We start from the raw sequence: 115,343 nt of genomic DNA, 5'->3' as shown, positions 1-115,343 counted from the left end.
CGCCCGCCGACGCGGCGGGGGCCGGCGGCTCCTCCGCTTCCGGTTCCGTGTCCGTCGGCTCGGTGCGCTCGGGGACGACCATGTCGCCGCGGAAGCTCGGTACCGCCTCCAGCAGGCTGGTCAGCGTGTCCCGTTCCTCCTCCGGCTCCGGTACGGGCGCGGGCCGGGGCTCGACCCGCTCCAGCTGCCGGTCCAGGGCGCGGTCCAGCGGCCGGTCGCGCGGCAGGCGCGCGATCCTCGGCACGAAGGGGAAGCTCGGCTCCGGCGCCGCCGGCAGGTCCTCGGACTCGCCGATGAGGGAGCGGGCCTCGTCGTCCACGGCCACGACCAGCCGGCGCGGCGGGTCGTAGGTCCAGCTCGCCGAGTGCGGCTCGCTCGCGACCCGGTAGACCAGGAGGACCTCCCAGGTGCCGTCGTCGCGGCGCCACGAGTCCCACTGGACGGAGTCCTTGTCGGCCCCGCGCAGGGTCAGGCGTTCCTGCACGGCCTCGCCGAGCTGCGGACCGGTGTTCTCGCCGGGCCGGCGCACCGGCGTCTTGCGGGCGCGTTCGGCCATGAAGGCGCGCTCGGCGAGCACGGGGCCCTCGAAGCGGCGTACGCGGTCGACGGGGATGCCGGCGAGTTGGGCGACCTCCTCCGCGGAGGCACCGGCTCGTATGCGGGCCTGGATGTCGCGGGGGCGGAGGTGGCTCTCGACCTCGATCTCGATCTGGTTCAGGCGCGCACGGTCGTTGCGTACGGCAGCCCGAAGCCGCTCATCGATCGGAAGCGTGTACTCCGTACTGTCCGCAGCCTTGAGCACCAGTCGTGTGCCGTCATTGGAGACGGCCACGACACGCAGTTCGGGCATGGGGACCTCCCGGGTGGTGCCTGCCGACGTCACGTGCGTCGCTGCTTCCGCTAGTCGAGTGTGGCCTGCCCGGGTGCAGCCTGCCACAACCTTGCCGAGTTAAACCGGCGTGTCGGGCATGCGCCCTTGATCGCCGTTATGGCACGGTTACCTGTTGGGCACGCACAGTGACCGAGTGGTTACTGTGCGCAGCAGGAACCGTGCAATGCCGCGGCATCGCCGGTCTTCGAGTGCCGCTTTCCGTCAGCCGGCCCCCTCTCCCGGATCCGGACATCCGAAAGGAAGGACAGACCCAGGGCTCGCCACAGTACTCCATTCGGGCCACCTGGGTGGACCGCCGCGCCGCCGAAGTTTCCCCGGACGGCGGGAGTTGGCCTGCCCGCTGTCGGGTCCCACCTGCGCCCGGCACCCGAACCCGGGTGTCCTGCTTCACAGAATCGCCCGAAACGGAACTATCCCCTTCGCTCAGCTGTCAGTAACTGCTGAAAGAGGAGAAGCACGAGAGGCCGGGCACACAGGGGATGGCGATGGGTCAGAAGACGACGCGTGACGTCGGGACCGAACCGGAGGGGAAGAAGCTGGACCTGAGCGTGGCCCAGGTCGCCGGATCCTCCCTCGCCACCGTCGCGGCCGCCCTGCTCGCCTCGAAGATGGGCGTCTACGGCACCATCCTCGGCGCCGGCGTGGTCAGCGTCGTCGCCACCGCCGGCGGACCCGTCATCCAGCACCTCTTCCGGCGCACCGGCGACCAGCTGCGCGAGGGCGCCCGGCCGAAGGCCCGTCAGGTGCCGCCGTCCGCAGGGGAGGCCGCGGCTCCCGGCCCGGCCGGTGAGTTCGGCGAGCCCACCGTGCACGGCACGCGGGTGCGCGGATGGAAGCGCACCGCGGTGGCCTCCGGAGCGGCCTTCGCCATCGCCATCGGCGGGCTCGGCACCTACGAGGCCATGGCGGGCACCTCCGTCAGCAGCGGCGGCGGCACGCTCTTCTCCGGCGGGACCCGCACGGCGGGCGGGGACCGGCCCGCCCCGCCCGAACACGGCCCGGCCGGCGGGGAGAAGGAGCGGCGGGGCGGCACCGACGCCCCGGGCGCAGGGGCCTCCCCGAGCCCCTCCGGTGCCGGGGGCGGTGGCGGGACCCCGGGCGCGGACCCGGACCCGTCGCGTTCCGGGGAGCCGGCGCCCGGCCCCTCGCAGCCGACGCACGGTCCGACGCCCACGCCCACGCCGCCCCCCGAACCGCCGAAGCCGACGCCGGACCCGACCCCGACACCGGGTGGCGCCGGCGGCGCCACACCGTCGCCGGCGCCGCCGGGCGCACCCTGAACCGCCTCAGGCCCCCAGGACGCGCCGCAGGTAGTCGTTGCCGAAGACCCGGTCCGGGTCCAGGCGGTCCCGCAGCGCGGTGAACTCGCCGAAGCGCGGGTAGATGCGGGAGAAGTACTCCGCGTCCCGGGTGTGCACCTTGCCCCAGTGCGGGCGGCCGCCGTGCGCGGTGAAGATGCGCTCGGCCGCGGTGAAGTAGGCCTGGTAGGGGGTGCCCTTGTACATGTGCACCGCGATGTAGGCGGTGTCGCGCCCGGAGGCCGTGGACAGCGCGATGTCGTCCGCCGGGGCCGTCCGCACCTCCACCGGGAAGCTGATCCGCAGCCCGGAGCGGTCGACCATCGCCCGCAGCTCCCGCAGCGCCTCGACCACGGACTCGCGCGGGAGGGCGTACTCCATCTCCACGAACCGCACCCGGCGCGGGCTGGTGAACACCTTGTACGGGATGTCCGTGTAGGTGCGCGCCGACAGGGCGCGACTGGCCACGCGGGCTATGGAGGGGATGGTGGCCGGGACGGCCCGGCCCAGCGTGTTGACGGCCTGGAACAGGCCGTTGGACAGGAGCTCGTCCTCGACCCAGGCGCTCACCGGTCCGGGCGGGGCGGCGGGACCCTGGCTGCGGTTGTTGCGCTTGGTGTTGCAGTTGCCCGTGTGCGGGAACCAGTAGAACTCGAAGTGCTCGTTCTCCGCGAAGTGCTCCTCGAACTCGGCCGTCACCCGGTCGAAGCCCATGGGCTCCTCACGGGCGGTCAGGAAGAAGAGCGGCTCCACGGCGAAGGTGATCGCCGTGACGACGCCGAGCGCCCCGATGCCCACCCGGGCCGCCGCGAAGACCTCCGGATTCTCCTTCTCGGAACAGGTCAGCAGCTCGCCGTCGGCGGTGACCAGCTCCAGGGCGCGGATCTGGGCGGCGATGGAGGCCGAGTCGCGGCCGGTGCCGTGGGTGCCGGTGCTGGTGGCGCCGGAGACCGTCTGCTCCATGATGTCGCCCATGTTGGTGAGCGAGAGGCCCTCGGCGGCGAGGGCACGGTTCAGGTCCTTCAGGGCCGTACCCGCCGCCACCGTGACGGTGCCCGCCGCGCGGTCGACCGACCGGATCCCCGTGAGGGCCTGCGGCCGGACGAGGACGCCGTCGGTCGCGGCGGCCGCGGTGAAGGAGTGGCCGGTGCCGACCGCCTTCACCCGCAGCCCGTCCTCGGCGGCCCGGCGGACCGCCTCCTGGAGCTCCCCGACCGATGCCGGGGTCACCACGCGGGTGGGCGTGGCGGTGACGTTGCCCGCCCAGTTACGCCACGCGGTCGCCGTGCTGCCGTTCCGTGCTGTCGCCGTCCCCATCGGTTGCTGGCTCCTCCCCTTGCGCCGGCCTCGTCAGCCGGCGGTATCCCGCGAACGCAACCGCCGCCGCGGCCGCTCCCGCCGAGACGGAGACGACGTACCCGGTCTGCGCACCGGCTGCGTCGACGACCCAGCCGGTCACGGAGGACCCGAGCGCGATACCGACCGCGAGGCCGGTGCTGATCCAGGTCATGCCCTCGGTCAGCTTCGCGTGTGGTACGTGCGCCTCGATCAGGGCCATCGTGGTGATCATCGTGGGAGCGATGGCGAGGCCCGAGACGAAGAGCGCCACGGCCAGAAACGGAAGGTTCCCGGCCAGTAGGAGGGGGATCATACTCACGGCCATCGCACTGATGCCCACGACCCAGCGAGGTTCGGCCTTGCCCTTGAAGTGCATCAGGCCGAAGACGATGCCCGCGAGGCAGGAGCCGAAGGCCCACACCGCGAGGAAGACGCCGCCGAGGGACTTGCTGCCGTGCTCCTCGGCGAAGGCCAGGGTGGCCACGTCCACGGAGCCGAAGATCGCGCCGGTCGCGACGAAGGTCGCGACGAGTACCTGCAGGCCGGGGGAGCGCAGCGCCGACGAGAGGTCCGAGTGCTCGTGGCGCGGATGCGGCTTCGGCTCGGTCGCGGTCAGGGCCGTCAGCCACCACACGCCCGCCACCAGGAACACGACGGCGACCACCGGGCCGGCCTCGGGGAACCAGCCGGCCGAGAGCGTCGCGGCGAGCGGCGGGCCGACGATGAAGCAGACCTCGTCGACGATGGACTCGAACGAGTAGGCCGTGTGCAGCTGGGGGGTGTCGCGGAACAGGGCCGTCCAGCGGGCCCGGACCATCGAGCCGACACTGGGCACGCACCCGGCGACGACGGCGAAGACGAAGAGCGTCCAGCTCGGCCAGCCCTGGGCGGCCGCGATCAGCAGGCCCGTCACCGAGGCGGCCGCGACCAGGGTGGCGGGGCGCAGCACCCGGCGCTGTCCGTGCTGGTCGACCAGCCGGGAGACCTGGGGGCCGACGGCCGCGGCGGAGAGGGCGATGGTGGCGGTGATCCCGCCGGCGAGGGCGTAGCTGCCGCCCAGCTCGGTGATCATCGTGAGGACACCGATGCCCACCATGGACAGCGGCATCCGGCCTATGAGGCCGGCGGCTGTGAACCCCTTGGTGCCGGGGGTCGCGAATATCGCGCGGTAGGGACTGGGCAAGGTGCCCTCCGTAAGGGACTGGATTGGCTCACACAGATTACGTCTGGCGACGAAGCGCACGCACGGGGAAAGCGCCGGGCAGGAACTTAGGGTGACCTTACCTGCCATCCGATGTGTGAGACGGCGCCGGGTCCGTTACCGGGCGGGGAGGCCGAGTGGCAGGATTCGAGGCATGTCAGACCAGTTCCGTGCCCCCGACGCCGGCCCAGCCGCCCCGTACGACGCACTCCTGCTGCTCTCCTTCGGGGGACCCGAAGGACCCGACGACGTCGTGCCGTTCCTGGAGAACGTCACCCGCGGGCGCGGCATCCCGCGCGAGCGGCTCAAGGAGGTCGGGCAGCACTACTTCGGCTTCGGCGGGATCAGCCCCATCAACGGGCAGAACCGCGAGCTGCTCGACGCCCTGCGCAAGGACTTCGCCGGTCACGGGCTGGACCTGCCGGTCTACTGGGGCAACCGGAACTGGGCGCCCTACCTGAACGACGTGATGCGCGAGATGGCGGCCGACGGGCGCCGCCGGATCGCGGTGCTCGCCACCAGCGCGTACGCCTCGTACTCGGGCTGCCGGCAGTACCGCGAGAACCTCGCCGACGCCCTGGCCGCGCTGGAACAGGACGGCGTGGAGCCGCCGCGGGTCGACAAGCTGCGGCACTACTTCAACCACCCCGGCTTCGTGGAGCCCATGATCGACGGTGTGGTGGCCTCGCTCGAAGCCCTGCCCGAGGAGGTGCGCGCCGGAGCGCACCTCGCCTTCACCACGCACTCCATCCCGACGGCCGCCGCCGACACCTCCGGCCCGGTCGAGGACCACACCGCCGACGGGGAGGGCGGCGCCTACGTCCAGCAGCACCTCGACGTCGCCCGCGTCATCGCCGAAGAGGTCGCGGTGCGCACCGGTGTCACCCGCCCCTGGCGGCTCGTCTACCAGTCCCGCAGCGGCGCCCCGCACATCCCGTGGCTGGAGCCGGACATCTGCGACCACCTGGAGGCCCTGCACGCCGAGGGCGCCCCCGCCGTGGTCATGGTGCCGATCGGCTTCGTCTCCGACCACATGGAAGTCCTGTACGACCTGGACACCGAGGCCACCGCCAAGGCCGCCGAGCTCGGTCTGCCCGTCGCGCGCTCGGCGACCGTCGGAGCCGACCCGCGCTTCGCCGGGGCCGTGCGGGAGCTCGTCCTGGAGCGGGCCGCCAAGGAGCGCGGCGAGACGCCGCGGGAGTGCTGGGTCGGCGCGCTGGGGCAGAGCCACGACCTGTGCGCGGTGGGCTGCTGCCCGGCGCGGGCCCCGCGGCCGGCCGCCGCGGGCGCGGACAGCCCGTACGCCCGGGAACGAGGAGCGAAGGCGTGATCTCCGAAGAGCTGAAGGCCGAACTGCTGGAGGTCGGCCTGGAGGCCGCCCGGCAGGCCGGGGCCCTGCTGCGCGACGGCCGGCCGGCCGATCTGGCGGTGGCCGCGACGAAGACCAGCCCGATCGACGTGGTGACCGAGATGGACATCGCGGCGGAGAAGCTGATCACCGGCATCCTCGCCGAGCGGCGGCCCGAGGACGGGATGCTCGGCGAGGAGGGCGCGGACACCCCGGGCACGAGCGGGGTGCGGTGGGTCGTGGACCCGCTGGACGGCACCGTGAACTACCTCTACGGCCTCCCGAGCTGGGGCGTGTCCATCGCCGCCGAGTACGGGGGCGAGACCGTGGTGGGCGTCGTGGCGGCGCCGATGCGCGGGGAGGTCTACCACGCGGTGCTCGGCGGCGGCGCCTGGCTGGGCACGGCGCGCCTGGCCTGCCGTCCGGCGGCCCCGCTGGACCAGGCGCTGGTCGGGACCGGCTTCGCCTACGTCCAGACCCGTCGGGCGCACCAGGCCGACGTGGCGCAGCGGATCATCCCGCTGGTGCGCGACATCCGGCGGGGCGGCTCGGCGGCCCTGGACCTGTGCGACGTGGCGGCGGGGAGGCTGGACGGCTACTACGAGCGCGGCCTGAACCCCTGGGACCTGGCCGCCGGCGACCTGATCGCCCGGGAGGCGGGGGCCGTGACCGGCGGCCGCCCCGGGGAGCCCGCCTCGGGCGAACTCGTACTGGCCGCCACCCCGGCCGTCTTCGCCTCGCTCCAGCCGCTGCTCGAAGAGGCCGGGGCCTGGCACGACTGAGCGACGGCGGCGGTGAACGCACGTGGACCCGGGCCGCCCCTTCGGGCGGCCCGGGTCCACGTCGTCCTTGTACGTCGCGTGAGCCGGCTCTCGCGAGCCGGTCAGCGGCCGGTCAGCAGGCGGGCGCGGCGGCCGTGACCGGAACGCCGTGCTCGGCGGCCAGGCGCTGGAGGTCCTCCAGCTCCGCCTGTTCCACTTCCGCGAGGAAGTCGTCGCCCGTCTCACGGGCGTGCCTGAGATCCGACTGCGTGGCCCTGATGCGCTGCAGGAGACCCGCGCTGAATGCGTCCATGATGGGTTCGCCCCCTCTTCGTGGGTCGGCGGCGGCACGTGGCAATACCGCCGTCAGGGAGTGGATGGGGTGTGCTCACGTCCTCCCCGGCACCCTGGGCACAGAAACCTCTCCGGGCAAGGGAATCCTCACTTCCGTCCCGCGGGCCCCTCCACGACCCGTCTTACAGCCGGTTTACGGCCGAAACGGGCAGGATGTACGACGCAATACACGTGTGCCCTTCTGGGCTCGGAGGAAGGAAACGACGTGCGCGTACTCGTCGTCGAGGACGAGCAGCTGCTCGCCGATGCGGTGGCCACCGGCCTGCGCCGGGAGGCCATGGCCGTGGACGTCGTGTACGACGGCGCCGCCGCCCTGGAGCGGGTCGGCGTGAACGACTACGACGTGGTCGTGCTCGACCGGGACCTCCCGCTCGTGCACGGCGACGACGTGTGCCGGAAGATCGTCGAGCTCGGCATGCCCACCCGCGTGCTGATGCTGACCGCCTCCGGCGACGTGAGCGACCGCGTGGAGGGCCTGGAGCTCGGGGCGGACGACTACCTGCCCAAGCCCTTCGCCTTCACCGAGCTGACCGCCCGCGTGCGGGCGCTCGGCCGGCGCACCACCGTCGCGCTGCCGCCCGTACTGGAGCGGGCCGGGATCAAGCTGGACCCGAACCGGCGCGAGGTGTTCCGCGAGGGCAAGGAGGTGCAGCTGGCGCCGAAGGAGTTCGCGGTGCTGGAGGTCCTCATGCGCAGCGAGGGGACCGTGGTCTCCGCCGAGCAGCTGCTGGAGAAGGCCTGGGACGAGAACACCGACCCGTTCACCAACGTGGTGCGCGTGACGGTGATGACCCTGCGCCGCAAGCTGGGCGAGCCGCCCGTCATCGTGACGGTGCCCGGCTCCGGATACCGGATCTGACCACGTGGCGACCACCCCGGCGCCACCGACGGCGCCACCGAAACCGAACTGGGACCCCGGCCAGCCCGAGGGTCCCTTCCCGTGGCTGAGGCCGACCATCCGGATACGCCTCACCCTGCTCTACGGCGGGATGTTCCTGATCGCGGGCATCCTGCTGCTGTCGATCATCTATCTGCTGGCGGCCCAGGCGCTGCGGCAGGGCAACGCACTGCCGTTCCAGATCGTGGGCGGCCAGGTGAAGGTCACCAGCAGCTCCTGTCCGGGAGTGGTGGGCCTCGAACTGACGCCCGACCAGTTCAACGCCGCGATCGGCCAGTGCATCCTCGAACAGCGCAGGCACGCCCTGGACGACCTGCTGAGCCGCTCGCTGATGGCCCTGCTGGGCCTGAGCATCATCGCCTTCGCCTTCGGCTACGCGATGGCCGGCCGGGTGCTCTCGCCGCTGGGCAAGATCACCCGTACCGCCCGCCGGGTGGTCGGCTCCGACCTGACCCGGCGGATCGAGCTGGACGGGCCGGACGACGAGCTCAAGGAGCTCGCCGACACCTTCGACGAGATGCTCGACCGGCTGGAGCGGGCCTTCACGGCCCAGCAGCGGTTCGTCGCCAACGCCTCGCACGAGCTGCGGACGCCGCTGGCGATCAACCGGACCCTGCTGGAGGTGCACCTGTCGGATCCGGGTGCCCCGGTGGAGCTCCAGCAGCTCGGCAAGACCCTGCTCGCCACCAACGAGCGCAGCGAGCAGCTGGTCGAGGGCCTGCTGCTGCTGGCCCGCAGCGAGAACCAGATCGTCGAGCGCAAGCCCGTGGACCTGGCGGAGGTCGCCTCGCGCGCCGTCGACCAGGTGCGGGGCGAGGCCGACGCCAAGGGCGTGGAGATCCGCGGCGAGCGCGAGCCGGCCGTCGTGCAGGGCAACGGCGTCCTGCTGGAGCGGATCGCCCTCAACCTGGTGCAGAACGCCGTCCGGTACAACGTGCCGGAGGACGGCTGGGTGGAGGTCACCACCGAGGCCCAGCACGGTCAGGCGGTGCTCCTGGTGTCGAACACGGGTCCCGTGGTTCCCGCGTACGAGGTGGACAACCTCTTCGAGCCGTTCAGGCGGCTGCGTACGGAGCGCACGGGCAGTGACAAGGGTGTCGGGCTGGGCCTGTCGATCGCGCGCTCCGTGGCGCGCGCACACGGCGGCAGGATCCAGGCGATGCCCCGGGAGGGCGGTGGCCTCGTGATGCGCGTCACTCTGCCTTTGTGAGACCCCCCACCCCGCGTTCGCTTTTGGCTGAATACTTGGCCCCTGAATCCATCCGCCCCTGTGTGATCGATCACAGTCGGCGGTGGCGGGCCTTGTGTGTTCGGTGACTCGGGGGCGGCCGGAACGCCCGGGAAGTCCGGGTTTCCGGCCCCCCGAATGGCGGGAAATACACGGGGTGGCGTTTGTGCAAGACGGCGCCCGGACCGTGTACGGTCCCGGTCGTCATCCCAGCCGATCGCCCCTTCAGGTGGGCGGCTGGGTGTCGATTGAGTAACAGACCTTGATGTGAGGCAAAATCTCCGCCTCAGGTCGGGCACAAGTCCGGCCTCTCGTGCGTTACGTGCGCTGAGACACCGCTAACACCCAGAGGGGGAGAGCGAACAATGGCAACGGACTACGACACCCCGCGCAAGACCGACGACGATGTCGACAACGACAGCATTGAAGAGCTGAAGGCTCGACGCAATGAGAAGTCGTCCTCGTCCGTCGACATGGACGAATTCGACTCGGCCGAGAGCCTGGAGCTTCCCGGTGCGGACCTCTCCAACGAGGAGCTGGCCGTTCGGGTCCTGCCCAAGCAGGCCGACGAGTTCACCTGCATGAGCTGCTTCCTGGTGCACCACCGCAGCCAGCTGGCACGCGAGAAGAACGGTCAGCCGATCTGTCGCGACTGCGACTGAGAGGCGTAGGCCGTGGCTGGCTCGACACCCTTTCGGAGGCGACCCTTCCGGAAGCAGGGTGATCCGGCGGAGACGCAGGTGGTGACCACGGACCCGGAGACGGGTTCCGAAGCCCCCGGCGGCTCCGCCAGTGCGGCACTCGCCGTCGCCTCCGACACCGCCCCGGCGGCGTCGGGCGCCGAGCCCGGCGAGGGGTCCCGGCGCGGTGCCGGGGGCCGTCGGCTGCAAGCCGTCAAGAACGGTGTGCGCAAGGGCGGCGAAGGCGTGCGCGGCGCCGCCCTCTACGTCACCGACAGGGTCATCGAGAACGCGCCGCGCGTTCCGGTCCGGGACCTCGCCACGCTGCGGGCGCAGTTCCCCGGCCTCGGTCCCGAGCAGCTCGCCGACAAGCTGATCTCCGGCGCCACCGCCGCCTCGGCGACCGTGGGCGCCAGCATCGGCGCGGCGGCCATGCTGCCGGTGCCGCCCGCGATGCCCGCCGAACTCGCGGCGGAGATCACCGGCGTCGCGGCGATCGAGCTGAAGCTCATCGCGGAACTCCACGAGGTCTACGGCCAGCGGCCGCACGGCAACCTCAAGGAGCGCACGTTCGCCTACCTGACCGCGTGGACGGAAGAGCGCGGGGTCGACCTCACCAAGCCCACGACGCTGAACGCCGCCCTCGGCGGGCAGATGAAGCGCGAACTGCGCCAGCAGATCATGAAGCGGATGATCCGCAGCCTGCCCAACCTCATGCCGTTCATGGTGGGCGCCGCGGTCGGAGCGGTCATGAACCGCCGCGACACCCGCAAACTCGCCGAGAAGGTCCGTGGAGACCTGCGCAGGCAGGCGGTGGCCTGGGAGGCCCTGCGCGCCCTGCCGCCCCTGGAACGGCCCGTGGAGCCCCTTCCCGAGGCCACCAGGGCAGCCCTGGAGGGTCCGGAGTACTTCACGCGCGGCTGACGCCCCCGCCGCCGCGTGCGCGGCGGCCCCGGGCAGGCCCGTCAGGCCGCCCGCGCCGCACGCAGGGCCGAGACCAGGGCCTGCGGTTCGCGGGTGGAGACGTAGACGTACGGGGTCGGGTCGGCGGGGTCGGTGACCTCGATGCGGACCGCCGTCGCCACGTAGCTGCGCATCAGCATGAAGGCCCGGGGGTCCGCCTTGTACGTGCGCCAGGCGCGCGCCTCCTCGGCGTCCAGGATCTCGGGCTCGCCCAGCGCCGACACCGGGATCCGCGCCTCGCCGGCGGCCAGCGCCCCGTTCACCACGCGCACGCGCGCGGAGCCGTACGAACTCACCACCAGGCCGGCCAGCGCGGTGCCGCCGACGAGGCCCGCCAGCAGCGGCAGCGTCCCCAGCGGCAGCAGCATCAGCGCGCCCGCGAGGCCGGTCATGACGGCGATGCCCCACCAGGAGCGGGGGGCGGTCAGGCGTTCGTCGTGGTGCGCGGTGGAGAGCTGCATGTGCTCAAGCCTGCCACGAGGCGACCGGCGGGTAGCCGCGCGGGTAAGGTCTGCGGCTGTGAGTGGACGAAACACAGCGTTGACGCCCCCGGACGATGCCGCCGCACCGGTCCGGCATCCCGACGCGCCGGCACCCGGTGAGCTCCTCGGTGCCCACTACGAGCACTGCTTCGGCTGCGGCGGGGGCCAGCCGCACGGGCTGCACCTGGAGGCCAGGGCCGGCGAGGGCGTGCGCGTCAGCGCCGAGTTCACCGTCAGGCCCGCCCACCAGGGCGCGCCCGGGCTCGCCCACGGCGGGGTGCTCGCCACCGCACTCGACGAGACGCTGGGCTCGCTGAACTGGCTGCTGCGGGTCATCGCCGTGACCGGACGGCTGGAGACGGACTTCGTGCGGCCGGTGCCCGTGGACACCGTGCTGTACCTGGAGGCCGAGGTCACCGCCGTCGCCGGCCGCAAGATCTACTGCACGGCCGTGGGCCGGATAGGCGGGCCGGAGGGCCCGGTCGCGGTCCGCGCCGACGCGCTCTTCATCGAAGTGAAGGTCGACCACTTCATCGACAACGGACGGCCCGAGGAGATCCGGGCGGCCATGGCCGACCCGGACCAGGTCAGGCGCGCACGCGCCTTTGAGGTGAACCCCTGATGTCCCTGAACGACAACGGACCCCGCCACGACGTGGACGTGCTGATCCGCCGCGTCGACCCGGAGGTGCCGATTCCGGCGTACGGGCACCCCGGTGACGCCGGCTGCGACCTGGTCACCACCGAGGCCGCCGTACTGGAGCCCGGTGAGCGCGCGGTGCTGCCCACCGGGGTCTCGATCGCCCTGCCCGACGGGTACGCGGCCTTCGTGCACCCGCGTTCGGGTCTGGCCGCACGCTGCGGGCTCGCGCTCGTGAATGCCCCGGGGACGGTGGATGCCGGGTACCGTGGAGAGATCAAGGTGATCGTGGTCAATCTCGACCCTCGCGAGAGCGTCAGGTTCGAGCGTTTCGACCGCATTGCCCAGCTGGTTGTCCAGCGGGTCGAGAAGGTGCGCTTCCACGAGGTGGCGGAACTTCCCGGCTCGGCCCGGGCCGAGGGGGGCTTCGGCTCCACCGGCGGTCATGCGGCCGTGGCCGGATCCGGCGCTGGTCAGCAGGGTGGGAATGGCTACGCTTCGGTCGTAACCGACCGGGAAGGACAGTGACGTGTTCGGACGTCGCAAGAAGAACGACTCCGCCAAGGACGGCGGCGCGGCCGAGCAGGTCGTAGACGGCGTCGCCGCTGAGCAGGACGACGCGGGCGAGTCGGACGCCGCCGAGGCGCCGCGCCGGATCAACCTGCCCCCGGCCCCGCGGCCGGACGGCCCCTGGGACGTCTCCGAGGTGCTCGGGAACCCGGCCGAGGGCCGGGTCGACCTGGGCGGCATCTTCGTACCCGGTGTCGACGGCATGGAACTGCGCGTCGAGGTCGCCGGGGACGCCATCGTGGCCGCCACCGTGGTGCTCGGCGACAGCGCCGTGCAGCTGCAGGCCTTCGCCGCCCCCAAGAAGGAGGGCATCTGGGGCGAGGTCCGCGACGAGATCGCCGCGGGCATCACCCAGCAGGGCGGCATCATCGACGAGGTCCAGGGCGCACTGGGCTGGGAGCTGCGCGCGCAGGTCCCCGTCCCGCTGCCCGACGGACAGACCGGTGCCCAGCTGGTCCGCTTCGTCGGCGTGGACGGCCCGCGCTGGTTCCTGCGGGGCGTCATCTCCGGCCAGGGCGCGGTGCGCCCCGAGTCGGCGGGCGTGCTGGAGCAGATCTTCCGGGACACCGTCGTCGTCCGCGGCGACGGCCCGATGGCCCCGCGCGACCCGATCGTCCTGAAGCTGCCCAACGACGCCCAGATGGTGCCGGACGGCGTGCAGACGGAGGAGCAGGAAGGCTCCCGCTTCGGCGGCGGCATGGGCCAGCTCGAACGCGGCCCGGAGATCACCGAGGTCCGCTGACCCGCTGACCGCGGACGGCCCCCGAGCACAGGGGGACGCGTCGTGTTTCCGGCCGGTGGGCCCCACCCCCTCGGGGTGGGGCCCACCGGCTTTCGCGCACCGCGGGCGCACCGCGGCGGCCCGCGTCAGAGATCCGTCAGGGATCGGCCCCGGGGCCGCGATCGGTGCGTGCCCGGCCCGGACGTCCCCGAGAATGAGCCCATGGGACGCGGCAAGCTCAGGATCTATCTCGGCGCGGCACCCGGCGTGGGCAAGACCTACGCGATGCTCTCGGAGGGGCACCGCAGGACGGAGCGGGGCGCGGACTGCGTCGTCGGCTTCGTCGAACACCACGGGCGGCCGCGCACGGAGGTCATGCTGCACGGCCTCGAACAGGTGGAACGCCGGACCCTGGCCCACCGCGGCGCCACCTTCACCGAGATGGACGTGGACGCGCTCCTCGCCCGCCGGCCCGCGATAGCGCTCGTGGACGAGCTGGCCCACACCAACGTCCCCGGTTCGCGCAACGCCAAGCGCTGGCAGGACGTGGAGGAGCTGTTGCGGGCCGGCATCGACGTGGTGTCGACCGTCAACATCCAGCACCTGGAGTCCCTCGGGGACGTGGTCGAGGCGATCACCGGGGTGCGGCAGCGGGAGACCGTGCCCGACGAGGTCGTCCGCAGGGCCGACCAGGTCGAGCTGGTCGACATGTCCCCCCAGGCGCTGCGCCGGCGGATGGCGCACGGGAACATATACAAGCCCGAGAAGGTCGACGCGGCCCTGTCCAACTACTTCCGGCCGGGCAACCTCACCGCACTGCGCGAGCTCGCGCTGCTGTGGGTGGCCGACCGGGCGGACGAGTACCTCCAGCAGTACCGGGGCGAGCACGGGATCCGCTCGACCTGGCAGGCGCGGGAGCGGATCGTCGTCGGGCTCACCGGCGGGCCCGAGGGGCGCACCCTCATCCGGCGTGCCTCGCGGATGGCGGCCAAGGGCTCGGGCAGCGAGATCCTCGCCGTCTACATCGCGCGCAGCGACGGCCTGACCGCCGCCTCACCGAAAGAGCTCGCGGTCCAGAGGACCCTGGTCGAGGACCTCGGAGGAACGTTTCACCACGTCATCGGCGACAGCATCCCCGACGCCCTGCTGGCCTTCGCCCGCGGGGTCAACGCCACCCAGATCGTCCTCGGCTCCAGCCGCCGCCGCTCCTGGCAGTACGTCTTCGGCCCCGGCGTCGGCGCGAGCGTGGCCCGCGACTCGGGGCCCGACCTCGACGTCCACATCGTCACGCACGAGGAGGTCGCCAAGGGGCGCGGGCTGCCGGTGGCCCGCTCGGCGGCCCGGCTCGGCCGCAACCGGATCGTGGCCGGCTGGGTGGTGGGAACCGTCTTCCCGGTGCTGCTGTGCCTGCTGCTCACGCACGTCGACGCCGATCTCGGGCTCGCCAACGACATGCTGCTCTTCCTGGCGCTGACGGTGGCCGCCGCACTGCTGGGCGGGCTCTGGCCGGCCCTCGCCTCCGCCGCCCTCGGCTCACTGCTGCTGAACTACTTCTTCGCCCCGCCGCTGCACCGGTTCACCGTGTCCGACCCCAGGAACATCGTCGCCATCACCGTCTTCTTCGGCGTGGCCGTCTCGGTGGCCTCGGTGGTGGACCTGGCCGCCCGCCGCACCCACCAGGCCGCCCGGCTGCGCGCCGAGTCCGAGATCCTCTCCTTCCTCGCCGGGAGCGTGCTGCGGGGCGAGACCACGCTGGACGCGCTGCTGGAGCGGGTGCGCGAGACCTTCGCCATGGAGTCGGTGGCCCTGCTGGAGCGGGCCGACGACCTGGAGCCCTGGAAACCGGCCGGCAGCGTCGGCCCCCACCCGGCGGCCCGGCCCGAGGACGCCGATGTGGACATGCCCATCGGCGACCACATGGCGCTGGCCCTGTCCGGACGCGTCCTGCCCGCCGAGGACCGCCGCGTCCTCGGCGCCTTCGCCGCCCAGGCGGCCGTGGTCCTCGACCGCCAGCGGCTGGTCGGCGAGGCCGAGGAGGCCCGCCGGCAGGCCGAGGGCAACCGGATCCGGACCGCCCTGCTCGCCGCCGTCAGCCACGACCTGCGTACGCCGCTGGCCTCCATCAAGGCCTCCGTGACCTCGCTGCGCTCCGACGACGTCGATTGGTCCGAGGAGGACCGCGCCGTGCTCCTGGAGGGCATCGAGGACGGCGCCGACCGCCTCGACCACCTCGTGGGCAACCTGCTGGACATGTCGCGGCTGCAGACCGGGACCGTCACCCCGCTGATCCGCGAGATCGACCTCGACGAGGTGGTCCCGATGGCGCTGGGCGGCGTACCGGAGGACAGCGTGCTGCTGGACGTGCCCGAGTCGCTGCCGATGGTGGCGGTGGACCCCGGGCTGCTGGAGCGGGCCGTGGCCAACGTCGTGGAGAACGCCGTCAAGTACAGCCCGGCCGGCACGCCCGTACTGGTGGCGGCCAGCAGCCTCGGCGACCGGGTCGAAGTACGGGTCGTCGACCGCGGCCCGGGGGTCCCCGACGAGGCCAAGGACCGGATCTTCGCCCCCTTCCAGCGGCACGGGGACGCCCCGCGCGGCGCCGGGGTCGGCCTCGGACTGGCCGTCGCCCGCGGCTTCACCGAGGCCATGGGCGGCACCCTCGCCGCCGAGGACACCCCCGGCGGCGGGCTGACCATGGTGCTGACCCTGCGCGCGGTGCCCGGCGGCCCGGTACCGGCCCGTGGCACGGTGGACGCCCGGCACGATGCCCGGCACGACGCGGGACGCGATCCCGGGGGCGGCGGGGGAGACGACCCCGGAGCCACGGGAGTCCCCGGCGCGGACCGCACCGGTACGGACCACTCCCTCGACACCGGTCACGACCGTGACCGGACGACGCGACAGAAGGCAGGACCTCAATGACCCGGGTGCTCGTGGTGGACGACGAGCCGCAGATCGTCCGAGCCCTCGTGATCAATCTGAAGGCGCGCAAGTACGAGGTCGACGCCGCGGCCGACGGCGCGAGCGCACTGGAGCTCGCGGCGGCCCGCCACCCCGACGTGGTCGTGCTCGACCTCGGCCTGCCGGACATGGACGGGGTGGAGGTGATCAAGGGGCTGCGCGGCTGGACCCGCGTGCCGATCCTGGTCCTCTCCGCCCGGCACAGCTCCGACGAGAAGGTCGAGGCCCTGGACGCGGGCGCCGACGACTACGTCACCAAGCCCTTCGGCATGGACGAGCTGCTGGCCAGGCTGCGCGCCGCCGTCCGCCGGGCCGAGCCGTCCGCAGGGTCCGGCGAGGACGAGGTGGTCGTGGCGACCGAGGGCTTCACGGTGGACCTGGCCGCCAAGAAGGCGGTGCGGGAGGGGCGCGACGTACGGCTGACCCCCACCGAGTGGCACCTGCTGGAGGTACTGGTCCGCAACGGCGGCAAGCTGGTCAGCCAGAAGCAGCTGCTCCAGGAGGTCTGGGGGCCCTCGTACGGCACCGAGACGAACTACCTGCGGGTCTACATGGCCCAGCTGCGGCGCAAGCTGGAGGCGGACCCCTCGCATCCGCGGCACTTCATCACCGAACCGGGCATGGGATACCGCTTCGAGAGGTAGTCGGCCCGCCGGTAGGCTTTCCTGTATGAGTGCTGAACCGCGTCCCGAGAAGCCCGCGAAGCCGGCCAGGCCGGCGGGCCGGTTCCGCCGGATGATCGAGCGGCTGTCCACCTCGCAGGAGGAGCTGCATTCCGCGGAGCTGCAGGAGGACGCAGAAGCCGCGGGCTGTACGCGGATCTGCGACTGCGACGACCGCCAGATAGTCAAGGTGACCGGCACCCTCCGCACGGTCACCCTCCGGCCGCGAGCCGGCGTCCCCGCCCTGGAGGCCGAGCTGTTCGACGGCTCCGGCGCAGTGGACGTGGTCTGGCTCGGGCGTCGCTCGATCGTGGGAATCGAGCCCGGGAGACGCATGATCGCCTCCGGGCGCATCTCCCTGAGTCACGGCCGTCGGGTGCTGTTCAACCCGAAGTACGAACTCCGACCGCTCGGACAGGAGCAGTAACCGGCGATGTCACTCGACAAACCGACCAACCCGGAACCCGGCGCCGAGCCGTCCGAGGACCAGAAGGCCGTGACGCAGGCGGCCCTGTTCGACGCGTTCGGGGGTGTCCGGGGCACCATCGAGACGATGCTGCCCGGACTGCTCTTCGTGATGATCTACACGATCAACAAGGACGTGAAGATGTCCGCCATCGCGGCGGGCGCGGTCGCGGTGCTGCTGGTGATCGTGCGGCTGCTGCGCAAGGACACGGTCAAGCACGCCTTCAGCGGGGTCTTCGGCGTGGGCGTGGGCGTGGCCTTCGCCCTGTTCACGGGCAGCGCGAAGGGCTTCTACCTGCCGGGCATGATCTACGGCGTCTGCCTGGGCCTGGCCTTCACGATCTCGGCGCTCGTGGGCTTCCCGCTGCTGGGCGTGATCCTGGGACCGGTCTTCAAGGAGAACCTGTCCTGGCGGACCCGCAACCCCGGGCGCAAGAAGGCCTACACCAAGGCCAGCCTGGCCTGGGGGCTGATCTTCCTCGCCAAGTACGCGATCCTCTTCCCCCTGTACTGGTGGGGCGACGCGACCCAGCTGGGCTGGGTCCTGATCGCGCTGAAGCTCCCGCCGATGGTCCTCGCGGTGTACTTCACCTGGGTCTTCCTGGCGAAGGCGCCGCCGCCGATCGACGTGATCGCGGAGTGGGAGGCCAAGGAGGCGGCCGCGGAGGCCCGCAAGGCACCGTCCCACCGGAAGGCCTGACCGGCCGGCACACGGCGCACCACGGCCCCCGAGGGGCCCTCTCCCGCCTCGGCGGGGGAAGCGCGAAGGGGGCGCACCCGGTCGGGTGCGCCCCCTTCGTCGTCGAGCGGTCCCGCAGGGCCAAGGGCTAGCGGCGGGCCTGGAGGAGGTCCTCCAGCTGCTCCTCGCGGGCCTGGGCGGCCACGAACAGCAGCTCGTCGCCCGGCTCCAGGGTCTCCTCGCCGTGCGGCGTCAGCACCCGGTTGCCCCGGATGATCGTCACCAGCGAGGTGTCCTCGGGCCAGCTGATCTCGCTGATCTGCGTACCCGCGACCGAGGAGTCGGCCGGCAGGGTCAGCTCGACCAGGTTGGCGTCGCCGTGGCTGAAGCGCAGCAGCCGTACCAGGTCGCCGACGCTCACGGCCTCCTCGACCAGGGCCGACATCAGGCGCGGCGTGGAGACGGCGACGTCCACGCCCCAGGACTCGTTGAAGAGCCACTCGTTCTTGGGGTTGTTGACGCGGGCCACCACGCGCGGCACCCCGTACTCGGTCTTCGCGAGCAGCGAGACGACGAGGTTGACCTTGTCGTCGCCGGTCGCCGCGATGACCACGTTGCAGCGCTGCAGCGCCGCCTCGTCCAGCGAGGTGATCTCGCACGCGTCGGCCAGCAGCCACTCGGCCTGCGGCACGCGCTCCACGGAGATGGCGGTCGGCGCCTTGTCGACCAGGAGCACCTCGTGGCCGTTCTCCAGCAGCTCGCCCGCGATGGAGCGGCCCACCGCGCCTGCCCCGGCGATAGCGACCCTCATGCGTGTGCCTCCTCAGGCCCCTCGGCGAAAGCCGCCTCGACCTTGTCGATCTCGTCCGTGCGCATCATCACGTGGACGAGGTCGCCCTCCTGCAGCACCGTCTGCGACGTGGGCAGCGTGGCCTCGCCCAGCCGGGTGAGGAACGCGACACGGACGCCGGTCTCCTCCTGGAGCTTGCTGACCTTGTGGCCGATCCAGGCGGGGGAGGTGTGCACCTCGGCGAGCTGCACGCCGCCGCTCGGGTCCCGCCACAGCGGTTCGGCGCCCGACGGCAGCAGCCGGCGCAGCATCTGGTCGGCGGTCCACCGCACGGTGGCGACGGTGGGGATGCCCAGCCGCTGGTAGACCTCGGCGCGCTTGGGGTCGTAGATGCGCGCGGCGACGTTCTCGACACCGAACATCTCGCGGGCCACCCGGGCGGCGATGATGTTGGAATTGTCACCACTGCTGACGGCCGCGAACGCGCCCGCGTCCTCGATTCCCGCCTCCCGCAGGGTGTCCTGGTCGAAGCCGACCCCGGTGACGCGGCGGCCGCCGAAACCGGCGCCGAGCCGGCGGAATGCGGTGGGGTCCTGGTCGACGACTGCGACCGTATGACCCTGCTGTTCCAGGGTTTGCGCGAGGGCGGAGCCCACTCTTCCGCAACCCATGATGACGATGTGCACGGCCGTCCTTCCGGCTGTCAGCGACTCGCTGGTTCCCAGCCTCATTGCATGCTCTGTTTCAACAGGGTCTCAGACCATGGCCCAAGCTACACACGGGCGGTCGCGGGTGTGACCTCTTGGGGCTTCCCGCGACGTTTCCGCAGCACACCCGGGTCACGCTCGTGGTGCGGTCGGGGAGGAATTGCGACGGACTTGCGGTATGAGGGGGTGGGGGGGTTCGTCAGCCGGATTTCGAACGCTTACGATCCTCTGCGTGTCCAAACTGACCGACGTGCCCAAACGGATCCTGATCGGCCGGGCGCTGCACAGCGACCGCCTCGGGGAAACCCTCCTTCCCAAGCGGATCGCCCTTCCTGTCTTCGCGTCCGACCCTCTCTCGTCCGTGGCCTACGCCCCGGGCGAGGTCCTGCTGGTCCTGTCGATCGCGGGCGTCTCCGCCTACCAGTACAGCCCCTGGATCGCCCTCGCGGTCGTGGTGCTGATGTTCACGGTGGTCGCCTCCTACCGGCAGAACGTCCACGCCTACCCCAGCGGCGGCGGCGACTACGAGGTGGCCAACACCAACCTCGGACCCCGGGCCGGCCTGACCGTCGCGAGCGCCCTGCTCGTCGACTACGTCCTGACCGTCGCGGTGTCGATTTCCTCCGGAGTGGAGAATCTCGGCTCCGCCGTGCATTTCGTCATCGAGCACAAGGTGCTCTCGGCGATCGTCATGATCCTTCTGCTCACGCTGATGAATCTGCGCGGCGTGAAGGAGTCCGGCAAGCTCTTCGCGATCCCGACCTATGTCTTCGTCGCCGCGGTCTTCGTCATGATCGGCTGGGGCGCCTGGAAGGGCATCGTCCTCGGCGAGACCATGTCGGCGCCGACGGCCGATTTCGAGATCGAACCCGAGCAGAAGGGCCTGGCCGGTTTCGCCATGGTCTTCCTGCTGCTGCGCGCCTTCTCCTCGGGCTGTGCCGCACTGACCGGCGTCGAGGCGATCAGCAACGGCGTGCCCGCCTTCCGCAAGCCCAAGAGCAAGAACGCCGCGACCACCCTCGCCCTGATGGGCGGCCTGGCCGTCACCATGTTCTGCGGGATCATCGGCCTGGCCATGGCCACCGACGTGCGGATGGCCGAGAACCCCGCCGTGGACCTGCTGCACAACGGCGTCCCGGTCGGCCCCGAGTACGTCCAGGACCCGGTGATCTCCCAGGTCGGCGAGGCCGTCTTCGGAGGCGGCAGCATCCTGTTCATCCTGCTGGCCACGGCCACCGCGCTGGTGCTGTTCCTGGCCGCGAACACCGCGTACAACGGCTTCCCGCTGCTCGGCTCGATCCTCGCGCAGGACCGCTACCTGCCGCGCCAGCTGCACACGCGCGGCGACCGGCTCGCCTTCTCCAACGGCATCGTGCTCCTCGCCGGCGCCGCCATACTGCTCGTCTGGATCTACGACGCGGACTCGACGAAGCTGATCCAGCTCTACATCGTCGGCGTCTTCGTGTCCTTCACGCTGAGCCAGATCGGCATGGTCCGGCACTGGAACCGGCACCTGAGGACGGAGCGCGACGTCTCCGCCCGCCGGCGCATGCACCGCTCCCGGGCGATCAACACCTTCGGCGCCTTCTTCACCGGCATGGTCCTGGTCATCGTCCTGGCCACCAAGTTCACCCACGGCGCCTGGGTCGCCCTGCTCGGCATGGTGATCTTCTACGGCACGATGACCGCGATCCGCAAGCACTACGACCGGGTCTCCGCCGAGATCGCCGCCGCGGAGGGCCCCAGCGACGACAGCGTGCGCCCCTCCCGCGTCCACTCGATCGTCCTGGTCTCCAAGGTGCACAAGCCCACGCTGCGCGCCCTGGCCTTCGCCAAGCTGACCCGCTCGGACACCCTGGAAGCGGTCAGCATCAGCGTCGACCCGGTCGAGACCAAGGCCCTGCGCGAGGAGTGGGACCGGCGCGGGATCAACGTCCCGCTCAAGATCCTCGACTCGCCGTACCGCGAGATCACCCGCCCGGTGGTCGAGTACGTCAAGGGCCTGCGCAGCGAGAACCCGCGCGACGCGGTCAGCGTCTACATCCCCGAGTACGTCGTCGGCCGCTGGTGGGAGCACCTGCTGCACAACCAGAGCGCGCTGCGGCTCAAGGGCCGGCTGCTCTTCACCCCCGGTGTGATGGTCACCTCGGTGCCCTACCAGCTGGAATCCTCGGAACTCGCCAAGCGCCGGGCGAAGAAGCGCCAGGACTGGAACGCCCCGGGCTCGGTCCGCCGCGGTCCGGTGGACACGCCGCGGCCGCCGAAGGCGCCGACCGGCAAGGGCTGAGGCGGTTGGTGAACGGCCGGACGAGATCCACGTAAACTGGTGGGTCGGTCGTCCGGCCGTTTCCCTTTTCCGGTTTTCTCATCCTTGGAGCCACCCCGCCATGACGCAGCAGAACGAGAAGCAGTCACTGGTCGGGGAGGAGTACGAGGTCGAGGTCGGTCCCGTCGCGCACGGCGGGCACTGCATCGCCCGGACCGCCGAGGGCCGTGTCCTGTTCGTCCGCCACACCCTGCCCGGCGAGAAGGTCGTCGCGAAGGTCACCGAGGGCGACGTCGACTCCCGCTTCCTGCGCGCCGACGCGATCACCGTGCTCGACGCCTCCAAGGACCGCGTCGAGGCCCCGTGCCCGTACGCCGGCCCCGGCAAGTGCGGCGGCTGCGACTGGCAGCATGCCAAGCCGGGTGCGCAGCGCCGCCTCAAGGGCGAGGTCGTCGCCGAGCAGCTCAAGCGGCTCGCCGGGCTCACCGCGGAAGAGGCCGGCTGGGACGGCACCGTGATGCCGGCCGAGGGCGACAAGCTGCCGGCCGGACAGGTGCCGCAGTGGCGCACGCGCGTGCAGTACGCGGTCGACGCGGACGGCACCGTCGGCCTGCGCAAGCACCGCTCGCACGAGATCGAGCCGATCGACCACTGCATGATCGCGGCGCCGGGCGTCAGCGAGCTCGGCATCGAGAAGCAGGACTGGCCCCAGATGGCCACGGTCGAGGCGATCGCCGCGACGGGCTCCCAGGACCGCCAGGTCGTCCTGACCCCCCGCCCCGGCGGCCGCCTCCCGCTGGTGGAGCTCGACAAGCCGGTCTCGGTCCTGCGGGTGGAGGAGAAGGACGGCGGGGTCCACCGCGTCCACGGCCGCCCCTTCGTCCGGGAGCGCGCGGACGGCCGTACGTACCGCGTGGGCATGGGCGGCTTCTGGCAGGTCCACCCGCAGGCCGCGGACACCCTGATCAAGGCCGTCATGCAGGGCCTGATGCCGCGCAAGGGCGAGATGGCCCTCGACCTGTACTGCGGCGTCGGCATCTTCGCGGGAGCCCTGGCCGAGCGCCTGGGCGAGACGGGCGCGGTGCTGGGCATCGAGTCGACGAAGCGCGCGGTGGAGGACGCCCGGCACAACCTGGCGGACTTCCCCCGGGTCCGCATCGAGCAGGGCAAGGTCGAGACGGTCCTGCCGAAGACCGGCATCACGGAGTGCGACCTGGTCGTCCTGGACCCGCCCCGCGCGGGCGCGGGCAAGCAGACGGTCCGCCACGTGGCCGGCCTCTCGGCGCGCCGCATCGCCTACGTGGCCTGCGACCCGGCCGCCCTGGCCCGCGACCTGGGCTACTTCAAGGAGTACGGCTACAAGCCCCGCACCCTGCGCGTCTTCGACCTCTTCCCGATGACCCACCACGTGGAGTGCGTCGCGATCCTGGAGCCCGCCGAGAAGGGTCACTGACCGGCGGCTCTCGCATCAGGTCGCAGCCCTGCTGCGAGAGCCGGCGGCGGCACGGCCCGGTCCTGTCGTCACTGGCTCGCCGTGGTCGGGATAGGCGTCGGGGTTGGTCAACGACCCTGATGCGCCGACCGGGTGGGTTCCCGTCCGGCGCCCCGGCCGGGACGGTCCAGCTCGCGCCACTCCCGGCGCAGCCCGGCGAGGCTCGTCGTGAGGAAGTACGCGGCCCCGGCGGCCGACAGCACCGCTACGAGTCCGGCTGACGTCACCGCCGCCCCCAGGAGCAGTCCGCCCAGGGGGACGCCGGCCCGGGCCACAGAGTCGCCCACGGCGTTGACCCGGCCCAGCAGCCGGCGCGGTATCCGTTCGTAGAGGACTGCGCCCAGGACCGGGTTGAGGAATCCCGCGCCGAACCCGCTCACCGCGAACACGGCGAGCACCACGCCCATCGGCGCGTCAGCCGCCAGGACGATGAAGCGCGGTGCCCCGGCAAGCAGGAACCCGGCAAAGAACACCGTCCGGCGGCGCAGCCGGTGCGCGTACACGGCGGCGACCAGGCTCCCGACGACCGCCGCCGCTCCCGTTGTTCCGCCCAGCAGCCCGATCGCCGCGGGCCCGTTGTCGGACTCTCTGGCCCAGACGGGGAGGAGCACGGTGGAGAATCCGGCGTCCAGCAGGTTGGTGACCCCGACCATGGCCACGATGGTGAGCAGCAGCGGCTCGCCGCGCAGAAAGGCGAGACCCTCCCCGAACCGCTGCCAGTAGCCCGCCTCGCCCCGCTTCTCAGGCTCTTCCGGCGCACCTTCCGCTCCGGGCTCCCGCCGGCTCTCCTCGTCCGGTGATGGGGCGGCCTCTGCCGCGTACCCCATGCCGCGAGGCAGTGTGACGGCGATGATCAGCGAACCGAGAACGAAGCAGGCCGCGTTGACGGCCAGACTCGTCAGGGGACCCAACAGCGCCACCAGGACACCCCCGGCGGCCGGGCCCACAGTGGCGGCGAGCCGCTCGATCACGCCGGACAGCCCGGCCGCCCGTTCCAGCGGGACCCGGCCGCGCTCGGCGGCCTCCGGGAGCAACACCTCCTTGGCCAGGTCGCCCGGGCCCCGGGCCGCGCCGATCAGCGCGACCAGGACGAGCAGGACCGGGAAGGAGAGCAGATCCAGGGCGTGCAGCAGCGGTACGGCGGCTGCGGCGAGCGCGCTGACCAGGTCGGTGGTCCAGGAGACGGTGCGCGGGCCTGTCCGGTCGACCAGAGGTCCGCTGAGCAGTTTGACCACGACGTAGGGGGTCATCTCGCAGAAGGCGACCAGTCCGGTCCGGGCGGCGCTGCCCGTGGTGGCGAGCGCGAACCAGGGCAGGGCAATGGCCGAGACCGCCGTGCCGGACAGTGAGACGGCCAGAGCCGTCAGCACTCCGGCGAGCGGCCGTAGGGTGCGCCGCCCGGGTGTAGGTCCGCCGACGGACTCGGCCACGGACTCGGCCACCGGCTCGGCCGCGGGCTCAGCGGTCGGCCCGGCGCCGTCCACCGCGCTCACTCCCCTGTCAGGCGGTTCATGCCGTACTCGTACAGCTTCGTCGTGGAGAGCATGAGGAAGCCGACGACGCCGAAGAGCCAGGCAGTGTTCTCCCGTGCGTTGCGCCGGATCCAACGGTCGATCCGGTTCAGGGCCGGGTGCAGGGAGCGGCCCGCGATCTGCTGGGCGACGGCGGCCAGTACCGCCGGGCCGATCATCACCAGGCAGTACAGGGCCAGCAGGGCAGCCTGTTCCACCCACGGCTGCCTGCTGCGGTCGAGGATGTCGATGGCGGCCAAGTAGGGGAACATCGTCGCGATTTCGAGGGCCACGGCGACGAGCGCCACGGTCACGACGCCGCGTGCGGTGGCCTTCGAGCCGACCGCCGCCTCCCGCCACCGGGTCAGCCGGCCCTGGTTGCCCTCCTCGCCCCGGTCGTCCCTGTCGCGTTTGACGAAGCCGTAGTAGAGCCCGAGGAGCAGGAGCGCCCCGCCGGCCACCGCGACCGCGGTGTCGCCGGCCGGCGAGGCGACGGCGTCGCCCAACGGCTCCCTGACCGCCGAAAGGCCGCCCAGCAGCAGGAGTCCCAGGGCCAGGTATCCGGCGCCGACGATGAACAGATACCCGTAGACGTTGCCGATGCGCAGGCCGCGCGGGGTCAGCAGGAACCAGACCGGGATCGCCAGGGTCGACACACTCACCGTGTCGAGCAGGGCGAGGGGCAGGATCTGGCCGAGAACGTCCACGGAGGCCTTTCACAGGAGAACGGGGGAGAGGGGAAGGAAGCGGGGAGTCACACGACCCCGGGCAGCCAGGTGTCCCGGCGTCCGGTGGCGTGTGCCACGCCGATGAGGACGCCCGCGCTACCGGTCCGCAGGTCGCCGGAGAGCTTGAAGTTGCCCGAGCCCGGATAGTGCACCTCGTCTTCGCGCAGACGGACTTCGTGCAGGCCGAGCTGTCGTGCGTGACGCTCGACAAGGGGGCCGGCCTGTCGCTCGTAACCCGCGTGGGAGAGCGTGGTCAGTGCGGCCATGAAGCCGGCGCGCCCTCTGAACAGGCCGCTCTGGACCATGAGCTCGGGTCCTGCCGCCCGGATCAGGTCGGGCACCGAGGTCCCGGCCGGATTCCAGCCCTCGTGTCGTTCGAGCTCTGCCAGCACCAACGCGCTCCCGCAGGAGCCCACTTCGAGATAGCCGAGGGTGCGCCGGCCCGCCTCGTTGAACTGCATCGAGCCGTCCGTGCAGCGGATGTACCCGGCGAACTCGAATTCCAGGAGCCCGCGGGCGAGTTCGACGGCCGCCCGGTCTCCGGTGGTGCGGCCGTGGCGGTGCACGGCGAGGGCGATACCGGCGACGCCGTGCATCAGGCCGTACGAGGTGGGGTCGGGGGTGTCGACGGCCCGTAGGGCGGTCAGCAGTCGGCCGGCGCGGTCCGTGAGTTCCGCGCCGAGGCGCTCGACGTACGAAGCGTCCGTCAACAGGCCGTCGGTTCCCGTCAGTTCGGCCACGGCCAGATAGACGCCGGCCAGACCGCCGAAGAGGCTCAGGCCGGCGCCGGCGTGGTCCTTGGCCAGTGCCGTGCCGACCAGTTCCGCCGCCTGCTCGGGGCGGCCGGCCCGCCACAGGGCGTACCCGGCGCCCAGCTCACTGTCGTACAGGCCGCATTCGAGCCGGGACGCGGCGGCTCGCCCGTGGGTGAAGGTCCAGTCGGCGATGCGCTCGACGAGGTCGTCCTGTTCGACCCCCTTGGTGCCGAGCAGCGACCACAACACTCCGGCGGAACCGGTGGCCAGGGCTACCGGGGGCATCGAGAAGCCGGTGTGGTCCCCGGGGAACAACCGGTCGGCGCGGTCGGCGTCCATCGTGGCGCGCAGTCCGGCCGTGAGCTGCGCGGCCCAGGACTCGAAGCCGAGGTGGTGGTCCAGGTGCGTGGACTCGGCGGTGCTCAACGCTCCGGCCGGGCGTACGGAGCCGGGGCGCGCGCAGGTGCGTTCGATGCGGTCGGCCCAGCTCTGCGGCAGGCCGAACCTGGCCCGGGCGGTGTCGAGGAGCTGGCGCAATTTCGTGTCGTCCATGGGGACGAGATGCGTCAGCGGCAGGTAGCAGGAGAGTTCCAGCAGGCGCAGCGCGTGCTCGTCGGCGGCGCGTCCCGTCTTGGCCGGATCGTTGAACCCGGGGGCGCCGGGGAACCGCCGGTCCGCGTCCTGGGGGACGCAGGCTTCGAGGTCGAGGAGTCTGACGTCGAGGTCGGGGGTGACCATCACATTGCCGGGGTGGAGGTCGCCGAAGATGTGGCCGCGTTCCCAGATGACGGCGACGGCGTCCCGTACCCGGTCGAGAATCGCCTCGACCTTCTCCCGGTAGGCGCGGATCTCCTCGGGGCGCGGCGGTTCGAAGGGATCGGCACGCAGCAGGTACGGCTGGTTGGCGGCGCACCACTCCTGCAGGGTGGTGCCCCGGATGTACTCGATCGCGGTGAACACGTGGGACTGCCAGGTGAACTGCTCGTAGGCAGCGGGGATCTCCGGCAGGTCGGCGAACCGGAGCATCGCCGCGTACTCAGCCCCGGCCCGGGTGACCGCGTCGGCGCCCACCAGGTCGTAACCGGCGTACGGCCGGGCCTCCTTGAGGACGACCTCGCGTCCGGTGGGCAGGTGGGTGGTGAGATAGACGCCGCCGGCGTTGGAGAAGTGCAGCGTCTTGTCGACGCGGTACGGGGGCACCGGGCCGGCGTCACCGGACGGTCCCGGCGCGGGGGCGGTGAACGCATCGGGGACGGTGACGAACGCCGGGGCACGGAACGGCACCGACCGTACGTCCGGGACCAGCCGGCCCTCGGGGTCCGCCAGGGCGAGACTGATTCCGCCCCTGGGGGTGCGACAGAAGCGTCTGGTGTAGGCGCCGTAGCGGACATGCACCACGCTGTTGCCGATCCGGAGGTCCGAGAGGATGCGTGGGCCGGGTATGCCGTCCAGCAGGGCAGCCAGTTCATGGGCGCCCTCGCGCGAACGGCGCTCGTCCGCCGGGTAGAGGACGATCCCCTTCCCGCTGATCTGCCGGGGCGCGTACTTGGCGTTGACCAGCCACGCGTACTCGTGCCGGGCGAGGAACTTGAACGGGGTGCCGTTCCCGAAGCAGTACCGCGCGACGGTGTCGAGCACGCCGGGGAACGTGTCCGGGGTGACGGCCACATGGATCTTCCAGCCCTGGCCGCGCAGGGGTTCGGGGCCGGGCCGGCAGACGGTCCATATGCCGTGCCGGGCCTGCTGCCAGCCGTCGGCGACTTCGGTTCCCGTGCCGCCGTCATCGCCGTCGGCGAGGCGCACCGGGCCCTTGCGGGTGCGGTGAAAGCGCGGGTCGTCGGGATGGGCCTGCCAGCGGGCGATGTCGTCGTACGCACGCGGGTCGGCAAAGGTGTACAGAAAGTGTTCCATCGCCGTCCTCCTCAGACGCTCACGCTGTGGTCGACATCGACATCGACATCCGCGTCGACCGCCGCCTCGTAGAGGCCGATCGCGTCCCACATCGGGGCCGTCACGTCGGTCTCGCCGTCCACGCTGCGGCTCTTGCCCTTGCGCGGCTCGACGAGGTGATAGTTGGGCACGGCGCCGACCCGGGCGAGGACGTCGCCGATGATCGGGTTGCCGAGGACGCCCGGCGGGAAGGACGGGGCGATCACGACGGGCACCCGGGTGCCGAGCACGGCCAGGTGGAAGGGGGACGCCCCCGAGCCCGCCGCGAGCCCGGACATGAACGCCACCGAGGCGGGGTACACGAGGATCCCGTCGTAGTCGGTGGCGAACCTGGTGTGCACCGGCTCCAGTGAACCCGCCGGTGTGGTCCAGGAGTTGGCGGCCACCGGGTTCTTGGTGAGCGCGGCCAGCGCCGTCGGGCTGACGAAGGCGCGGGCCGAGTCGGTCAGGCCCGCGGTCACCTCGTAGTGCGGGCGGTTGGCCGACAGCCAGTTGAGCCAGAACGGCAGATGGGCGGTGGACAGCGTGCCCGTCGCGAGGACGAGGAGGCGGGCTCTGCGTTCCTTGCCCGCTGCGCTCCGGTCGAACTCGATCACTGTGTCAGCCATGCCACTTCCCGAACTCGGTCGGATCAGTCATCGTCGCTCCGCTTTCGGGATCGGTCGAGACCGCCGATCTCCTCCCGCAGTTCCTCCATGATGCTTTTGCTCTTCTTGCCCTTGGAAGAGCGATATTCCTTCCCCAGGTCCATTGCTCCCAGCAGAATGAGGAGAAGCCCGGCAGGGCCTCCCTGGAACCACTTCACCTCGGTGTCCCAGAAGAACACAGCGAGAATTGCACCGGCCACGATGCATGCAATTCCGAGGAATTTCGTGAAGTTCATTTCCACCTCGCCGATTTGTGTGCTCTTTACGCTTTCTCAGGCTCTCGCATCGCATCTTATCCGACACGAACATGCCCACCGATGGCGAGGCCGAAAATCGACCGGCGAAGCTGTCCGAAATCTTCCGACGCCAGGAAATGGCCGCCGTCGAGAACCTTCACCGTGACCTCGTCCGCGATTTCGGACCAGCCGTACAAGGACTCCTCCGCAACGAGGGGATCCCGATTCCCGCCGAACACATGGACTGGCAGGGGCAGCCTGCTCGACTGCGGCACATGCCGGTAGGACCCGCAGAGTCTCGCGTCGTCCCTTACCAGTCCCAGGAAGGGCGACAGCCACCCGGGGTGCTCCACCAGCCACGTCGGGACGCCACCAATGGCGTGAAGTCGCCGCACCAGCACGTCGTCCGGGGCGTCGGGCCCCGTGGGGTCGCTCCAGGGAATACAGGGAGCCGCGTACGACGCCACGGCCAGGGCTTTCGGCAGCGGGCCGCCGCGCTCGTGAAAATACCGCGTCACCAGATAGGAAAGGAGGCCTCCCATGCTCTGGCCGAAGAGCACGTAATTACCGTCGCCCTGTTCGTCGACCTTGCCTTCCGCCACCCGTTCCGCGATATGTTCCGCCAGTACGGGGACGAGGTCATCGGCACTTCGATAGAGGCGACGGCCGGCCATGTCCGGGTGTTTCGGCAGCTCCAGTGCGATGACATCCAGGCCGTCCGGAGCGGTGCGGACCCAGTGATCGAATACCGAGGGGCCGCCGCCGGCGTGGTGCAGGCAGATCAGCTTGGCCCGCGAATCCTTCACAGCCCCTCACCCTCTCTCTCCAGTATGCTCACGATCCGGCGTGTCAACGCGTTCTCCGTCGGGTACTTGAAAATGTCCTCCTGGTCGAGTTCACAGCGCAGCGCGTCCTGGAGCGCCCGTCTCAGCAGGATCGCGGAGAGTGAGTCGAGGCCGAGCGAGAAGAGGTCGATGTCCGGAGTCGGCGTCTGCCCCAGTACGCGCAGGACACTCCGGCGCACCTGAGCGGTGACGAGGCCGTGCCGATCCGGGTCGACATCCGATTCCGATTCCGATTCCGATACCGGTTCCGGTTCCGGGCCACTGAACGGCATCCGCAACACCGCCTGCTCGACGCCCAGTCGACGCCGGTCCGTCTTGCCGCTGGACGTCAGCGGGAACGCGGTCCGGAAGGCGTAGGCCGCCGGCAGCATGGGGCGCGGCAGCCCGCGGGCGAGGAAGGCGTCGAGCTGCCCGGCAGCCGTGGTGGGGTCGAGGCCGGCGCCGGGGACGACATGAGCGACCAGGCTCCGCTGCCCGTCGATCTCGGCAGTGAGTACGACCGCCTGCCTGACCAGGGGATGCCCGAGGAGCAGGGCCTCGATCTCGCCGGCCTCGACGCGTACGCCGTGTGCCTTGAGCTGGGTGTCCGTCCGGCCCAGGTGCTCAAGGACACCGTCGGGGCGGCGCCGGGCCAGATCACCGGTGCGGTAGAGCCGACCAGGACCGAACGGATTCGGTACGAACTTGTCCGCGGTCAAATCCGGTTGGCGCAGGTAGCCCCGCGCCAGACCCGCGCCCGCGACGCACAGCTCTCCGACGGCGCCCGGCGCCACTTCGGCGAGGTGCTGGTCGACCACGTGGACCTGGACGCCGTCGATGGGCCGGCCGATCGGAGCGACCGCGGGCCACTCCTCCGGGTCGCCCGCCAGCGTCCATGTCGTGGCGTCCTGGAACTCGGTGGCCCCGTAGTGGTTGTGGAGCCGGGCCCCCGGCAGCCGGCGGAAGAGGTCGCGCAGCGGGCGGGTGATCCGTAGCTGCTCACCCGTGGTGACGACCTCGCGCAGCCGCAGCCCGGAGGAGTCGTCGGGATTTTCGGTCACCGCGCGGGCGAGGTGTTCCAGCAGGGTCACCGGGGCGAAGACCCGCTCGATCCGCTCGTCCCGGAGAAATCCGGCCAGGGCGAAGGGGCTGTGCCGCGTCTCGTCGTCGGCGATGACGAGGGTGCCGCCGCCGCAGAGCGTCGAGAAGATCTCGTGGAAGGCGAAGTCGAAGCTGAGCGCGCACAGCTGGGCGGTACGCAGCCGCCCGCCGCCCGGTCGGACCCGCTCGTGCCAGCGCAGCAGGTTGACCAGCGCCGCGTGCGTCATGACGGCGCCCTTGGGCGCCCCCGTCGACCCGGAGGTGAAGACCGCGTAGGCAGCGAGGTCGTCCTCGGCCGCCAGGTCCCCGTCCGGCTCGCAGGAGTCGGGCTCACAGGAGTCGGGCTCGTAGAGGTCGGGCGCGAGAAGGTCGGGCGTCGCGAAGCCGTACTCGGCCGGCATCAGGTCAGCCAGGGTGAGGTCGGGGGCGGTGAGGTAGGGCGTGTCGGGTCCGTACCTCGGCCTGGTCACCGGATGGCATCCCTCCGGGAGCATGAGCGCGGACACCGCAGGCATCGCAGGTGAGGCCGGCGACGGGATCTCCGTCGTGACGATCACCTCGATGCCCGCCGTGGCGATCACGTGCCCGGTCCGCTCCGGTGGATCGGCCGGGTCGATCGGCACGTACGCGGCGCCCGTGCTCATGACCCCCAGCATCGCCGCGACGGCCTCGGGCGAGCGCGGCAGCCGCACTCCCACGAAGTCGCCCTTCCGGACTCCGGATCGGCGGAGTCCTGCGGCCACGCGCACGGCCATCGCGTCGAGGTCGCGGTAGCTGACCCGACGGGAGCGGTGGACCAGCGCGACGGAGTCCGCGCGGGCTCCTCGGCCGTGCCGTGCGACCAGGGCGTGGACGGTGCCCCGGAAGGCTGCGGAAGACTGGTTCAGCACGGGTGCGAACCGAGGGACGGGAAGTAGTCCTCCCGCGTGCCGTCCCGGCGGATGTCCCAGGTGGCGCAGTGCAGGGAGCCGCCGTACTCGAAGACATTGCGGAAGGGCACGGTCAGCACCTCGAAGCCGAGGCTCGACAGCAGATCCTGGAGAGGCTTCTCCTGCTCCTCGCAGACGACCTTCGTCGGGGAGAGGCTCAGCACGTTCATGGACAGCCACTTCGAGGACTGGCAGTACGCGGGCATCTGCTCGTTCGTCAGCACGGGCTCCGGAGCCTCGATGAGCTTCCAGTCGTTCTCCCGGAACATCGCCCTCTCGTCCTCGCGCAGAGGCCGGTCGGGGTTGGTGAGGATCAGCCCGGGCCGCAGCGGCACGAAGGTGCAGTCGATGTGGGACGGGAAGTAGTCCAGCGGGAAGTGCACCGGGTGGACCCGGAACCCCTGCGGCTCCAGATGCCGCTTCAGCCAGCGGATGCCTGCCCGGTTGGTCGTCATGGACTCCTGTACGAGGACGTCCTTGCCGAACCTGCTCATGTCGGCGGCGTCGAAGACGATCTCGTCCTGGGTGACGCAGAACTCCGACTCGTGCATCCGCGCGTGCCGTTGCTCGGTCGGCCACTCCCAGAAATCCTGCCGGTACATGGCGTCGGCCATGCTCGGCTTGGGGGCCACGGTCCACGTGACGCCCGGGTCGGCCTCCCAGTACTCACGGACGAGGCCGCGGTAGGGCTCGTACTCGAAGTAGCGGGCGCGGCGGGACATCGTCGCCTCGATGATCTCGTTGCCGACGGTGATCATCACGTCGCGGGGGCAGACCGCGCAGTACTGGTTCTCGACCTCGAAATGGGGTGTGCGCAGGGAGCGGCCGAAGTCGTGCGGGGCCGGGCGGCGCACGGTCACCCCCTCGGAGGTCATCAGGTCGACCAGGGCGCCGAGTTCGGCCTCGGCCCGCGCGATGGCCTCGTGGGACTTGGCGCCGGTGGGGAAGGGGCTGCCCACCCCGCCCCGGATCTGGGGCCGGTTGCCCGGCTCGGTCGGCTCGAAGTGCGCGCCGACCGCGGAACCAACGACCACCTCGCGCAGGGTGTCCCACTCGTTCCACGAATTCACCACAGCCGTACCGGTTGCCGCCGGATCCGCAACTGCCCTACGGGCCTCGGGTGTTGCCACAGTCGCCTTCATCTCTGTTTCCTCCATATCCTCAGCCCGGCAGTGCGAGAAGGCGGTGCTCCGCCCGGTCTCGCAGCAGACTGCGCGTGCGGGGTACGTACACGGACTTCGCGGGGGCGATCAGATCCACGGCGCCGATCCCGCTCACCCCGCACAGACCCGCGGTCAGCCTCGGGAGGCTCGCCGTGTCGAACGATTGGTCGATGAGCAGCCGGCGGTAGGCCGCGGGCGTGTTGTCGACGGGCCGGCCGGTGAGCGGGCTGACCACGGCCGCCGACGCCGTACGGAAATCCACGCCGTCGAGCACGCGGGCGAAATCCTCGCGACCGGGGACGGTGTAGGGGCTGTGCTCGGCCCGCTCGGCCCGGTCCAGCACGATCGCGCCGAGCCTGGTCAGTTCCGCCCCCACCGCGTCCGGGTCGCCGCCGCGGATGCTGATCGCCACCAGACCATCACCGAGGTCCACCGACAGCCACGGCTGCTCGGCGACCGGCCCCAACTCCTCGACCAGCCGGTACGCGTCTTCGGCCGACGCGGTCAGCACGGCCAGCGTCGTACCGCTGCGGTCGGCCCGATGGGCCTGCAGCTGGGCGGAGTTGATCTCGCCGATGATCCGGAAGCAGCCCTCCTCGGTGAGTACCCCGGCCGCCAGCAGCGCCGTGACACACCCCGCGCTCAACCCGCCGTACGCGCGGTACGAGGAGCCTTCCGGTTCCCCTTCCAGACGCCGGACGACCGCCACCGCGAGCAGTGCTTCGTGCACGGTGGTCGACAGCGCGGCGCTGTCCCGTCCCGGGTCCAGTCGGTCGGGCTCGAAGCCGCAGATCCGGGCGGCCAGGGCGAGGTGCCCGTCCCGTACGGCCAGTACGGCGGCCAGGTTTGCGGCGGTCAGCGGGACCAGGCCCGGCAGGACGAGCGCCCGGTCAGACACCCGGTACCAGCCCGCCGATCTCGGGCCGCAGGCCGCAGCCGGGGTCCAGCTGCATGGACTTCACCACGAACTCCGACGGCTCCAGCACGACATGGGTCTCGAGGCCGAGGCCCTCCAGGTAGCCGAGCACACCTCGCCAGTCGAGGACCGTGGTGTACTGCTCCACCGCCAGCTTCCAGATCGAGGCGGCGCTGGCATGGGGCCGGCAGTCGTTGATGCTGACGAGCGGCACGGAGGGGTTGGACTGGGGGTCCTGGAAGCGCCACTCCCGGGCGAAGATCGTCCGCACCTCCGCCATCAGGTCGCAGTGGCCCGGGAAGCTGTGGGGGATCACCTTGAACAGGGCGCCGGCCTTCATCGCGGCCGGTTTGATCGCGTCGATGTCCGAGCGCCGGCAAGCGGCGATGAACTGGTTGCCGGAGACCACCGCCGAGAGGTGCAGGAGCGGGTCCAGCCCCTGGGCACGGAGCTCGTCGAAGACGCGGACGTGGTCGCAGTTGTAGAAGAAGACACTGGAGTAGTCGGTGCCGCCGAAGACGTCCATCTCGATGGAGGCCATGGTGTTGGCCATCCGCACCATGTCCTCCAGCGAGACCCAGCCCACCGCGGCGGCCGCGCTGAGAAAGCCCAGGCTGATCCCGGTGACGCAGACCGGCCGCATATCGCGCCGGCGCAGCTCCTCCCGGTAGCCGGCGACGCCCATCAGGTTGATCAGGGGGCGTCGGAACCGGGGATCGTTGGCCTCTTCCTCGGTGCCGTCGCGCAGGATGGCGCGGAAGTCCATCGAGAGGGTGTCGCTGCCCAGGTCGAGCATGATCTGCATCGCCTCGGACTCCAGGGCCCGCTTGCGCAGGTCGCTGTCGAGGAAGACCTGGGACGGGAAGATGAACGTGCCGGCGGCGGTCACAGGGAGAACCCGTCGTCGACGGTGACGATCTCACCGTTCACGGCAGAGAAGTCGGGGCTCGCCAACCGGCGTATGACCGAAGCGACCGCGCGCGGATCGAGGAGTCGCTCCTCGTAGTCGGGGCCGCCCATGATCTCCTCGATGGCTTCCCTGGGGACGGTGGACAGCAGTCGGGTGTCACGGATGGGCCCCGGCGCGACCGCGTTGAAGCGCAGCCCGAGCCGGCCCCACTCCCGCGCGAACCCACGGGTCTGGGCCTCTATCGCCGCCTTGCTGGTGATGTAGGGCATGGCGCCGACGATGTAGTGGCGGGTGAGGATCGACGACACGTTGACGACGCTGCCGCCGCCGGTCGCGGCCATGGCCTGCGCGGCCACGGCGTTGACCTGGTAGGTGCCCAGCACATTGGCGTCGATCACCGTCTTGAAGTGCTCGGCGTTGGACACGGTCGCGAGCGCGGCCTGGTTGACGACCGCGCAGTTGACGACGACGTCACAGGGGCCGATCTCGGTGAACAGCCGGCGGACCGCCGCGCCCCGCACATCCGGGTCGGGGAGGCTGAGTTGGTGCACGGCGGCGGTGCCGCCGTCCTCGGCCACCAGGGCGGCCACCTTCTCGGCGTCGTCGCCGCGGTCGTGGTAGGTCAGGTGGACGGTCTCCGCGATCGGCGCGAACTCCCGGCATACCGCCTGACCCAGGCCGCTCGTTCCGCCGACCACCAGGACGCCCCGGTGAACGCGGGGCTGCGTGTCGCTCATGGCTGTTGGCTCCTCTGGCTGCTCTGACTGCCCTGGCTGCTGCCGGTGTCCCGACCGCCGTCGCGGATCAGGCGGTCGGCGATCGTCCGGACGTCGACGCGCCGGGACAGGGCTCTCGTTACGGCCTCGTGCCGGGCGGCGTCGAGGCGTCGGCCCACACGGGGCTGGTAGTGCGGATACGGCCGCCGGTACTCCTCGCGGGTCGTCCCGGACTTGACCGCCGGCACGGTCGTGCCCACGGCCGAGAAGTAGTTCCGGCAGACCGCCTCGATCGTCATGCCGTCGTCCAGGCCGATGTTGATGACGGCGTTGTTGTGCAGCCCGGTGGTGAACTCGACGCGACGGCAGTTCCGGACCTCGAAGAGGTAGTCGACGAGGAGCAGGGCGGCTTCGATGCCGATCCCCGTGTTCCACAGGCGTTCGTCGCCGGTGGCACCGCCGACCTCGTACACCCCTTCGGCCAGCCGCCACCAGTGCACGATCCCCACCGGTGTACCGCGTACGTCGGTGACGACCGCGGCCCGGCGGTCACCGGAGCCGACGAAGGACCCGGACTCCAGGGCCGCGTACTGGGACTCGCGCGACACCGTGCTCGACGTGCCGCGCACCAGGGCCTCGCACTCCGAGGGGCTCAGCCACTTCGCCACGACCCCCAAGTGGGACTCGGTCAGCGGCGCGAGCTCGCACAGCAGGCCTCTCACGCACGGGTCCTAGGCGGTTTCGAGCTGGGCGTGGACACTGCGGAGGCTGCTGATGCCCTCGACCTGAAGGTCGTACACCTTTTCCCCGTAGAGCGGCAGCAGCGCGGACACGAACCGCAGGGTGTCCATGGACTCCAGGCCGTACGTGCTCCCGCTGCCGAAGACGACGCTGTCGTCGTCGGGGACCGCGCCGTCCAGGCGCTGTTCGAAAAGCTCCAGAAAGGTCTTGCGCAGAACGTCCATGCGGTGACTCCACAACTCCACTTTGAAGGAGGGCTGTTATTCGACGTCGAGGTCGGCGGGCAGGCGGAAGCACAGGGAGCCCCACAGGAAGCCGGCCCCGATGGCCCCGAGCACGATCAGGTCACCGGCGCGGGCCCGGCCGTCCCGGGCCAGGGCCGCCAGCGAGGTCAGCGGGGAGGCCGCGCCGGTGTTGCCGAGGGTGTCGGCGGTGATGGCCACGCGGTCCAGGTCGGCGCCCACGGCGCGGGCGATGTGGTGCACGAGCCGCACGTTGGCCTGGTGCAGCGCGAACCCGGCCACGTCCTCGACCCGGACACCGGCGCCGGCGAGCGTCTCCGCCAGGGACTTCGGCACCCGGGTGCCGGCCTCCTGCCAGACCGTCCTGCCGTCCATCTGGAGGTAGGGGCTGTGCACTTCGCGCCCCAGCGTGTCGAGTTCATGACGCAGCTGGGAGGGCGAGATCAAGGTGACGGCGTCGGAGTACGCGTTGCCCAGGTCGTAGGAGAGGAGCCCGGCCGGCGCCTCGGTCCTGGTGACCACCATGGCCGCGGCGGCGTCCCCGAAGAAGATGCGCGTGTTGCGGTCCTGCGGCCCGGTGTTGCGCGAGACGCACTCGGCGCACACGACCAGTGCGTTCTCCAGGCCCGGTTCCTGCAGGATGCACGACGCCGTGTAGGTGGCGTAGACGGAGGAGGCGCAGGCGTGCTGGGTGATGTCGATGATGCGCGGCGTCTCGATGCCCAGCCGGTCGGCGACCATGACACCCAGCGAGGGCATCATCCAGTCGGGGCTGGTGCAGGCCACGACGAGGACGTCCACGTCACGGGCCACGAGACCGGCCGCGGTGAGCGCCTTCGCCGCCGCCTCCACAGCCAGGTCCGTGATGTTCTGATCCGCGGCGAGGAACCGGCGTTCCCGGATGCCGGTCTTCTCCTCGATCCACTCCGGGGTGCTGTCCAGCGTCTCGCACAACTCGGCGTTGGTGACAACGCGTTCGGGCAGTGCCACGCCGACACTGCGCGGGGCGGTCGGAATCATGCTCCACGAGGGCACGGCGACTCCTCTCAGGTGTCGTGGTGAGCGGGGTGCGGAAAAAGGGAGGGGTCCGGCCGGCGGGTGACGCCCCGCCGGCCGGACCACGCCGGATCAGCAGCCGTCGCTGGCCGTGCTCGCGGCGAGCTCGACGCCGTCGGCGACGATCTCGGTGCCCTGCAGCTCCATCACGTTGGTGAGGTCCATGTCATGTCCTCCTCTCGGTACTCGGTGGGTGGGTGGGACACCGCTGGTACAGCGGTGGGTCATGGGGGGCGGTACGAGGATCGGCGACCCGGGACGGGTGACCGGGTTCAGGCGCTCCACATGTCGTGGTCGGCGTGGGCCAGATCCTCGAGTGCCTTCTTGCGCAGGCGGTCCAGGAGTTCCTGCCGGCCGGCGGGCTCCACCGCGCCCTGCGGAGCGAACTCCCGCAGGTCTGCGCAGCAGACGACGCCAGGCCAGTACCGTCCGTCGAGGAAGAACCGGTCCCGCAGGACGCCCTCCACCTCGAAGCCGGCGCAGTCGGTCAGGTACTCCAGGAACACGTCGTTGTAGGTGGGCGCCAACAGTTCGACACGCTGGACCTCGGCAGCGCGGGTCAGCAGAGCCATCGCTCTGCGCACGGCCCGGTCGACGAGGGCCGGGGTCCAGGTCTCGTCGCGGCAGGAGACCAGACCGATCCGGAAGAAACCGGGCGTCTGCCCCGGTGACCAGCTGACCGCTCCCACCGGCTGCCCGTCGGAAATGACGAGCAGATGGGATTTCCGCTCGTCCCTCACATAACGCAGTCGCTCTGCCGCCGACCGCCAGACAGCGCCTTCGGTGGAAACGTAGGAGAAGGGCCGGGAAAGAACCCCGTCGAGGATTTCCTCGTCCGCTGCGGTCGTGACGGGTATGAACTCGACCCTGGTTTCTCCGACCGCCGCCATCAGTCCCACCCTTTCTCCGGCTGTTTCCGTGTCTTCCGTTCTCCGTCGCTGACATCCAGAAATCTAGGCAGCCTTTGAAAAATGGTCAACGGGCGGCGGATTCAACTCGCACAGCGGCTTTCCCCGCCCGGGCCGAAGGACTCACCGGCCTTCTCTTCGAGCGCCTTTGCGCACTCGGCCCATGCCTCGACGTTCGCGCGGATCAACTCGGCGACGGCGGTGGCCCAGTACGGCGGGACGCTCCGCAGGACCTGGCCCAGTTCGGCCGAGTCGTGCGGATGCTGGCCGAGCCAGCGCAGGAGGCTGCGCCCGGTCTCGTTGAACCGGAGGGAAGGGTCGCTGCGCAGCCTCCGCAGCAGAACATCCCGGTCCGAGGACGGGGTACGCGGCGCCGCACCGCCGGTGGGCAGGGGCGCGGACCCGGCAACGGCTTCTGGGACCGGTGTCCCGGCCGGGACGGGGGCGGGCGTCGTGGCCGGGGCCGCCGGGGTACCCGTCGCACCCTTCGCGTACTGAGGGTTTCCGCGCTGCCGCGGCGGCAGCGGGTCCTGTCCGGAGGCCAGGCGGTCACGTACGTCGCGCACGGTCGACGGTGCGATGCCGACCGCTTTGGCCACTTGCCGCAGGGACAGTTCGGGCTTGCTGAGCAGGAGCTCGCGGGCCTGGAGCCGGCCGGCGGCGCCACTGACCGGCCGTACGCGGCCGTCGCTGCCCACCCGGGTGTTCGACTGATCATTGAGGTCGGTCGAACGGCTGCGCAGGCTCGCGACCGTGCTGGGCGAGAGCCCGGCCAGCCGGGCGACCCGGCGGTTGGACCACTGCGGACGGCACGTCATGATGCGTACGGCGGCGGCCGTACGGTCGGCCGCAGTGAGCGGCAGACCGTGGTGGGCGTTCAGCGAGACGGCCAGGGCGAACCCCTCGTCGGCGTCCCCCCGGTAGCAGCGGGCGCGGATGTCACGCTGCCCGCGCAGAATGGCGGCGCGCACCCGGTGTGCGCCGTCCATGACCTTCATCGTGTCCGCGTGCACGAGGATCGGCGGTAACTCCGCTGTCGATTCCGCGAGCCGGCGGACGTGGGCGTCGTCCTCCCCGTCCAGCCGTGGCGAGGCACCAAGTCTCAGGAGTGCTATGGAAACGGTTTCGACCGGACACTCCAGGAGTTTGGTTTCCAGTTCTTCCATGTCCCCAGACATTGACGAAGGGGTCATCTGTGTGAGTTCTCACTTTCTGCTCGTTCTCTTCCGGGATCACTGAGCGCAGAACGTGGCAGGGGTCGCTGATGATGTACGTGCCGTGCGAGTCCCGGCTCACCCTGAACCGCCCATGACAGTTCCGTCAGGGGCGCGATCGCACTGCCTCGATGCTTCCCGCACGCTCCAGGGAAGGAATGGAATGCAGCGATTGACTCTGATGTGCATGGGATTGTTTCCGACCCGTTCCCCGGTGGTTCCGCGCCGGACCGGACGCACGGGAACCCCGTATCCGGGCAGCTCGACCAACGGCCCCGGCCCAAACGGGGCATGACGGGCCCGGTGTGCAGCAGGGCTCGGAGGTGGCACGTGTACGTGCGGGCCACCTCCCGGTCCACGGCGCCGCGGTCCCAGGTCCGGTGTCAGTCAGGCATGCGTGTGGTGCGGAACGGGACGGACCGCGTGGCCGACGGGCAGGCGAAGGCGCACGCGCCCGGCGCCGAGGCTGCTCCACCGGCGTTCTGCGACCCGTGCGTCGAATGCCGGCCCGGCCCGCCGACGGGGTTGACGCCTGCCCCGCAGCACTGGCGAGCGCCCCCGTGGTGTTCTCGTTCCCGGGAACGCGGAGTCGCCCTGCCGACGCGAAGCGCCGCCCCATGAGCGAGTGGAAGGGGTACGTACCCGCAGCGGCCTACGGTGACAGCGTCGTCAGTCATTGCCCCCTTCCGCGTCCCTCGGATCGGATCCGTTGGTGAAGTGTCCAAAATATTGGCATCGGGCGGCGACGAAGGTCAACTGGATACGCCTGGTGTCCAAGAGATGCCGCAACATGGCTGATCTGTCACCCTGTGAGCGCGAACATCGAACTGACAATGGGAGCATGACCATGACGGCAGAGGACGGCAAGGGGGAACGGCAGTCACTGGCCGAGCGATTGAACGCCTTGTTCGCGCTCGCGCGATGGACCGATGGCTATGGCCGGCAGAGGGAGTACTCGACCGCCGAAGTGGCGAAGGCCATCACGATCGACCCGTCACATCCGGTGACCCTGTCCCGCAGCTACCTGGCGATGCTGCGGAACGGGTCTCACACCAACCCGACTCTGAGCGTGCTGGAGGGCATCGCCAAGTTCTTCGACGATCACCGCCCACCGGGAACACCGCCGATCACGGTCCAGATGCTGGTCGCCCAGGAGGATCCCGAGGAGGAGCTGTTGCGACAACGGCTTGCCGATCACGAGGTGCGGACGATCGCGATGAGGGCGGGAGCCATGACACCGGCCACGCGCAGGCAACTCCTCAAGATGATGGCGGTCTTCGACCAGGACGACTCCCGGGGACCGGACATTGAGGCATAAGAAGGGCGACTGTGGTCGTACGTGAACGCAAGCTCCGCCGGCAGTGCAAACGGCTGCTGCGGAACCTTGATCTGCAACCCCCGTTACAGGTCGACGACTTGTGTCGCCGACTCGGTGAACGTCTGGGCAAACCGATCAGGTTGATCCCTTGGGCGCTACCCGTCCCAGGCCCCTTCGGACTGTGGATGTCCCGGCCGAACGAAGAGGTCATCTTCTATCAGGAGGAGACCACCCGGGTCCACCAGGACCACATCATCCTGCACGAGGTGGGCCACATCCTCGCCGAACACGAAGACGATGGTGACGCGGGGGAGGAACTCCCCGATCTCGGACCGGATTTCCCCCAGGGGCTGATCACCCGGGGCTTTCGGCGCACCTGCTACACCGAGGACTACGAGCGGGAGGCCGAGCTGGTAGCGACGATCATCCAGGAATGGGCGATGATCATCGACTATGTCAGCCCTCGTACGCCCGAGGACCCGGCCCTGGATCCGCTGGACTCGGCGCTGAACCCCCCATGGGGATGGGCCTGATGTTCCAAGTGCCACTCATCGTCCTGCTCGGATTCGGGGTGCTGTGGAAGGGCGCCGACCTCGCACGCGCCCCGCACGACCGGGTGCTCCGCTTCCTCGTCGCGTCTCTGCTGCTGCTGATGACGGGGGAGATCCTCAGCTTTCCCGAGGTCAGCACCGCGATCGACAACGCCACGGCCGTGGGCGTCGGTAAGTTGGTCTTCAACTCGGTCTATCTGTCAGGTCTCTGCACCCTCGTTCTGGTCTTCGTCTCCGCCACACCTGGGCGGGAGGCCGGATACCGCAGGCATCTGTGGATCGATTCCGGACTGCTCGCCGGTGCTCTGATCATCCTGGTCGTTGCCATGCTTGCCACACCCGCAGGGATGCGCGGTCATTCCTTGGGCACCCCGCACATGGCGCTGCCTTCCATCGCCTCGTTCTACTTCGTCGGCAACGCCTACTTCGTCTACGCCTACCTGGCGTCCGGGCTGTTGGCCCTCCGCTATGCGCGCCGGGCGTCCCGGAACCTCGGGTTCGGCCTGCTCATCATGGCCTTGGGGCTCCTCGCGCTGACGATCACGGCGGTCAACCGGGTGATCCTGGTGGCTCTGCGCATCGACGAACCCGGGGCCCACGCGTGGTTCAACACGGTGAACTGGTCCTTGTCCAACTGGGCCATGGGCATCGTCCTTGTCGGGATCTGCTACGTGGGCGGCGTCCAACTGGTCACCCGCGTCCGGTCGGTCGTGCACCACCGCCGTCTGTACCGCGATCTCGACCCCCTGTGGAAGGCCCTGACCGCTGCCTATCCGGAGCTCGTCCTGAACCGGCCGCCGTTCGCTTCCGGATGGCGCAGTGTCCGCCGCAGCCGCACCCAAGAGCGGCGGTTCTACCGTCGGCTCATCGAATGCCGTGACGGGCTCGTGCGTCTGAGCCCCTACCTGACGCGTATCGCGCCCGATGCCGACCTCGCCCATGCCCCGGCCGATCAACTGGCCCAGCACATCGTCGACGCGCTGGCCACGAAGCCGCCGACCGAGTCCCCGCAGACCGAACTGCCCGCCGCCCTCGTCGCCTTGCCCGCCGGCAACGGCCTGATGGCGGAGGCCCGCGAACTCATCGCCCTATCCCACGCCCTGCGTGAAAGGACACAGTGAACAAGCTACTGATCAGCGCAGACCGTGTCATCGCCGGACCCTCGGACCAGGTGACTTCGGAGGGCGCGGTGCTCATCGAGTCCGGCAAGGTCACCGTCGTCGGCGCCACCGCCGACTTGGACGCATCGGTCGATGCGCGAGTGCCCCGATTGCGGTGTCCCGGGGCCACACTGATGCCCGGACTGATCGACTGTCATGTTCACCTTGCCTTCGACGCGGGTCCGGACCCGATCGGTGCTGTGGCCGGGGCGGACCCCGGCGAGCTGTCCACCGCCATGGCGGACCGTGCCGCACAGATGCTGGCCGCCGGGGTGACGACAGTGCGGGATCTCGGTGACCGGGACGCGCTGACCGTGGTGTTGCGGGCGTCCATCGACTCCGGGGCACATGTCGGGCCGCGCATCGTCGCCGCCACCGCACCCTTGACCTCACGCGGGGGCCATTGCGGCTTCCTCGGCGGTGAAGTGAGCACGGACGACGACATCCGGGCGCAGATCGCCCGCAACGCGGCGGCGGGGGCCGATCTGATCAAGGTGATGGCCTCGGGCGGCGCACTCACCCCGAGCGGCCCACGTATGTGGGAGGCCCAGTTCACACCCGGCCAGCTGCGTCTGATCGTCGAGGAAGCCGAGCGTCACGGTCTGGGAGTGGCCGCGCACGCGCACGGATCCGACACCATCGCCCATTGCGTGGCTGCGGGCGTCCGGACCATCGAGCACTGTTCCTGGCGGACCGCGGAGGGCATCGTCCATGATCCGGCGGTTGTCCGCCGCATGGTCGAGGACGACGTGGCCGTCTGCCGCTGCGTCTCCGGGGACTGGCGGCTGTTCCTCGATCAAATGGGGCCTGAGCGTGCCAAGGCGATGGTCGAGGTCATCCTTGAGATGCGCGAAGCCGGTGTCCGGTTCATCGCCGGCACCGACGCGGGCGTGCCAGGAGCTCACTTCGGCGACTACGTCGGCATGCTCGAATTCTTTGCCTCACTCGGTTTCGCGCATCGCGAGATTCTCGACATGGCCACCGTCGACGCCGCCCATGCCCTCGGACTGCCCGACACCGGTGTCCTGGCCCCAGGCAAGCGCGCCGACCTCATCGTCGTCGAAGGCAACCCGCTCACCGAGTTGGGCGCCCTCCGCCGGATCCAACACGTCTTCACGGCCGGCCGCCCGGTCGCGCGCCCGGGGAAGTAGGGCCAGGTGAGCGACAAGCACGGCAAGCGGTACTCGCAGGAGTCCAAGCGGGACGCCATGGCGTTGGCCCGGCCCTCCGGCAAGGCGAGTCGACCTTGATCGAGAGAATTCTGCCGTCGGTGACGGTGGCGCATCATGCCTTCGACGACGCCGTGGACGCGGAGCTGTTCCCGCAGGAGGCGGCTGTGGTGGCGGCTGCGGCGGCAGTCCGTCAACGCGAGTTCGCCACCGTACGGCGCTGCGCGAGAGAGTCGCTGGCCGCATTGGGCATTCCCCCGATGCCGCTGCTGCCGGGAGAGCGGGGCGCGCCACTCTGGCCGCGCGGGACCGTGGGCAGCATGACCCACTGCCTGGGGTACCGGGCCGCGGCGGCCGCTCGAACCGACGAGATCACGGCGCTCGGCATCGATGCCGAACCGCACCAGCCGCTCCCGGAAGGGGTCCTGGAAATGATCTCCCTCCCCGGGGAACGGGCGCATCTGTCGAGCCTCGGTGCCGACCGGCACTGGGATCGACTGCTGTTCTCCGCGAAGGAGTCCGTCTACAAAACCTGGTTCCCGCTGACCCGCCGACGGCTCGACTTCCGCGCGGTCTCGGTCGGCTTTCAGCCGGCGGATCGGACGTTCACCGCCGAGTTCCTGGTCCCGGGCCCCCGCATCGGAGAGGACGAGGTCCGCGGGTTCCACGGACGGTGGCTCGTCGACCAGGGCATCGCCCTCACCGCGATCGCCCTCCTGCCTGCACGTCCACACCTGCGCCAGGTTGCTCGGTAGGACGGTGCTCAAGGGCTCGCAGGGAGTCGAGGTGTTGTTCTCGCACTCGGACGAGCGGCAGAGCCGACTGCTGACGGCTGCCGAGGCCCGGGTCCTGTGGCCCGGCAGCGCCCGGGCTGTCGCACGCCGATCACGGGTGCGGCGTGTCGATCAGTAGGTCGGCCAATTCCTCGATGCCCGCCAGCAGCCCGGGGGGATCCTGGTCGAGATCGAGGGCGTGCTGGTGGATGACGATGCCGGCACGGCGCACCGTGTGGGCCGCGTGCGCCGCGTTGCCCTTCGCGTACACGAGGTGGCCCGTCGGCAGGCCCAGAGCGGTGCAGTAGGCGAGCATCTGGTACAGGTCGGCGTCAGGGAACCCGTCCCGCTTCTCGGCCTTGTACTTCGCGTCCACCACGGCGTGCAACGCACCGCCCGGCCCGTACAGCACGAGGTCGGGCTTGATGCGGATCGCGGCTGCCTCGTCGAGGTGATGCGGGTCCTGGAGCCGGGCCACGTGACCGCGGGCGCGGCAGGCCTCCCGCAGTGCCACGGTCACGAAGTCCTCGAAGAGTCTGTTCATGTCGAACAGGAACCCGTCGACGCGCAGCCCGCCGGCGGCATGCTCGGCCGATGTGCCGTCCAGGACGGCGCGGGCGAGGTGGAGCGCCTGGTGGTACCGGGCGTTGAGGCGCGTGGGGCGCCACACCGGCAGCGGTTGCCCGCGTACGAGTACGGCCGCATCGGCGAGCCTGGCGCGCTGGTGGTGGAGCCTGCGGCGTACGTCGGCCGTCACACCGGGCAGGCGCAGCAGGCGCTCCACGGCCGCGCGCAGGATGCGGTTCTCCGCGATGTCCGTGGTGAAATCGTCGAAGGCGACTTCGACCGGCAGCGTGGCGCCGAAGCGCCGCCGGATCTGTTCGGACTCCCGGATGCGGCCGCGCACGACGAGCGAGGACTCCTCCGACGCCCGGTAGCCCTGGAGAAGCCCCCGCCGCAGCGCCCGGTCCACCTGTCGTTCCACGGCGTGAGCGAGGGCGGGCAGGAGATCTCTGTGCTCGGCGACGTCCACGCTCCCGTCCCGCCAGATGTCGTCCGGCTTCAGGGCGTGGGCGAGGAGGAAGAACAGGCGTGCGACCGGGACCTTGGGGATGACGCGCACGGTGACCCGGGTGCCGGTACCCGGGTCGCTGAAGGCCATCGCGCCGACCTTGCTCCCGGCCCGCAGCGACCAGCTCCCCGGGAGGTGCGGATCGGGGGCGGCATCCACCATGTCACCCGCCGCCAGGGACCGTCCGATGCCCTCCGGCAGGGCGACGGAGCACGGGGGCGCGTGCTCGACGAGTTCGACGACCCGGTTCACCCCAGCGATTCCCGAAGGGCTGCGAGGCCGTACCGCTTCTCGACGTCGACACCCTCGCCGTAGTGGTGTTCCTCCAGCAGTGGAAGGATCTTGGTGCGCCAGGTCCGCTCCAGCCCGCCCTCGCGGTGGACGCCCTTCTTCATCAGGTACGAGGGACCGATGCGGAAGTCGGCGTCGTCGATGCGGGCGTTGAGGGCGTCGAGCAGCTGGGCCGGCTCGCTGCTGCGGCCCGTCCGCGCGAGCCAGCGGCGCAGCAGGCCGCTCGTCGGTTCGGTGCGCGGCGAGAGCTCGACGAAGGCGAAGCGCCGCCGCATGGCCGCGTCGACGAGGGCGATCGAACGGTCGGCGGTGTTCATGGTGCCGATCACGAACAGGTTCGGCGGCAGGGCGAAGTCGTCACCGGAGTAGGTGAGCCGCACCGACCTGTTCCGGTACTCCAGGAGGAAGTACAGCTCACCGAACACCTTCGCGAGGTTGGCGCGGTTGATCTCGTCGATGATCAGGAAGTGCGGGACGTGGCGGTTGCCCTCGCGGGAGGCGAGGTCGGCCAGCTCGCGCAGCGGTCCCGCGGTGAGCCGGAAGGCGACCTCGCGCGTCCGGGGGTCCTCCTGCGGCCGGAAGCCCTCGAAGAAGTCCTCGTACGCGTAGGAGGGGTGGAACTGCACGAGCTTGACCTGTTCGGGGCCACCGCCGAGGAACTCGGCCAACTTCAGCGCCAGATAGGTCTTGCCGGTTCCGGGCGGGCCGTACAGCACCAGCTGTCGCTCGTCCCAGAGCAGGTCACGCACTTCCCGCAGCCATGCGGCCTCGTGCACCAGGAGTTCGGCGGCCAGCTCCGCCGTCGGCCGGGGCAGCTCCAGCTCCCGCCGGGCCGCCAGCGCGGGGACCTCCGTGACCGGGTCGCACTCTGTCGCGTCCGCCTCCTGCGCGAGCTCCTCGTCGGTGAGGCCGAGGCCCTCGACATGAGCCTGGACCGAGGCGAGGTCGACGACGTCGTGCTGGACGGAGAGCTTCTGCTGCAGCTCTTCCGGAAGGTCCTCGTAGGGGAATCCGACCGGCCGCCACTCGACCGGCCGGCGCAGGTTGGACCGCCGGTCCTCGGACTCGCTCTGCTCGGCCTCACCGGTGATCTGACCGACGTACAGCCTGCCGCCGGAGATCGTGCACACGCCGTCGCCCGGCTTCATGCGGGACAGGAAGGCGTGCAGGTCCTCGACGAGCTGCTGCTTCTGGCCGTAGGTCGCCGTCGACTCGTAGTCCTCCTGGACCACGGTGCGCAGTTCGTCCTTGCTGACGCCCTGCCGCAGCCCCTGCCTCAGCCTGGAGGCGGCCAGCGTGACACGTCCTTCCGGCAGCCAGAGGCGCTGTACGAGGTCGAACCCGGTGACGTTGGAACCACGCACGAGCCAGGGCCGGTTGGGTCCCGCCCACACCCCGGACATGTAGTCGGACAGCGGCCCGTCGTCCTCGGTCCGCCACTCCTCCCACCCGTTGCGCGGGGCCCCGACCATGACCACGGCCGCGAACGACGGCGAACCGAACACGACGTCCTCGGTCAGCTCCAGCCAGCCTGGCCAGCGCTGCGAGGGTACGAGCACGCCCTGTGCCCTGAGCTCCTCGCGGCGTGCGGCCGGCGCCTTGAAGTGCTTGCCGAGCGACGGCATGACGTGAACGCGGGCGGGCGAACCGGCCCGTACGAGGAACTTCCGGCTCCCGTTCGTCCCCGTCTCGTCCAGCAGCACCCCGCGTGCCCGCTCGACCCCGTCACCGCCCGGCAGGCGCAGCCGGAACTCCGGATACTCGTGGGCCATGGATCATCTCTTTCCTTGGTCCGGTCTCGTCCGCAGCGTATGCCCAGCAGGCGCAGCCGGGTGGCCTGTTGGCCGGCCTGTTGGTCGCCCTGCTGGTCAAGGAGTGGGACCTGTGACCGGCGCGGGCGGCGGCGTGGCGCCGGTTTTCCCGTCCGCGCCGCCCAGTGCCGCGAGGAGGCCGGTGACCTCCGGCAGCCGGGCGCAGACCTCGGCCGGCGCGGGCGGCAGTTCACAGGCCCGGTAGTGGCACGCCGCGCTGAGCGCCGACCAGGTGGTGCGGCAGCGGCGGGCGGTGTCCTGGCCCGCGTACCACTCCAGGCAGAGCATCCGGTGCTTGCCGATCCGGGTCATCGACGGGGTGACCCGCCGCCAGTAGGCGTCCAGGGCCAGGTCGAGCGCCATGCGGAGCAGGACGGCCGCAGCGCGGGCGCGCAGGCCGGGAGCCAGGGTGGGCACGGTGCCGGGGGCAGGCTGGAGGAGGGCGCGTGCAGCGGCCACCAGGGCATCGGGGGACGCGCTCATCGGGCGCCCCCGCAGCCCTGGGTTCCCGTCGTGCGCCGGATCGCCCTGGCGAGCGCCTCGGTTCGGCGCACCAGCCCCTTCCGGTCGTCGACCGTCGGAAGAGGTGCGTGCGAACCGGAGTTGAAGGCCTGGATCAGCGACCACCCTCCGGGGTGGATCCTCTCGACGGCCTCCCGGGCGGGTCGGCTCGCGTCACCGAGGAGGGCGAGCGCCACGTACGACTTGGTGCGGTCCAGGGAACGGACGCGTTCCTCCACGGCCCGCAGCCCGAGCCCCTCGGTGTCGCGGAGCCTGCGTCGGGCGGTCTCCAGACAGGCCGCCTCGACCACGACCCGGCACATGGCGGGGAGCACGTGGTCGGCCACGTCCTGCGGCAGGCCCGGGTCGAGGGAGACGGCCCGCGCTTCCACGAGCGCCTGCTCCACCGGGTCGGAGACGGTTTCCACGCCCACCACCGAGTCGCTCTGACGGGTGATGCGCAGGACGGTCGCCTCGATGCCGAGGTGGGAGATGGCCTGCTGGAGCCGGGTGTCGTGGGTGAACACGATCACCTGCCGGTCGCGGGCACAGGCGTCCAGGACCCGGGCCAGACCCTCCACCTTCTCGGGGTCCATGGACTGCACGGGGTCGTCGATCACGAGGAAGCCGAACGGGCTCGCCGCGTGGGTGGCGCGCGGCAGGAACAGGGAGAGCGCGAGGGAGTGCAGCTCGCCCTGGCTCATCACGCCGTAGGCGGGCGCGGACATGTCGTCGACGGAGACGTCCAGTTCGACCCTGCCGCGGCCCGGGGTACCGGCGAGCGTCACGGAGCCGAGGGTGACGCTGCTGTGTTCGCACAGCTGCTGCCACACCTCCTGGGACCGCTGGGCGAAGGGCCGCAGCCGCTCGTCGCGCAGTTCGTCGATGATCGGCCGCAGCCAGGCGCGTCCCTTGCGCACGTGCTTGCGCCGCTCGCGGGCGCACTCGGCCGCCTCGGCCACCGCCAGCCACTGCGTGAGCCGCACGGACACGGGCTGCCAGACACCGTCGTGTTCGGCGAGCTGGCGGACCGCGTCCTCCCGCAGCTGGCGGCAGGCGTCGTCGAGGGCGGTCGCGGCGCGCAGGATGCGCTCCGCCAGTTCGCGGGGATGGGCGACATCCCTGCACTGCGCCCACTCCTGCCACACCGAGGCGAAGGGGGACGTCTCTCCCCTCAGCCACACCGGAACCGGCTGGACGAGGGCATGGGCGGCCCGGACCGCGTCCGTCACCTTCTGCCCGGCGGCCGCTGCTTCCGCCGCCTCCGTCCTGAGCCGGTCCACCTCGGCGCGTGCGCGTTCGGCCCACGCCCGGTCGAGCCGCTGCTCCGCGCCGCAGACCGGGCAGTCCGAGGCCGGGGAGCGCCGGTGCTGCTCCAGCGCCGCTTCCAGGAGTCCGGCCAGGTGGTGGGCCTCGCCGGCCTGGCCGTACCGGGCCTCTTCGGCATGCGCGGCGGCCTCCCGCAGCCCGGCGACGGCGGTGTCGACCTCCCGGAGGTCCAGCTCGTCCAGAGCGGCGTACTGCCGAAGCCGGGCCAGTTCGGATTCGGCCGTCCGGTCACCGCGCTCCAGTACTGCCCGTACCCGCTGCAGGTCGGCCTTGTTGCCCGACAGGGCCGCCACGGCCTCGCGGGCCCGGGGGTCGTCGAGCGCGGCCAGCTCGGCGAGCAGGTCCGCGGTGAGCGCGTCCGCGCGCTTGACCGTCTGCTCGCACGCGCCGGCGGCGTCCTTGACCCGGCCGTCGAAGTCGGCGAGCAGTTCGAGCCCGAGGAGTTTGAAGAAGGCGTCGTGCAGCCCACCGAGCGTGCCGTTGATCATCGTGCCGAGCTCGCTGTACGGCAGGAAGGGGCGGGCCAGGTCCAGCGCGTCCGAGTCGATGACCTCCTCGAACTTCCGCTCGGAGCGGTCGGCGCCCTCGACCTCGGTCCGGGCATCGGTGACCTCGGTCCCGAACCAGGTCCGCCGCACGGTGACGGCTTCGCCCCTCTCACCGAGGGTGAGTTCGACACCGACCTCGGGTGTGACGTCGGGGCTGTGCAGGTTGCGCCAGCCCTTCTGCCAGTCGCCGACCCGTCGCCCCTCCCACCGGGAGTTGCGCCCCGTGATCGCCGTCTCCGCGGCTTCGGCGAAGCTCGATTTGCCGGAACCGTTGGGTCCCGCGACGACCACCAGGCCCGGACCCGGCGGCAGTTCGAGCGTGGTGCGCGGTCCGATACCGCGCCAGCCGCCCGCGGTGATGGACCGCAACTGGACCGGGTTCGCGTGTCCGCCGGTCCCCCTGGCGGGCTCGTCGGGGAGCAGCTCACGCAGCAGTTCCCGCGCCTCCGGTGCGAGGCCGGATGCGTCCAGGCGGGCGAGGAGGAGGGCGTGGAGCGAGGCAGCGGGCTGATCCGGCATGGGCGATTCCCTGGGCTGGGCGTGACGGAGAGTGCTGGGCACACCGAGCATGGCGAGCGCGTGTCGGCACCGGCAACGTGGATTGACGTTCCCGCACATTCGGAAATGCGTTCACGACATCCCCGATGGGTGGATGCTCGAGCTCATCCGTGAGGTGACCGACCGGGTCAGGGCCGCACAGGAGACGACACGGGCGGCCGCGCAGGACGAGCAGGAGCCTGCCCGCGAACTTCAAGGGAACGGGGTACCGGCAGGACGCGTCGACGGGCGACGCGCCGACATCGGCGGTCGTCCGTCGGCGGCCGAGGACTGACGCGTCCTGCCGGGACAGCGGGTCAGTGCAGGTCGGGGCCGCCCGCCGCGACGATCTCACCGAGCAGACTGATCTCCTCGTCGGCGTCGTCGGGGACATCGGGTCCGTCGGCGGGGAAGGGCCCGGACGCCTCCTCGTCGGCGAGGTGCGGGTACTTCTCCAGGAGGAAGCGCCGCCGGTACGCCATGTCGGCGGCGTCGACGATCCCCTCCAGAGTGGTCCAGTTGAGGGTGCCTCCCACGACGATCCCGACCGCGGGAACGGCCTTGCCCAGTCCCTTCTTGGTGAGGCGGAAGCCGAACGCCTTCGCGAACTCCGTGGACACCTTGGTCACGACCGCCTCGTTCAGCTCCTTCCACGCCTTGCCGCGGAAGAGAGCCTGGGTGAGCCGCGAGATGTCGGCCATCGCGGCGTTCTTGGCAGTGGCCGAAGTCGCCGTCCCGGCGTTGACGACCGACAGCACGAAGAGCTTCTCGGCGGGTTCCTCGGGGTCGTAGCCGTAGAACAGCGACACCTGACCGACGGCCCGGGACGCCAGCGCGAGCACGGCCGCGGTGTCGGCGACGAAGGCACCCGCGATCGCCCCTCCCGACGGCGCCGCCGCAGCGCCGGCGGAGGCGGCGATGACCAGCTGCCCGCCGGAGATCACGAGTCCCGCGGTGGCTCCGGACAGTGCAGCGGCAGCCGGGAAGTACCAGCTCGCGCCCCGTCCGCGGACCGCGTCGACCTGTTCGAGGTCGAGGCGGCGCACGTCCCGCAGCGATGCGACCTCGTGTCCGCGCTTCTTGTGGAGGGCCACCACCCGCTGGGAGGAGAGTCCCGCCCGGGAGACCCGTCCCATCGTCTGCCGTATGGACTGCACGGCGGTGCCGCTCCAGTCCGGCAGCACGTCGGCTGCTCCTCGCGCTCCGGCGCCGACCTTGTGGGCGCCCTTGGCGACGAATTCCTGTCCGCGCGAGACCGCCGATCTGGCCCGGGGGTGGTTCTCCAGTTGCTTCGCGGCGCGCTTGCCGAGCCCCGCGACACCGTTGGCCACGTGCTCACCGGCGTTTCTCATGGCGCGCGACAGCGGGCGCCCCTTGAACCTCTGGACGGCGTGCCATGCGTCGATCTCGTAGTCCGAGGGAAGCCGATCGGGCTGCTGCGGGTCCTGCGGGTCCTGCGAGTGGCTCATGGTCCGTGGCGCTCCTGTCTCCGGGACGAACGGTGGGGCGGGCTGATGGGGGGCCGAAGGAGGGGGCGGCCGTCGCTGCCGTGGCCCTGGCCGGGAGTCGGGGGCTCGGGGTCGAGCGAGGCGGCTCTCGCCGTTCACGAGGGGCATCTCCCGGCTCGAAGGTGCCCATCGTGTCAGAACGGAAGGTGAGAGAGCGGTCACTGTGGAAGATCCGGTCGTATCTCCCGCGTGCCCTGCACCAGTTGACCCTGCCGACCTGACGCGCTCTGCCGGGACGGGGGGTTTGCGGCCTATGATCGCCGCTCCGTGGATGAGGGGGGCCGACATGGGGGCCGGGGCATCGCAGGAGGCGCGGCGGCAGGAGCGGTTACTGCGCGAGCAGTGGGACGCCGCCCGGCGGCAGGTTCGGTGGTCGGGGGCGGGCGGGGCGGGGGAGCGGCGGGTTCTGGCGCAGTTGCTGGTGCTGACCGCGCGCGGGTGGCGGCTGCTCGTCGGGCGGTCCGGGACCGGTGACCTGGTGCTGGTGGGGCCCGGTGGGGTGTTCGTCGTCCGGGTCGACGGCCGGGAGGGGGGTGGTGGGCCGCGGGACGGGGACGCGGCCGGGCTGCTCGTCGCCACGAAGGCCGCCGAGAGCGCGGTGGCGTCGCTCGGGATGTCGCCGGTGGCGGTCCAGCCGGTCGTGGTGCTGCCCGGGCAGAGCCTCGACCGGGGGCTCGGGCGGATACGGCTGCTCGGGGAGCAGGAGGTGGGGCGCGTGCTGCTGGCGCAGCCGCGCCGGCTGCGGGCGGAGTCCGTCCGAGCGATCGCGGATCACCTGGAGCGGGTCCTCCCGGGGTGTGAAGGGCTCGCGCTCGAAGAAGGCGTGACGTCCGGGGACGGCCGACAGGGCCCTCCCGACGGGCTGTTCGACCTGGACGGGCTGCGCGAGGCGGCCCTGGAGGGGGCGCGGCGGGCGCCGATCGAGCAGTGGATGACCTTCCTCCACCCCGATCAGGTGGCGCTGGTGCGCCGCAACTGGTCCGGCCCGGCGCGCATCAGCGGACCGGCGGGGACCGGCAAGACCGTCGTCGCCCTGCACCGTGCGGCCCATCTGGCCCGGCGTACGACCGGCCGCATCCTGTACGTCACCTTCGCCAACAACCTGCCCCGCGTGCAGGGCACCTTCCTGCGGACCATGGCCCCCGCCGTCGCCGACCGGGTGGACTTCCGCAGCCTGCACGCGTGGGCCCAGGACTTCCTGCAGGAACGCGGCGTACGGGTGCGCCTGAACGGGGACAAGTCCGAGACCGCCTTCAGCCTGGCGTGGAAGGACCTCGGCCGCGAGAGCGGGCTGGCCCGGATCGACCCGGGGCCGGCGTACTGGCGCGAGGAGATCGACCACGTCATCAAGGGGCGCGGGCTCACGCGCTTCGAGGACTACGCCAACGTCGTCCGCAAGCGGCGCAGGGCGGGCCTTCACCGCACCCAACGGCGGTGGGTGTGGGAGCTGTTCGAGGAGTACGAGGCACGGCGTCGCGAGCGCGGCGTGCACGACTTCAACGACGTGCTCTCGCTCGCCCTCGCCGAGGTGTCCGAGGAAGGAGGCGGGCCCCCGTACGCGGCCGTCATCGTGGACGAGGTCCAGGACCTCACGCTCGTCGGGGTGCGGCTCCTGCACGCGCTCGTCGGTGACGCGCCCAACGGCCTGCTGCTGGTCGGCGACGGCCAGCAGACCGTGTACCCGGGCGGCTTCCGCCTCACCGACGCGGGCATCGACATCCGCGGCGACCGGGGGCAGGTGCTGCGCACCAACTACCGCAACAGCAGGCAGATCCTGGACGCGGCCCTCGCGGTCGTGGCCGACGACGCGTTCGAGGACATCGACGGGGAACCCACGCCGGGCCGCCGCGACGTCGACCTCACCTACCACGACGGGAACGTCGTACGGGTCGCAGCTCCCACGGTGGACGCGCACGACCGCGAACTGGTGGAGGCGTTGCGGGCGCTGCCCGGCGGCGCGTTCGCCGACACCGGGCTGCTGTGCCCCTCGCGGCGGGCCCTGGAGCACTACCAGCGGCTGCTGGCCCGGGCCGAGATCCCGGTGTGCCAGCTCGACCAGTACGACGGCAACCCGGTCGACGCCGTCAAGCTGGGCACCTATCGCCGGGCGAAGGGGCTGGAGTTCAAGAACGTCTTCCTGCCCCGGTACGACGCCGGGCCCGCGGCCGGGACGCCGGGCACGGACACGGACACGGCGCGCGAGCGTGCGGAGCTCGCGCGCAGCCGGCTGTTCGTGGCCATGACCCGGGCCCGTGACCTGCTGTGGCTCGGCAGCGTCGTCGGCCCGTCGGAGCGGTGACCCCCGTGTGATCGTCCCGTACCGGGTCCGGTCGCGGCCCGCCGTCCCGTGTCACCCTGGAGTCCTGGCGACGAATGGGGGAGGACAGTGCCTGACCTGCGGGCGGCCGAGGAGTTCGTGGCGGACTACCGGCGGATGCTGGGCGACGCGTGTGCGACGGGCCGCCGCCTCACGCGCGACGAACTGGAGGCCCGCCGACGGGAGGGCGAGCGGGCGGCCGTGGCCGGAGTCAGGCTGCGCCTGCTGATACGGGCCCATCTCGCCGCGTCGCACGAGACGCAGGCGCAGTCGCCCCCGGCCGTCGCGGTGCGGATGTTCGCCGTCGCGGAACGGGCGGTGGACGCCTTCGTCGAGGGCTACGAACGCGCGCAGAGCAACGCCGTGCGCCAGGAGGAGGCCGCGCGGCGGGAGTTCATCGACGACCTGCTGTACGGGCGCAGCGATCTCGGCAAGCTGGCGGAGCGGGCCGCGCGCTTCGGACTGCGGCTGTCGCAGGCGCACGCCGTGGCCGTGGCCGAGGGGCGGGAGCCCTACGGCGACGGGTACCCCGTCGCCCGGGGCATCGAGGAAGCGGTGCTCGCGCGGTTCGGGAACCGGCACATCCTGGTGGCCACCAAGGAGGGCCGGCTGGTCTGCGTGGCGTCCGGCGACCAGCCGGAGGTCCTCACCTACTTCGCGAAGCGGGCGTACGCGGCGACCGACGGCGGCCGGGTCGGCATCGGCCGGTCCCATCCGGGACCGGGCGGGGTGGTCCACTCCTACGAGGAGGCGCTGGGCGCCCTCGACCTCGGTGTGCGGATGGACCTGGACGGCCCGGTGCTGCACGCGGCGGACCTGCTGGTCTACCCGGTCCTGGGCCGCGACCGGCAGGCCATGGAGGACCTGGTGGAGAGCACGCTGGGCCCGCTGCGCCAGGCACGCGGCGGGGCGGGACCGCTCCTCGACACCCTCCACGCCTACTTCGACACCGGCTGCGTGGCCACCGAGGCCGCCCGCCTGCTGTCCCTCAGCGTGCGGGCGCTGACGTACCGCCTCCGGCGCATCCACGTCCTGACCCGGCACGACCCGGCCGACCCGCGGCACCGCTACACCCTGCAGACCGCGGCGATCGGGGCGCGCCTCCTCGGCTGGCCCGACGGTGCCGACGGTGCCGCCGGTGTCGCCGGTGTCGCCGGTGTCGCGGCTTCCGCCGGTTCCACAGGTTCTGCCGGCTCCGCCGGCTGAGACCCGGCATCCGGCACGGGGCACCGCCGTCTGCGTCAAAGACGCGTAAAGATTGCCGACGGCAGGCAATGTGCGCCCACGGGCCCACCGGGCAATCTGTCGGTGTCCGGCGGAAACGGTGGCCAGACGGGGGAGGTGTCCGATGGGCTGGTTTCTGGGGCTCGGCATCGGCGGGATCGCGGTGCTGGCCACCGCGCTGGTGTTCGACGGAGTGCTGGAGGGAGTGTTCCACGGCGCTCTGGGCGGACTGTTCGACGGGTGGCTGTCGCTCCCGGTGGTCGCGGGCTTCGTATCGATGCTCGGTTTCACGGGGGCGATCGTGCTCGGGTCCACGGGACTCGGGCCGGGAGCGGCGGCCGCCGCGGGTGCCGCGGCCGGAGCGGGAGCGGCCTGGGCGACGTACCGCCTGAGCCGGGCCCTGCTCCGCGACGGCAGCGGGCGCGCCCCGCAGCGGGCGGACCTGGTCGGGGTCGCCGGACGCGTGGTCACCGCCATCCCGCACGGCGGCTACGGCGAGGTGCTGCTGTCGCTGGCGGGGCAGCCCGTCAAGTACGCCGCGACCGCCGACGCCCCGCTGGAGCGCGGGGCAGAGATCTGGGTGACGGCGGCCCCGTCGGACACCTCGGTCGCCGTCCGCGCCATCGAGCGCTGACGCATCGTTCCGCCCGCTTCACGTCCATCACCGATCTGCCCCTTCGCGGAGGCAGGGGGGAAATCCACATGAGTCCAGTTGCCGCCGCAGCCATCGGGGTCGTCGTACTCCTGGTCCTGCTGGCCCTCGTCGTCGTCACCCGGTACAAGGTGGCCGGGCCCAGCGAGGCGTTCATCATCACGGGCCGCCGCGGGAAGCGGTCCACCGACCCGGACACCGGGCAGGTCTTCACCGACAACAGCGGCCAGAAGGTCGTCGTCGGCGGGGGCGTGTTCGTCGTCCCGTTCGTCCAGCAGCGCTACAGCCTGGACCTGTCCAGCCGGCACATCCCCGTCGCCGTGCGCGGCGCGGTCACCCTGCGCGGCATCAAGGCCAACCTCGAAGGGGTGGCCATCGTCAAGGTCGGCGGGACCGAGGACGCCATCAGGGCCGCCGCCCAGCGTTTCCTGCGGCAGCAGGACGGGATTGTCGGCTTCACCCAGGAGGTGCTCTCCGGCGCGCTGCGCGCGATCGTCGGCCGCATGTCGGTCGAGGACGTCATCCGCGACCGGGCCGCGTTCGCCGGCCAGGTCGCGGAGGAGGCGGAGGCCAGCCTCTCCGGGCAGGGCCTGGTCCTGGACGCCTTCCAGATCCAGGACATCACCACCGAGGGCTCCTACCTGGAGGACCTGGGCCGTCCCGAGGCCGCCCGGGCCCGGCAGGAGGCCGACATCGCGGAGGCCAACGCCCGGCGGGCGGCGGAGCAGGCCCGGCTCAAGGCGGAGGAGGAGATCGCGCTGGCGCAGCGCACCCTCTACCTGCGCCAGGCGGAGATCAAGGCCGAGACCGACGCGGCCGCGGCCCGGGCGAGCGCGGCCGGTCCGCTCGCCGACGCCGACCGGCAGCAGCAGATCCTCACCGAGCAGGAGAAGGTGGCCGAGCGGCAGGCGGCACTGACCGACCGTCAGCTCGACACGCAGGTGCGCAAACCCGCCGACGCCCGGCGCTACGAGGCCGAACAGCAGGCGGAGGCCCAGCGCATCGCCCGGGTCAAGCAGGCGGAGGGCGAGCGCCTGGCCGGGATTGCGGCCGCCGAGGCGGAGGCGGAGCGCGCCCGCCTGACCGGTGAGGGCGAGAAGCAGCGCCGGCAGGCCCTGGCGGAGGCCGAGGCCATCGAGGGCGCCAAGCGCGGCGAGGCCGAGCGGGCCCGCCGGGCCGCCATCGCCGACGCGGTCCGCCTGGAGGGCGACGCCGAGGCCGCCGCCATCGCCGCCAAGGGTGCGGCGGAGGCCGACGCGATGCAGAAGCGGGCCGACGCCTTCGAGAAGTACGGGGACGCGGCCATGCTCCAGATGATGGTGGAGGCCCTGCCGCAGATCGTGGCCAAGGCCGCCGAACCGCTCGGTGCGATCGACAAGATGACCGTCATCTCCACCGACGGCGCTTCCCGGCTCTCCCGCACGGTCACGGAGAACGTGGCCCAGGGGGTCGAACTGCTCGGATCCGCAACCGGGATGGACCTCGGCGGGATGCTCCGCGGCCTGGCCGCGGACAAGGCCGGAAAGGCCGGGAAGTCCGGTAGGACGGACGGGACGGACGGGACGGGCGAGAGGGGCGGGGCGGGAGCGGCACCGGTTCCCGTGAACGGCGCCATCCCCATCACCGACTGACGGACCGTCGAGCGGCCGTACCGGACCTCCGGTGCGGCCGCACGGCTGCGACGGCCGGACCCGCGGTCCCTACGCCGCGCCGAGCAGGGCGAGGGCCTCCGCGGTCGGGGTGCCGGGGGCGGGCTGGTAGACGATCAGCTGCTGGCCCGGGGCGGCGCGGACGTCGAAGGACTGGTACGTCAGGGTCAGCGGACCGGCCACCGGGTGGTGGAGGCGCTTCGCGCCCCCGGTCTTGGCCAGGACGTCGTGGGTGGTCCACAGGCGGGCGAATTCCGGACTGAGCGTGGTGAGGGTGCGCACGAGGTCGCGCAGGCGGGGGTCGCCGGGGGTGATGCCGCAGGCCTCGCGGAGGTGGCCGGCCGTGGCCCGGGACGTGGCGGCCCGGTCCGTGTAGAAGCGGCGGCCCGCCGGGTCGAGGAAGACCATGCGGGCCAGGTTGTCCGCCGGCGCGAACGGCGCGTGCAGGGCCCGGGCGCAGTCGTTGGCCGCCAGGATGTCCAGGGCGGCGTTGACGACGAACGCCGGGCGACCGGGGAAGCCGTCGAGGAGCCGCCGCAGATCCGGGTCGACCAGGTCGGTGGCCGGGCGGTCGGCCGGCGGTGAGCCGGCCAGCCGGTGCAGGTGGGCATGGGCGTCGGGGCGCAGCCGCAGGGCGTGCGCGAGCGCGTCGAGGACCTGCGGGGAGGGGTGCCGCTCGCGGCCCTGTTCCAGGCGGGCGTAGTAGTCCACGTTGACGTCGGCCAGGACGGCGACCTCCTCGCGGCGCAGGCCGGCGACCCTGCGCACGCCGTGGCTGGCCATCCCGACGTCCTGCGGTCGCAGGGCCGCCCTGCGCGCGTGGAGGAACTCTCCGAGGGCCCGGTCCGTCCTGGTCGTGGTCATGGCCCCAGGTTAGGCGGCGGGGGCGGGCCGTGCCTGGGTGTGTCGCACCCCGGCAGACGGCGCCCCGGCAACCCGCGTCCCGGCAACCCGCACCCCGGCAACCCGCTTCCTGGCCGGGCGCCTTCGGCCCGCGAAGACTCGGCCGGGGGCAGGACGGACCCGCCCCGACCGAGGACGAGGAGCAGGGCAGGCATGAGGATCGAACCCAAGGTCGTGGCGATCACCGGGGCGAGCAGCGGGATCGGCGAGGCGACCGCACGGCGGCTCGCCGCCGACGGGCACCGGCTGCTGCTCGGGGCGCGGCGCACCGAGCGGCTGGAGGCGCTGAGCCGGGAGATCGGCGCGGCGGGCGGCACCGCGGCGTTCCGGCGGCTCGACGTCACCGACGCCGGGGACGTACGCGGCTTCGTGGCCGCGGCGGGCGAGCGGTACGGGCGGGTGGACGTGCTGGTCAACAACGCCGGGGTGATGCCGCTCTCGCCGCTGGCCGCGCTGGAGGTCGGGGAGTGGGACCGGATGATCGACGTGAACGTGCGGGGGGTGCTGCACGGGATCGCCGCCGCGCTGCCCGTGATGCGCGCCCAGGGCGCCGGGCACATCGTGAACATCGCCTCCGTGGGCGCCTACGAGGTCTCGCCCACCGCGGCCGTGTACTGCGCCACCAAGTTCGCCGTACGGGCGATCTCCGAAGGGCTGCGGCAGGAGTCCGGCGGGAGCGTCCGGGTCACCCTCGTCTCCCCGGGGGTGACCGAGTCCGAACTGGCCGACGGCATCGGCGATCCCGAGGCGAGGGCGGCCATGAAGGCCTACCGCGCGGTGGCGCTGCCGGCCTCCGCCGTCGCGGACGCCATCGCGTACGCGGTGTCCCGGCCGCCGGAGGTCGACGTCAACGAGCTCGTCGTCCGTCCCGTCGCGAGCGCGCAGTGACCGCCGCGGGAGAGTGCGACGGCCCGGCCCGGCGGCTGCGGGTGCTGGAGGACAAGGAAGCCCTGCGCGGGCTGCTGGTCCGGGGGTGGCGGGCGCTGGACGGCAAGGACTGGCGCACCTGGATCGAGTGCTGGGCCGAGGACGCGGTGCTGGAGTTCGGGCCGTGGGGGGAGATATGCGGCCGCGAGGCGATCCGGGCGAAGGTGGAGGAGGCGGAGGCGCCCTTCCCGGGCATGCAGCACCACATCCTGAACACGCACTTCGAGGTGGACGGGGACCGGGCGACCGGCATCGGCTACATGTGGTTCGTCGCCGTCACGGGCGGGCCGGCGGGGTCCGCGCCGTACTCCATGGGAGGCCCGTACGACTGGGAGTTCCGGCGGGGCGCGGACGGCCGCTGGCTGCTGACCCGCCAGCGGCTCGGCGTCCTGTGGACCGCTGGGGAGGACTCCGGTCCCGAGGCCTTCCGCGAGGCACGGCACCCGAGTAGTTGATCTTGTGGTGCCGGTGCCCCCGACAATGGTGTCTCCAGCACCGCAGAGCAAGGAACGTTGATGCAGTCGTACTCCCACCCGCCCACCGAGGACGCCCTGTTCGGGACGGTGAGCGTCGAACTCGACCACGAGGCGGGGACCCTCGTCGTCACCGGCGACCGGGTGCCACGCGTCGTGATGGAGCGGACCGGCGGGGCGGAGGTGGAGAGCCACGTGCCCATAGGCACCCGGGATCCCGCGAGCCTGGTGATGCGGATCGCGGGCGAGGAGGTGGAGCTGATGCCCTCCAAGGGGTTCCTGACCCGCGGGTCCTACCGGGTCGACGTGGGCGAGCACCGGTTCGTCCCCGTCTCGCTCGACGGCAGCCGGCTGTCGCGCGGCGGCGTGGACCTCGGGCTGTTCGTCTCGACCGGGGACGGGCGGGTGAGCGCCGAGTGGGAGGACGGACAACCGCAGGGGTACGACGCGGCCGTCGGGTACGCGCTCGCCGCGGCGTTCGGGACCGGCGCCGAGCCGGCGTGGAGGCTCACCCTGGACGCCGTACTGGAAGCCATGCCCTGAAACCGGAAATTGGCCACCTGTTCACCCGCTCCTATTGAGTGTGGCGGCGGCGCGGATATCGTGGCACGAGGTATCCGTGCACCGACTCCGCATCGAGGGAAACCATGAGCCAATCAGGGCGAACGGCAAGGCCGCGGCATTATCTGATGTGCCGTCCGCATTACTTCGACGTACGGTATTCGATCAATCCGTGGATGGATCCCACGAAGCCCACGGTGACGGAAACCAGCCTTTCCCAGTGGAAGCGGCTGCACGACCTGTTCGTCGAGCTCGGGCACCGGATCGACCTCATCGAGCCGGTGCCCGACCTGCCGGACATGGTGTTCGCGGCCAACGGGGCGACCGTGCTCGACGGGCGGGTGCTGGTCGCCCGCTTCCGGCACGACTACCGGGCCGGGGAGTCTCCGGCGTACCTGGACTGGTTCGCGGAGCGGGGGTGGGCCGAGGTCCGGCAGGCGGAGTACGTGAACGAGGGCGAGGGCGACTTCCTGCTCGTCGGCGACACGCTCCTGGCGGGCAGCGGGTTCCGCAGCGACCCGCGCTCGCAGCAGGAGGCGCAGGAGTTCTTCGGGCGGCAGGTCCTCGGGCTGACGCTGGTCGACCCGCGCTTCTACCACCTCGACACCGCGCTCTCGGTCCTCGACCGCGACGAGGTCATGTACTACCCGGCGGCGTTCTCCCCGGAGAGCCGCGACGTGCTCGCCGAGCGGTTCCCCGACGCGATCCTGGCCGAGGAGGCCGACGCGGCGGCGTTCGGTCTGAACGCCGTCTCCGACGGCCTGCACGTGGTGCTGCCCGAGCAGGCCCGGGGGCTGGCCGCCCAGCTCGCCGAGCGCGGGTTCGAGCCGATCGGCGTCGACCTGTCCGAGCTGCTCAAGGCCGGCGGCAGCGCCAAGTGCTGCACGCTCGAACTGCGTCCGGCGCCGGAGCCGCTTTCCGGTTCGGACCCCGCCCGGTAATCACCCCGGACAATTCCTGATACCGCTGCGGTGTCGTCCCGTCGACGGGACGACATCGCAGCGGTATCTCCGCCCCGCCCTCCCGCGCGCACCTCCTTCGTGAATTCTTATGCGCTACTGCGGATGTTTTTGAATTCACGCGCCCACGGAAAGCGGATATCGCGACGCCCTGCACCCCCGCACCCCCTCGGGGTGGGCCCGGTGGTGCCAAGTGGCGCCGGGTGGCTCAGCTTGGCTCAGTAGTGGCACACGCTCTGACCTGCGACTTCGCAAATGGCGGCGCATGTGGTGCCAGATTGGCTCGCCATGGCGCCATCTGTGTGTCATGCTGGGCACATGGACCTCAGCCCCTATGTCGCAAGCCTTCGGCACGAGCTCGCGGTGGCCGCCGAAGCAGGTGGCGACGAAGCCCGCGCTCTCGCCGAGCGCCTCACCGCCCCGCTAGAGTCGGCAGCCAGGCTCACCCTCCTGACCGCCCTGTCGGACGCCATGGGCGAGGTCACCCGGGAGCTCGCTCCCGGCTCGGTCGACGTACGGCTGCGCGGGCTCGAGCCCGAGTTCGTCGTGACGGCCCCGCCCGGGGAGGAGCCCTTCGAGGCCGGCGGCTTCGACGAGACCCCCGCCGCACTGCCCGCCGTACCGCTCGCGCCGGAAGGGGAGGACAGCAGCACCGCACGCATCAACCTCCGGCTCCCCGGCCACGTCAAGACGCGCGCCGAACAGGCGGCGGCGCGTGAGGGGCTCTCCCTCAACGCCTGGCTCGTCAGGGCGGTTTCGGGCGCCCTGGAGACCGGCGGCGGACGGCCGGCCGAGACCCAGGCGCCCCGGCGCGGCAGCGGCCGGCGGAGCTTCACCGGCTGGGTGAGCTAGTACGGCGACCCGGCGCCGCAGGGGGCGGCGCCGGGACACGACACGACACCGGAGTGCGGGAGCCGACCACTCCCGCGCCCTCTTCACGTCCCCGGAGCGGGGGCGGCCACCAGACCCACGAGGACGGGACAGCCATGCCTTCTTACGAGACCAAGGGACCCATCACCGCGACCATCCACGTCGAGGTCGGAGTCGCCCGGATCAGCGCCACGGACCGCACCGACACCGTCGTCGAGATCCACCCGCGCACCGCCGGCGACAAGGACGACCAGCGCGCCGCCGAGGAGGCGAAGGTCGACTTCGCCGACGGGAACCTGACGATCCGCACCCCCAAGGCACGCGGCCTCTTCAGCGCCCGCGGCTCGGTCACCGTCGACGTCGCCCTGCCGCAGGGTTCGCGTCTCGTCGGCACGCTGGAGATGGGCGACATCACCTGCAAGGGAACGCTGGGCGAGTGCGAGGTGCGCACCAGCGCCGGCTACATCCGCCTCGACCGGACCGGCCCGGCGCGGCTCAAGACCCAGCACGGCGACATCCAGCTCGACACGGCGGCGGGCGACGTGGACGTCACCACCGGCTCCGGCGAGGTCAGGATCCGCACCATCGGCGGCGACGCCGACATCAAGAACTCCAACGGCAACACGTGGCTGGACGACGTGGCGGGCGATCTGCGACTGAAGGTCGCCAATGGAAACATCACCGTCGGCCGGGCGCAAGGGTCCGTGGCGTCAAAGGGCTCGAACGGCCACGTACGCATCGAGGAAGTGGCGCGGGGCACCGTCGAGCTCCAGACTAAAGCCGGCAACCTCGAAGTCGGGATCCGCCAGGGGACTGCCGCCTGGCTCGACATCAACTCCCAGTCCGGGACGGTCTACAGCACCCTCGGATCCGCCGAAGGCCCCACCGAGGGCGCGGAGACCGTCAAGGTGCACGCGAGGACCAGCCTCGGCGACATCACCATCCAGCGTGCGCACGGCGCCTGACGTCAGAGCTCTGCCTCGCGACAGCTACGAAATGGAGGGGGCACGATGAGTGCCGCGACCGAACAGAAGGCCCCGCCCCAGGGGATCAGCGCAGTCGGCCTGCGCAAGTCGTACGGCGAGAAGCTCGTACTCGACGGGATTGACCTGCACGTGCAGGCGGGCACGATCTTCGCGCTCCTCGGTCCGAACGGCGCGGGGAAGACCACCACCGTCCAGATCCTCTCGACGCTCATCTCCGCCGACGGCGGCGAGGCGAGCGTCGTGGGGCACTCGCTGCAGCGCAGCGCGGACGCCATTCGTGCCAGGATCGGTGTCACCGGCCAGTTCGCGGCGGTCGACGGACTGCTGACCGCCGAGGAGAACATGCTCCTCATGGCGGACCTGCACCACCTCGACCGCGCGGAGGGCAAGCGCCGCACCGCCGAGTTACTGCGGCAGTTCGAACTCACCGAAGTCGCCGGCAAGATGGCCTCCACCTTCTCCGGAGGCATGCGCCGCAAGCTGGACCTCGCGATGACCCTCGTCGGCAACCCCAGCCTGATCTTCCTCGACGAGCCGACCACCGGACTCGACCCCCGCAGCCGCCGCACCATGTGGCACCTGATCCAGCAGCTCACCGCCCAGGGCGTGACCATCTTCCTCACCACGCAGTACCTGGAGGAGGCCGACCAGCTCGCCGACCGGATCGCCGTCCTCGACAAGGGCAAGATCGTCGCCGAGGGCACCGCGGACGAGCTCAAGCGCCGCATCCCCGGCGGCCACATCCGCCTCCAGTTCTCCGACGTGCTCGGCCTCGACGCCGCCGCCCGCCGCCTCGCCCTCGGCCCCGGCGCCCGCGACGAGGAGAAGCTCACCCTCCAGATCCCCAGCGACGGCAGCATCCCGGCGCTGCGCTCCGTACTCGACCTGCTGGAGAGCGCCGGAGTCGAGGCGGACGCACTGACCGTCCACACGCCCGACCTGGACGACGTCTTCCTCGCCCTGACCGGTGACGGCTCGCGCCACCACGCGACCACCGTTCCCGGCCCGGCCCACACGGCGCAGGAGGCCCGCCGATGAGCACCACGTACGCGATGCGCGACTCGATGACGATGCTGCGCCGCAACCTCAAGCACGCGCAGCGCTACCCCTCGATGACCATCTCGATCGTCGCCATGCCGATCCTGATGCTCCTGCTCTTCGTCTACGTCTTCGGCGGCGCGCTCGGCGCCGGCATCGAACTGCCGGGCGGCGGCACGGGGGACCGGGGCGACTACACCAACTTCGTCGCCCCCGGCATCCTCCTGATGGCCGCCACCGCCGGCGCCGTCTCGACCGCCGTCTCCGTCTGCACGGACATGACCGAAGGCATCATCAACCGCTTCCGGACCATGTCGATCTCGAAGTCCTCCGTGCTGACCGGGCACGTCGTCGGCAACGTCATCCAGACCATGATCAGCCTGGTCCTGGTCATCGGCGTCGCCCTCCTGGTGGGCTTCCGCCCCAACGCCACCTTCGTCGAGTGGCTCGCCGCCCTCGGCATCCTCGCCCTCCTCGCCTTCGGCCTCAGCTGGCTGTCCGCGGCCATCGGCCTGGGATCCAGCAGCGTCGAGGCGGCGAGCAACGCCCCCATGCCGCTGACCTTCCTGCCCTTCCTCGGCAGCGCCATCGTCCCGCCGGAGTCCATGCCGGTCGGCCTGCGCTGGTTCGCCGAGTACCAGCCCTTCACCCCGATGACCGACACCCTCCGCGGCCTGCTCATGGGCACGGAGATCGGCAACAGCGCCTGGCTGGCGCTGGGCTGGGGCGTCGTCCTCAGCCTCCTCGGCTTCCTGTGGGCCCGCTCGGCCTTCAAGCGCGAGGCGAAGATCTAGGGATCCGCTGCACGCACCGCAACGTGAACGGGGCCGCCCGGCCGAAGGCCGGGCGGCCCCGTTCCGCGTGCCGGCCGTCCCGTCGACAGGACGGCCGGCACGGACAACGGGACACGGTGGCCGAAAACGCAAGCAGGAATCGCTCACCAGTGCCGCCGCGGCAGAGCAGTGCGGGCATTCCTTGCCCCACCCCCGGGCCACTCCTACGATCAATCCGGAAGAGCGGGGAAACAATTCACGGCAGATCCGGACCGGCCCCTGAGCCCTTGAATCCGGCATCGCGTTCAGCATGTTCGTAGCGCGTATTCCGTTTCCCTCTTCGTACTTCCCGCTTCCGCCCGACACACCGCAGAGGGGAATGGCCATGCACACGCGCAGCCACGCAACGGAAACCGGCGCCGGACTCGTCGTCGAAAGCCCCTTCATCTGGCGGGCCAGGCGGCCCGGACACCTCCACCAACTGGTCTGCTTCCCCCAGGCGGGAGGCGGCGCCGGAGCCTTCGGCGACTGGGTGCACCGGCTCCCCGCCGACATCGAGGTGGTCGCCGTGCAACTTCCCGGCCGGCAGAACCGGATCCTGGAGGACCCCGCCACCGAGGTCGGGCCGCTCGTCCGCGCGCTGGCGCAGGCCCTGCGGCCCGTACTGGACGGCCCCTTCTCCTTCTTCGGCCACTCCTGCGGAGCCCTGCTCGCCTTCGAGCTGGCCCTGGCCCTCCAGACCCGCGGCGGCCCCCGGCCGGCCCACCTGTTCGTCTCCGGACAGGCCTCGCCCGTACCCTTCCGCGACCGCCCCCAGCTGCACGGACTCTCCGAAGAGGAGTTCCGGGCGGAGGTGCTGCGGCTCGGCGGCTTCGACGAGGAGCTCGCCGAGGACGAGGACGCCCTGGAGGCCCTGCTGCCGCCCGTCATGGACGACTTCACGCTCTGGGAGCGGCACACCATGCCCGTCGACGCCCGTCTCGACGTCCCCATCACCGCCCTGGTCGGGGAGACCGACAGCAGGGCGCCGCGGGGCGAGATGGAGACCTGGGGCGCCCACACGGACACCGCGTTCGACCTGCGCGTCTACCCCGGCGGGCATTTCTATCTCTTCGAGCCCGGACTGGACTCCGAGCTGCTCGAATTCATCGCCGGAACGGTTCTGGAGCCTTAGGCTCCCGATGGGCAATGCCTGTATGGCAGCTTTTTCGGGTTGCCGCGCCGACACTCCGGCTGCGATTAATTGAGAAATCAAACCCACGAGATCCCGGTCTTCATGTCCAACCATTGGGGGATGGTCGCTTTGTGCTCGTTCCATGACGCGGCGGTGCCGGTGGCGACGATTCCTGAAATGTTCGAGAAGCACGTCGCCGCCTCGCCGGACGCCGTCGCCCTCGTCTTCGGCGGGACGTCGCTGACCTATCGCGAACTCGACGCGCGGGCCAACCGCCTGGCCCGCTTCCTGGTGACCCGCGGCGTCGGCCCGGAAACGGTCGTGGGCGTGGCCCTGCAGCGCTCGCCCGAGCTCTGGACGGCCGTCCTCGCGGTCCTCAAGGCCGGCGGCGCCTACCTCCCCATGGACGCCGCGTACCCGGCCGAGCGCCTGCGGTACATGGCACAGGACTCCGGCGCCCGCCTGGTCCTGGCGGACACCCCGACCGGCGGCGAACTGCCCGAACTCCCCGCCCCCGTACTGCTGCTGGACGCCCCCGAGACCGCCCTCGCGGTCTCCCGCGAGGCGGCCGCCCCGCTCACCGACACCGACCGGATCCGCCCGCAGCGCGTCGCGCAGACCGCCTACGTCATCTACACCTCGGGCTCCACCGGCCGGCCCAAGGGCGTCGCCGTCACCCACAACGGCCTCGCCCCGCTGCTCGCCACGCACATCGAGCGGCTGGGAGCGGGCCCCGGGAGCCGCGTGCTGCAGTTCGCCTCGCCGAGCTTCGACGCCTCGGTGTGGGAGATGTGCATGGGCCTGCTGTCCGGCGCGGCCTTTGTCCTCGCCGACAAGGACGCCCTCGCCCCCGGCGACCCGCTCGCCGACACCATCGCCCGGCACGGCGTGACCCACGTGACGCTGCCGCCCCCGGTACTCGCCGCCGTCCCGGCCGGGGCCCTGGCCTCCGTCCGGACGCTGGTCGTCGCCGGAGACGCCACCACCCCCGAACTCGTCGCCACCTGGTCGGCCGGCCGCCGCATGATCAACGCCTACGGGCCCACGGAGACCACCGTGTGCGCCACCATGAGCGCCCCGCTGGCCGGCGACGGCCGCGTGCCCCCGATCGGCGGCCCCATCACCGACACCGGCGTGCACGTCCTCGACGACCGGCTGCGCCCGGTGGACCCCGGTGTGACCGGCGAGCTGTACGTGTCGGGCGCCTCGCTGGCCCGCGGCTACCTGGGCCGCCCCGACCTGTCCGCCCAGCGCTTCGTGGCCTGCCCCTTCGGCGGGCCCGGCGCGCGGATGTACCGCACCGGAGACCTCGTCGAGCGGACCCCCGACGGCGACCTCGTCTTCCACGGCCGCGCGGACACCCAGGTCAAGATCCGCGGCATCCGGATCGAACCCCTGGAGATCGAGGCCGTCCTCAGCGGCCACCCCGGTGTCGCCGACGCCGCCGTCCTGCCGTACGAACAGGGCGGCAGCCGGGGCCTGGTGGCCTACGTGGTGCCCGCCGCCTCCGGCCGGCCCGGCCACGGCGGCCCGCAGGGCAGCGCGTACGGCAGCATCGCCCTCGACTCCGGCTTCGGCACCGCCGAACTGCGCGCGTACGCCGGCCGGCACCTGCCCGACCACATGGTCCCCGCCGCCTTCGTCCTGCTGGACCGGCTGCCCCTGACCCCCAACGGCAAGCTCGACAAGGCCCGCCTGCCGCGGCCGGAGTTCACCGCCGGCACCTACCGGGCCCCGCGCACCCCGCAGGAGGAGGTCCTCGCCGAGCTGTACGCCAAGGCCCTCGGCCGCGACCGGGTCGGCATCGACGACGACTTCTTCACCCTCGGCGGCGACAGCATCCAGTCGCTCCAGGTCGTCTCCTGGGCGCGGGCCCGCGGCCTCGTGGTCACCGCCCGCCAGGCCGTCGAGCACCGCACCGTCGCGCGGCTCGCCGAGATCGCCGCGGCGAACGGGCACGGCGACGCCGCCGGACCGGTCCTGGAGGAGCTCGACGGCGGCGGCACGGGCTGGATGCCGCTGCTGCCCGTGGCCCGCTGGATCCGCGACTGGGGCCCCGGCTTCGACCGCTTCCTCCAGGCGATGGTCCTGGAACTGCCCGAGGACATCGACGCGGCCGGCCTCGCCGCCACCCTGACGGCCGTAGTGGACCGACACGACCTGCTGCGCGCCCGCCTGGTGCCCGAGGGCGAAGGCGAGAACGACGGCGAGGGCGAGGGAGCCGGACTGCTGGTCGCGCCCGCCGGGTCCGTCGCCGTGGACCCGCTGCTGCGCCGCGTCACCTGCGACGGCCGCTGGGACGACGCATCCTGGCGCACCGTGCTGCTCGGCGAACTGGAGGAGGCCGCCGGCCGGCTGGACCCGGCCGCGGGCGTGGTGGCCCAGTTCGTGTGGTTCGCCCCCGAGCGGGGCGCCGGCCGGCTCCTGCTCGCCCTGCACCACCTCGTCGTGGACGGCGTGTCCTGGCGCATCCTGATGCCCGACCTGGCCTCCGCCTGGCAGCAGGTCCGCGACGGGCGCACCCCCGAACTCCCGCCCGTCGCCACCTCGATGCGCCGCTGGGCCCACGCACTGGCGGACGAGGCCCACCGACCCGGGCGGACCGCCGAACTCGACCTGTGGCGGTCGGTCGTCGACGGCCCCGACCCGCTGCTCGGCGCCCGTCGGCTGGACCCGGCCGTCGACGTACGGGCCCGCGTGCACACCACCCACGTACAGCTCCCGGTGTCCGTCACCGAGGCCCTGCTGACCGACCTGCCCGCGGCGTTCCGCGGCGGCGTCAACGACGGGCTGCTCGCCGCGCTCGCCCTGGCCCTCGCGCAGTGGCGGCGCACCGGCTCCGTCGAGGAGTCCTCCGCCCTGATCCGCCTCGAAGGCCACGGCCGCGAGGAGGCCGCCGTGCCCGGCGCGAACCTCGCCCGCACGCTGGGCTGGTTCACCACCGCCTTCCCGGTGCGCCTCGACGTGGCCGGGGTGGACCTCGACGAGGCCTTCGCGGGCGGCCCGGCCGCCGGCCTGGCCGTCAAGAAGGTCAAGGAACAGCTCCTGGCCCTGCCCGACAAGGGCATCGGCTACGGACTGCTGCGCCACCTCAACCCGCGGACGGCCGCCGTCCTGGAAGAGCACCCCGTCGGGCAGGTCGGCTTCAACTACCTCGGCCGCTTCTCCTCGGCCGCCGACCTGCCCGGGGAACCGAGCGCCGATCTGCCCGGCGAACCGAGCGGGCCGGGCTTCACCCCGGCCCCCGAGACCGAGGCCATCGCCGAGCTGGCCGAACTCGACGCCGCGCAGGACCCGCGGATGCCCGCCTCCGCCGAACTCGACATCAACGCCTCCGTCACCGACCGGCCGGCCGGACCCGAGCTGAGCGCCGTGTTCAGCGCTCCCGAAGGAGTCCTCTCCCCGGCCGAGGTACGGGAGATCGCCGACCTGTGGCGCGCCGCCCTGGAAGGGCTCGCCCGGCACGCGGCCGGGCCCGGCGCCGGCGGACTGACCCCCTCGGACCTGCCGCTGGTGACGGCGAGCCAGCACGACATCGACGGCTGGGAGCGGCGCTTCCCCGGCCTGAGGGACGTCTGGCCCACCACCGCCCTCCAGTCGGGCCTGCTCTTCCACTCGGTCTTCGAGGACTCCTCCTTCGACGCCTACCAGGTGCAGTACGCGCTGCACCTGTCGGGCGAGGTGGACCCGGCCCGGCTGCGCGCGGCCGGCCAGTCGCTGCTGGACCGGCACGCGGGCCTGCGGACCGCCTTCGTGCACAACGCGTACGGGGACCTCGTCCAGCTCGTCCTCGACTCCGTGACCCTGCCCTGGCAGGACCTCGACCTGTCCGGCCTGGACGAGGCGGAGCGCACGGAGGCCTTCGAGCGGTTCCTCGCGCGGGACCTCGCCACGCACTTCGTCCCGTCCGCCCCGCCGATGCTGCGGATGTCCCTCGTCCGGACCGGCGAGCGCACCCACGAACTCGTACTGACCGCCCACCACGTGCTGTTCGACGGCTGGTCGGTGCCCCTGCTCATGCAGGACCTGCTCACCCTCTACGGATCGGCCGGGCGGGACACCGGCCTGGAACCGGCCCGCAGCCACCGCGACTTCCTCGCCTGGCTCGCCCGCCAGGACCGCGAGGAGTCCGCACGGGTCTGGCGCGAGGAACTCGCCGGAGTGGGGGAGCCGACCCTGCTCGCCCCGCTGCTCCCCCCGGCCGAGGCCGCCCCCGCGGAAGCGGCCGGGGACAACGCCATGCGGCAGGCGGAGGTGCCGCTGCCCGCGGACGCCTCCCGCGCACTCCAGCGGCGCGCGGCCGAACTCGGCGTCACCCTGAACACGGTGGTCCAGGGGGCCTGGGCGATGCTGCTGGCCGGCCTCACCGGCCGCCGGGACGTGGTCTTCGCCTCCACCGTCGCCGGCCGGCCGCCCGCGCTGCCCGGTGTGGACGCGACGGTCGGCATGTTCCTCAACACCCTGCCGGTACGGGTCCGGTGCGCGCCCGCGGACACGGTCGCCGAGCTGCTGACCGCGCTCCAGGGCCGGCAGGCGGCGCTCCTGGACCACCACCACTTCGGCCTGGCCGAGATCCAGCAGGCCGCGGGCGTGGAATCCCTCTTCGACACGATCATCGGCTTCGAGTCCTTCCCCATGGACAGGGCCGGCATCGTCGAAGCCAGCCGGCGTGCCGGGATCTCGATCACCGGCATCCGCTCCTTCACCGCCAGCCACTACCCGGTGACCGTGCTCGCCTTCATCGAGCCGGACCGGCTGCGCCTCGCGGTGCAGTACCGCGACACCGTGCTCGACCCGGCCGCCGCCGAGTCCCTCGCCGCCCGCTTCGGCCTGATCCTGCGGCAGGTGGCCGAGGACACCTCCCGCCGGGTGGCCGCCGTGGAGGTACTGGAGCCCGCCGAGCGCGACCTGCTCCTGCACGGCCCCGGCACCACCGGAGCCGCGCACGCGGACACTGGCGCGGAGGCGGACACGGGCGCGCACGCGGACGCCCTGCCGGGTACGGCGACGGTCCCCGGGCTCTTCGAGCGGCGCGCAGCCGACACCCCCGACGCCGTGGCCGTGGCCGACGCCGGGCGGTCCCTGACCTACCGGGAGCTCGACGAGCGGGCGAACCTGCTCGCACGGGCCCTGACCGGACGCGGCGCCCGGCCGGAGACCCCGGTCGCCGTGGCCCTGCCCCGGTCGGCGGACCTCGCCGTCGCGCTGCTCGGCGTACTGAAGTCCGGGGCCGCGGTCCTCCCCCTCGACCCGCGGCACCCGGCCGACCGCCTCGCGCGGGTCCTGACCGACGCCCGGCCGCTGCTGGTGCTCACCGACGCGGACACGGCGCTCGCCCTGCCGGACACCGGCGTCCCCGTCCTCACCCTGGAGGACGCGGGCACCGGCGGCGGTCCGGCCCCGGCGGCGCCCCCCGTACGGGCCGACTCGCTCGCCCACCTCTCGTACGCCTGCGGCACTTCGGGCGGCCCGACGGGGGTGGAGACCACCCACGGGAACCTGACCGGACGGGTGCCCGGGCTGCTCGCGCGGCTCGGCCCCGCGGCCGGGCGGCCCCTGCTGCTGGCAACCGCCTCCGACACCGAACTCCCCTTCCCGGAGATCGTCGCCGCGCTCTGCGCGGGCGGCGGCGTCGAGGTGCTCCGCGATGGCGCGGCCGGCCCGGTCGGGGTGCTCGCCACGAGCCCCTCCGCCCTCGCCGACCTGCTCGACGAGGCGGTCGAGGACATCGCCGCCGACACCCTCGTCCTCTCGGGCGAGCCGCTGCCGGCCGCGCTGGCGCTGCGGGCGGCAGCGTCCGCGCCGGGCGCCCGCCTGGTCAACGTCCACGGCCACCCCGAGACCGGTCCCGCCACGGCGTACTCACCCCCCGACGGCGAGCGGCCGCCCGGCAACGCGTCCGGGAACGCGGCCGGGGCGGCGGCCGGGACCGTGCCCGTCGGAACTCCGCTGGCCGGGGTGCGGGCGTACGTCCTCGGCGCGGGCCTCACGCCCGTACCGCACGGCGCGGTCGGCGAGCTGTACCTCGCGGGCGGTGCGCCGGCCCGCGGCTACCGTGGCCACGGCGCGCTGACCGCCGAGCGGTTCGTCGCCGACCCCTTCGGGGCAGCCGGATCACGGATGTTCCGCACCGGCGACCTGGTCCGCCGGACCACGGACGGCCGGCTGGAACTCCTCGGGCGCACCGGCCCCGAGGCGCGGGTCCGCGGCACGCGGGTCACGCCCGCCGAGATCGAGGCCGTCCTCACCGGGCACCCCGGGGTGGAGCAGGCCGCAGTGGTCGTCCGCGAGGGCCAGGGACCGGGCGGGACCGCCCGCTCGGTGGCCTACGTCGTGGCCCCCGCCGGACACCGCGTGGCCGACCCCGCCGCCCACGCCGACCAGGTACGGGCCCACGCGGCGCAGCAACTGCCCGCGGCCCTGGTCCCGGCGGTCCTCGTGACGCTGGAACGGCTGCCGCTGACCCCCGACGGCGCCGTGGACCGGGCGGCACTGCCCGAGCCCGAGCCCGCCGCCCGCCCCTACCGGGCGCCGCGCACCCCGCAGGAGGCGGCTCTGTGCGAGCTGCTGGCGGAGGTGCTCGGCGCCGAACGGGTCGGCATGAACGACGACTTCTTCGAACTGGGAGGCAACTCCCTCCTGGCGACCCGGCTCACCAGCCGCATCCGCAAGGTGCTCGGCGTGAGCGTGCCCCTGCGGTCGATCTTCGAGTCCCACGCAATCTCAGAACTTTCGCGCACGGTCAAGAACGCAGGCACGTCGAGCCGGCCTCGACTGCGCAAGATGGACAGGAGTGGACAGTAAAATGATCCCGTTGTCGTTCGCACAGCGTCGGTTGTGGTTCATCGACCGGTTCGAGGGGCCGTCGGCCACGTACAACGTCCCCTTCCTCGTGCGGTTGACCGGCGAGCTCGACCGGACTGCCCTGCAGTCGGCGGTGCGCGATGTCGTGGCCCGGCACGAGAGCCTCCGTACGCTCATCGTGGTCGACGAGCAGGGCGTCCCCTCGCAGCAGGTGCTGCCGGTGGAGGCCGCGGAGCTCGACGTGCCGCTGGTGGAGACCGCCCCCGACGCGGTCGACGAGGCCGTCCGGCAAGCGGCCCAGCACGCCTTCGACCTGTCGGCGGAGATACCCGTCCGCGCCACCCTGCTGCGCTCCGGCGAGCGCGAGCACCTGCTGCTCCTGCTGGTCCACCACATCGCCAGCGACGGCGAGTCGATGGAGCCGCTCTCCCGCGACCTGGCCGCCGCCTACACCGCCCGGCTGGCCGGCGGGGCCCCGCAGTGGGCCGAGCTGCCGGTGCAGTACGTCGACTACACGCTGTGGCAGCGCGAGCTGCTCGGCGACGAGAAGGACCCGGCGAGCGTGGTCTCCACGCAGGTCGCCCACTGGAAGGAAGAGCTCCAGGGCGTGCCGACGCCGTTGCGCCTGTCCACGGACCGCCCGCGCCCGCCGGTGGCCAGCCACCGCGGCGACACGGTCGCCTTCCCGATCGACGCCGAACTGCTCGCCGCCGTCGAGTCCCTGGGCCGCGAGCGGGACATGACCGTCCCGATGGTGCTCCAGGCCGCCCTCGCCGTGGTGCTCCAGCACCTGGGCGCCGGCCACGACATCGCCATCGGCTCCACTGTCGCCGGCCGCACCGACGACGAACTCGCCGACCTGGTCGGCTTCTTCGTCAACACCTGGGTGCTGCGCACGGACCTCTCCGGGGTCCCCACCTTCGACCGGGTGCTGGAGCAGGTGCGCCAGAAGGCGCTGACGGCGTACGACAACCAGGACGCGCCCTTCGAGCACCTGGTGGAGGTCCTCAACCCCGAGCGGTCCACCGCCTACCACCCGCTGTTCCAGGTCATGTTCACCTGGGAGAACGACGCCTGGATCGACCTGGAGCTGCCGGGTCTGGAGCGGGCGCGCTTCGAGGTGCTGGCCACCCCGACCGCCAAGTTCGACCTGGAGTTCAACTACTTCTCGGACCCCGAGGGCCCGGGCATGCTCTGCTACCTGGAGTACGCCACCGACCTGTTCGACCGCTCCACGGCGCAGTCCGTCGTGGACCGCTACCTGCGGGTGATCCGCGAGGTCGTCGCCCGCCCGGACCGCCCGGTCGCCCTGGCGTCCGTACTGGACCAGGACGAACTGGACACCGTCGTCGGCGAGTTCAACGACACCGCCGTCGCGCTGCCCGAGGTGGGCGTCGGCGAGCTCTTCGAGCGGCAGGCCGCGGCCACCCCGGACGCGGTCGCGCTGGAGGCCGGGGACGAGACCCTCACCTACCGCGAGCTCGACGCGCGCGCCTCCCGGATCGCGCGGGAGCTCGCCGCGCGCGGCGTGGGCGCCGAGACCCTCGTCGGCGTCGCCCTGCCCCGTACCGCCGACCTGGTGGCGGGCCTGCTCGGCGTGCTGAAGGCGGGCGGGGCCTACCTGCCCATCGACCCCAGATACCCGAGCCGCCGCCTCGACTTCATCCTCGACGACGCCGCGCCCGCGCTGATCCTCACCGACGCGCAGACGGTCGGCGTACTGCCGCCGACGCAGGTCCCGCGGCTGTTCACCGGCGACATCGGCCCCGACGGCCCGCAGGACGCGCAGGCTCCCGCCGTCGCCGGCGTCCGGCCGGGCCAGAGCGCCTACGTCATCTACACCTCGGGCTCCACCGGCACGCCCAAGGGCGTCGCGATCACCCACGCCAACGTGGTCAACGACGTCCTCGGACTGGCCTCGGCCATCGGCGTCGGCGCCGGGACGCGCGTACTGGCCGGCACCTCGGTCAACTTCGACGTGTCCGTCTTCGAGATCTTCGCGACCCTCTGCTCCGGCGGCACCGTCGAACTGGTGCGTGACGCACTGGTGATCGGCGAGCGCGGCGGCTGGAGCGGCGGCGTGATCAGCACCGTCCCCTCCGTCTTCGCCGAACTCCTCGGACAGGTCGGCGACGGCATCGCCGTCGACACCGTGGTCTTCGCCGGCGAGGCCCTGCCCACCTCCCTCGTCCGGCGCGTCCGCGAGGCGATCCCCGGCGTCCGGGTGGTCAACGCCTACGGCCAGAGCGAGTCGTTCTACGCCACCACCTCCACCCTGTCCGCCGACGAGGACCAGGACGGCCCCGGCAGCGCCCCCATCGGCTCCCCGCTCGGCAACGTCCGCACCTACGTCCTCGGCCCCGGCCTGCTGCCCGTCCCGGCCGGCGTGGTCGGCGAGCTGTACGTCGCCGGCGAGATCGGCCGCGGCTACCACGGCCGCGCCGCCCTGACCGCCGACCGGTTCGTCGCCGACCCCTACGGCACGCCCGGAACGCGCATGTACCGCACCGGCGACCTGGCACGCTGGAACCCCGCCGGGCAGCTGGAGTACGCCGGCCGCGACGACGCGCAGATGAAGGTGCGCGGCTTCCGCATCGAGCCCGGCGAGATCGAGGCGGTCCTGACCGCCCACCCGGGCGTCGCCCGCGCCGTGGTCACCATCCGCGAGGGCCGCGGCAGCAAGCAGCTCGTCTGCCACGTCGTCCCGCTCGACGCCGACCAGGGCGGCTTCGGCACCGTCGCCAGCCTCGGCGACCTCGACGTCGACCTCACCACCAACGTGTCCGTGCGCGAGCTGCGGCGCTTCGCCGCGGGCCGGCTGCCCGAGTTCATGGTCCCGTCCGTGTTCGTCATGGTCGGCCGGCTGCCGCTGACCGCCAACGGCAAGCTCGACCTGGCCGCGCTGCCCGAGCCCGACTTCAGCGGTGGCGAGTACCGGGCCCCGCGCGACGCCGCCGAGGAGGTCCTCGCCGCCGTCTACGCCGAGGTCCTCGGCCTCGACCGGGTCGGCATCGACGACGACTTCTTCGCCATCGGCGGCGACAGCATCCGCTCCATCCAGGTCGTCTCCCGCGCCCGCGCCGGCGGCGTGGAGGTCAGCCCGCGCCAGATCTTCGACCACCGCACCGTCGCCGAACTGGCCGCGGTCGCCACCCTCGGCGCCGGGGCCGGCACCGGGCCGCGGCTGACCGAGCTCGACGGCGGCGGCACCGGCCGGATGCCGCTGCTCCCCATCGGCGAGTACCTGCTCGAACTGGGCGAGGACATCGACCGGTTCGCCATGTCCACGGCCGTCGAGCTGCCCGAGGGCATCGACCGGGCCGGACTCGCCGCCACCCTCGGCGCGGTCCTGGACCGCCACGACATCCTGCGCTCCCGGCTGGTCACCGGCGACGCGGGCACCGCCCTGGAGGTGGCCGCGCCCGGCTCCGTCGACGCCGACGCGCTGATCCACCGCGTCGAGTGCGACGGCACCTGGGACGAGCGGTGGTTCGAACGGGCCACCGCCGAGCTCGACGCCGCCACCGGCCGGCTGGACGCCGCCGCCGGCACCATGGCGCAGTTCGTCTGGTTCGCCCCGCAGGACGGAGCGGGCCGCCTGCTGCTGGTCCTCAACCACTTCGTCGTCGACGGGGTGTCCTGGCGCATCCTGCTGCCGGACCTCGCCACCGCCTGGGAGCAGGTCCGCGAGGGCCGCACCCCCGAGCTGCCCACGACCGGTACCTCGGTCCGCCGCTGGGCGCACGCCCTGGCCGACGAGGCGCAGGCACCCGCACGCGTCGCCGAACTCGCCCTGTGGCGCTCGGCCGTCGCGGGCCCCGACCCCCTCCTCGGAACGCGCGCCCTGGACCCGGCCGTCGACGTCATGTCCACGGTCGACCACACCTGGCTCACGCTTCCCGTGCCCGTCACCGAGACCCTGCTGACCACCCTCCCGGCCGCCTTCCACGGCGGCGTGAACGACGGCCTGCTCGCCGCGCTGGCCCTGGCCGTCGCCCGCTGGCGCGCGGCCCGCGGCACCGAGGAGTCCTCCGCCCTGATCCGGGTCGAGGGACACGGCCGCGAGGAGGACGTCGTACCGGGCGCCGACCTGTCGCGCACCGTGGGCTGGTTCACCACCATGTTCCCCGCCCGCCTCGACCTCGCCGGGATCGACCTCGACGACGCCTTCGCGGGCGGCGCCGCCGCCGGCGCCGCGGTCAAGGCCGTCAAGGAGCAGCTCCTGTCCCTCCCGGACAAGGGCGTCGGCTACGGCCTGCTGCGCCACCTCAACCCGCAGACCGCCGACGTGCTGCGCCGCTACCCCACCGGCCAGATCGGCTTCAACTACCTCGGCCGCTTCTCCGCCGGCCAGGACGCCTCCGAGCAGCTGCGGGGCGTCGGCTGGACCCTCGCCGAGGGCACCACCGAGCTGATCGCGCAGCCGGGCGGGCGGATGCCGGCCCTCTCCACGCTCGACGTCGGCGCGCTCGTCACCGACACCGAGCAGGGCCCGCAGCTCACCGCCCGCCTCGCCTTCCCCACGGGGCTGCTCGCCAAGGAGGACGTCGAGGAGCTCGCCGAGCTGTGGAGCACCGCCCTGACGGCCCTGGCCCGGCACGCCGCCGCGCCCGGCGCGGGCGGCCTGACCCCCTCGGACGTACCGCTGGTGCGGGTGGGCCAGGACGAGATCGAGGCCTGGGAGGAGCACCACCCCGGCCTGGAGGACGTCTGGCCGCTCACCACCATGCAGGACGGCCTGCTCTTCCACGCCCAGCTCGCCGGCTCCACCTTCGACGCCTACCAGATGCAGCTCGTCTTCCACCTCGCCGGCGAGGTCGACCCGGCCCGCATGCGCGCCGCCGGCCAGGCGCTGCTCGACCGGTACGCCAACCTCCGCGCCGCGTTCGTGTACGACGCCGCCGGGGACCGCGTACAGGTCGTAGTGGACCGCGTGGAGCTGCCCTGGCAGTACCTCGACCTCAGCGGGTTCGGCGAGGAGGGCCGCGAGGAGGCGCTGAAGCGCTTCCTGGCCGAGGACCACGCCTCGCACTTCGACCTGACCCGGGCCCCGCTCGTGCGGATGTCCCTCGTCATGCTCGCCCCCGACCGCTGGGAGCTCGTCTTCACCGCCCACCACGTCCTCTTCGACGGGTGGTCCATCCCGGTCCTCATGCAGGACCTGCTGAGGCTGTACGGATCCGAGGGCGACGCCTCCGTCCTGCCGCGGGTGCCCGGCTACCGCGACTTCCTGGTGTGGCAGGCCGGCCAGGACCGCGAGGCCTCCGCCCGCGCCTGGGCCGCCGAACTCGCCGGGGTCGAGTCGCCGACGCTGATCGCCCCGGACGCGGGCGCCGCGGCCGACCCGGCCGGCATCGGCCAGATCGACATCCCGCTGTCCGCGGACGACGCCCGCGACCTCGGCCGCCGCGCCGCCGAGCTGGGCCTCACCCTCAACACCCTCGTCCAGGGCACCTGGGCGCTCGTCCTCGCCGGACTGACCGGCCGCCGGGACGTCGTCTTCGGCGCCACCGTCTCCGGCCGCCCGCCCGTCGTCCCCGGCGTCGACTCGATGGTCGGCCTGTTCATCAACACCCTGCCCGTGCGGGTGGAGTGCACCCCCGGCGCCACCCTCGGCGGCCTGCTGCGCGACCTGCAGAACCGGCAGAGCGCCCTGCTCGACCACCACCACCACGGCCTGCTGGACATCCACCGCTCGGTCGGCCTGAACGTCCTCTTCGACACCCTCGTCGGCTTCGAGTCGTACCCGATCGACGGCGTCGCCATCAAGGAGGCGAACTCCGCCGCCGGCATCGCGGTCACCGGCATCAGCCCGCTCAGCGGAGCCCACTACCCGCTGGTCGTGATGGCCTTCGCCGACCCGCACCTGCGGGTGGCCCTGCAGTACCAGCACCACCTCTTCGACCCGGAGACCGTCGAGGGCATCGCCGCCCGCTTCGCCCGCATTCTCCAGGAGCTCGTGGCGGACCCCGACGCCCGCGTCGGCTCCGTCCACGTCCTGGAGCCCGCCGAACGTGCCCGCGTCCTGGACGGGTTCAACGACACCGCCGTCACCGTCCCCGGCAGGACGGTCCACGCCCTCTTCGAGGAGCGGGCCGCCGCCGCACCGGACGACATCGCCGCCGTCTCCGGCGACCGCACCCTCACCTACCGCGAGCTGGACACCCGCGCCAACCGGCTGGCCCACGTCCTGGCCGCCCGCGGCGTCGGCCAGGAGTCCGTCGTCGGCGTGGCCCTGCCCCGCTCGCCCGAGCTGATCACGGCCCTGCTCGCCGTCCTCAAGGCCGGTGGCGCCTACCTGCCGGTGGACCCCGACTACCCGGCCGAGCGCATCGCCTTCATGCTGGACGACGCCGCCCCGGCGCTGCTCCTGACCGACTCCGAGACCGTCACGGGCCTGCCCGGCGGATCCTGCCCGTACCTCGTCCTGGACGACGCGGACACCGCCTCGGCCGTCGCAGCGGCCCCCGGCGAACCCCCGGCCGCCGCCCACGAGCGCGTCGACCAGCTCGCCTACGTGATGTACACGTCCGGCTCGACGGGCCTGCCCAAGGGCGTCGGCGTCACCCACCGGGCCGTCTCCGGCCTGGCCCTGGACCGCCGCTACCGCGGCGGCGCCCACCGGCGGGTCCTCCTCCACTCCGCGCAGTCCTTCGACGCCTCCACCTACGAACTGTGGGTCCCGCTGCTCGGCGGCGGCACCGCGGTGGTCGCGCCCGCCGGCAGGCTGGACGCCGAAGCCCTCGCCGCCGTCGTCACCGGGCAGCAGGTCACCGCCCTGTGGCTGACCGCCGGCCTGTTCAAGGTGATCGCCGACGAGAACCCGGAGTGCTTCGCCGGCGTGGCCGAGGTCTGGACCGGCGGCGACGTGGTCTCCCCGGCCTCGGTGACCCGCGTCCTGCGGGCCTGCCCCGGCCTGAAGGTCGTCGACGGCTACGGCCCCACCGAGACCACCACCTTCGCCACCACCCACCCCATGCCCGACCCCGACCGGGTCGGCGAGCCGATCCCGATCGGCCGCCCGATGGACAACATGCGGGTCTACGTCCTCGACGCGGGCCTGCGCCCCACCCTCCCCGGCGTCCCCGGCGAGCTGTACATCGCCGGCGCGGGCCTCGCCCGCGGCTACGCCCACCGCTCCGCCCTGACCTCCGAGCGCTTCGTCGCCGCCCCGTTCGGCGTCCCCGGCGAGCGCATGTACCGCACCGGCGACGTCGTGGCCTGGACGGCGGACGGCGAACTCGTCTTCCGGGGCCGCGCCGACACCCAGGTCAAGATCCGCGGCTTCCGCATCGAGCCCGCCGAGGTCGAGGCCGCCCTGGCCGCCCACCCCGACGTCGCCCAGGCCGTCGTCACCTGGAACGAGGACCGGGCGGGCGAACGCCGCCTGGTCGGGTACGTGGTCCCGCGCGTCGACGGCTCCGACACCTCCGGCGCCGAGGAGCAGGTCGACGAGTGGGAGGAGATCTACGACGACCTCTACGCCGCCTCCGACGCCGCCTGGGGCGAGGACTTCACCGGCTGGAACTCCAGCTACACCGGCGGCGCGCCCATCGCCCTCGACGAGATGGCCGTCTGGCGCGACGCGGCGGTGGAGCAGATCACCAACTGGTCCCCGCGCCGCGTGATGGAGATCGGCGTCGGCACCGGCCTGCTCATGTCCCAGACCCTCGGACAGGTGGAGGAGTACTGGGGGACCGACATGTCGGCCGCCGTCGTCGACCGGCTGCTGGCACAGGTCGGGCAGACCGGCTTCGGCGACCGCGTGCACCTGCGCCACCAGAACGGCGACGACACCGGCGGACTGCCGCGCGAGCACTTCGACCTCGTCGTCATCAACTCGGTCGTGCAGTACTTCCCCGACGCCGAGTACATGGACCGGGTCCTGGCCGGCGCGATGGAACTGCTGGCCCCCGGCGGGCGGATCCTCGTCGGCGACGTCCGCAACGCCGCCACCCTGAGGCTCTTCCGCAGCGGGGTGCAGCGCGCCCTGCACCCCGAGGCCCCCGCCGCGGTGAGCCGCGCCGCCGTCGCCCGCGCGATCCTCATGGAGAAGGAACTCGTCCTCGACCCCGAGTGGTTCGCCCGGTGGGCCGAGCGGCACGGCGCGGGCGGCGTGGACATCCGGCTGAAGGCCGGCCGCCCCCACAACGAGCTGACCCGCCACCGCTACGAGGTCCTGCTGCACAAGGCGCCCGTCGCCGCGACCGACCTCCGCGACGTCCCGGCGCTGCGCTGGGGCCGCCAGGTCGAGGACTTCTTCGGCCTGGAGGAGTTCGTCCGCGGCCACGGCGAGCAGCCCGTACGCGTCACCCGCATCCCCAACGCGCGGCTCGCCGACGAGGTCGGGTCCGCCGCCGCGGTCGGCGTGATCGAGGCGCCCGCCGTCGCGGGCCCCGTCCTCGACCCGCAGGACCTGCGCGAATGGGCCGCCGAGCGCGGCTGGGGCGTCCTGCTCACCTGGTCGGCCGCCGCGGCCGAGTGCTTCGACGCCGTGATCGTCCCCACCGGTCCCGTCACCGACCAGGTCTTCACCGGCGGCTTCACGCCCTCGGGCCGCGCCGACCGGGTCCTGGCCAACGAACCCGCCGCCGCGGGTCGGATCGGCACCCTCGTCGGCGCCCTGCGCGGCTACCTCCAGGGCCGGCTCCCGGACCACCTGGTGCCGTCCTCCGTCGTCGCCATCGCCGAGGTGCCGCTCACGCCCAACGGAAAGCTGGACCAGCGGGCCCTGCCCGCCCCGGACTTCGCGTCCGCCGCCACCGGCCGGGCCCCGCGCACCCCGCAGGAAGAGGTCCTGTGCGGCCTGTTCGCCGCGGTGCTCGGCCTCGACCGGGTCGGCATCGACGACGACTTCTTCGCCCTGGGCGGCCACTCCCTGCTCGCCACCCGCCTCGTCAGCCGGATCCGGCAGGTCCTCGACGTCGAACTGCCCATCAGGGTCGTCTTCGAGGCCCCGACCGTCGTCGAACTGGTGGAGCACCTCGCCGCCGGCGCGCCCGTCCGGGCCCCGCTGCGGCGCACCGCCGAGCGCCCCGAGTCCGTACCGCTGTCGTTCGCCCAGCGCCGCCTGTGGTTCATCGACCGGTTCGAGGGCCCCTCGGCGACCTACAACGCCCCCTTCCCGCTGCGCCTCACCGGCGAGCTGGACCTGCCGGCCCTGGAAGCCGCGCTGCGCGACGTCGTGGCCCGCCACGAGAGCCTGCGCACGCTGATCGTCGAGGACGCCGACGGCGTCCCGGCCCAGCACGTGCTGCCGGCCGACGGGGCACGGCTGCAGGTCCCGCTCGTGGAGGTGGCACCCGGCGGCCTGGCCGACGCCATGGCCGAGGCCTCGGCCCACCTCTTCGACCTGGCCACGGAGATCCCCGTACGGGCCCCCGTGCTCCGGCTCGGAGCGCAGGAGCACGTCCTGGTCCTGCTCATCCACCACATCGCCAGCGACGGCTCCTCCATGGCCCCGCTGGCCCGCGACCTCGCCACCGCCTACGCGGCCCGCAAGGACGGCGGCACCCCGCGGTGGACGGAACTCCCCGTCCAGTACGTCGACTACACGCTGTGGCAGCGCGAGGTGCTCGGCGACGAGGAGGACCCGGCCAGCCCGCTCGCCGCGCAGGTGGGCTACTGGCGCGAGGAGCTGGCCGGCGTGCCGCAGCCGCTCCAGCTCGCCTCCGACCGCCCCCGCCCGGCCAAGGCCTCCCACCGCGGCGACGCCGTGGAGTTCGCCCTGGCCCCCGAGGTGGCCGCCGCCGTCGAGGACCTGGCGCGCCGCAGCGGCGCGACCTCCTCGATGGTGCTCCAGGCCGCGCTGGCCGTCCTGCTGCACGGGCTCGGCGGCGGCGAGGACCTGACGATCGGCTCCCCGATCGCCAACCGCACCGACGAGGCCCTCGCCGAACTGGTCGGCTTCTTCGTCAACACCTGGGTGCTGCGCGTCGACCTGTCGGGCAACCCCGCCTTCACGGAGCTGCTGGAGCGCGTCCGGGCCAAGTCCCTGGCCGCGTACGACAACCAGGACGTGCCCTTCGAGCGGCTGGTGGAGGTCCTCAACCCCGAGCGGTCCACCGCCTACTCCCCGCTGTTCCAGGTGATGTTCGCCTGGCAGAACTTCGCCCGGAAGGACTTCGCGCTGCCGGGCCTGCAGGTGGAGTTCGAGCGGGTCCGCACCGAGACCGCCAAGTTCGACCTGTTCTTCAACATGGCCGACCTGCCCGGCATGGGCGTGGTGGGTCTCCTGGAGTACGCCACCGACCTGTTCGACCGGGAGACCGCCCAGGCCGTCGCCGACCGCTTCGTACGGGTCGTGGGCCTGCTGGCCGCCGCCCCCGAGCAGCGGGTGGCCTCCGTCGAGCTGGTGGACGGAGCCGAACGCGAGCTGGTCCTGCACGGCTTCAACGCCACGCAGCAGCCGACCCCCGAGGTCACCGTGCCCGCCCTGTTCGAGCTCCAGGCCGCGCGGCGGCCCGACGCGGTCGCGCTGGTCTGCGGCGAGGAGTCGCTGACCTACCGCGAGCTGGACGAGCGGGCGAACCGGCTGGCCCGCGAGCTGACCCGGCACGGCGTGGGCCCCGAGAGCGTGGTGGGCGTCGCCCTGCCCCGCACCGCGGACCTGGTCGCCGCCCTGCTGGGCGTCCTGAAGGCCGGCGGCGCCTACCTGCCGATCGACCCGAAGTACCCCAGCCGGCGCCTGGAGCACATCCTGGCCGACGCCCGGCCGGTGCTGGTGCTCACCGACGCGGCCACCGCCGACGTCCTGCCCGGGTCCGGGACCCCGCGCCTGTACCTGGGCGACCTGGCCCTCGGCGCACCCGCCGACCCGTCCGGGGCCGCGCCCGCGGCCGCACTGCCCGGCAACGCCGCGTACGTGATGTACACCTCGGGCTCCACGGGCGTCCCGAAGGGCGTGAGCGTCACCCACGCGGGCGTCGTCAACGGCCTGCTGCGGCTCGCCGACACCATCGGCGTGGACTCCGGCACCCGCACCCTCGCCGCCGCCTCCGTCAACTTCGACGTCTCCGTCTTCGAGGTCTTCACCACGCTGACGGCCGGCGGCACGGTCGAACTGGCCCGCGACGTCCTCGTCATCGGCGAGCGCGGCGGCTGGACCGGCGGCGTGATCAGCACCGTCCCCTCCGTCTTCGCCGAACTCCTCGACCAGGTCGAGGGGCGGATCACCGCGGACACCGTGGTGTTCGCCGGCGAGGCACTGCCCGTCTCCCTGGCCGCCCGGGTCCGCGAAGCCGTCCCCGGCGTCCGCGTGGTCAACGCCTACGGCCAGACCGAGAGCTTCTACGCGAGCACCTCCACGCTCCCGGCCGACGGCGCGTGGGGCACCGCGCACACCGCCCCGATCGGCGCACCCCTGGGCAACATGCGCACCTACGTCCTGGGAGCCGGCCTGAACCCGGTGCCCGTGGGCGCCGTCGGCGAGCTCTACGTCGCCGGCGACATCGCCCGCGGCTACCACGGCCGCGCCGCACTGACCGCCGAGCGCTTCACCGCCGACCCCCACGGCGCCCCCGGCTCGCGGATGTACCGCACCGGCGACCTGGCCCGCCGGCGGGCCGACGGACAGCTGGAGTACGTAGGCCGCGGCGACGCCCAGCTCAAGATCCGCGGGTTCCGCATCGAGCCCGGCGAGATCGAGGCGGCCCTGACCGCCCACCCGGGCGTCGAACACGCCGTGGTGACCGCCCAGAGCACCCCCGACGGGTCCAAGCGCCTCGTCGGCTACGTCGTCGGCTCGCCGGACTCCGGCGGCCAGGTCGACGCGCAGGGCCGCTTCGAGGCCGACATGACCTCCGGCCTCAGCATGCGCGAGCTGCGCCGCTTCGTCACCGGCCGGCTGCCCGAGTTCATGGTCCCCGCGGTCCTCGTACCGCTGGACCGGCTGCCGCTGGCCCCCAACGGCAAGCTGGACCGCGCGGCGCTGCCCGAGCCGGACTTCACCGGCGAGAGCTACCGCGCCCCGCGCGACCGGACCGAGGAGGTGCTCGCCGCCGTCTACTGCGAGGTCCTCGGCCTGGAGCGGGTCGGCATCGACGACGACTTCTTCGCCATCGGCGGCGACAGCATCCGCTCCATCCAGATCGTCTCCCGGGCGAAGGCCCAGGGCGTCGTGGTCAACCCGCGGCAGATCTTCGAACTGCGGACGGTCGCCGAACTGGCCGCCGCCGCGGGCGGAGCGGACCTCGGCCCGGCCCTCGCCGAGCTGGACGGCGGCGGCACCGGCTCCATGCCGCTCGCCCCGATCGCCCGGTACATGCTCGAACTCGGCGGCGGCTTCGACCGGTTCTCCATGTCCGCCGCGCTCGAACTGCCCGAGGGCATCGACGCGGACGGCCTGGCCGCCGTACTGAACGCGGTCCTCGACCACCACGACATCCTGCGCTCCCGCCTCGTCCTCGACGCCGGCGGCAGCCTGGAGGTCTCCGCCCCCGGCACGGTCGACGCGGCCGCGCTGGTGCACCGGGTGGCCTGCACCGGCACCTGGGACGAGGCGTGGCTCCGGCAGGCCCGGGCCGAACTGGACGCCGCGACCGGCCGCCTCGACCCGGCCGCCGGCACCATGGCCCGGTTCGTCTGGTTCGCCCCGGAGCGGGGCGCCGGCCGGCTCCTGGTGGTCCTGCACCACCTCGTCGTCGACGGCGTGTCCTGGCGCATCCTGCTCCCCGACCTCGCCACCGCCTGGGAGCGGATCGAGGCCGGCTCCGCCCCGGCCCTGCCCGCGGTCGGCACCTCCGCCCGCCGCTGGGCGCACGCCCTCCTCGACGAGGCCTCCGACCCGGACCGCATCGCCGAACTCGCCCGCTGGTCCGAGCTGCTCGACTGCGACGACCCGGTCCTCGGCGCGCGGCCGCTGGACCCGGCGGTGGACGTCATGTCCACCGTGGAGTCGGTCTCCCTGGAGCTGCCGGAGCAGGTCACCGAGGCCCTGCTCACGACCCTGCCCACGGCCTTCCACGGCGGGGTCAACGACGGCCTGCTGGCCGCGCTGGCCCTCGCGGTGACGCAGTGGCGCGCCGACCGGGGCGTCGAGGCGTCCTCGACCCTGATCCGGCTGGAGGGCCACGGCCGCGAGGAGCAGGTCGTGCCCGGCGCCGACCTGTCCCGTACGGTCGGCTGGTTCACCAGCATGTTCCCCGTACGGATCGACCTCGCCGGGCACGACGTGCAGGAGGCGATCTCCGGCGGCGCCGCCGCCGGCGGCGTCCTCAAGGCCGTCAAGGAACAGCTGCTGGCCGTCCCCGACAAGGGCGTCGGCTTCGGCCTCCTGCGCCACCTCAACCCGTCCACCGCCGCCGAGCTCGACTGGCGCCCGACCCCCCAGATCTCCTTCAACTACCTGGGACGGGTCGCGGCCGGCACCCCGGCCGACGGAGGCCAGGACGCCGGCTGGACCCTGGCGGCCGACGCCCTCGGCCTCGCCGCGGACCTCGACGCCGACATGCCCGCCCTGTCCACCGTCGAGATCAGCGCCTACGTCACCGACACCGCCGACGGCCCCCGGTTCAACGCCCGCGTCTCCTACCCGGCGGGCGTCCTCGACCGTGCCGAGGTGCGGGAACTGGCCGACCTGTGGACGCGCGCCCTGGAGGGCTTCGCCCACCACGCAGCCACCCCCGGCGCCGGCGGTCTGACCCCTGCCGACGTCCCGCTGGTCCGCCTCACCCAGAGCGAGATCGAGAGCTGGGAGGAGCAGTACCCGGGCCTCGCCGACGTCTGGCCGCTGACCCCGCTCCAGTTCGGTCTGCTCTTCGAGACCATGCGCCTGGAGGAGGACGCCTTCGACCCGCACATCGTGCAGGTGGCCTTCCACGTCCAGGGCCGGGTCGACCCGGCCCGGATGCGGGTGGCGGCGCAGGCCCTCCTCGACCGGTACGCCAACCTGCGCACCGCCTTCGTCACCGACGCGAACGGCGACCTCACCCAGCTCGTGCTCGACGAGGTCGAACTGCCCTGGCGCCTCGCCGACCTGCGCGGCCTCGACGACACCGCCCGCGAGGAGGGGCTGGAGCGGATCCTCGCCGAGGACCACTACGCGCAGTTCGACCCGGCGAAGCCGCCCATGCTGCGGGCCTCGCTGGTCCGGCTCGCCGAGGAGACCTCCGAGCTGGTGCTCACCGTGCACCACGCGCTCTTCGACGGCTGGTCCTTCCCGCTGCTCGTACGCGACCTCGCCTACCTGTACGCCTCCGAGGGCGACGCCTCCGGGCAGCCGCGGGTGCCCGAGTACCGGGAGTTCCTGCGCTGGCTGTCCCGCCGCGACGACAAGGCCGCCGCGGCGGCCTGGGCCAAGGAGATGGAGGGCGTCTCCGAGCCCACCCTGCTCGCCGCCGAGACCCCCGCGGACGGCGGCGACGACGCCCGCGTCGGACAGGTCGACATCCCGCTGCCGCTGGAGGAGGCCCGCGCCCTGAAGAAGCGCGCCGCCGAACTGGGCGTGTCCATGGGCACCCTGGTCCAGGGCGTCTGGGCGCTGATGCTCGGACAGCTCACCGGCAGGCAGGACGTCATCTTCGGCACGACCGTGTCCGGCCGTCCCGCCGAGGTGCCCGGCGTCGACCAGATGGTGGGCCTGTTCGTCAACTCCCTGCCCATCCGGGCCGAGTACGCGCCCAGTGACACGCTCGCCCAGGTGCTGAGGAACCTCCAGGAGCGCCAGACGGCACTGCTGGACCACCACCACTTCGGGCTGCACCGCATCCAGCGGGAGGCGGGCCTGAAGGAGCTGTTCAACACCATCGTCCTCTTCCAGTCCTTCCCGGTCGACAAGGAGGCACTGGGCGCGGCCAACACCGCGGCGGGCGTCTCCTTCACCGGGATCCGGCCCTCCGCCGGCGCCGCCTACCTGGTGGGCCTCGCCGCCGACGCCGAACCCCACCTGCGCATGATCCTGCAGTACCAGCGGCAGGCGATCGGCGCGCGGACCGTGGAGCGGATCGCCGAGCGGGTGCTGCACATCCTGCGGCAGCTCATCGCCGACCCGGAGATCCCGGTGGGCGCGCTGGACGTCCTGCACGGGGCCGAACGCGAGCTCCTGCTGACCGACTTCAACCGGACGGCGACCGAGGAGCCGGCACTCACCCTGCCCGCCCTGTTCGAGCGGAAGGCCGCCGAGGCACCGCAGGAGATCGCGGTCCTCTTCGAGGACCGGAAGGTGACCTACGGGGAACTGGACGCGCGGGCCAACCGGCTGGCGCGGATCCTCGTCGAGCGCGGCGTCGGACCGGAGACGGTCGTCGGCGTGGCCCTGCGGCGCTCGCCGCAGTGGCCGGTCGCGGTCCTCGCCGTGATGAAGGCGGGCGGCACCTACCTGCCGCTCGACCCGGCCTACCCGGCCGACCGGCTCACCTACATGGTCGAGGACTCCGGAACCGGACTGATCCTGGTGGACGGGGCGACGGCCGACCGGCTGCCCGACCTCCCGTCGGAGCTGCTGACCCTGGACGCGCCGGAGTTCGCCGACGCCCTGGACGGCGCGGACGGCACACCGCTGACGGACGCGGAGCGGCTCGTCCCGCTCGCCGTCGCCAACACCGCCTACGTCATCTACACCTCGGGCTCCACCGGCCGGCCGAAGGGCGTGGCCGTCACCCACACCGGCTTCGCCAACATGGTCGCGGAGGTGACCGGGCTGCTGGGCATCACCGCCCGCAGCCGGGTCCTGCAGTTCGCCTCACCGAGCTTCGACATCTCCGTCGGCGAGATGTGCATGTCCCTCTTCGCCGGGGGAGCCCTGGTCATGGCGGACCCGGACCGGCTCGCCCCCGGGGCGCCGCTCGCCGAGACCGCCGACGCGTTCGGGGTGACCCACGCGATCCTGACGCCGACGGTGCTCGCCGCCATGCCGGCCGGGTCGCTGTCCTCGGTCGAGGCGCTGATGGTGGCCGGCGAGGCCGCCTCGCCGGAACTGGTCGCCACCTGGTCGGCCGGGCGCCGGATGTTCAACGGCTACGGGCCGACGGAGACCACCATCGGCGCCACGGCCGGCGAGCTCACCGCCGGCACCCCCGTCACCATCGGCCGCCCCATCCGCAACACCCGCGTCTACGTCCTGGACTCCGCGCTGCGGCCGGTCCTGCCGGGCGTGCCCGGTGAGCTCTACATCGCCGGCGCGGGCCTGACCCGCGGCTACGTCGGCCGGCCCGACCTGACCGCCCAGCGGTTCACGGCCTGCCCGTTCGGGGAGCCCGGCGAGCGCATGTACCGCACCGGCGACCTGGTCGAGTGGAGCCACGACGGCGAGCTCGTCTTCCGCGGCCGCACCGACCACCAGATCAAGGTGCGCGGCTACCGCATCGAACTCGGCGAGATCGAGACGGCCCTCGCCGCCCACCCGACCGTGGACCACGGTGTCGTGACCGCCCGCGACAACCTGGCCGGCGACAAGCAGCTCGTCGCCTACGTCATCCCCGCACCGGGCGAGCGCGTGGTGGCCGAGGACCTGCGCAAGCACCTCACCAGCCGCATGCCGGAGTACATGGTCCCGTCCGCCTTCGTCACCCTGGAGCAGCTGCCGCTCACCCCGAACGGCAAGCTCGACCGCGACGCCCTCCCGGACCCGGAGTACAGCGGCGGAGTCGACTACCGCGCCCCGCGCAACCCGCTCGAGACCACCCTGGCGAAGCTGTTCGCCGAGGCCCTCGAACTGGAGCGGGTCGGCATCGACGACGACTTCTTCGACCTGGGCGGCCACTCGCTGCGCCTGACCAAGCTCATCAGCCGGATCCGCGCGGTCCTCGGGGCGAAGGTCCCGATCCGCGTGATGTTCGGGGCCACCACCGTGGCCAAGCTGGCCGAGTACCTCCAGGCCCAGGTCAAGACGGCCCAGGCGCCCGTCTTCGCGGACCCCTTCGCGGTGGTCCTGCCGATGCGGACCGAAGGCTCCGGGGCGCCCCTGTGGTTCGTCCACCCGGGTGTCGGGCTGTGCTGGTCCTACGTGGGCCTCGCCCAGCTCCTCGGGGACCGGCCGGTGTACGGCATCCAGGGCCGCGGCTTCGACGGCGCGGGCCGGGCCGAGTCCACGCAGGCCATGCTCGACGACTACCTGGAGCAGATCCTCGCGGTCCAGCCGGAAGGCCCCTACCACCTGGTGGGGCACTCCACGGGAGGCACCTACGCCCACGCCCTCGCCGCCGAACTCGAGCGGCGCGGACACGAGGTGGCGCTGCTGGCCCTCATGGACAGCCCGCCGAGCGGCTGGTTCCGGCACATCGAGGACCCGGTGAACATGCCGGAGGTCCGGGAGTTCTTCAAGGAGTTCTTCATCGGCTCCGGCGTGGACGAGGACCGCGAGGCCCTGGTGGAGAACGGCAGCCACCTCTTCAAGTCGCACGCCGAGATGCTCCTGGAGTGGGACTCGCCCGTCTACGGCGGTGACGCGGTCTTCTTCAACGCCACCCAGAACCCGGACGACTCCTACGCCGCGATCTGGGCCCCGCACATCGGCGGCACGGTCCACGAGTACGACATCGACGCCACGCACATGGGGATGCCGAAGGCCCAGCCCGCGGCCGAGATCGCCCGCATCATCAACCAGCACCTCGGGGGGAACTGACCATGACCGGGACACCGGCCGGCGCGCAGGAGAGGGAGGCGGCGGCCTTCGTCGACCGCCTCGGCATCAACGACGAGTTCTTGTGGCTGCGCGGGCACCGGCCCGAGCACCCCGTCGAGGTCAACGACTACGGCATCGTCAACGTCTACGGCTACAAGGAGGTGCTGGAGGTCGTCGGCGACCCGAAGACGTTCTCCAGCGACGTCGCCGAACTCATCGCCGGCGACGTGGAGATCGACCCCGAGTTCAGCGACGGCACCCTGCTGCAGTCCGACCCGCCGGACCACACCAAACTGCGCAAGATCATCAGCAAGGCGTTCACCCGCGGGATGGTCGCGGCCCTGGAACCGCGGATGGTCGAGATCACCCACGAGCTGCTCGACGCCGTGGACGGCCAGGACGGCATCGAGATGGTGAACGACCTGGCCTACCCCATGCCGATCATCGTCATCTCCGAGCTGCTCGGCGTACCGCAGAGCGACCGCGACCTGTTCAAGACCTGGGTCGACCGCATGGCCCACAGCGCGGTCGCCCTCACCTCGGGCGAGCGCGACCTCGACGAGGACGTCGACGCCCAGGCGGCCATGCGCGTGGTCCCGGAGATGTTCCAGTACCTGCGCGAACACGCCGCCGAGCGCCGCACCAAGCCCCGCGAGGACCTGCTGACCAAGCTCGTCGAGGCGGAGGTCGACGGCGAGCGGCTCAGCGACAACGCGGTGGTGAACTTCGCCAACGAACTGCTCGTCGTCGGACACGCCACCACCAGCGCACTGCTCGGCAACACCCTGCTGTGCCTGGACGCGTACCCGGAGCACCTGGCCGCCGTCCGCGGGAACCCCGGCCTCACCCCCGGCCTCATCGAGGAGTCGCTGCGCTACCTCAGCCCGATCGCGACGGCCTACAAGGCGTGCGTCGCCGAGGGCGAGCTGGCCGGCGTACCGGTCCACCCGGGCCAGCTCGTCGCCATCTCGCTCTCCGCGGCCAACCGGGACGAGCGCATGTTCGCCCGCCCGCACGTCTTCGACCCGTACCGCGACCCCAACCCGCACATCGGCTTCGGCCGGGGCATCCACTTCTGCCTCGGCGCGCCGCTGGCCCGGATGGAGGGCCGGATCGCCACCGACATCCTGCTCGACCGCTTCCCGAAGATGCGGACCGACCCGGACAACCCGCCGGCCTTCCTGCCGCTGCCCCACGTCATCTCGACCTCGGAGCTCCCGCTCCTCGTCCGATGAGGCGCCGACCCGAGGCCCGCGACCGGGCCGCCGAAGGAGACCCCCGATGACCACCACGAGCACGCCCCTCGACAAGTGGGAGATGCACCCACGGCACTTCTGGCTGCGCGGCGTCCGGCCCGAGGCGCCCGTCGAGTACGACCCCGAGGTCGGGATGTGGCACGTCTACGGCTACCCCGAGACGCTGGAGATCCTCAGCGACCCCGCCACGTACTCCTCCGAGGTCGCGGCCCGCTACGTCAGCCCGGAACAGGCCGCCGTCGCCTTCGACGGGAACCTCACCCAGGCCGACCCGCCCGAGCACCAGAAGCTGCGCAAGCTGGTCGGGCGCACCTTCACCCTGAAGATGGTCGCCGAGCTCGAATCGCGCATCGCCGCCCTCACCCACGAGCTGCTCGACCGGATCGAGGGCGACACCTTCGACCTCGCCGAGGCCCTCGCCTACCCGCTGCCCGTGATCGTCATCTGCGACATGCTCGGCATCCCCCGCGAGGACCGCGAACTCCTCAAGGAATGGGCCGACCAGTCCCTCATGGCGAGCACCCAGCTCACCACGCACCAGGGCGACAAGGCGCAGGAGGAGTCCCTCGACACCCAGGCCGAAGCGGCCATGGCCATGGGCTTCTACATCCTCGAACTGGTCACGCAGCGCCGCGCCGAGCCCCAGGACGACCTGCTGTCCCGGCTCGTCGAGGCGGAGGTCGACGGCGAACGGCTCACCGACCGGCAGATCGTCAACTTCGCCAACCTGCTGATCTCGGCCGGCCACATCACCACCACCATGCTGCTGGGCAACACCATCCTGTGCCTGGACGCCTTCCCCGACGTGGACCGCAGGGTGCGCGAGGACCGGTCGCTGGTGCCGACCCTGCTGGAGGAGTCCCTGCGCTACCTGAGCCCGCTGGCCGCGGGCTACCGGGTCACCACCCGCGACGTGGAGATCGGCGGGGTGAAGATCCCCGAGGGCGACGTGCTGGAGGTCTGGTTCTCGGCCGCCAACCGCGACGCCCGCGTCTTCCAGGACCCGGACGTCTTCGACCCGGCCCGCACCCCCAACCCGCAGATCGGCTTCGGCCGCGGCATCCACTTCTGCCTCGGCGCACCGCTCGCGCGGCTGGAGGGCCGGGTGGCCATGAACATCCTGTTCGACCGCTTCCCGAAGCTGCGCGTGGACCCGGACGACCGGCCGACCTTCCTCACCTCCCCGGAGTTCACCGGGGTCTGGCGCCTCCCGATCCGGGTGGACTAGGCCGTCCGGCCGGCGGCCCGGACCCGACCGGTCCGGGCCGCCGCCGCCCCGTACCCGCCCCCCACGCATCCCCGTGACGCCCGCCACCGGGGCCGGCGCAGGACAAGGAGCATCTTTTGACGCACTACGACGTGATTGTGGTCGGCGCCCGGTGCGCCGGGGCTCCGACCGCGATGCTGCTCGCGCGCGCCGGCTACCGGGTGCTCATGGTCGAGCGCGGCACCTTCCCCAAGGACACCCTCTCCACGCTCTACATCCACCAGCCCGGCGTCGCCGCCCTCGCCCGGTGGGGCCTGCTGCCCGCCGTGGTGGCCACCGGCGCCCCCGCCCTCGACCACGTCCGGTACACCCACGGCGACATCCTGCTGGAGGGCTGCTCCTGGGCGGCCGACGGACAGCGCGCCGCCTACGCGCCGCGCCGCTACCTCCTCGACCCGATCCTCGTGCAGGGCGCCGTCGACGCGGGCGTCGAGTTCCGCGAGAACTGCTCGGTGAGCGACCTCGTCTTCGACGGCGACCGCGTCGTCGGCGTCCGGCTCGGCGCCACCGGCGCCGTGGAACGGGCCACCCTCGTCGTCGGCGCCGACGGCATGCGCTCCACCGTCGCCGCGAAGGCCGGCGCCCCGCTCGTCGTCGAGGACCCGACCTCCACCTGCGCCTACTACTCCTACTGGTCCGGACTGCGGCCCGGCTTCCGCCTCTACGACGCCCCGGGGCACTGGGTCGGCACCGTACCGACCAACGACGGCGCCACACTCGTGGCCGGCTACTTCCCCCAGGAGCAGTTCCGCAGCGTGCGCGGCGACGCGCTGAACGCCCTGCTCACCAACGTGGAGAAGACGGCCCCCGAGCTGCGGGAGGAGATGGCGGGCGGGGCCCGGCTGGAACGCGTCTACGGCACCGGCGACCAGCGCAACTTCTTCCGGCAGGCCGCCGGGCCCGGCTGGGCGCTCGTCGGCGACGCCGCCCACCACAAGGACTCGATCACCGCACGCGGGATCACCGACGGCTTCTACCAGGCCCAGCTGCTCGCGGACCGCATCGGCGACGGCCTCCACGACCCCGGCCGGCTGGCCGCCGCCCTCGACGCCTACGCCGAACAGCGGACGGAGGCGCTCACACCGGAGTACCGCGCCACGCTCAAGACGGCCCGGCTGAACCCGCCGGCCCACCACCTGGACCTGCTGCGCGCCATCGCCACAAGCGGCGAACTGACGGACCGGTACTTCTCGACGCTGTCCGGCGTCTGCCCGATCGACGAATTCGTCACCCCCGAACTGCTCGACCTGATGGAAGAGACGGACATGAAAGGAACGAAGGGATGACCGACGCGACGACCGGCGACGACCGGCTGCCGCTCACCTTCGGGCAGGAGCTCATCCGGTCCGGACACCGGCAGGAGGCGGTACCCGGTCACCACACCGTCATCGCGCTCCGCCTGACCGGCACCCTCGACCGGACCGGCCTGACCGGGGCCCTGCGCCTCCTGGCGGCCCGGCACGAGCCCCTGCGCACCACGTTCACCGAGGCCGGCGGCCGGCCCGTGCAGCAGGTCTGGCCGGCCGGACCGCTGGAGGTGGAGTCCGCCGACCTGTCGGCGCTGCCCGCAGCCGAGCGCGCCCGGCAGCTCGACGCCCGCGTCGCGGAACTGGCTGCCCGCCCCTACGACCTGGCCTCCGGGCCGCTGCTGCGCACCCTCCTGGTCCGCCTCGGCGCCGACGAGCACCTGCTGGTGCTGCACGCCCACCGCATCGCCGCCGACACCCGCTCCCGCGCGATCATCACCGCCGAGCTGGCCGAGCTGTACGCCGCCACCGTCACCGGGCGCGCCGCCCGGCTCCCCGAACTGCCCGTCCGCTACGCGCAGTACGCCGCCGAGCAGCGCGCCCGCGTCACCGAGGCCGACCTCGCCGCACAGCTGGAGCACTGGCGCGGCCGGCTCGCGGGCCTGCCCGCACTGCGGCTGCCCACCGACCGGCCCCGGACCCGGGCGCGCGGCCGGGCCGCGGCCCGCCACGCCTTCCGGGTGCCGGCCGAGGCCGTGAACGGGCTCGCCGACGCCGCCCGCGCGCAGGGCGGCACCCTGTTCACGGGCCTGTTCGCCGCCTGCCAGGTGCTGTTCTCCCGCCACACCGGCCAGGAGGACCTGGCCCTGGGCACCCTCGCCGCCGGCCGGCCCCGGCCCGTCCTCGACCGGCTGGTGGGCGCCTTCGACAACCCCCTCCTGGTACGCGCCCACGTACGCGCCGAGGCGCCGTTCACCGAGGTGCTCGCCGAGAGCCGCGCCGCCCTCACCGAGGCCCTCGCCCACCAGGACGTCCCCTTCGAGCGGGTGCGCGCCGCCCTGGGCGAGGGCAAGGACGCCGGCGACACCCCCGACGTACAGGTGATGGTCCTGCTCCGCGGTGCCGACGCGGCCGCCGAGCCGGCCCCGAGCCCCGACCTCGCCGTGCGCGCCGTCCAGCCGCCCGGCGTGCCCGCGGCCCACGACATCACCGTGGAGTTCACCGAGACCGGCTCCGGCGGGCTGGCCGGCGTACTGGAGTACGACGCCGCGCTCTTCGACCCGGTCACCGCGCGGGTGCTGGCCCGCCACCTGACGGTGCTGCTCGCCGCCGCCGCGGCCGACCCCGCCCGCACCGTCGAGGACCTCCCCCTCGCCGACGAGGAGGAACTGCGCCTGCTCACCACCGAGTGGGCCGTCAACCGCGCCGACTTCCCCGCCGACCGCTGCGTGCACGAACTCGTCGCCGAACAGGCGCGCCTGCGCCCCGACGCCGTCGCCGTCACCGCGGGCCTCGGGACGCTGACATACGCGGAGCTGGACGCCCGCGCGAACCGCCTGGCCCACCTGCTCGTCGCCGACGGAGTCCGGCCCCGCACCTTCGTCGCCGTCTGCCTGCCCCGCGGACCCGAGCTCGTCACCGCCCTGCTCGCCGTCCTCAAGGCCGGCTGCGCCTACCTCCCGCTGAACCCCGACTACCCGGAGGACCGGCTCGCCTTCATGCTCTCCGACGCCGGGGTGCCGCTCTGCCTCACCGAGTCCTGGCTGACCGGCAAACTGTCCTCCACCGGCACCCGGACGATCGCCCTCGACGAGCAGGACGAGGCCCTCGCCGCCCGGCCGGCCGGACCCCCGGCCGTCGCCGTCACCGCCGACGACCCCGCCTACATCATGTACACGTCCGGCTCCACGGGTACGCCCAAGGGAGCTGTGATCGGCCACCGCTCCGTCGTCCGCCTCTTCTGCAACGCCGACTGGGTCCGGCTCGGCCCCGACGACGTCATGGCCCAGGGCTCCGACGTCACCTTCGACGCCGCCACGCTGGAGATCTGGGGACCCCTCCTCGCGGGCAGCCGGATGGTCGTCGTCGACAAGGACACCCTCCTCGACCCGGCCGCGCTCACCGCCGCGCTGCGCCGCCACGGCGTCACGACCCTGTTCGTGACCACCGCCGTCTTCAACCAGATCGTCGCCGCCGACCCGTACGCCTTCGGCGCGCTGCGCCACGTCCTCTTCGGCGGCGAGGCCGCCAACTCCGTACGCGTGGCCGAGGTCCTGGCGGCCGCCCCGCCGCAGCGGCTCGTGAACCTCTACGGGCCGACCGAGACCGCCGTCCTCGGCACCTGGCACCTCATCCGCGAGGCCGACGAGCACCTGCCCGTCCCCATCGGCCGGGCCGTCGCGAACACCACCGCCTACGTCCTCGACGACCGGCTGCGGCCGGTGCCGATCGGCGTGGCGGGCGAGCTGTTCATCGCCGGCCCGGGGGTGGCCCGCGGCTACCTCAACCGGCCCGAACTGACCGCCGACCGCTTCCTGGACAACCCGCACGGCGGGGCCCCCGACCACCGCATGTACCGGACGGGCGACCTCGTGCGCTGGACCAGCGCGGGAGTCCTGGAGTACGTCGGACGGGCCGACCACCAGGTCAAGGTGCGCGGCTACCGCATCGAGCCCGGCGAGATCGAACTCGTCCTGCAGCAGCACCCGGACGTCGGCGTGGCTCTCGTCGTCGCCCTCGCCGACGGCGAGCACAAGCGGCTCGTCGGCTACGTGACCCCCGCCACGGCCGGACGCCGCCCGCAGCCGGCAGAGCTGCGGGAGTTCGTCTCCGCCCGGCTGCCCGTCCACATGGTGCCGTCCGCCGTGGTGTGCCTGGAGCAGTTCCCGCTCACCCCCAGCGGCAAGGTCGACCGCAAGGCCCTGCCCGCCCCCGGGCACGCGGCCGCTCCCGCCGAGGTCCAGGAGCCCCGTACCGGCCCCGAGCGGCTGCTCGCGCAGATCTGGTCCGACGTGCTCGGCGTGCCGGCCGTCGGGGTCACCGACAACTTCTACGAGCTCGGCGGGGACTCCATCCTCGGCATCAGGGTGGTCGCCCGGGCGAAGAAGGCCGGACTGGTCATCTCCGCCAAGGACGTCTTCCGCAAGCAGACGATCGCCGAACTCGCCACCACCGCCGTCGTCGTGGCGGAAGCCGCCTGAGGACCTGACCGTGCCGCGGCCCCCGCCCGGGGGCCGCGGCCCCCGGAGGAGAGAGCACCCATGACCGCCCCCACCCTGCCCGCGGCCGAACCCGCCGGACCCGCCGGACCCGTGGACCCGGCCGCGTTCGACCTGACCGACCCGCAGACCTTCGACGACAACGACCCGCACGAGATGTGGCGGCCGCTGCGCGCGCACCACCCCGTCTTCTGGCACGCCCCCCGGGACGGCAAGCCCGGCTTCTGGGTCCTGACCAAGTACGACGACATCATGGCCGCCTACCGCGACAACAAGCGGTACACCTCCGAGCGGGGCAACGTCCTGAGCACCCTGCTGCTCGGCGAGGACTCCGCCGCGGGCAAGATGCTCGCCGTCACCGACGGCCCGCGCCACCGCGAGATCCGCAACCTGATGATGAAGTCCTTCTCACCGCGGGTCCTGGCCCCCGTCGTGGAGAACGTCCAGAACCTCACCGACCGCCTGATCTCCGAGGCCGTCGAGGAGGGCGAGGTCGACTTCGTCACCGCCGTCGCCGACCGGATCCCGATCCACACCATCGGCGACCTCATGGGCATCCCCGCCGGGGACCGCGAACAGCTCGTGGACTGGAACGCCCAGACCCTGTCCCGGTACAGCGCCGACGACGGCGAAGAGGTCTCGCTGATGGCGCGCAACGAGATCATCCTCTACATCTCCGGCCTGATGGCCGAACGCCGCCGCAACCCCGGCGACGACGTCCTCAGCACCCTGGCCACCGCCACCGTCGACGGCGAGCCGCTCACCGAAGAGGAGATCATCTACAACGCCTACAGCCTGATCCTGGGCGGCGACGAGTCCAGCCGTGCCACCGCGTCCGGCATCGTCCACGCCTTCAGCCAGTACGGCGACCAGTGGCGCCGGCTGAAGAACGCCGAGGTCACCCTGGAGAGCGCCACCGAGGAGGTGATGCGCTGGACCACCCCCACGATGCACTTCGGCCGGCACGCCCTGGTCGACATCCCGATCCGCGACCACGTCGTCAGGGCCGGGGAGATCGTCACCCTGTGGAACAGCTCGGCCAACTTCGACGAGGACGTCTTCGCCGACCCGTACACCTTCGACCTGGGCCGCACTCCCAACAAGCACGTCAGCTTCGGCCACGGCCCGCACTTCTGCCTCGGCGCCTACCTCGGCCGCGTCCACATGATCTCCATGCTGGAGTCGCTGCGCACCCGGGTCGCCGGCATCGAACTCCTCGCCCCGCCCACCCGCCTCTTCTCCAACTTCGCCAACGGCCACGCCACCCTCCGGGTCCGCCTCACCCCCGAGCCCCGCACCTGAGCCCCCCGCACGGCGAAGGCCCTCCCGGTCCGCGGACCGGGAGGGCCTTTCCGCATGAGGTGCGGTCAGCGGCTGGGGGTCAGCAGGGCGGTCCTGGTGAGGGTGTGGAGGTCGGAGGCGAGGGCGCGGGCCACCTCCGGCTCCTGGGACTGGAGGTAGAAGTGGCCGCCCTCGAAGAAGCGGACCGTGAACTCCGCCGAGGTGTGCTCGCTCCACCGCAGCAGGCCCTCGCGCGGAACGTTGTGGTCCTGCGCCCCCGAGTAGGCGTAGAGCGGGCAGGACACCCGGGTGCCCGCCGCACCGCGGTAGCTCTCCGCAGCCTTGAAGTCCGCGCGCAGCGAGGGCAGTACGGCCGACATCAGGTCCTTGTCGGCGAGCAGTTCCGGCGGGGTGCCGGCCAGGTCGGAGATCGACGAGGCGAGGTCCTCGTCCGCCAGCAGGGACAGGCCGCGGCTCAGGTGGATCGCGGCCGCCGGCCGGCCCGACACGATCACGCCGACCGGTGCGCGGTCCGGGTGCAGGCGCTCCAGCCGCAGCGCCACCTCGTAGGCGACGAGCGAGCCGAGGCTGTGCCCGAACAGTACGAGCGGGCGGTGCGGGCGGGGGAGGAGGGCCTCGACGACCCGGTCCGCCATCTCGCCGATGTCGTCGACGCACGCCTCGCCGAGCCGGTCCTGGCGGCCCGGGTACTGCACGTTGAGCACCTCGGCGGCGCCGGCCAGGGCCTGCGACAGCGTGTAGTAGCCCGTCGCCGAGCCGCCCGCGTGGGGGAGGACGACCAGCGTCGGCCCCTCCGCCGGCGGCCGGTGGTACTGGCGCAGCCAGCCCGTCGGGTCGGCACCGGGTCCGTAGGGTCGCTTCATCGCAGATCTCCGTTCGCGAGGACGTGCGGGCCGACGTCCGCGAGGGACGCGCAGCCGGTGAGGGCCAGGGCCAGCCCGAGGTCGGTGAGCAGGCAGCGCAGGACGTGCTCGACGCCGCGCCGGCCGTCGAGGCCGAGCCCGTACACGTACGGCCGGCCGTACAGGACCGCGTCCGCGCCCAGGGCCAGCGCCTTGAGCACGTCGCTGCCGGTCCGGACCCCGGAGTCCATCAGCACCGGTACCTCCGGGCCGACGGCCGCACGCACCGCGGGTAGGGACTCCAGGGCGGACACGCTGCCGTCGAGCTGGCGGCCGCCGTGCGTGGAGACGACCACGCCGTCCGCGCCGTGCTCCAGCGCCAGCCGGGCGTCGTCCGGGTGCAGGATCCCCTTGACCAGGATCGGCAGCCGGGTCAGCCCGCGCAGCCGGGCCAGGTCCTCCCAGGTCAGCGTGGGGTCGGTGGAGATCTGCGCCCACCGCAGGACGGCGGCGGTGGCGTCCGCGTCCGCCGGCAGCCCGGCCCGGAAGGCGGGATCGCCGGTGAAGTTGGCGATGCCCGTCCCGCGCAGGAACGGCGAGTACCCGCTGTCGAGTTCCGCCGGGCGGAAGCCGAGGTGGGTGGCGTCCACGGTGACGACGATCGCGCCGTAGCCGCTCGCCTCGGCCCGCCGCACCAGCGACGCGCCCACCGCCCGGTCCGAGGGCAGGTACAGCTGGAACCAGCGCGGGTGGTCGCCCGCCGCCTCGGCCACCTCCTCCAGCGTGCGCGAGGCGAACGTCGACAGCACCATCGGCACGCCGGTCGCCGCCGCGGCCCGCGCCGTGGCCGACTCGCCCTCCGGATGGGCCACCTGCTGCGCGGCCAGCGGAGCCAGCAGGACCGGGGAGGGCAGCCGCTGCCCGAACAGCGTCACCGAGGTGTCGGCCCGGCGCGTGCCGCGCAGCATCCGCGGCACCAGCCGCAGCCGGTCGAAGGCGGCCCTGTTCGCCCGGCCCGTCGCCCCGGACCCGGCCGTGCCCGACACGTACGCGAAGGCCTCCGGGGCCATCACCCGGCCCGCCGCGGCCTCCAGCGCCGTCAGGTCGGTCGTCAGCCGAGGGGGCCGGCCCGCGAGGCCCTCCAGCATGAGCTCCCGCACCAGGTCGGCGAGGGGCTCGGGATCCGGCGCCCCGGCCCCCTCCGCCCGGGCCAGGTCCCCGCGGATCCGCTCCGTGACCGGCAGCGCGCTCTCCGCGGGCCGTTCGAGGAGCGCGAAATGCCCGCCGGACAGCGTCACCACCTCGTGCCCGCGCACGGTGTGCCGGGCCCAGCCGGCCATCTGCGCCGGGGAGTTCTTCGGGTCCGCCGTGGCCAGCAGCACCGTGACGGGGGCCGCCACGGCGGTGTCCTGTGCACAGCTGTGGCGCAGCAGCGCGCGGTGGTCGGCGCGCAGCAGCCGCAGGATCTCGGCGGCGATCTCCGGGTCGGCCAGCAGCGGTTCGGGAATACCCCCGAGCCGCCGCAGCCCGGCGACGAGTTCCGCGTCGCCGACGAGGGCCAGGTCGGGCTCCTCCCAGTCCTGCGCCGGCGGCCGGGCCGCCGACACGAACAGCCGCGCCGCGGCCCCGCCTTGCGCCTCCAGCAGCCGGGCCGTCTCGAAGGCGACGAGCGCCCCCATGCTGTGGCCCAGCAGGAACAGAGGCCGGTCGTCGGGCGAAGCGGCGAGGGCGCCGGCCACGCCGGCGGCCAGCTCGGCGAGGTCCCGCGCGCAGGGTTCGCCGCGCCGGTCCTGGCGGCCGGGGTACTGGACGGCGAGCAGCTCGACGTCCTCGGGCAGCGCGGCCGACAGGCCCACGAACGCGTTCGCGGCGCCGCCCGCGTGCGGGAAGCACACCAGGCGGGCGGCGGCCGACGCGCGGGGGTGGTAGCTGCGCAGCCACCGGGACGGGCCGGCGGCCCCGGCCGGTGAAACCGGGGCGGCCGTCGGGGTGTTGGTCATGCCCACGCGGAGTGATCCTCCTTCATAGAACCCAGTTCGGTCAGCAGCTCGCGCAGCCGCTCGCTCACCGCGGCGCCCTGCGCCGGGCTCAGGGGCCGGTCGGCCACCGCGGCCTCCAGCCGGGCGATGTCGGCGAGCAGCGCCACGGTGACGCCGGCGTCGTCGCCGGAGGCCGCGGTCGTGGCGGCCGGGGTCCCGGCCGGGTCCGGGGCCGGCTCCGCGGCCGGCTCCGGGAGCTGCTCGCGCAGGTGGACCACCAGCTCGGCCGGGGTCGGCCAGTCGTAGATGAACGTGGCGGGCAGCCGGACCCCCGTCGCCGCCGCCAGCCGGTTGCGCAGCTCCACCGCGGTCAGCGAGTCGAAGCCGAGCCGGTCGAAGGCTCCGTCCCGGTCCACGGCAGCGCCGGAGCCGTGGCCCAGTACGGCCGCGACCTCGTGGAGCACGGAGTCCAGCAGCCGGTCCCCGGTCGGTGAGGCGTCCTCGGCCGGATCCGCCGCCCGGGCCTGCGCCTGCGCGGCAGCCGCCGCCACGGGCACGGGCGCCGCCGGCAGCAGACCCCGCAGCAGCGGCGGCACCGCCGCACCCTGTCCGACCGCGGCCCGCAGCCCGTCGAGGTCCCAGCGCGCGGCCACCGCCACCGGACGGTCGCGGCGCACCGCGGCGTCCAGCAGGTCGAGCCCCTGCTCGGAGGTGATCGGGGCCACGCCCACCCGGGCCATACGGGCTACGTCCGCGCCGGTCAGACCGGCGCCCATGCCGCCGGCCCCCTCCCACAGGCCCCACACCACGGAGACGCCCGGACGGCCCACCGCACGACGCTGCTCCATCAGCCCGTCGAGGAAGGCGTTCCCGGCCGCGTACCCGGCCTGCCCGGGGGCGCTGAGCGTGCCCGCGAGGGAGGAGAAGGCGACGAACGCGTCCAGCCCGAGGGGCTCGGTCAGCTCGTGCAGGTTGAGCGCCGCGTCCACCTTGGGACGCAGGGTCCGCTCCAGGCTCCCGGCGGTCAGCGAGGTCACCAGGCCGTCGTCCAGGACGCCCGCCGCGTGCACGACCCCGCCGACGCGGACCCCGTCGCCGGCCAGCTCGGCCAGGGCGCGGGCCAGCGCGTCCCGGTCGGCCGCGTCGCAGGCCACCGTACGGACGTCCGCGCCCAGGTCGCGCAGTGCGGCCACGTCCCGGGCGGCGTCCTCGCCGGGCAGCCCGCGGCCCATCAGGACCAGCTGCCGTATCCCGTGCCGGGCGACCAGGTGGCGGGCGGCGAGCCGGCCCAGCCAGCCGAGACCACCGGTGACCAGGACGGCCCGGGAGGTGTCCCAGCGCTCGTCCTCGTCCGCCAGGTCCAGGACGACCTTGCCGATGTGCCGCGCCTCGCTCAGGTGGCGGAAGGCGTCCGGCGCCCGGCGCAGGTCCCAGACCGCCACCGGCGGGGCCTGGAGCGCGCCCTGCTCGAACAGGGCGAGGAGTTCGGCGAAGATCTCCTGGATCCGGTCCGGCCCCGGGTCGCGCACGTCGTACGTCCGGTACACCACCCCCGGGTGCGCGGCCGCCACCTCGGCGGGCTCGCGCCGGTCGGTCTTGCCCATCTCCAGGAACCGGCCGCCGCGCGGCAGCAGGCGCAGCGAGGCGTCCGCGAACTCCCCGGCGAGGGAGTTGAGCACCACGTCCACGCCCCGGCCCCCGGTCGCGTCGAGGAACTCCCGCTCGAAGTCCAGGGTGCGGGAGGAGGCGATGTGCCCGTCCGCCACCCCGGCGCCGCGCAGGGCGTGCCACTTGGCGGGGCTCGCGGTGGAGTACACCTCGGCGCCGAGGTGGCGGGCGATCTGGAGGGCCGCCGTACCGACGCCGCCGGCGCCCGCGTGCACGAGTACCGACTCGCCCGCGCGCAGGCCCGCCAGGTCCACCAGTCCGTAGTAGGCCGTCAGATAGGTGACGGGGACCGCGGCCGCCTGCCGGAAGGACCAGCCCTCGGGGACCCGGGAGACGAACCGGCGGTCGGTGACCGACGTCGGGCCGATGCCGTGGAACAGGCCCATCACCCGGTCGCCGGGCTTGAGGTCGGTGACCCCGGCACCCACTTCGAGGACCGTGCCGGCGCCCTCGCCGCCCTGCCCCGAACCGCCCGCGTGCCCGTCGACGGAGGCCGGGATGACCCCGAGGGAGAGCAGGACGTCGCGGAAGTTCAGGCCCGCGACCCGCATCCGGACCCGCACCTGCCCCGCCTCCAGCGGGGCGGCCGCCTCCGGCCACGGCTTCAGGGCCAGGTTCGCGAACGTCCCCTTGGCCACGTAGTCGAGGTGCCAGTGCGGGGTGTCGGCGGGCGGGACCAGCAGCTGCTCCGGCCGGTCCGCGCCGAGCACGGGACGGAAGGCGGTGCCGCCGCGCAGGGCCAGCTGGGGCTCGCCGCCGGCCAGCGCCGCCGCGACGGCCCGCCGGGACGCGGGGGTGCCGTCCTCGTCGAGCACCGCGAACCGGTCGGGGTGCTCGGCCTGCGCGGAACGCAGCAGGCCCCACACGGCGCGGTGGGACAGCTCGCCGGGCTGCTGCTCGCCGCCCAGGGTGACGGCGCCCCGGGTGAGGACCGCCAGCCGGGTTCCGGCCAGCCGCTCGTCCGCGACCAGCAGCCGGACCGTGTCGAGGACCCGGTGCAGGGCCGTGCGCACGGCCGCGGCGCCGCCGTCCGGCGCGCCGCCGCCCTCTGGGAGCGGGCACGGCAGCAGGAGCAGCGCGGGAGCGTCCGCCCCGGCGGCCAGCGTCGCCAGCAGCTCGTCGGTGCCGGACAGGGCCCCGCCCAGGCCGAGTTCGTGCGCGTGCTCGTACGGGCCGAGCAGGGTCCAGCGGTGCGTGGCGGGGGTGGCGGGCAGCTCGCCCCACTCCTCCCACACCGGCCACAGCAGGCCGTCGCCGGAGCCCGCCGGGGCCTGCGGGGCGCCGGCCGGGAGCGGGCGCAGCACCAGCGAACCGATCGAGGCCACGGCCCGGCCCGAGTCGTCCGCGACGTCGATGCCGACCGCGTTCGCCCCGCCGGGCGCGAGCCGGACCCGCAGGCGCGGGCCGCTCCGGCCGTACGTGCGCACGCCGGACCAGGCGTACGGCAGGAACGTGCGCCCGTCGTCGCCGTCGGCCCCGTCGACCAGGCCGCCGAGCGCGATCGGGTGCAGTGCCGCGTCGAGCAGCGCCGGGTGGATCCCGTGGCCGTCCGCTGCCGTCCCGGCCCCGGCGGGGAGCGCGACCTCGGCGAAGACCTCCGGCCCGCGCCGCCACACGGCCCGTACCCCGCGGAAGACCGGGCCGTAGCCGAGGCCCTTGGCGCCGAGGACCGAGTAGAGGTCCGCGACCGGGCCCGGGACCGGCTCGGCGCCGCGCGGCGGCCACACCCCGGCCCAGTCCCCGCCCGCTTCGGCGGCGGGATCCGGCGTCCGCGTCCGCCCGGCCCCGTCCGGCAGGACCGTGCCGTGGGCGTGGCGGGACCAGCCCCGCCCGTCGGCGTCGTCCTCGGGCCGGGAATGGACGGACACGGCCCGGCGCCCGGAGCCGTCGCCGTCGTCCGGTGCGGCCACGGACACCCGCAGCCGGACCTCGCCCTCCTCGGGCACCACCAGGGGCGCCTCCAGCACCAGTTCCTCCACCAGGGCGCAGCCCGCCTCCCGGGCGGCGCGCGCCACCAGGTCGAGCAGGCCGGTCCCGGGCAGCAGCACCCGGCCGCCCACGCGGTGGTCGGCCAGCCACGGGTGGCGGCCCAGGGAGAGCCGCCCGGTCAGCAACAGGCCCTCACTGTCGGGCAGTTCGACGCAGGCGCTCAGCATCGGGTGGTCCACCGCGACCAGCCCGGCCGACCGCACGTCCCCGGCCGCCGCTGCCGCGGGCCGGTCGATCCAGTACGGGCGGTGCTGGAAGGCGTACGTGGGCAGCTCCACCCGGCGGGCCCCGCGGTCCGCGAACACGGCGGCCCAGTCCACCCCACCACCGCAGGCGTGCAGCCGCGCGACCGCCGTGAGCAGCGCGGTCACCTCCGGCAGGCGCCGCCGCAGCGACGGGATCAGCGTGTGGCGGGCCGGACGCCCCCGGCCCCCGTCCTCCAGGCACTCCGCGGCCATCGACGTCAGGTCGGTGCCCGGCCCCACCTCCACGAACCGGGCACAGCCCAGCTCGGCGAGGGCGGCCACCCCGTCCCGGAAGCGGACGGCGTGCCGCGCGTGCCGCACCCAGTACTCCGGGTCGGCGAGCTCGTCCGCGCCCACGGGCCGGCCGGTCAGGTCGGAGACGAGCGCGAGCTGCGGCTCCTTGAAGACCAGCCGCGCCACGACGGACCGCAGCTCCTCAAGGGCGGGTGCCATCAGCGGGGAGTGGAAGGCGTGGCTGACGCGCAGCCAGGTGGCCTTCCCGCCGGCCGCCTCGAAGCCGGCGACCACACCCGCCAGGGCGTCCCGGTCGCCCGAGAGCACCGTGGCGGCCGGCCCGTTCACCGCGGCCAGCGAGACCAGCTCCTCGTGGCCGGCGAGCAGGGCCACCGCCTCCGCCTCGGAGGCGCGCAGGGCCACCATCGCCCCGCCCGACGGCAGCCGCTCCATGATCCGGCCGCGTACGGCGGCCAGTTCGGCCGCGTCCGCCAGCGACAGCGCCCCGGCCGTGTGCACCGCCGCGAGCGCGCCCACGGAGTGCCCGAGCACGGCGTCGGGCCGGATCCCCCAGGACTCCAGCAGCCGGAACAGCGCCACCTCGAAGGCGAAGACCGCCGGCTGCGTCCAGCCGGTCCGGTGCAGCAGGGCGCCCTCGGGGCTGTCCTCGGCCGCGAGGACCACGTCCCGCAGCGGCCGTTCCAGGTGCGGGTCCAGGGCCGCGCACACCTCGTCGAACGCGGCCGCGTACACCGGGAACGCCTCGTACAGCTCCTGGCCCATCCGGGCCCGCTGGGCGCCCTGGCCGGCGAACAGGAACGCGGTGCGGCCCTCGGCCGCGGTCGCCCGGACCACGTCCGCACCGGGCACGCCGTCGGCCAGCGCCCGCAGCCCGTCGAGCAGTTCGTCGCGGTCCTCGGGCAGCAGCACCGCACGGTGCCGCAGGTGCCCGCGGGTGGTGGCGAGGGAGAAGCCGACGTCCGCGAGCCCGTCGCCGTCGGCCTCGGTCAGGTGCCGGTACAGCCGGTCGGCCTGCGCCCGCAGCGCGGGCTCCCCGGCCGCCGACAGCACCACCGGTACGGGCGCCGTAGCGGCCCCGCGCCCGGCCGGGGCCGCGACCGGCGCCGCCTGCGGCTCCGGCGCCTGCTCCAGGATGACGTGCGCGTTGGTGCCGCTGATGCCGAAGGAGGACACCGCGGCCCGGCGCGGCCGCTCGCCCCGCCCGGGCCACGGGATCGTCTCGGTCAGCAGCGACACGGCGCCGCCCGACCAGTCCACGTGCGGGGTGGCCTCGTCCACGTGCAGGGTCCGGGGCAGCAGCCCCTCCCGCAGGGCCATGGTCATCTTGATGACACCGCCGACCCCGGCCGCCGCCTGCGTGTGCCCGATGTTGGACTTCAGGGAGCCCAGGTGCAGCGGCCGGTCGGCCGGGCGCCCGCTGCCGTACGTCGCCAGCAGCGCCTGCGCCTCGATCGGATCGCCCAGCGACGTGCCCGTCCCGTGCGCCTCCACCGCGTCGACGTCGGCGGGGGTGAGCCCGGCCGCGTCCAGGGCCCGGCGGATGAGCTGCTCCTGCGCGGGACCGCTGGGCGCGGTCAGGCCGTTGCTCGCACCGTCCTGGTTGACGGCCGAGCCGCGCACCACCGCCAGTACCGGGTGTCCGTTGCGGCGGGCGTCGGAGAGCCGTTCGACCAGCAGCAGACCGGCGCCCTCGGCCCAGCCGGTGCCGTCCGCCGAGGCGGAGAACGCCTTGCACCGGCCGTCGGGCGCGAGCCCCCGCTGCCGGCTGAACTCCACGAACGGCATCGGCGTCGCCATCACCGTGGCGCCGCCGACCAGGGCCATCGAGGACTCGCCGCTGCGCAGCGAGGCGCACGCCAGGTGCAGGGCGACGAGGGAGGAGGAGCAGGCCGTGTCGACGGTGATGGCCGGGCCCTCCAGCCCGAAGGTGTAGGACAGCCGCCCGGAGGCGACGCTGCCGGCGCCGCCGACGCTCAGGAAGCCCTCGTACTCCTCGGGGGCGGGGGAGAAGCGGTTCATGTAGTCGGCGTACATGGTGCCGACGAACACGCCCGTCCGGCTGCCGCGCAGGGTCGCCGGGTCGATGCCCGCGTGCTCGAAGGCCTCCCACGCCGTCTCCAGCAGCAGGCGCTGCTGCGGGTCGATGCTGTGCGCCTCGCGCGGCGCGACGCCGAAGAACTCCGCGTCGAACTGTGCGGCCCCGTAGAGGAATCCGCCCTCCCGCGCGTACGAGGTGTGCGGCCGGTCCGGGTCGGGGTCGTACAGCTCCGCCAGGTCCCAGCCCCGGTCGGCGGGGAACGGGCCCACGGCGTCCACCTCGTCGGTGGTCAGCCGCCACAGGTCCTGGGGGGAACGGACGCCACCCGGGTAGCGGCAGGCCATGCCGACGATCGCGATCGGCTCTACCTCGCGTTCCCTGGTGCGGGCGTGGTCGGCCCTGAGCCGCTCGTTCTCCTTCAGCGCGGCCCGCAACGCCTCGACGACCTGCTGCTGGGTTGTGGAAGCCATCCTGTTCTCTCCGTACTTCCCTGTCGGGGTCTGGGTGTGGGTCTGGTTGCCCGCCCCGGGTCCGGAACGCGTCCGGACCCGGGGCGGTGGTGTCTTCCTCAGCTCTGGCCCAGGGCCAGGCGGACCAGGTCGTCGGCGCTCATCGAGTCCAGCGCGCTCTCACCCCCGCTCCGGTCCCCGTTCGCGCCGTCCGCCGGTCCGGCGGCGTCCGGGGCCCGCCCGGGGGTGTCCTGCGCCGGGGCCTCGGGTACGAGCGCACCCCGCAGCCGGTCCGCCAGGGCGCCCGGCGTCGGGTGGTCGAAGACGAGCGTGGGCGGCAGCTTGACGCCCGTCGCGGCCGTCAGCCGGTTGCGCAGCTCGACCGCGGTGAGGGAGTCGAAGCCGAGGTCCTGGAACCGGCCGTCGGCCGGCACCCGCTCGCCGTCCGAGTGGCCCAGTACGGCGGCCACTTCGGCGCGTACCGCCGAGAGCAGGATGTGGTGGTGCTCCCGCCGGGGCGCCCGCGCCAGCCGCTCCCGCAGACCGGCCGCGGTGCCGCGGGCCGCCGCTCCCGCGGAGCCCCCGGGGCGGCGGGCCGGGGCCAGCCCGCGCAGCAGGAACGCGACCGCGTCCGGATCCGCCGCCCGCAGGTCGAGGCGGGCCGCCGTCAGGACCGGGGCGCCGGAGGCGACGGCCGCGTCGAACAGCGCCAGACCGTCCTCCGCTGACAGCGCCCCGATTCCGGAGCGGGCCAGACGCTTCAGGTCCGCCGCACCCAGGTCCCCGGTCAGCGTGCTCTCCTGCGCCCACAGCCCCCAGGCCAGGGACACGGCCGGCAGCCCCTCGGCACGACGCCGGTGGGCGAGGGCGTCCAGGAAGGCGTTGGCCGCCGCGTAGTTGCCCTGGCCCGCTGAGCCCAGCGTCCCGGCGAGGGAGGAGAAGAGGACGAAGGCCGACAGGTCCATGCCCAGGTCCCGGGTCAGCTCGTGCAGGTGGAGGGCGGCGTCGGCCTTGGGCCGCAGCACCCCTTCCATCCGCTCCGCGGTGAGCCCCGCCAGGACCGTGTCGTCGGTGACGCCCGCCGCGTGCACGACCGCGGTCAGCGGCCGGTCCGCGGGTACGGCGGCCAGCAGGGCGGCCAGCGCCGCCCGGTCACCGGTGTCGCAGGCGGCGACGGTCACCTCCGCGCCCAGGGACGCCAGTTCGGCCGTGAACTCCTCCGCGCCCGGGGTCGCCGCACCGCGCCGGCCGGTCAGCAGCAGCCGGCCCACGCCGTGCTGCTTGACCAGGTGCCGGGCCAGCAGCCGGCCCAGGGTGCCCAGACCGCCGGTGACCAGGACATGGCTGTCCGCTCCGAAGACCGCCGGGGCGTCGCCGGCCGGGCCGGCGGGCCGGTGCCCGCGCAGGGCCGGCGCCGCCGCCCGCCCGGCCCGCAGGGCGAGCTGAGGCTGCGCCGAGGCCAGGGCCCGGGGGAGGGCGCGTACGGACTCGGGCCGCCCGTCGGTGTCGACCAGGACGAACCGGCCGGGCTGCTCGGACTGCGCGGAGCGGACCAGGCCCCAGACCGCCGCCAGGGCGGGATCGGGGCGTTCGGTGTCCGAGACCGCGACCGCGCCCCGGGTGAGGACGGCGAGCCGGGAGTCCGCGAACCGCTCGTCCGCCAGCCAGACCTGCGCCAGTTCGAGGACGTCGAGCACGGCCCGCCCGCCGGCGTCCGGCACGGCCGCCAGGACCACGGCCGGGACGGGGGCCCCGCCGTCGACCGCCGCCCGCAGCGCCTCCGGCCCCGGGTAGGTGCGTACGGCCACGCCGGCCGCCCGTACGGCGTCGGTGGCGGCCGCGTCGTCGCCGAGCACCGCCCACGGGCCGGCCGGTACGGCCGTCAGCGCCCGCAGCGGTGACCAGTGGAGGTCGAACAACCCCGCCCCGTGGACCGGTCCGGCGGCGGCGGCCGCGTCCGCCGCCCGGAGCTCGCGCACCGCGAGGCCGCCGGCCGTGAACACCGGGACGCCCGTCTCGTCCGCGATCAGCAGCGAGTGGACGTCGCCCGTCCCCCGCCGCAGGCGGACCCGGAGCCGCGCCGCGCCGGAAGCCCGCAGGGCCAACGCGCTCCACGCGAAGGGCACCACCAGCCGGTCCCCGGCGCCGGGCCCGACCAGGGCCGTGTGCAGGGCGGCGTCGAGGGCGGCGGGGTGGAGGGCGAAGCCGCCGGTACCGGCGCCGCTGCCCGTGGTGTCGGGGAGGGTGATCTCGGCATAGACGTCGGTGCCGTGCTTCCAGGCCCTGCGCAGCCCCTGGAAGGCGGGCCCGTAGGCGTATCCGCGTTCGGCGAGCCGGGGGTAGAGGCCGTCGACGGGAATCTCGGTGGCGCCCGGCGGCGGCCAGACGGCGAGGTCGGGTTCCTCGCCGGCCGGCGCCGGAACGTCCTCGGCCAGCAGGCCGGAGGCATGCCGTACCCAGGCGCCGTCCGGGGTGCCCTCCGGCCGGGAGTGCAGGGCCAGGGGCCGCGTCCCGTCGTCACCGGCCGCGCCCACCATGAGCTGCAGGGCGACGCGTCCGTCGAGCGGCAGCGGCAGCGGCTGTTCGAGCGTGAGCTCGGCGACCTCCGCGGCTCCCGTCCGTCCGGCCGCGTACAGGGCGAGCTCGGCGACGGCCGCACCGGGCAGCAGCGGCCGGCCCAGGACGACGTGCTCCGAGAGCCACGGGTGGACCTCGAAATCGAAGGTGCCGGTGAACAACCACCCCTGGCCGCCCGCGAGTTCCACCGCGCCGTCCAGCAGCGGATGCCCGCCGGCCGGCTTCGGTGCCACGGGGGCAGCCGGTGCGCTCAGCCAGTAGCTGTCGCGCTGGTACGGGTACGTGGGCAGGGCGACGGACCGGCCGCCGGGCAGGAACCCGTCCCACCGCACGTCCCGGCCCCGTACGTGGACCTCGGCGAGCGCCGCCGCCAGGGTCGCCCCCTCGGGACGGCCCGTGCGCAGCAGCGGAACCGCGGTGACCGGCTGCCGTCCGGCCTCCGGCTCCCCGGAGGCCAGGACCGTACGGACCATCGCGGTGAGTACGGGGTCGGGGCCGAGTTCGAGGTAGGTGGTGGTGTTCTGGCTGTGGAGGTATTGGACGGCGTCGTTGAAGCGGACGGTGTGGCGGAGGTGCTGGACCCAGTAGTCGGGGTCGGTGAGTTGTTCGGTGGTGGCGGGCTCTCCGGTGAGGTTGGAGATGAGGGGGATGGTGGGGGCGTGGTAGGTGAGGGTGGCGGCGGTGGCGCGGAAGTCGTCGAGGATGCCGTCCATGTGGGGGGAGTGGAAGGCGTGGCTGACGTTGAGCTGTTTGGTGCGTCGGCCGTTGTTGCGCCAGGTCGCGGCGAGTTGGTGGGCTGCGTCGTGGTCGCCGGTGATGACGGTGGAGTGGGGGGTGTTGACCGCGGCGATGTCGAGGTGTCCGTGGTGGGTGGGGAGGGTGTCGCGTATCTCGGTTTCGGTGGCTTCGATGGCGATCATGGCGCCGCCGGAGGGTGCGGATTGCATGAGGCGGCCGCGGGCGGCGACGAGTTTGCAGGCGTCGTCGAGGGAGAGGACTCCGCCGACGTGCGCGGCGGTGAGCTCACCCACCGAGTGACCGAGGAGGTGGTCGGGGGTCAGGCCGTAGTGCTCCACCAGCCGGAACAACGCCACCCCGACGGCGAACAGCGCGGGCTGCGTGTACTGCGTCCGGTCGAGGAGCGCGGCCTGCTCGCTCCCCTCATCGGCGAGGATCAGCTCCTTGAGCGACCGGCCCAGGTGGACGTCCATCCGTGCGCAGACCTCGTCCAGGGCGCGTGCGTAGACGGGGTGGGTCGCGTACAGCTCACGGCCCATGCCGGCACGCTGACTGCCCTGCCCGGTGAACAGGAAGGCCAGACCGCCGCTGCCGGCCGCCCGCTCCGGGTCCCCGGTCACCAGCTGCGGCGCGGACGCGCCGCGGGCTAGCGCGTCCAGGCCGGCCAGCAGGGCGGCCGGGTCGTCGGCGAGGACGACGGCACGGTCCGGGAGCGCGGCCCGCGTGGTGGCCAGGGCGTGGGCGATGTCCAGGTGCGCGAGGCCGAAGCCGCCCTCCGTGTCGGCCTCGGCTGCCGACCGCCGCAGTAGCGCCGCCTGGGCGCGCAGGCCGTCCGTACCGCGGCCGGAGACCACCCACGGCAGCGGGTCGGGCACAGTCGTCCCGCGTGCGGGTTCGGGCGCGGTGGCGGAGGCCTGTTCGAGGACGACGTGGGCGTTGGTGCCGCTGATCCCGAAGGAGGAGACCGCCGACCGGCGGGGCCGGTCGGCCTCCGGCCACGGGGTGCGCTCGGTCAGCAGCGAGACCGCGCCGCTCGACCAGTCCACGTGCGGGGTCGGGGCGTCGACGTGGAGGGTGCGGGGGAGGATGCCGTGGCGCATGGCCATGACCATTTTGATGACGCCGCCGACGCCTGCGGCGGCCTGGGAGTGGCCGATGTTGGATTTGAGCGAGCCGAGGTGCAGGGGGCGTTCGGTGTCGCGGTCCTGTCCGTAGGTGTTGAGGATGGCCTGGGCTTCGATGGGGTCGCCGAGGGTGGTGCCGGTGCCGTGGGCTTCGACGGCGTCGACGTCTGCGGCCGTGAGGCCGGCGGCGGCCAGCGCCTCGCGGATGACGCGTTCCTGGGAGGGGCCGTTGGGGGCGGTGAGGCCGTTGCTGGCGCCGTCCTGGTTGACGGCCGAGCCGCGGACGACGGCCAGTACGGGGTGTCCGTTGCGGCGGGCGTCGGAGAGCCGCTCCAGGAGCAGCACACCCACACCCTCGCTCCACGTCGTCCCGTCCGCCGACGCGGAGAACGACTTCACCCTGCCGTCGGGCGCGAGCCCGCGCTGACGGCTGAACTCCACGAAGGGCCGCGGAGTGGCCATCACGGTGGCGCCGCCCGCCACGGCCAGGCTGCACTCGCCCTGGCGCAGGGCCTGGGCGGCCAGGTGCAGGGCGACGAGGGAGGAGGAGCAGGCCGTGTCGACGGTGATGGCCGGGCCCTCCAGCCCGAAGGTGTAGGACAGCCGCCCGGAGGCGACGCTGCCGGCACTGCCCGTGCTCAGGTAGCCCTCGTACTCGACCGGTACGGAGGACAGCCGGGAGGCGTAGTCGTCGTACATGGTGCCGACGAACACACCGGTCCGGCTGCCGCGCAGGGTGGCCGGGTCGATGCCCGCATGCTCGAAGCTCTCCCAGGCGGTCTCCAGCAGCAGGCGCTGCTGCGGGTCGATCGCGTACGCCTCGCGCGGGCTGATCCCGAAGAACTCCGCGTCGAACCGGTCGGCGTCGTAGAGGAAACCGCCGTGCCGGGTGTAGCTCTTGCCGGCCCGTGCGGGGTCCGGGTCGTAGAGACCGTCGACGTCCCAGTCGCGGTTGGTGGGGAAGGGGCCGATGGCGTCGGTGCCGTCGGCGACGAGCCGCCACAGGTCGTCGGGGGAGCGGGTGTCACCGGGATACCGGCAGGCCATCCCGACGATCACGACCGGGTCGTCCTGACCGACGCCGGAACCCGCCCCGGCTCCGTTCGCCGCCTGCTGCACGGACCGTGCCGCGGCCTCCCCGGCGATCTTGCCGAGCTCGGCGACGACGAAGTCGGCGAGCGCGCCGGGGGTGGGGTGATCGAACACGGCGGTCGCGGGAACGGCGAGGCCGCTGTCCGAGGCCAGCCGGCGTCGCAGCTCCATGCCGGTCAGCGAGTCCATGCCCAACTGGATGAACGGGCCGCTGTCGTTGACGGCGGAGGGTCCCGCGAGACCGAGGACGGCCGCCACCGTGGCCCGTACGAGTTCCAGGGCGGCCCGGCGGCGGTCACCGGGCGCGAGAGCTGCAGTGCGCTCGGCCCACGAGGACGCGGCAGTCGTGGCGGCCCGGCGGCGCGGCGCGCGGACCAGGGTGCGCAGCAGCGCCGGCGCGGCCCCGTCCGGGGCGCGCAGCGCCCGGCGGTCCAACTCGATCGGTACCAGCGCCGGTTGTCCGGCACCGAGAGCGGCGTCGAACAGCTCCATGCCGCGCTCGGGGGTCAGCGCGAGGATGCCCTTGTCGGCCCACCGCTTCATGTCGGCGTCCGAGAACTGGGCGGCCATGCTGCCGGTGCTCGTGTCCCAGAGTCCCCAGGCGAGGCTGGTGGCGGGGAGGTTGTGGTGGTGGCGGTGGTGGGCGAGTGCGTCGAGGTAGGTGTTGGCGGCGGCGT

General features: G+C 72.8%; 75 protein-coding genes (1 of these 75 running past the window's edge). 42 read left to right on the top strand and 33 right to left on the bottom strand.

The annotated features are described in order from the left end of the window. On the bottom strand, positions 1-850 hold the 5' portion of the coding sequence (gene sepH, locus AB0O53_RS20445; RefSeq protein ID WP_351000580.1) for a septation protein SepH. It extends 176 nt beyond the left edge of the window; only the first 850 of its 1,026 coding nucleotides appear in the window; the start codon lies at positions 848-850; its stop codon lies off the left edge, out of view. Positions 851-1,377: 527 nt separating this feature from the next. On the opposite strand from sepH, the gene AB0O53_RS20440 reads away from it, so the two are divergent. Next, positions 1,378-2,172: a hypothetical protein gene (locus AB0O53_RS20440; protein ID WP_351000583.1), complete on the top strand. Its 795-nt coding sequence runs from the start codon at positions 1,378-1,380 to the stop codon at positions 2,170-2,172. Positions 2,173-2,178: 6 nt separating this feature from the next. Here the strand turns inward: AB0O53_RS20440 and AB0O53_RS20435 are convergent, their stop codons facing one another. Next, positions 2,179-3,507 carry a D-arabinono-1,4-lactone oxidase gene (locus AB0O53_RS20435; RefSeq protein WP_351000586.1) on the bottom strand — a complete coding sequence of 443 codons (1,329 nt, stop codon included), beginning with the start codon at positions 3,505-3,507 and terminating at the stop codon, positions 2,179-2,181. Further along, positions 3,458-4,711 (bottom strand): MFS transporter, encoded by a 1,254-nt coding sequence (locus tag AB0O53_RS20430; protein ID WP_351000589.1) that lies wholly within the window; start codon positions 4,709-4,711, stop codon positions 3,458-3,460. The genes AB0O53_RS20435 and AB0O53_RS20430 overlap by 50 nt, the downstream gene beginning before the upstream one ends. A 172-nt stretch (positions 4,712-4,883) precedes the next feature. On the opposite strand from AB0O53_RS20430, the gene AB0O53_RS20425 reads away from it, so the two are divergent. Both AB0O53_RS20425 and AB0O53_RS20420 read left to right on the top strand, forming a co-directional pair. Beyond that, a complete protein-coding gene (locus tag AB0O53_RS20425) occupies positions 4,884-6,059 on the top strand; it encodes a ferrochelatase (protein ID WP_351000591.1) in 1,176 nt (391 codons plus the stop codon). Beyond that, positions 6,056-6,859: an inositol monophosphatase family protein gene (locus AB0O53_RS20420; protein WP_403141266.1), complete on the top strand. Its 804-nt coding sequence runs from the start codon at positions 6,056-6,058 to the stop codon at positions 6,857-6,859. The genes AB0O53_RS20425 and AB0O53_RS20420 overlap by 4 nt, the downstream gene beginning before the upstream one ends. 112 nt (positions 6,860-6,971) lie before the next feature. Here AB0O53_RS20420 and AB0O53_RS20415 read toward each other — a convergent pair whose 3' ends face one another. Further along, positions 6,972-7,151 (bottom strand): hypothetical protein, encoded by a 180-nt coding sequence (locus AB0O53_RS20415; protein WP_136229439.1) that lies wholly within the window; start codon positions 7,149-7,151, stop codon positions 6,972-6,974. Between the two features lie 246 nt (positions 7,152-7,397). Between AB0O53_RS20415 and AB0O53_RS20410 the strand changes: the two genes are divergently transcribed. From AB0O53_RS20410 to AB0O53_RS20395, 4 genes are all read left to right on the top strand, one after another. Beyond that, positions 7,398-8,051, top strand: a complete 654-nt coding sequence (locus tag AB0O53_RS20410; protein WP_030008767.1) for a response regulator transcription factor — start codon at positions 7,398-7,400, stop codon at positions 8,049-8,051. Positions 8,052-8,055: 4 nt separating this feature from the next. After that, a complete protein-coding gene (locus tag AB0O53_RS20405) occupies positions 8,056-9,300 on the top strand; it encodes a sensor histidine kinase (RefSeq protein WP_351000594.1) in 1,245 nt (414 codons plus the stop codon). A gap of 383 nt (positions 9,301-9,683) precedes the next feature. Next, on the top strand, positions 9,684-9,980 hold the full coding sequence (locus AB0O53_RS20400) for a DUF4193 domain-containing protein (RefSeq protein ID WP_030036261.1): 297 nt from the start codon (positions 9,684-9,686) through the stop codon (positions 9,978-9,980). Between the two features lie 12 nt (positions 9,981-9,992). Continuing rightward, entirely contained in the window at positions 9,993-10,922 is a 930-nt protein-coding gene (locus tag AB0O53_RS20395; RefSeq protein WP_365197225.1) for a hypothetical protein, read from the top strand. A gap of 41 nt (positions 10,923-10,963) precedes the next feature. Here the strand turns inward: AB0O53_RS20395 and AB0O53_RS20390 are convergent, their stop codons facing one another. After that, the gene (locus tag AB0O53_RS20390) at positions 10,964-11,422 is read right to left on the bottom strand and encodes a DUF3093 domain-containing protein (protein WP_365197222.1); all 459 of its coding nucleotides are present in this window, start codon (positions 11,420-11,422) and stop codon (positions 10,964-10,966) included. 58 nt (positions 11,423-11,480) lie between these two features. Here AB0O53_RS20390 and AB0O53_RS20385 point away from each other — a divergent pair, with 58 nt between their 5' ends. From AB0O53_RS20385 to AB0O53_RS20355, 7 genes are all read left to right on the top strand, one after another. Continuing rightward, on the top strand, positions 11,481-12,065 hold the full coding sequence (locus AB0O53_RS20385) for a PaaI family thioesterase (protein ID WP_365197219.1): 585 nt from the start codon (positions 11,481-11,483) through the stop codon (positions 12,063-12,065). After that, entirely contained in the window at positions 12,065-12,610 is a 546-nt protein-coding gene (gene dut, locus AB0O53_RS20380; protein ID WP_351000604.1) for a dUTP diphosphatase, read from the top strand. The genes AB0O53_RS20385 and dut overlap by 1 nt, the downstream gene beginning before the upstream one ends. Position 12,611: 1 nt before the next feature. Then, entirely contained in the window at positions 12,612-13,394 is a 783-nt protein-coding gene (locus AB0O53_RS20375) for a DUF3710 domain-containing protein (RefSeq protein ID WP_351000606.1), read from the top strand. Positions 13,395-13,595: 201 nt separating this feature from the next. Beyond that, positions 13,596-16,295 (top strand): DUF4118 domain-containing protein, encoded by a 2,700-nt coding sequence (locus AB0O53_RS20370; RefSeq protein WP_365197216.1) that lies wholly within the window; start codon positions 13,596-13,598, stop codon positions 16,293-16,295. Further along, positions 16,292-16,978: a response regulator gene (locus AB0O53_RS20365; protein ID WP_031146595.1), complete on the top strand. Its 687-nt coding sequence runs from the start codon at positions 16,292-16,294 to the stop codon at positions 16,976-16,978. The genes AB0O53_RS20370 and AB0O53_RS20365 overlap by 4 nt, the downstream gene beginning before the upstream one ends. A gap of 25 nt (positions 16,979-17,003) precedes the next feature. Continuing rightward, complete coding sequence (locus tag AB0O53_RS20360; RefSeq protein WP_351000611.1) at positions 17,004-17,423, top strand: OB-fold nucleic acid binding domain-containing protein; 420 nt, start codon at positions 17,004-17,006, stop codon at positions 17,421-17,423. A gap of 6 nt (positions 17,424-17,429) precedes the next feature. Further along, the gene (locus AB0O53_RS20355) at positions 17,430-18,161 is read left to right on the top strand and encodes a DUF3159 domain-containing protein (RefSeq protein WP_351000614.1); all 732 of its coding nucleotides are present in this window, start codon (positions 17,430-17,432) and stop codon (positions 18,159-18,161) included. Between the two features lie 127 nt (positions 18,162-18,288). On the opposite strand, the gene AB0O53_RS20350 is transcribed toward AB0O53_RS20355, so the two are convergent. After that, positions 18,289-18,951, bottom strand: a complete 663-nt coding sequence (locus AB0O53_RS20350) for a potassium channel family protein (protein ID WP_030650639.1) — start codon at positions 18,949-18,951, stop codon at positions 18,289-18,291. Further along, entirely contained in the window at positions 18,948-19,616 is a 669-nt protein-coding gene (locus AB0O53_RS20345; RefSeq protein ID WP_351000733.1) for a potassium channel family protein, read from the bottom strand. Before AB0O53_RS20345 ends, AB0O53_RS20350 begins: the two co-directional genes overlap by 4 nt. A gap of 253 nt (positions 19,617-19,869) precedes the next feature. On the opposite strand from AB0O53_RS20345, the gene AB0O53_RS20340 reads away from it, so the two are divergent. Continuing rightward, positions 19,870-21,924, top strand: a complete 2,055-nt coding sequence (locus AB0O53_RS20340; RefSeq protein ID WP_365197212.1) for an APC family permease — start codon at positions 19,870-19,872, stop codon at positions 21,922-21,924. Between the two features lie 100 nt (positions 21,925-22,024). Continuing rightward, on the top strand, positions 22,025-23,356 hold the full coding sequence (locus AB0O53_RS20335; RefSeq protein ID WP_365197209.1) for a class I SAM-dependent RNA methyltransferase: 1,332 nt from the start codon (positions 22,025-22,027) through the stop codon (positions 23,354-23,356). 107 nt (positions 23,357-23,463) lie between these two features. Here AB0O53_RS20335 and AB0O53_RS20330 read toward each other — a convergent pair whose 3' ends face one another. The 16 genes from AB0O53_RS20330 to AB0O53_RS20255 all read right to left on the bottom strand — a co-directional run bounded on the left by AB0O53_RS20330 (position 23,464) and on the right by AB0O53_RS20255 (position 39,717). Continuing rightward, entirely contained in the window at positions 23,464-24,825 is a 1,362-nt protein-coding gene (locus AB0O53_RS20330; RefSeq protein ID WP_435886663.1) for an MFS transporter, read from the bottom strand. Between the two features lie 59 nt (positions 24,826-24,884). After that, complete coding sequence (locus AB0O53_RS20325) at positions 24,885-25,613, bottom strand: GAP family protein (RefSeq protein ID WP_351000635.1); 729 nt, start codon at positions 25,611-25,613, stop codon at positions 24,885-24,887. Positions 25,614-25,660: 47 nt separating this feature from the next. Continuing rightward, complete coding sequence (lanKC, locus tag AB0O53_RS20320) at positions 25,661-28,300, bottom strand: class III lanthionine synthetase LanKC (protein ID WP_365197206.1); 2,640 nt, start codon at positions 28,298-28,300, stop codon at positions 25,661-25,663. 11 nt (positions 28,301-28,311) lie between these two features. Next, on the bottom strand, positions 28,312-28,947 hold the full coding sequence (locus AB0O53_RS20315) for a flavoprotein (RefSeq protein WP_365197204.1): 636 nt from the start codon (positions 28,945-28,947) through the stop codon (positions 28,312-28,314). A 23-nt stretch (positions 28,948-28,970) separates the two neighbouring features. Further along, a complete protein-coding gene (locus tag AB0O53_RS20310) occupies positions 28,971-29,222 on the bottom strand; it encodes a hypothetical protein (RefSeq protein WP_060177861.1) in 252 nt (83 codons plus the stop codon). Between the two features lie 56 nt (positions 29,223-29,278). After that, entirely contained in the window at positions 29,279-30,028 is a 750-nt protein-coding gene (locus AB0O53_RS20305; RefSeq protein WP_351000640.1) for a thioesterase II family protein, read from the bottom strand. Further along, entirely contained in the window at positions 30,025-32,037 is a 2,013-nt protein-coding gene (locus tag AB0O53_RS20300; protein ID WP_365197200.1) for an AMP-binding protein, read from the bottom strand. Before AB0O53_RS20300 ends, AB0O53_RS20305 begins: the two co-directional genes overlap by 4 nt. Then, positions 32,031-33,149 carry a glycine amidinotransferase gene (locus AB0O53_RS20295; RefSeq protein ID WP_351000646.1) on the bottom strand — a complete coding sequence of 373 codons (1,119 nt, stop codon included), beginning with the start codon at positions 33,147-33,149 and terminating at the stop codon, positions 32,031-32,033. Before AB0O53_RS20295 ends, AB0O53_RS20300 begins: the two co-directional genes overlap by 7 nt. Before the next feature lie 88 nt (positions 33,150-33,237). After that, on the bottom strand, positions 33,238-34,137 hold the full coding sequence (locus AB0O53_RS20290; protein ID WP_351000649.1) for a hypothetical protein: 900 nt from the start codon (positions 34,135-34,137) through the stop codon (positions 33,238-33,240). Continuing rightward, positions 34,130-35,044 carry a hypothetical protein gene (locus tag AB0O53_RS20285; RefSeq protein ID WP_351000651.1) on the bottom strand — a complete coding sequence of 305 codons (915 nt, stop codon included), beginning with the start codon at positions 35,042-35,044 and terminating at the stop codon, positions 34,130-34,132. Before AB0O53_RS20285 ends, AB0O53_RS20290 begins: the two co-directional genes overlap by 8 nt. Further along, positions 35,041-35,802: an SDR family NAD(P)-dependent oxidoreductase gene (locus tag AB0O53_RS20280; RefSeq protein WP_351000654.1), complete on the bottom strand. Its 762-nt coding sequence runs from the start codon at positions 35,800-35,802 to the stop codon at positions 35,041-35,043. Before AB0O53_RS20280 ends, AB0O53_RS20285 begins: the two co-directional genes overlap by 4 nt. After that, positions 35,799-36,503 carry a GNAT family N-acetyltransferase gene (locus AB0O53_RS20275; protein WP_351000657.1) on the bottom strand — a complete coding sequence of 235 codons (705 nt, stop codon included), beginning with the start codon at positions 36,501-36,503 and terminating at the stop codon, positions 35,799-35,801. The genes AB0O53_RS20280 and AB0O53_RS20275 overlap by 4 nt, the downstream gene beginning before the upstream one ends. Positions 36,504-36,512: 9 nt before the next feature. Then, a complete protein-coding gene (locus AB0O53_RS20270; protein WP_351000660.1) occupies positions 36,513-36,746 on the bottom strand; it encodes a hypothetical protein in 234 nt (77 codons plus the stop codon). A 36-nt stretch (positions 36,747-36,782) separates the two neighbouring features. Next, positions 36,783-37,799: a 3-oxoacyl-ACP synthase III family protein gene (locus AB0O53_RS20265; RefSeq protein WP_351000663.1), complete on the bottom strand. Its 1,017-nt coding sequence runs from the start codon at positions 37,797-37,799 to the stop codon at positions 36,783-36,785. A 293-nt stretch (positions 37,800-38,092) separates the two neighbouring features. Next, a complete protein-coding gene (locus AB0O53_RS20260) occupies positions 38,093-38,710 on the bottom strand; it encodes a hypothetical protein (protein WP_365197194.1) in 618 nt (205 codons plus the stop codon). A gap of 101 nt (positions 38,711-38,811) precedes the next feature. Continuing rightward, the gene (locus AB0O53_RS20255) at positions 38,812-39,717 is read right to left on the bottom strand and encodes a hypothetical protein (RefSeq protein ID WP_494517994.1); all 906 of its coding nucleotides are present in this window, start codon (positions 39,715-39,717) and stop codon (positions 38,812-38,814) included. Between the two features lie 1,066 nt (positions 39,718-40,783). Between AB0O53_RS20255 and AB0O53_RS20250 the strand changes: the two genes are divergently transcribed. From AB0O53_RS20250 to AB0O53_RS20230, 5 genes are all read left to right on the top strand, one after another. After that, positions 40,784-41,260 (top strand): hypothetical protein, encoded by a 477-nt coding sequence (locus AB0O53_RS20250; RefSeq protein ID WP_351000670.1) that lies wholly within the window; start codon positions 40,784-40,786, stop codon positions 41,258-41,260. A gap of 185 nt (positions 41,261-41,445) precedes the next feature. Beyond that, positions 41,446-41,793 (top strand): hypothetical protein, encoded by a 348-nt coding sequence (locus AB0O53_RS20245; protein ID WP_365197188.1) that lies wholly within the window; start codon positions 41,446-41,448, stop codon positions 41,791-41,793. Beyond that, positions 41,793-42,932: an MAB_1171c family putative transporter gene (locus AB0O53_RS20240; protein WP_365197184.1), complete on the top strand. Its 1,140-nt coding sequence runs from the start codon at positions 41,793-41,795 to the stop codon at positions 42,930-42,932. The genes AB0O53_RS20245 and AB0O53_RS20240 overlap by 1 nt, the downstream gene beginning before the upstream one ends. Beyond that, complete coding sequence (locus tag AB0O53_RS20235; RefSeq protein ID WP_365197183.1) at positions 42,929-44,122, top strand: amidohydrolase family protein; 1,194 nt, start codon at positions 42,929-42,931, stop codon at positions 44,120-44,122. Before AB0O53_RS20240 ends, AB0O53_RS20235 begins: the two co-directional genes overlap by 4 nt. Before the next feature lie 95 nt (positions 44,123-44,217). After that, positions 44,218-44,895, top strand: coding sequence for a 4'-phosphopantetheinyl transferase family protein (locus AB0O53_RS20230; protein WP_365197181.1), 678 nt, complete (start codon positions 44,218-44,220; stop codon positions 44,893-44,895). A gap of 130 nt (positions 44,896-45,025) precedes the next feature. Here AB0O53_RS20230 and AB0O53_RS20225 read toward each other — a convergent pair whose 3' ends face one another. From AB0O53_RS20225 to AB0O53_RS20210, 4 genes are all read right to left on the bottom strand, one after another. Continuing rightward, positions 45,026-46,237 carry an McrC family protein gene (locus AB0O53_RS20225; RefSeq protein WP_365197179.1) on the bottom strand — a complete coding sequence of 404 codons (1,212 nt, stop codon included), beginning with the start codon at positions 46,235-46,237 and terminating at the stop codon, positions 45,026-45,028. Further along, entirely contained in the window at positions 46,234-48,048 is a 1,815-nt protein-coding gene (locus AB0O53_RS20220) for a DUF4357 domain-containing protein (protein WP_351000686.1), read from the bottom strand. Before AB0O53_RS20220 ends, AB0O53_RS20225 begins: the two co-directional genes overlap by 4 nt. A gap of 96 nt (positions 48,049-48,144) precedes the next feature. Continuing rightward, entirely contained in the window at positions 48,145-48,570 is a 426-nt protein-coding gene (locus AB0O53_RS20215) for a hypothetical protein (RefSeq protein WP_351000688.1), read from the bottom strand. Then, positions 48,567-50,984: an AAA family ATPase gene (locus AB0O53_RS20210; protein ID WP_351000691.1), complete on the bottom strand. Its 2,418-nt coding sequence runs from the start codon at positions 50,982-50,984 to the stop codon at positions 48,567-48,569. The genes AB0O53_RS20215 and AB0O53_RS20210 overlap by 4 nt, the downstream gene beginning before the upstream one ends. Before the next feature lie 133 nt (positions 50,985-51,117). Here AB0O53_RS20210 and AB0O53_RS20205 point away from each other — a divergent pair, with 133 nt between their 5' ends. Further along, positions 51,118-51,297 carry a hypothetical protein gene (locus AB0O53_RS20205; protein ID WP_365197176.1) on the top strand — a complete coding sequence of 60 codons (180 nt, stop codon included), beginning with the start codon at positions 51,118-51,120 and terminating at the stop codon, positions 51,295-51,297. 22 nt (positions 51,298-51,319) lie between these two features. Here the strand turns inward: AB0O53_RS20205 and AB0O53_RS20200 are convergent, their stop codons facing one another. Further along, positions 51,320-52,471, bottom strand: coding sequence for an EcsC family protein (locus AB0O53_RS20200; RefSeq protein ID WP_351000696.1), 1,152 nt, complete (start codon positions 52,469-52,471; stop codon positions 51,320-51,322). 325 nt (positions 52,472-52,796) lie between these two features. Between AB0O53_RS20200 and AB0O53_RS20195 the strand changes: the two genes are divergently transcribed. The 4 genes from AB0O53_RS20195 (at position 52,797) to AB0O53_RS20180 (ending at position 58,334) form a co-directional block, all read left to right on the top strand. After that, entirely contained in the window at positions 52,797-54,809 is a 2,013-nt protein-coding gene (locus AB0O53_RS20195) for a UvrD-helicase domain-containing protein (protein WP_365197173.1), read from the top strand. 135 nt (positions 54,810-54,944) lie between these two features. Continuing rightward, positions 54,945-56,033: a PucR family transcriptional regulator gene (locus AB0O53_RS20190; RefSeq protein WP_365197334.1), complete on the top strand. Its 1,089-nt coding sequence runs from the start codon at positions 54,945-54,947 to the stop codon at positions 56,031-56,033. Positions 56,034-56,175: 142 nt separating this feature from the next. After that, entirely contained in the window at positions 56,176-56,685 is a 510-nt protein-coding gene (locus AB0O53_RS20185) for an NfeD C-terminal domain-containing protein (RefSeq protein WP_365197170.1), read from the top strand. 68 nt (positions 56,686-56,753) lie between these two features. Then, positions 56,754-58,334 (top strand): flotillin family protein, encoded by a 1,581-nt coding sequence (locus tag AB0O53_RS20180; protein WP_365197167.1) that lies wholly within the window; start codon positions 56,754-56,756, stop codon positions 58,332-58,334. A gap of 69 nt (positions 58,335-58,403) precedes the next feature. Here AB0O53_RS20180 and AB0O53_RS20175 read toward each other — a convergent pair whose 3' ends face one another. After that, positions 58,404-59,216: a helix-turn-helix domain-containing protein gene (locus AB0O53_RS20175; RefSeq protein ID WP_365197163.1), complete on the bottom strand. Its 813-nt coding sequence runs from the start codon at positions 59,214-59,216 to the stop codon at positions 58,404-58,406. 192 nt (positions 59,217-59,408) lie between these two features. Between AB0O53_RS20175 and AB0O53_RS20170 the strand changes: the two genes are divergently transcribed. The 16 genes from AB0O53_RS20170 (at position 59,409) to AB0O53_RS20095 (ending at position 99,670) form a co-directional block, all read left to right on the top strand. Further along, complete coding sequence (locus AB0O53_RS20170) at positions 59,409-60,143, top strand: SDR family oxidoreductase (RefSeq protein WP_351000710.1); 735 nt, start codon at positions 59,409-59,411, stop codon at positions 60,141-60,143. Beyond that, a complete protein-coding gene (locus tag AB0O53_RS20165; RefSeq protein ID WP_351000713.1) occupies positions 60,140-60,637 on the top strand; it encodes a nuclear transport factor 2 family protein in 498 nt (165 codons plus the stop codon). The genes AB0O53_RS20170 and AB0O53_RS20165 overlap by 4 nt, the downstream gene beginning before the upstream one ends. A 60-nt stretch (positions 60,638-60,697) precedes the next feature. Continuing rightward, a complete protein-coding gene (locus tag AB0O53_RS20160; protein ID WP_365197160.1) occupies positions 60,698-61,198 on the top strand; it encodes a hypothetical protein in 501 nt (166 codons plus the stop codon). 104 nt (positions 61,199-61,302) lie between these two features. Beyond that, positions 61,303-62,157, top strand: a complete 855-nt coding sequence (ddaH, locus tag AB0O53_RS20155) for a dimethylargininase (RefSeq protein ID WP_365197157.1) — start codon at positions 61,303-61,305, stop codon at positions 62,155-62,157. A 336-nt stretch (positions 62,158-62,493) separates the two neighbouring features. After that, the gene (locus tag AB0O53_RS20150; RefSeq protein ID WP_350994155.1) at positions 62,494-63,027 is read left to right on the top strand and encodes a toxin-antitoxin system HicB family antitoxin; all 534 of its coding nucleotides are present in this window, start codon (positions 62,494-62,496) and stop codon (positions 63,025-63,027) included. 134 nt (positions 63,028-63,161) lie between these two features. After that, positions 63,162-64,010, top strand: coding sequence for a DUF4097 family beta strand repeat-containing protein (locus tag AB0O53_RS20145; RefSeq protein ID WP_365197154.1), 849 nt, complete (start codon positions 63,162-63,164; stop codon positions 64,008-64,010). A 45-nt stretch (positions 64,011-64,055) separates the two neighbouring features. Next, a complete protein-coding gene (locus AB0O53_RS20140; RefSeq protein ID WP_350994151.1) occupies positions 64,056-65,069 on the top strand; it encodes an ATP-binding cassette domain-containing protein in 1,014 nt (337 codons plus the stop codon). Then, on the top strand, positions 65,066-65,863 hold the full coding sequence (locus AB0O53_RS20135) for an ABC transporter permease (protein ID WP_030838603.1): 798 nt from the start codon (positions 65,066-65,068) through the stop codon (positions 65,861-65,863). Before AB0O53_RS20140 ends, AB0O53_RS20135 begins: the two co-directional genes overlap by 4 nt. Before the next feature lie 364 nt (positions 65,864-66,227). Further along, positions 66,228-67,016, top strand: coding sequence for a thioesterase II family protein (locus AB0O53_RS20130; RefSeq protein ID WP_350994149.1), 789 nt, complete (start codon positions 66,228-66,230; stop codon positions 67,014-67,016). A 177-nt stretch (positions 67,017-67,193) separates the two neighbouring features. Beyond that, the gene (locus tag AB0O53_RS20125) at positions 67,194-73,820 is read left to right on the top strand and encodes a non-ribosomal peptide synthetase (protein ID WP_365197149.1); all 6,627 of its coding nucleotides are present in this window, start codon (positions 67,194-67,196) and stop codon (positions 73,818-73,820) included. A 10-nt stretch (positions 73,821-73,830) separates the two neighbouring features. Beyond that, on the top strand, positions 73,831-91,380 hold the full coding sequence (locus AB0O53_RS20120) for a non-ribosomal peptide synthetase (protein ID WP_365197146.1): 17,550 nt from the start codon (positions 73,831-73,833) through the stop codon (positions 91,378-91,380). Between the two features lie 2 nt (positions 91,381-91,382). Continuing rightward, positions 91,383-92,615: a cytochrome P450 gene (locus tag AB0O53_RS20115; protein ID WP_365197143.1), complete on the top strand. Its 1,233-nt coding sequence runs from the start codon at positions 91,383-91,385 to the stop codon at positions 92,613-92,615. Positions 92,616-92,661: 46 nt separating this feature from the next. Further along, a complete protein-coding gene (locus AB0O53_RS20110) occupies positions 92,662-93,864 on the top strand; it encodes a cytochrome P450 (RefSeq protein ID WP_350994141.1) in 1,203 nt (400 codons plus the stop codon). 116 nt (positions 93,865-93,980) lie between these two features. Further along, positions 93,981-95,189, top strand: coding sequence for an NAD(P)/FAD-dependent oxidoreductase (locus AB0O53_RS20105; protein WP_350994139.1), 1,209 nt, complete (start codon positions 93,981-93,983; stop codon positions 95,187-95,189). Next, a complete protein-coding gene (locus AB0O53_RS20100) occupies positions 95,186-98,350 on the top strand; it encodes a non-ribosomal peptide synthetase (RefSeq protein WP_365197139.1) in 3,165 nt (1,054 codons plus the stop codon). Before AB0O53_RS20105 ends, AB0O53_RS20100 begins: the two co-directional genes overlap by 4 nt. 60 nt (positions 98,351-98,410) lie before the next feature. Beyond that, positions 98,411-99,670 carry a cytochrome P450 gene (locus AB0O53_RS20095; protein ID WP_350994135.1) on the top strand — a complete coding sequence of 420 codons (1,260 nt, stop codon included), beginning with the start codon at positions 98,411-98,413 and terminating at the stop codon, positions 99,668-99,670. A gap of 65 nt (positions 99,671-99,735) precedes the next feature. Here the strand turns inward: AB0O53_RS20095 and AB0O53_RS20090 are convergent, their stop codons facing one another. From AB0O53_RS20090 to AB0O53_RS20075, 4 genes are all read right to left on the bottom strand, one after another. After that, on the bottom strand, positions 99,736-100,533 hold the full coding sequence (locus AB0O53_RS20090) for a thioesterase II family protein (protein WP_350994133.1): 798 nt from the start codon (positions 100,531-100,533) through the stop codon (positions 99,736-99,738). Continuing rightward, positions 100,530-102,512: an alpha/beta fold hydrolase gene (locus AB0O53_RS20085; RefSeq protein WP_365197135.1), complete on the bottom strand. Its 1,983-nt coding sequence runs from the start codon at positions 102,510-102,512 to the stop codon at positions 100,530-100,532. The genes AB0O53_RS20090 and AB0O53_RS20085 overlap by 4 nt, the downstream gene beginning before the upstream one ends. Continuing rightward, a complete protein-coding gene (locus AB0O53_RS20080) occupies positions 102,509-109,156 on the bottom strand; it encodes an SDR family NAD(P)-dependent oxidoreductase (RefSeq protein WP_365197133.1) in 6,648 nt (2,215 codons plus the stop codon). Before AB0O53_RS20080 ends, AB0O53_RS20085 begins: the two co-directional genes overlap by 4 nt. A gap of 98 nt (positions 109,157-109,254) precedes the next feature. Further along, positions 109,255-115,343: SDR family NAD(P)-dependent oxidoreductase (locus AB0O53_RS20075; protein WP_365197130.1), on the bottom strand; the 6,089-nt coding region annotated here is incomplete at its 5' end.

It is taken from the genome of Streptomyces erythrochromogenes, from assembly GCF_040684695.1.
Taxonomy (GTDB): domain Bacteria; phylum Actinomycetota; class Actinomycetes; order Streptomycetales; family Streptomycetaceae; genus Streptomyces; species Streptomyces erythrochromogenes_C.
Note: the sequence above shows the minus strand (reverse complement) of the source record. Positions and strands in the feature narration are given on the sequence as shown.

Excerpts from the sequence above, each read along its gene's own strand:
- AB0O53_RS20440 (WP_351000583.1), top strand. The coding sequence starts at position 1,378 with ATGGGTCAGAAGACGACGCGTGACGTCGGGACCGAACCGGAGGGGAAG.
- AB0O53_RS20435 (WP_351000586.1), bottom strand. The coding sequence starts at position 3,507 with ATGGGGACGGCGACAGCACGGAACGGCAGCACGGCGACCGCGTGGCGT.
- AB0O53_RS20425 (WP_351000591.1), top strand. The coding sequence starts at position 4,884 with ATGTCAGACCAGTTCCGTGCCCCCGACGCCGGCCCAGCCGCCCCGTAC.
- AB0O53_RS20415 (WP_136229439.1), bottom strand. The coding sequence starts at position 7,151 with ATGGACGCATTCAGCGCGGGTCTCCTGCAGCGCATCAGGGCCACGCAG.
- AB0O53_RS20400 (WP_030036261.1), top strand. The coding sequence starts at position 9,684 with ATGGCAACGGACTACGACACCCCGCGCAAGACCGACGACGATGTCGAC.
- AB0O53_RS20390 (WP_365197222.1), bottom strand. The coding sequence starts at position 11,422 with ATGCAGCTCTCCACCGCGCACCACGACGAACGCCTGACCGCCCCCCGC.
- dut (WP_351000604.1), top strand. The coding sequence starts at position 12,065 with ATGTCCCTGAACGACAACGGACCCCGCCACGACGTGGACGTGCTGATC.
- AB0O53_RS20370 (WP_365197216.1), top strand. The coding sequence starts at position 13,596 with ATGGGACGCGGCAAGCTCAGGATCTATCTCGGCGCGGCACCCGGCGTG.
- AB0O53_RS20365 (WP_031146595.1), top strand. The coding sequence starts at position 16,292 with ATGACCCGGGTGCTCGTGGTGGACGACGAGCCGCAGATCGTCCGAGCC.
- AB0O53_RS20360 (WP_351000611.1), top strand. The coding sequence starts at position 17,004 with ATGAGTGCTGAACCGCGTCCCGAGAAGCCCGCGAAGCCGGCCAGGCCG.
- AB0O53_RS20355 (WP_351000614.1), top strand. The coding sequence starts at position 17,430 with ATGTCACTCGACAAACCGACCAACCCGGAACCCGGCGCCGAGCCGTCC.
- AB0O53_RS20350 (WP_030650639.1), bottom strand. The coding sequence starts at position 18,951 with ATGAGGGTCGCTATCGCCGGGGCAGGCGCGGTGGGCCGCTCCATCGCG.
- AB0O53_RS20335 (WP_365197209.1), top strand. The coding sequence starts at position 22,025 with ATGACGCAGCAGAACGAGAAGCAGTCACTGGTCGGGGAGGAGTACGAG.
- lanKC (WP_365197206.1), bottom strand. The coding sequence starts at position 28,300 with ATGGAACACTTTCTGTACACCTTTGCCGACCCGCGTGCGTACGACGAC.
- AB0O53_RS20315 (WP_365197204.1), bottom strand. The coding sequence starts at position 28,947 with ATGGCTGACACAGTGATCGAGTTCGACCGGAGCGCAGCGGGCAAGGAA.
- AB0O53_RS20310 (WP_060177861.1), bottom strand. The coding sequence starts at position 29,222 with ATGAACTTCACGAAATTCCTCGGAATTGCATGCATCGTGGCCGGTGCA.
- AB0O53_RS20280 (WP_351000654.1), bottom strand. The coding sequence starts at position 35,802 with ATGAGCGACACGCAGCCCCGCGTTCACCGGGGCGTCCTGGTGGTCGGC.
- AB0O53_RS20270 (WP_351000660.1), bottom strand. The coding sequence starts at position 36,746 with ATGGACGTTCTGCGCAAGACCTTTCTGGAGCTTTTCGAACAGCGCCTG.
- AB0O53_RS20260 (WP_365197194.1), bottom strand. The coding sequence starts at position 38,710 with ATGGCGGCGGTCGGAGAAACCAGGGTCGAGTTCATACCCGTCACGACC.
- AB0O53_RS20255 (WP_494517994.1), bottom strand. The coding sequence starts at position 39,717 with ATGGACGGCGCACACCGGGTGCGCGCCGCCATTCTGCGCGGGCAGCGT.
- AB0O53_RS20250 (WP_351000670.1), top strand. The coding sequence starts at position 40,784 with ATGACCATGACGGCAGAGGACGGCAAGGGGGAACGGCAGTCACTGGCC.
- AB0O53_RS20245 (WP_365197188.1), top strand. The coding sequence starts at position 41,446 with ATGTCCCGGCCGAACGAAGAGGTCATCTTCTATCAGGAGGAGACCACC.
- AB0O53_RS20240 (WP_365197184.1), top strand. The coding sequence starts at position 41,793 with ATGTTCCAAGTGCCACTCATCGTCCTGCTCGGATTCGGGGTGCTGTGG.
- AB0O53_RS20220 (WP_351000686.1), bottom strand. The coding sequence starts at position 48,048 with ATGGCCCACGAGTATCCGGAGTTCCGGCTGCGCCTGCCGGGCGGTGAC.
- AB0O53_RS20215 (WP_351000688.1), bottom strand. The coding sequence starts at position 48,570 with ATGAGCGCGTCCCCCGATGCCCTGGTGGCCGCTGCACGCGCCCTCCTC.
- AB0O53_RS20210 (WP_351000691.1), bottom strand. The coding sequence starts at position 50,984 with ATGCCGGATCAGCCCGCTGCCTCGCTCCACGCCCTCCTCCTCGCCCGC.
- AB0O53_RS20205 (WP_365197176.1), top strand. The coding sequence starts at position 51,118 with ATGCTCGAGCTCATCCGTGAGGTGACCGACCGGGTCAGGGCCGCACAG.
- AB0O53_RS20200 (WP_351000696.1), bottom strand. The coding sequence starts at position 52,471 with ATGAGCCACTCGCAGGACCCGCAGGACCCGCAGCAGCCCGATCGGCTT.
- AB0O53_RS20195 (WP_365197173.1), top strand. The coding sequence starts at position 52,797 with ATGGGGGCCGGGGCATCGCAGGAGGCGCGGCGGCAGGAGCGGTTACTG.
- AB0O53_RS20190 (WP_365197334.1), top strand. The coding sequence starts at position 54,945 with ATGCTGGGCGACGCGTGTGCGACGGGCCGCCGCCTCACGCGCGACGAA.
- AB0O53_RS20185 (WP_365197170.1), top strand. The coding sequence starts at position 56,176 with ATGGGCTGGTTTCTGGGGCTCGGCATCGGCGGGATCGCGGTGCTGGCC.
- AB0O53_RS20180 (WP_365197167.1), top strand. The coding sequence starts at position 56,754 with ATGAGTCCAGTTGCCGCCGCAGCCATCGGGGTCGTCGTACTCCTGGTC.
- AB0O53_RS20175 (WP_365197163.1), bottom strand. The coding sequence starts at position 59,216 with ATGACCACGACCAGGACGGACCGGGCCCTCGGAGAGTTCCTCCACGCG.
- AB0O53_RS20170 (WP_351000710.1), top strand. The coding sequence starts at position 59,409 with ATGAGGATCGAACCCAAGGTCGTGGCGATCACCGGGGCGAGCAGCGGG.
- AB0O53_RS20160 (WP_365197160.1), top strand. The coding sequence starts at position 60,698 with ATGCAGTCGTACTCCCACCCGCCCACCGAGGACGCCCTGTTCGGGACG.
- ddaH (WP_365197157.1), top strand. The coding sequence starts at position 61,303 with ATGAGCCAATCAGGGCGAACGGCAAGGCCGCGGCATTATCTGATGTGC.
- AB0O53_RS20150 (WP_350994155.1), top strand. The coding sequence starts at position 62,494 with ATGGACCTCAGCCCCTATGTCGCAAGCCTTCGGCACGAGCTCGCGGTG.
- AB0O53_RS20145 (WP_365197154.1), top strand. The coding sequence starts at position 63,162 with ATGCCTTCTTACGAGACCAAGGGACCCATCACCGCGACCATCCACGTC.
- AB0O53_RS20140 (WP_350994151.1), top strand. The coding sequence starts at position 64,056 with ATGAGTGCCGCGACCGAACAGAAGGCCCCGCCCCAGGGGATCAGCGCA.
- AB0O53_RS20135 (WP_030838603.1), top strand. The coding sequence starts at position 65,066 with ATGAGCACCACGTACGCGATGCGCGACTCGATGACGATGCTGCGCCGC.
- AB0O53_RS20130 (WP_350994149.1), top strand. The coding sequence starts at position 66,228 with ATGCACACGCGCAGCCACGCAACGGAAACCGGCGCCGGACTCGTCGTC.
- AB0O53_RS20125 (WP_365197149.1), top strand. The coding sequence starts at position 67,194 with ATGTTCGAGAAGCACGTCGCCGCCTCGCCGGACGCCGTCGCCCTCGTC.
- AB0O53_RS20115 (WP_365197143.1), top strand. The coding sequence starts at position 91,383 with ATGACCGGGACACCGGCCGGCGCGCAGGAGAGGGAGGCGGCGGCCTTC.
- AB0O53_RS20110 (WP_350994141.1), top strand. The coding sequence starts at position 92,662 with ATGACCACCACGAGCACGCCCCTCGACAAGTGGGAGATGCACCCACGG.
- AB0O53_RS20100 (WP_365197139.1), top strand. The coding sequence starts at position 95,186 with ATGACCGACGCGACGACCGGCGACGACCGGCTGCCGCTCACCTTCGGG.
- AB0O53_RS20095 (WP_350994135.1), top strand. The coding sequence starts at position 98,411 with ATGACCGCCCCCACCCTGCCCGCGGCCGAACCCGCCGGACCCGCCGGA.
- AB0O53_RS20090 (WP_350994133.1), bottom strand. The coding sequence starts at position 100,533 with ATGAAGCGACCCTACGGACCCGGTGCCGACCCGACGGGCTGGCTGCGC.
- AB0O53_RS20085 (WP_365197135.1), bottom strand. The coding sequence starts at position 102,512 with ATGACCAACACCCCGACGGCCGCCCCGGTTTCACCGGCCGGGGCCGCC.
- AB0O53_RS20080 (WP_365197133.1), bottom strand. The coding sequence starts at position 109,156 with ATGGCTTCCACAACCCAGCAGCAGGTCGTCGAGGCGTTGCGGGCCGCG.